The following is a 93,191-nucleotide window of genomic DNA, read 5'->3' as shown; positions in this document are numbered from 1 at the left end:
CTCCCGAACCGAAGGAAGACCCGCCCCCGTGAGCATCGAGATCAACAACGAGTCGAGCGTCCCCGTCGACGAGGCCGCCCTGCTGCGCCTCGCCGGCTACGCGCTCGACTCGCTCCACGTGCACCCCGACGCCGAGCTCGCGATCGTGCTGGTCGACGAGGGCGCGATGGAGCAGCTGCACGTGCAGTGGATGGACGAGCCGGGACCGACCGACGTGCTCAGCTTCCCGATGGACGAGCTGCGTCCCGGGACCGAGGACGAGCAGACCCCCGCGGGGCTCCTCGGTGACATCGTGCTCTGCCCGCAGGTCGCGCAGTCCCAGGCCGAGTCGGCCGGCCACTCCGTGCTCGACGAGCTGCAGCTGCTGACCGCCCACGGGCTCCTGCACCTGCTCGGCTTCGATCACGCCGAGCCGGAGGAGGAGCGCGAGATGTTCGGCATCCAGCGCGACATCCTGGTCGGCTTCCACATCAGCGAGCGACGCCGCTAGAGCGCGCAGTGCCCACTCTCCAGCTCCTCATCGCCGCCCTCGCGCTCGTCGCCGTCGGCGGCTGGTTCGCCGCGACCGACGCCGCACTCGGCGTCCTCTCGCGCAGCGACCTGCTCGACATGGCCCAGCACTCCCGCAGCGCCCGCGCTCTCCGCGCGATCGCGGGCGACATGAGCGCCCACGTCAACGTCGTCAACTTCTCGCGGATCGCGGCCGAGACGACGGCCGCGGTGTTCGTCACCACGGTGCTGGTCGTCGAGGTCCCGCAGCTCTGGCTCGCGCTCCTGCTGGCGGTCCTGATCATGGCGGCGGTCTCGTTCGTCCTGGTCGGCTCCAGCCCCCGCAGCGTCGGGCGCGCCAACGCCCGCGCGGTCCTGTCCACCAGCGCCTCGCTCGTGCACGTGCTCCGGCTCGCGCTGGGTCCGGTCGCGCACGGGCTCGTGGCACTCGGCAACCGGGTGACGCCGGGGACCGGGCGCTCGGCGGGGTTCTCCTCCGAGGAGCAGCTGCTCAGCATGGTCGACGAGGCGACCGAGCAGGACGTGCTCGAGCAGGACGACCGCGAGCTGATCCACTCGATCTTCGAGTTCAACGACACCTTCGTCCGCGAGGTGATGGTGCCCCGCACCGACATGGTGACGATCGAGGCGACCTCCTCCGTCGGCGCCGGCATGGGGCTCCTGCTGAGCCGCGGCATCTCCCGGCTCCCCGTCATCGGCGACGGCGTCGACGACGTCCTCGGCGTGCTCTACCTGCGCGACGTGGCCCGGCACACCTACGAGCGGCCGGACGACGACGACACGGTCGCCGACCTCGCGCGCCCCGCGCTGTTCGTGCCCGAGTCGAAGAAGGCCGACGAGCTGCTCCGCCAGATGCAGCTCGAGTCCAACCACCTCGCGATGGTGGTCGACGAGTACGGCGGCATCGCGGGCCTGGTGACGCTGGAGGACCTCATCGAGGAGCTCGTCGGCGACATCTCCGACGAGTACGACCGCGAGGTCGACCTCTTCGAGGAGACGGCGCCCGGGGTCTACCGCGTCTCGGCGCGCCTGCCGGTGGACGAGCTCGGCGAGCTGTTCGAGCTCGACCTCGAGGACGACGACGTCGACTCGGTCGGCGGACTGCTGACCAAGGCCTACGGGCGCCTCCCCGAGCGCGGCGCGACGGCGCGGATCGGCGGAGTGCTGCTCGAGGCCGAGCAGGCGGACCCGCGCCGTGGGACCATCTCCACGGTGATCGTCCGCCGCGATCCCGATCTGGACACCGCCGGCGAGCCCGGCACCGGCCCCGTCGCGATCATCGCGGACGGCGGCACCACCACCCCCAGCCCGAGCACGGCTCCCACCCGCGGAGCCACGGGCGATCAGCACGAGGACGCACGATGACCGACACCACTCCCGCCGCCGCACCCTACCGGGCGGGCTTCGTGTCCTTCGTCGGCCGCCCGAACGTGGGCAAGTCGACGCTCACGAACGCCCTCGTCGGCGAGAAGATCGCCATCACGAGCTCGAAGCCCCAGACCACGCGGCGCGCTATCCGCGGCGTGGTGCACCGCACCGACGGCCAGCTGATCGTCGTCGACACCCCCGGCATCCACCGGCCGCGCACGCTCCTCGGAGAGCGGCTGAACTCGCTCGTCACCTCGACCCTCGGCGACGTCGACGTCATCGGGATGCTGTTCCCCGCGGACGAGCCGATCGGCCCGGGAGACCGCTTCATCAACGAGCAGCTCGACTCCTTCCCGCGCGCTCGGAAGGTCGCGATCGTCTCGAAGGTCGACCTCTCCTCGAAGAAGTCCGTGGCGAAGCAGCTGCTCGCCGTCTCGGAGCTGCGCGAGTGGGACACGATCGTGCCGATCTCGGCCGTGACCGAGGAGCAGCTGGACGTCCTGGCCGTCGAGCTCCTGCGCCTGATGCCGGTCTCGCCCGCCCTCTACCCGGAGGAGGCGGTGACCGACGAGGACCTGTCCTCGCGGATCGCCGAGTTCATCCGCGAGGCCGCTCTCGAGGGCGTCTCGGACGAGCTGCCGCACTCCCTCGCCGTGACGCTCGACGACATGGTCGAGCGCGAGGACGGCTCGCTGATCGACATCTACGCCAACGTCTTCGTGGAGCGCGACAGCCAGAAGGGCATCATCATCGGCAAGGGCGGCCAGCGCCTGCGCGAGGTGGGAGCCGTCTCCCGCGAGCAGATCGAGCGCCTGCTGGGCCGTCGCGTGTTCCTCTCCATCCGGGTGAAGGTCGCCAAGGAGTGGCAGCGCGACCCGAAGCTGCTGGGGCGCCTGGGCTTCTGACGCCGGAGGACGACGGCGGTCACCCTCCAGGACGACGCCCCCGGGCGCGCGGACCCGTAGCGTGGTCCTCATGCGCGCCCTCCTCGACCGACCGGCGGCCCTGCCGATCGCCGGGGCGCTGCTCGCCGCCCTCCACCTGCTGCTCGGGCTCACCGGGGTCACTCCGACCGAGCGGATCGCCGGCGGCCTCGTGCTCGCGCTGGCCCTCGCCGTCGCGGGATTCCTGCCCGCGCTCGCCCCCTCGCTCGTCGCGGTCGGCGCGCTCGCCGACGGAGGCGTCCTGCTCGGCGGCGTCCCCGTCGACGGGGTGCTCGTCGGCCTGGTCGTCCTCTGGCAGACGACCCGCCGGGTGGGCCCCTGGACCCGTGCCCTGGCGCTTGCGGGCGGCCTGATCCTCGCCGGGATCGGCGGCGTCACCGTCGCGCTCGGCCTCTCCGGCCCGCTCGATCCGTCCGGGCTCCCGGCGCGCGTGGAGTTCGTGGTCCTCGCCCTGGTCGCCCTCGCGGTCGCCTCCGTGCTCGGTGCGGCGAAGGTCCTCGTGTACCTCAACGCGCTGCGGGCGCCGGTCCTCGCGGGCGATCGGATCGACGCGCTGCTGAACCGGGTCGCCGGTCCGCAGGACCCCTTCGCGGTGGGGGTCGCCGGTGGTCAGGCGCTGGTGCTCCTCCTCGTCGCCGGCCTCCCGTTCGCCGGGGTGGAGGGCGCGATGCAGCTGCTGGTCGCGGGCGTGCTCGCGGTCGCGCTGGTGCTGCACCGGCGGTCCCCGGTCCTCGCCCTCTCGATCGCCTGGGCCGGTGCCGCCCTCCAGATGAGCGCGAGCCTCGCTCCCGGACCCGCGGATCTGGCCATCCTGGCCGTCCTCTTCGGCGCCGGCGCGTCGGAGTCGCGGCGGGTGCGGATCGCGGGCGCGGTGTCGGCCGTCCTCGGCGCCGTGGTCGCCGTCGTCTACCTCGTCCTGGTCTTCGACCTCGTCGCGAGCGCCTACGACGGCCTGCTGTCGGCCGGCGCCACCTTCGGCGGGATCCTCGCGACGCTCGGCCTCTCCTGGACCATCGGACTGCTCTCCCGCTCGGTCCGCCGGGCGCGGGAGGGCCAGACCCTGCGCGCGCAGGCCGAGCAGGAGCGCGCGCGGGCGCAGCGCGAGCTCGACACCGTGGAGGAGCGCAACCGGATCGCCCGCGACATGCACGACGTCGTCGCCCACTCCCTCGCCGTCGTGATCGCGCAGGCCGACGGCGCGCGCTACCTCGGCGCCACCAGCCCCGAGCAGACCGACGCCGCGCTGCTGACCATCTCCTCCGTCGCCCGGGACGCCCTCGGCGACGTGCGCGTGCTCCTCGCCCAGCTGCGGCACTCGCAGAGCGACGGCCCGCAGCCCGGCGCCCGCGACCTGCCGGCCCTCCTCGACAGCGTGGGCGGAGCCGGAGCCCCCGTCCGCGCCGAGCTCGCCGTCGACCTGGAGGCGGTGCCGCGCGCCGTCGGTCTGGCCCTGTACCGCATCGCCCAGGAGGCGACCACGAACGCTCTCCGCCACGGCCGCCCGGGCTCGCCGCTCGACATCGCCCTGCGCCAGGACGGCGGCGAGCTCGCCCTGACCGTGCGCAACGCCCGGTGCGCCGACGTCGAGCGCGACTCCCTGCCGGGCGAGGGCCACGGCCTGGTCGGCATGCGCGAGCGCGCCGCGCTCGTCGGGGGAGTGCTCGCCGCCGGCCCGGTCGGGGACGACTTCGTCGTCGACGCGCGCCTGCCCTCCTCCCCGTCCCTCGCCCGCACCGCCCCACCCCTCGCCTCCGGAGGCAGCCCCACATGACCGACACCATCCGCCTCGTCCTCGTCGACGACCAGGCCCTCTTCCGCGCCGGCATCCGCATGCTGCTCGGCTCGCAGCCCGATCTCGAGGTGGTCGGCGAGGCCTCCGACGGAGCGGAGGGCGCGGAGCTGGTCGCGCGGCTGGCCCCCGACGTCGTGCTGATGGACATCCGGATGCCGGGCGTCGACGGGATCGAGTCGACCCGGCGGATCCTCGCGGACGCGCAGGAGCGGCGGGTCCAGCCTCCGCGCATCCTCGTGCTGACCACCTTCGACCTCGACGAGGCGGCCGCGCGCGCCATCCGGGCGGGCGCGAGCGGCTTCCTCCTGAAGGACACGGAGCCCGGCTTCCTCCTCGCCTCCGTCCGCACCGTGCACGCGGGGACCGCCGTGGTCGCCGCCTCCGCGACCCGCGAGCTCTTCGAGCACTTCGGAGCGGCGGGCAGCGGACGCGAGACCCCGCCCGCCTTCGCGACCCTCACCGACCGCGAGCGCGAGATCTTCCACCTGGCCGCGCGGGGGATGAGCAACACCGAGATCGCGCGGGCCGAGTTCCTGAGCGAGGCGACGGTGAAGACGCACATCAGCCGCACCCTCGGCAAGCTCGGCCTGCGCGACCGTGTGCAGCTGGTGGTCTACGCCTACGAGAACGGCCTGGTCTCCTAGCGCGGGACGCCGGGGTGACGCGCCGCGGGGGCGGTGCTACCCTGACCGGGTGCGCTTCGGACAGCTCCTCCTTCTCCGCCGCGACGAGATCTGATCCTCAGGCCATCCTCGTCGCGGAGTCCGTCGTCGGCTGAACCATCCCTCGCCCGCGAGGTCGATCCGCATCCGGATCCCCGCGAGACCGCCCGACCGGCACCGCCCACCAGCGGAGCCGCACGCGAGCGGGATCGGTCACGAGCGAGAACAGACACGTGCGCACCACTGCGCCGGGAGAGCACCTCATGCTGAACAACCAGAAGCCGTCGCCCATGCCGATCGGCAAGTACCGTCCCTTCCACGAGCTGATCGCCGTGGACCTGCCCGACCGCACCTGGCCGTCGAAGCGCATCACCGCCGCGCCCCGCTGGTGCGCCGTGGACCTCCGCGACGGCAACCAGGCGCTCATCGACCCGATGAGCCCCGAGCGCAAGCGCATCATGTTCGATCTGCTGGTCCGGATGGGCTACAAGGAGATCGAGGTCGGGTTCCCGAGCGCGAGCCAGACCGACTTCGACTTCGTGCGCAGCCTCATCGAGGAGGGCGCGATCCCCGAGGACGTCACCATCCAGGTGCTGACCCAGGCCCGCGACCACCTGATCGAGCGCACCTACGAGTCGATCCGCGGCGCGCGCCAGGCGATCGTGCACCTCTACAACTCCACGAGCGTGCTGCAGCGCGAGGTCGTGTTCCGCAAGGACCGTCAGGGCATCATCGACATCGCGCTGGCCGGCGCCCGCAAGTGCCGCGAGATGGAGTCGACCGTCCCCGGCACGGCCGTCTACTACGAGTACTCGCCCGAGAGCTACACCGGCACCGAGCTCGACTTCGCCCGCGAGATCTGCGACCGGGTCGTCGAGGTCTTCGAGCCGACTCCCGAGCGCAAGGTCATCCTGAACCTGCCCGCCACCGTCGAGATGGCCACCCCGAACGTCTACGCAGACTCGATCGAGTGGATGAGCCGCAACCTCGCGCAGCGCGAGAACATCGTGCTGTCGCTGCACCCCCACAACGACCGCGGCACGGCCGTGGCGGCGGCCGAGCTGGGCTACTTGGCCGGTGCCGACCGGATCGAGGGCTGCCTCTTCGGCAACGGCGAGCGCACCGGCAACGTCGATCTGGTCGCGCTGGGCGTGAACCTGTTCACCCAGGGGATCGACCCGCAGATCGACTTCAGCGACATGGACGGCATCAAGCGCACCGCCGAGTACTGCAACCAGCTGCCCGTGCCCGAGCGCAGCCCCTGGGCGGGCGACCTGGTCTTCACCGCCTTCAGCGGCTCGCACCAGGACGCCATCAAGAAGGGCTTCGAGGCGATGCAGGCCGAGGCCGAGCGGACCGGCCGCAGCGTCGACGAGCTCACCTGGGCCGTGCCCTACCTGCCGGTGGACCCGAAGGACCTGGGCCGCTCCTACGAGGCGGTCATCCGCGTCAACTCGCAGTCCGGCAAGGGCGGAGTCGCGTACCTGCTGAAGACGGACCACGCGCTCGACCTGCCGCGCCGGCTGCAGATCGAGTTCTCGGGCGTCGTGCAGGCCAAGACCGACGCCGAGGGCGGCGAGGTCACGAGCGAGCAGATCTGGACGGTGTTCCAGGACGAGTACCTGCCGGCGCCCGCCGAGCGCGCCGACGAGAAGTGGGGCCGCTTCGAGCTGCTGCGCACGAACACGTCGAGCGATCTGGGCGGCAGCATCGCGCTGGACGCGGTCCTCCGGGTGGGCGACGAGCGCGTCTCGGCCAGCTCGCGGGGCAACGGCCCGATCAACGCCTTCGAGGCCGTGCTGGAGCAGCAGGGCGTCGAGGTCCGGGTCCTCGACTACGTCGAGCACGCGCTCAGCGCCGGCGGCGACGCGCTGGCCGCCTCGTACGTCGAGTGCACGGTGAACGGCCGCACCCTGTGGGGCGTGGGCGTGGACGCCGACATCTCGACCGCCTCCCTCAAGGCCATCGTCTCGGCCGTCAACCGCGCCCTGCGCGAGGAGGTCCCGGTCCGCGAGCTGGCCGGCGCCTCCGCCTGATCGGGCCCGATCCCCGCCGGGGGAGCCGTGACGCGTCGCGCCTCCCCCGGCGTTCCCGTGCGCGGACCGCGCGGGACTCCGCTCCCTGCGTCCGGGTCGGCCGCCGCTAGGTCCGGCGGCGCCAGCGCAGGCGCGGCACCCCGCTGAGCGCGCGCTGCTCGGGCAGGCTCCAGCCGTAGCGGACCGCGAGCAGGCGGATGACCGTGGTCACGCCCACCGCGAGCGGCGCGGCGAAGTCGATCGTCACTCCGAAGCGCAGCGCGAGGACCAGGACGCCCGTGCCCACCGAGGCGGCGACCGCGTAGAGCGAGCCGACGTGCATCAGCGCGATCGGCCGGTTCAGCAGGATGTCGCGGACGACGGATCCGCCGACGGCCGAGACGGTGCCGACGAACACGGCCGGCACCTCCGGCACGCCGAGCGACAGGGCCTTCGTGGTGCCGATCGCGCCGAAGAGCCCGAGGGTCAGCGCGTCGAGGGCGGTGATCGTCCCGTCGACCCGGTTCAGCAGGTGCTGGAGCAGCATCCCGAGCAGGGAGGCGGTCACCGCGACGATCAGGTACGCGTCGGTGTGCAGGGCCACCAGGGGCGTCTGGAGCAGCAGATCGCGGAGCACGCCGCCGCCGAGGCCGGTGGCCGTGCCGATGATCGTGACGCCGAGCAGGTCGATCCGGCGGTCGCGGAACTCGCCCGCGAACATCGCGCCCTGGAGGCAGCCGATGGCGATCGCGAGCAGGTCGGCCCAGGCCGGGATCTCGAAGAGGGAGGCTGCCACCCGGACATCGTTCCACGGTGCGGGCCCTGCTCCGGCCGGGCTGCCAGCCGGGTGTCGGGGGTCGGGGGGATAATCGGTGGATGCCCACCTATCGCGACGAAGCCGTGGTGCTCCGCACGCACAAGCTGGGCGAGGCCGACCGCATCGTGACGCTGCTCTCGCGCAGCCACGGCAAGATCCGCGCGGTGGCGAAGGGCGTGCGCAAGACCGGCTCCAAGTTCGGCTCGCGGCTCGAGCCGTTCATGGTCGCCGACCTCCAGCTCTACGAGGGCCGGAGCCTCGACATCGTCACGCAGGCCGAGTCGCTCGGCGCCTACGGTGCGCTGATCGCCGCCGACTACGACAGCTACACGGCCGCGAGCGCGATGGTCGAGACGGCGGACCGCCTCACCGACGCGGACGCCTCCCTGCAGCAGTACCTGCTGCTCGTCGGGGCCCTGCGATCGCTCTCGAAGCACGAGCACGAGCCGGTGCTGACGCTCGACTCCTACCTCCTGCGGGCGCTCTCGATCGCGGGCTGGGCGCCCAGCTTCGAGGACTGCGCGCGCTGCGGCGCCCCCGGGCCCCACGGCGCGGTCGTGGTGCAGCTCGGAGGCGTCGTCTGCGCCGACTGCACGCCGCCCGGAGCACCGCGGGTCGCTCCGGAGGTCGTGGTCCTGCTGGGTGCGCTGCTCACGGGAGACTGGGCCCACGCCGAGACCACCGAGCCGACCACGCGGTCGCGGGCGAGCGGAGTGGTCGCCGCCTACACGCAGTTCCACCTCGAACGCGGTCTGAGATCCCTGGAGCACGTCACCCGATGAAGCCCTTCACCCACGAGGACGCCGAGCCGTACCGCCCCCTCGACTGGACCGGGATCCATCCGCCCGCGATCCCGCGGAAGGCCGTTCCGGGGCACGTCGCCATCGTGATGGACGGCAACGGCCGCTGGGCGAACTCCCGCGGCCTGACGCGGATCGAGGGGCACAAGCGCGGCGAGACGGCGCTGCTGGACGTCGTGGCCGGAGCGATCCAGATCGGCGTGAAGCACCTCAGCGTCTACGCGTTCTCGACCGAGAACTGGAAGCGCTCGCCCGAGGAGGTGCGCTTCCTGATGGGCTTCAACCGCGACGTGCTGCACCGCCGCCGCGATCAGCTCAACGAGTGGGGCGTGCGCATCCGCTGGGCCGGCCGGAAGCCGCGCCTGTGGGCGTCGGTGATCAACGAGCTGCAGTTCGCCGAGCGGATGACCGCGGACAACGACGTGCTCACCCTCACCATGTGCGTCAACTACGGCGGGCGCACCGAGATCGCCGACGCGGTGCAGCGGCTCGCCGCCGAGGTCCAGGCGGGGCGGCTCAAGCCCTCCGGCATCTCCGAGAAGACGATCGCCCGGGCGCTCTACGTGCCCGAGATGCCGGACGTCGACCTCTTCGTGCGCTCCTCCGGCGAGCAGCGCACCAGCAACTTCCTGCTCTGGCAGAGCGCCTACGCCGAGATGGTGTTCCTCGACCGGCTCTGGCCGGACTTCACGCGGACCGACCTCTGGGACGCGATCGAGCACTACTCCGGCCGCTCCCGCCGCTTCGGCGGCGCGGTCGACGTGCCGGGGGCCTCCTCGTGATCCGGGCCGGGATCGTCGGCTTCGGGCTCGCCGGCAGCGTCTTCCACGGTCCGTTCCTCGCGGCCGACCCGGCGTTCGAGGTCGTCGCCGTCTCCACCCGCGACGCCGGTCGGAGGGCCGCGGCCTCCGCCGCGCATCCGGAGGCCCGGATCGTGCCCGACCTCGACGCGGTGCTCGCCGAGCGGCCGGAGCTGGTCGTGCTCGCCTCGCCGCCGTCGGTGCACCGGGAGCAGGCCGTCCGGGTGCTCGAGGCCGGTGTCGCCGTCGTGATCGACAAGCCCTTCGCACCGAGCACGGCCGACGCGGACGCGATCATCGCCGCCTCCGAGCGGAGCGGTGCGCCCGTCTTCGTCTTCCAGAACCGGCGCTGGGACGCCGATCTGCTCACGCTCCGCCGCCTCCTGGTCGAAGGCGTCCTCGGCGAGGTCCTCCGCTTCGAGTCGACCTTCGAGCGCTGGAGCGCGCCGAAGACGGGCCGGTGGCAGAGCGAGACGGGCTCGGCCGCGGGCGGCGGGATCCTCTTCGATCTCGGCAGCCACCTGGTCGACCAGGCGCTGCTGCTGTTCGGCCCGGCGGTCGTCACGGCGGCCGAGACCCGGACCATCCACGAGGGCTCGGCGAGCGAGGACGATGCGTTCGTCTCGCTCCTGCATCACAGCGGCGTCCGCTCCCACCTCACCATGAGCCGCGTCGCCCGGGCGACAGGCCCCCGCTTCCGCGTGCTCGGCACCCGCGCCGCCTTCAGCGTCGACGGTCTCGATCCGCAGGAGACCGCGCTCCGCACCGGCGGCGCCCGACCGGACGACGACGGCTTCGGCGAGGTCGCGCCTGAGGGATGGGGCGTCCTCGTCGACGACTCCGGCGCGCATCCCGTGCCGAGCGAGCGGGGACGCTACGCCGCGTTCCTCGAGCAGGTCGCGCGGTCGCTCCAGGAGGGCGCTCCCTCGCCGGTCGACGTGCGCGAGGCCCGCGAGGTCGTCGCCGTGCTCGAGCAGGCGCACGCTCTCGCCGCCCGCTGACCGGGCCCGCCGCCGACGCGCCCGGTCGCTCCCCGGTCTTGGCGATCCGGCTCCCGAGCGTCATCCTCGAGAGGTGAGCACCGCACTGCCGAACTCCGCCGACCTGCGCGCGCGCTTCGCCGGTGCCCGCGGCTACCACAACGCCTGCACCCTCGGCCTGCCGCCGCGGGAGACCGTCGAGGCGCTGCGGGCGGACCTCGACGGCTGGTCGTCCGGGGAGAGCACGGCCGCCGCCTACGGCGCTGTCGCCGAGCGCGCGCGTGCCTCGTTCGCCGCGATCGCCGGCGTCCCGGTCGACCGTGTCGCGATCGGCGCGCAGACCTCCGCCATGGCTGCCGTGCTCGCCGCCTCGCTGCCCGACGGGGCCCGCGTGCTCTGCGTGGACGGCGACTTCTCCTCCATCGTGTTCCCCTTCCTCGCCCAGGCGCACCGCGGAGTGACCGTGCGCCCCGTCGCGCTCGAGGCGCTGGCCGACTCCGTCGAGGACGGGGACGACCTCGTCGTCTTCTCCGCCGTGCAGTCCAGCAGCGGAGCGCTCGCCGATCTCGACGCCGTCCTCGAGGCGGCCGCGCGCCACGGAGTGCGAACCGCGTGCGACCTCACGCAGGCGGCCGGCGTCCTGCCGGTCGACGCCTCCCGCTTCGACGCGACCCTCACCCACGCCTACAAGTGGCTGTGCTCGCCGCGCGGAGTGGCGTTCCTCACCGTCTCGCCCGCCTACGCGGCCGAGCTCGTCCCCGTGCAGGCGGGCTGGTACTCGGGGGAGGACGTGTGGTCGTCCTGCTACGGACCGGCCATGCACCTGGCCGAGAACGCCCGCCGCTTCGACGTCTCGCCGGCCTGGCAGGCGTTCGCCGGCGCCGAGGCGTCGCTCGCTCTGTTCCGCTCGCTCGACCTCGACGCGGTCTGGGCGCACGCCTCCGGCCTCGGCGACCTGCTGTGCGAGCGGCTGGACCGGGAGCCTCAGCACCGGGCGCTCGTGTCCTGGCCGGACGAGGGGGGAGCGGACCTGGAGCTGCTGCAGGCCGCGGGTCTGCGCGTCTCGGGCCGCGGCGGCCGGCTCCGCATCGCCTTCCACCTCTGGAACGACGAGTCCGACGTGGTCGAGCTCGTCCGCGTGCTGCGGGAATAGCGGGGCGCCCCCTCCGTTGTCCTGGGGGTGAGTGCTGAGCCGAGCCCCCTGTCCGTCGACGTCTGGTCCGACATCGCCTGCCCCTGGTGCTACATCGGGAAGCGCCGGTTCGAGCGCGGTCTCGAGGCCTTCCGCGCCGCGCACCCCGAGGCTCCGGAGGTCGTCGTGGAGTACCGCAGCTTCGAGCTCTCGCCGGACACGCCGGAGGACTACCGCGGGGGAGAGGCGGCGTTCCTCGCCGAGCACAAGGGGATCCCGGAGGCGCAGGCGCAGCAGATGCTCGACTCCGTCACGGCGATCGCGGCGGGCGTCGGCCTCGACTACCACTTCGAGTCGGTGCGCCACGTCAAGACGGTCACCGCCCACCAGGCGCTCCACCACGCCAAGGAGAACGGACTGCAGCTCGAGCTCGTCGAGCGTCTCCTGAGCGCGTACTTCGTCGAGGGCCGCGATCTGGCCGATCCGGAGGTGCTCGCCTCGCTCGCCGGCGAGGTCGGGCTCGACCCGGCGGAGACGCGCCGCGCTCTCGAGGACCGGCGCTACCTCGGGCGGGTGCAGTCCGACATCGCCCAGGCCCGCGAGTACGGGATCTCGGGGGTGCCGTTCTTCGTCCTCGACGGGCGCTTCGGCGTCTCCGGCGCCCAGGAGCCGGCGGCGTTCACCGAGGTCCTCGAGCACGTGCTGGAGCAGCGGGCGGCCGTCGCGTGAGCGGGCCGTTCGAGATGCTCGGCGACTCCGGCGGGCCGCTGTGCGAGGACGGCGTCTGCGCCGTGCCTCAGGCCGCGGAAGCGCAGGCCGAGGTGCCGCCGATCAGCGCGGAGGCTCCTCCACGGTGATGTCGGCCACGGTCGCGCCGTAGGCGGCCACGAGGGCGTCCGCGTCGACGAAGGCGCTGCGCCCGTCGGCGCCGGCTCCCATCGCCACGCGGCGGCCGAGGATCCGCTCGTCGGCGTAGACCGGCCAGGCCGTCGTGGAGCCGATCGGGGTGATGGTGCCGCGCCGGTAGCCGGTCGCCTCGAGGGCGGCCGTCTCGTCCGGGAGGCGGAGCTTGTTCACTCCGACCACCGCGCGCAGCTTCGGCCACGCGATCTGCCGCCCGCCGGGGACGAGGGCGAACAGGTAGCCGCCGTCGTGGCGCTTCACTACGAGCGACTTCACGATGTCGCCGGGCTCGATGCCCAGCAGCGCGGCCGCCTCGTGCAGGCTGCCGGCAGCGGGCCTCTCCACGATCTCGACCGCAAGGCCGCGGGCGGACGCGTCCGCCTCCAGCCGCTGCGAACCGTCCTCCACAGGTGTGCTCCCGTTCATCTTCTCCACCTCTCCGCTCGTCACTCCGCCTTCCCCAACACAGGATCTGGGAGAATCGATACCGATGTCCTCCACTCTCACGGCCGCCCCGCCCGCGCGCACCGCGCCGGCGCTCCGGATCGGCCCCCTCGAACTCGACGCGCCGGTGGTGCTCGCCCCCATGGCGGGCATCACCAACACGGCGTTCCGCCGCCTCTGCCGCGAGTTCGGCAACGGCCTCTACGTGAGCGAGATGATCACCTCCCGCGCGCTCGTCGAGCGCACGCCGGAGTCGATGCGCCTCATCCGCCACCACCCCAGCGAGTCGGTGCGCTCGATCCAGCTCTACGGAGTGGACCCGGTCACCGTCGCCGAGGCGGTCACCATGCTCGTCGCCGAGGACCGGGCCGACCACATCGACCTCAACTTCGGCTGCCCCGTGCCCAAGGTCACCCGGAAGGGCGGGGGAGCGGCCCTGCCGTGGAAGCTCCCGCTGTTCCGGCAGATCGTCGAGGGCGCCGTGAAGGCCGCCGGCGACGTCCCGCTCACCGTCAAGATGCGCAAGGGCATCGACCCGGACCACCTCACCTACCTCGAGGCCGCCCGTGCCGCCGAGGGCGCCGGGGTCGCGTCGATCGCGCTGCACGCGCGCACCGCCTCCGAGTTCTACAGCGGGCACGCCGACTGGTCGGCGATCGCCACGCTCAAGGCGACGGTCACGAGCGTGCCCGTGCTGGGCAACGGCGACATCTGGTCGGCCGAGGACGCGCTGCGGATGATGGCCGAGACGGGCTGCGACGGAGTCGTCGTCGGTCGCGGCTGCCTCGGGCGCCCCTGGCTCTTCGGCGACCTCGCCGCCGCGTTCGCCGGCTCCGACGAGCGGTTCCGCCCTTCGCTCGGACAGGTCGCTGAGGCGTTCCGCCGCCACGCGGAGCTGCTCGTCGACTTCTTCGAGAGCGAGGAGCGCGGCTGCCGCGACATCCGCAAGCACGTCGCCTGGTACTTCAAGGGCTACGCCGTCGGCGGCGACCTCCGCGCTCGCCTGGCCACCGTCGAGTCGCTCGCGCAGCTCGACGAGCTCCTGGCGACGCTCGACTGGACGCAGCCCTATCCGGGCGAGGCGGCCGAGGGGCAGCGGGGCCGCGCCGGCTCGCCGAAGGTCCCCTCCCTCCCGGACCGCTGGCTCGAGTCCCGCGAGCTCGACGCCGGGCAGCGCGACGCGGTCTCGGCCGCCGAGATCCACAACAGCGGTGGATGACCGCGCGCTCTGGGGGTACTCGCTCGTCGACACCGAGCGATTCCTGCCGGAGGACCACTCGACCCGCCGCTCCGACTTCGCCCGCGACCGCGCCCGGCTCTTCCACTCCAGCGCGCTCCGCCGCCTGGCCGCGAAGACCCAGGTGCTCAGCCCCACGGCGGGCGTCGACTTCGCGCGCAACCGCCTGACCCACTCGCTCGAGGTGGCGCAGATCGGCCGGGAGCTCGCCACGAGCCTCGACCTCGACCCCGACGTCGTCGACACGGCCTGCCTCGCGCACGACATCGGGCATCCGCCGTTCGGGCACAACGGCGAGCGCGCGCTCAACACCTGGGCCGAGGGGATCGGCGGCTTCGAGGGCAACGCGCAGACCTTCCGGCTGCTCACGCGGCTCGAGCCGAAGGTGTTCGGCGACGACGCCCGCCCCTACGGGCTGAACCTCACCCGCGCCAGCATCGACGCGAGCTGCAAGTACCCCTGGCCCGACACGCGCTCGGTCGCCGACCCGTCGGGGCGCGCCAAGTTCGGCTTCTACGCCGACGACGCCCCCGCGTTCGCCTGGATGCGCGAGGGCGCCCCCGAGGGGGTGCGCTGCATCGAGGCCGAGGTGATGGACCTCTCGGACGACATCGCCTACTCCGTGCACGACTTCGAGGACGCGGTGGTCTCCGGCTACATCGACGTCGAAGCACTCGGCTCCCGCGCCGACCACGAGGACCTCGTGCAGTCGATGCACTCCTGGGTCGGCGGGGAGGTCGGACACGACGAGCTCGTCGCCGCCTTCGACCGTCTCGACTCGCTCGACGTGTGGGTCTCCTCCTGGGACGGCTCCCGCCGCGACCAGGCCCGGCTCAAGAACCTCACCAGCCAGCTCATCGGCCGCTTCGCCGCCGCCGCCACCGAGGCCACCCGCGAGGCGTACCAGCACCCCGACCTCGTCCGCTTCGGCGGCCACGTCGTCGTCCCCCGCGAGCAGCAGGCCGAGATCGCCGTGCTCAAGGGGATCGTCGCGACGTTCGTGATGTCGCGGAACACCCGCCAGCCCATCTACGCCCAGCAGCGCGAAGTCCTCACCCGCCTCGCCGACACCCTCCTCGACCGCGGCCCGGGAACCCTCGAGCCCGGCTTCGCCGAGGACTGGCACGCCGCCCCCGACGACGACGCCCGCCGCCGCGTCGTCGTCGACCAGGTCGCCAACCTCACCGACCAGAGCGCCCTCGCCTGGTTCGAGAGGCTGTGCTGATGCGCTGAGCCGGGCGGCGCCCGGCTCAGCTGTGCCGCCGGTCCCTGCCCGGCGTCACCGCGGTCGGCTTCTCGGGGTGGTGCGTTCGTGGAGCGGGGTGCGTCCGCCTAGGGCGATCCGCTGGCACGCGGATCGGCCGTTCGGCGGTGCCGGTGGCACGCCGGTCTCTGCCCGGCTCGGCGCGGTCGGCGGTGCTCGATTCCACGCCGGTCCCTGCCCGGCGTGGCGCGGTCGGCTTCGCGGGGTGGTGCGTTCCAGGGAGCGGGGTGCGTCCGCCTAGGGCTATCCGCTGGCACGCGGATCGGCCGTTCGGCGGTGCCGGTGCACGCCGGTCACCGCCAGGCGTCACCGCGGTCGGCTTGTCGGGGTGGTGCGTTTCGTAATGCGGGGTGCGTCCGCCTAGGGCGATCCGCTGGCACGCGGACCGGCCGTTCGGCGGTGCCGGGGCACGCCGGTCACCGCCAGGCGTCACCGCGGTCGGCTTGTCGGGGTGGTGGGTTCCAGGGAGCCGGGTGCGTCCGTCTGAGGCGATGCGCCGGCATGCGGGTCGGCCGGTCGGCTCGGAGGGCGCGGAGGGGCGCGGGGCGGCGGGTACGGTGAGGGCGTGGGAGCGGAGCGGACACGGCAGCGGATCCTCGAGGCGGCGACGGAGGAGTTCGCGGCGCACGGGCTGGCGGGAGCGCGGGTCGACCGCATCGCGGCACGGTCGGGGATGAGCAAGCCGATGCTGTACTCGCACCGGCCGACGGCGCGCGAGGCCGTCGCCGCTGTCGTCCGCGTCAGTGCGGAGGGGTACTCCGCGCCCGGCACTCCTGCCGGCTGCTTCGTGCTGAGCGAGCCGCGGCTCGAGGCCCGTCGCCGTGAGATGGAGGCGCTCGTCGCCGCACGAGTCGAGCGCGGGATCGAGGAGGGCGACGTGCCGCCGGAGACGGACGCCGGATCCGTCGCCGCCTTCGTCGTCGCCGTGCTCAGCGGGATGTCGACGCAGGCCCGCGACGGAGCACCGGCGGACCGCATCGCGGTCATCGGCGAGCTCGCACTCGGCGCGCTGCCGGCGGCCACGGGCGTGCGAGCCGCAGGGCGCACGCCGGGAGCTCCCGGATGAGACTGCGTCGGCCGCGTCTCGGCCTCCTCGCCCTGGTCGTCGCGGGGCTGCTGCTGGTCCAGCCCGCCGCGGCCTCGGCGGCACCGCTGCTCCCTCCCGCGAACGGCGTCCTCGACTACCAGCTGGGAGGCGCCTACGCTCCGGCGTCGAGCGTCACCATCGTCGACCGCGACCGCACGGACGCGCCCGCCGCCGGCCGCTACAGCATCTGCTACGTGAACGCCTTCCAGACCCAGCCCGGCGAGAGCGCCGCCTTCGCGAAGCGGCACCCCGAGCTCCTGGTGAGGCGAGCGGACGGGAAGCCCCTCGCCGATCCGGGCTGGCCGGACGAGTACCTCTTCGACGTCTCGACCGCCGCGAAGCGGACCGCTCTGCTCGCGATCGTCGGCGCCTGGATCGACGGCTGCGCCGAGGACGGCTTCGACGCCGTCGAGGCCGATAATCTGGACAGCTACACCCGCTCGGGCGGGAGGCTGACGAAGTCGCAGGCGCTGGCGTTCGCCACCCTCCTGACGGCGCGCGCTCACCGCTCCGGCCTGGCGATCGGCCAGAAGAACGGAGCCGATCTCGCCGCTGCCGGGAAGAGGACGGTCGGCTTCGACTTCGCCGTCGTCGAGGAGTGCCAGGTCTACGACGAGTGCGCGGCGTACACGGACGTCTACGGGCGCCAGGTCTACGAGATCGAGTACACCGACAACGGCCGGTCCGCCTACTCCGAGGCCTGCGCCGCGCAGGGCCGGAGCATCTCGGTCACCCTCCGCGACCGCGACGTCGTTCCCCGTGGCGCACCGGGCTACGTGAACCGGCACTGCTGACGCCGGGCGGACGCTACCGCAGGGCTCCCAGCACGACGGCTGCGGCTCGGGCGACCAGCGCGTCGTCGTAGTCCGCCTCGGGGTCGTTGCGCGACGAGAGGATCGACAGCACGACCGCGTCCCGCCCGGGAGGCGTCACCACGGCGACGTCGTTGCGGATCCCGCCGGCGCCCCCGGACTTGTCCGCGACGCTCCAGCCGGCCGGAGCGCCCGCCCGGACGAGAGTGTCGCCGGTCGCGTTGCCGCTCATCCAGTCGAGCAGGAGCGCCCGGTCCTCCGCGGACAGCACGTCACCTATGGCGACCGCGGCGAGGTCCGCCGTGAACGCGGCCGGGGTGGTGGTGTCGTCGATGCTGCCGGGCTCGATCGTGTTCAGAGCGGGCTCCTCGTTCACCACCTCGGTGGTGGTGTCGCCGAGAGCCTCGAGTCCACGGTCGAGGGCGGAGGGTCCGCCGAGGCGCCGGAGGACGAGATTCAGCGCTGTGCTGTCGCTCCGGCGGACGGCCGCCTCGGCGAGCTGCGACAGCGGCAGGCCGGTGGCGGTGCTCTCCTCCGTGACGGGGGAGTAGCCCGCCGCCTCGACGTCGGCCACGGTCCAGGTGACCACCTCGTCCCGCTCGGCGGCGGGGACGGTGCGCAGGAACTCCGCCGCGGCGAGGGCTTTGAGGCTCGAGGCGAAGCCGAAGCGCTCGTCGGCCCGGTGATCGACCCGGCGACCCGAGCCGGTGTCGACGGCGCTGACGCCGATCCGGGCGTCGAACTCGTTCTCGAGCGCGGCCAGCTCGGCGGAGACGTCGATCGGAGGAGGGGTGGCGGAGGACGCCGACGACGGCACGGAGGCGGACGACGGCGGCGCGACCGGGGCGTCCGCGGTGGTGGTGCACCCGGCGAGGGCCAGAAGGAGGGCGGAACCCGCGAGCGCGCGGAGGGTCCGCGACGACCCTCTCGAACGCTTCACAGCGCGGAGTAGACGACGAAGAAGGCGACGGCGGCCGCCGCGGTGACGCCGAGCGCCGCGAGCGAGACGAGTGCGCGCGGCCTCCTCCGCACGACGGCCAGGACGAGGAAGCCCGCGCCCAGGACGATCTGGAGCCACCAGTACACCGGACTCGTGGTGTCGGCGACCGCGCCCAGCGCCCAGACGCCCTCGCCGATCAGCACGCCCGAGAGCGGCGCGACAGCCAGGACGCGCCACGTCCTCGAGCCGTGGAGGGTGAGTGCGGCGGCGGCGCCCAGGATCGGCCCGGCAGGGACGGCGAGCAGCCAGAAGACGTCCGTGAAGGGAGGCGAGTAGCCGAAGCCGCGCGCCGCGGTCACCAGGTCGTAGCCCTCGAGCAGCGCCCAGAAGCTCAGCAGGCCGAGCACGGCCGCCGCCGCCGGTCGGGCGCCGCCGAGGCGCACGAGCGCGAACACGAGCATGGACCAGCCCCCGGAGGAGTTGGCGAACGAGCTCACCGACGGCGGGAGGGAGCCCTGCAGCAGGCTGGTGAGCCCGCCCAGGACGAGACCGCCGAGCAGGGCGACGAGCAGAGCACGCAGGAGAGGCGGGCGGGAGGCGGCAGGGGGCATGGGTCGATTCTCGGAGACGGCGGGCGGGTGCGGATCAGGGATGACCCTGATCTCGGGGTGCGGGGCCGATCACAGGTCTCCGGGGTGATCCGCGCCGCCCTGGTGCAGTTCTCCCCACCCCGGCTCGGCGGCTCCGGCGGCCGATACGATGGACCCCATGCCTCGGATCCGACAGTCAGATGTCGAGGAGGTCAAGGCGCGGGTGAACATCGGCGACGTGATCGGCGATTACGTCACGCTGAAGTCGGCCGGCATCGGCTCGCTGAAGGGCCTCTGCCCCTTCCACGACGAGCGCAGCCCCAGCTTCCACGTCCGCCCGCAGGCCGGCTTCTACCACTGCTTCGGCTGCCAGGAGTCGGGCGACGTCTACAGCTTCATCATGAAGATGGACCACAGCTCGTTCAGCGAGACCGTCGAGCGCCTCGCCGGGCGGATCGGCTTCCCGCTGCAGTACGAGGACGGCGACGGCCGCGCGCCCGAGACCGGCGGGCGAGCGCGCCTCCTCGCCGCGAACGACGCCGCGGAGGAGTACTTCCGCGAGCAGCTCGCGACCCCGGGCGCCGACGTCGGTCGGCGCTTCCTCGGCGAGCGGGGCTTCGACCGCGCCGCCGCCGACCGCTTCGGCGTCGGCTTCGCACCCGACGGCTGGGACGGGCTCACGACCGCGCTCAAGCGCCGCGGCTTCTCGGAGGAGGAGCTGACCACGGCCGGCCTGGTCAGCAGCAACAACCGCGGCGGCGTCTACGACCGCTTCCGCGGCCGCCTCGTCTGGCCGATCCGCGACGTGACCGGCCAGACCGTCGGCTTCGGCGCCCGCCGCCTCCTCGAGGAGGACAAGGGCCCCAAGTACCTCAACACCCCCGAGACGCCCGTCTACCACAAGTCCCAGGTGCTCTACGGGCTCGACCTCGCCAAGCGGGACATCTCCCGCGGGCACCGGGTGGTCGTCGTCGAGGGCTACACGGACGTCATGGCCTGCCACCTCGCCGGCGTCACCACCGCGGTCGCCACCTGCGGCACCTCCTTCGGCGTCGACCACATCAAGGTGCTGCGCCGGGTGCTGGGCGACGACAGCGGCGTCGGCGAGGTCGTCTTCACCTTCGACCCCGACGCGGCGGGCCAGAAGGCGGCGATGCGCGCGTTCCAGGAGGAGCACCGCTTCGCCGCGCAGACCTTCGTCGCCGTCGCGCCCGAGGGCCTGGACCCCTGCGACCTCCGCCTGAACCGCGGAGACGACGCCGTCCGCCGCCTCATCGACGACAAGAAGCCGATGTTCGAGTTCGTTATCCGGCAGCTGCTGGACCGCTACGACCTCGAGACGGTCGAGGGCCGGATCGCGGCCCTGCGCGCGGCCGCCCCGGTCGTCGCCGAGATCCGCGACCCGGCGCTGCGGCCCGGCTACTCCCGCGAGCTCGCCCGGATGCTCGGCCTGGACATGGCCGAGGTCAACTCCGCCGTGCGCTCCGCCGGATCCCGGCCCCGCTCCTCCGGACCCGACGGCCGCGACCAGCAGGGCGGCCGGAGCGGCGGCGGATCACCCGCGGCCGAGGCGCCCCTCGGCGCGCGCATCGCCGACCTCCCCGTCGACGTCGTCACGCGCATCGAGCGCGAGGCGCTGATGGCGATGCTCCAGCTGCCCCAGGCGATGGGTCCGGAGCTCCTGGCCCGGGCGGCGCACGCGGCGGTCACCAACGAGACCCTCCGCGTGGTCCGCGACGCCGTGGTCGCGAACCTCGAGCGGGCGGAGGACCGCGACTGGGTCGAGCACGTCGCCGACGACGTCCCCGGTCCCTTCGCCTCGCTGGTGCGCCAGCTCGCGGTGGCGCCGATCCCGGCCGCCGATGAGGAGGGGCTCGCCCGCTACTCCCGCGACGTGGCGATCTCGCTCATCGAGCGCGACCTGCTCCGCGAGATCGCCGAGCTGCGCGGGGCGCTCCAGCGCGCGTCCGCCGATCCGGTGATGGCGCGCGCGGTGCAGGTGCGACTGGTCGAGCTCGAGCGCGAGAAGCGGGCGCTGCGCTCGGAGTGAGTGTGTTGCGGTCGTGTGAAGAAATCGGCCGCACGCCTGTGCCGGTTCGGAGAGCGCTTCCAACTGTGTTACCTATGAGGAACAGCAATGCGGGCGTCCAGTGTCGTGACGCCACAGCCCACAGGAGATCTGTGTGCCGAGAGTCCGCGCGCCCGGAGCGCGCCCGCATCCCATCCTTGACAGGAAGAGGCAGACGGAGATGAATTCCGCATCCACTCGCGGCACCCGTGCACTGGCCGCCGCCGCAGGCTTCGCCGCGGTCGCGCTCGTGCTGACGGGCTGCGCCGCCGGCGGGAACGACTCGTCCGGCGGCAGCGCCGGAGGGGCCCTGACCATCGGCACCACCGACAAGATCACGACGCTCGACCCCGCGGGCTCCTACGACAACGGCTCGTTCGCCGTGATGAACCAGGTGTTCCCGTTCCTGATGAACACCCCCTACGGCAGCCCGGACGTCGAGCCCGACATCGCCGAGTCGGCGGAGTTCACCGCTCCCACGGAGTACACCGTGAAGCTGAAGGAGGGACTGAAGTGGGCCAACGGCCACGACCTCACCTCCTCCGACGTGAAGTTCTCCTTCGACCGCCAGGTCGGCATCGCGGCCGAGAACGGCCCGTCCTCGCTCCTGGCGAACCTCGACAGCGTCGCGGCTCCGGACGACACGACCGTGGTCTTCACGCTGAAGTCCGAGAACGACCAGACCTTCCCGCAGATCCTCTCGAGCCCCGCCGGCCCGATCGTGGACGAGGAGGTCTTCTCGGCCGACGAGCTGACCGCGGACGCCGACATCGTCTCGGGCGACGCCTTCGCCGGCCAGTACACGATCGCGAACTACGACGTGAACAACCTCATCCAGTACAAGGCGTACCCGGACTACCAGGGCGTTCTCGGCGAGGCGAAGACGGACACCGTCAACGTCAAGTACTACGCGGACTCGTCCAACCTCAAGCTGGACATCCAGGAGGGGAACATCGACGTCGCGTTCCGCAGCCTCTCGGCGACGGACATCGACGACCTCCGCGGCAACGACACGGTCAAGGTCGTGGACGGCCCCGGCGGCGAGATCCGCTACATCGTCTTCAACTTCGACACCCAGCCCTTCGGCGCGACGACCGGTGAGGCCGACAGCGCCAAGGCCCTTGCCGTGCGCCAGGCCGTCGCCGACCTGATCGACCGCGACGAGATCGCCGACCAGGTCTACAAGGGCACCTACACCCCCCTCTACTCCTACGTCCCCGCCGGCCTGACCGGCGCGGTCGAGCCGCTCAAGTCGCTCTACGGCGACGGCAACGGCGCGCCCGACGCCGACAAGGCGAAGGCGACCCTCGAGGCCGCCGGCGTCACCGCTCCGGTCACCCTGAACCTGCAGTACTCGAACGACCACTACGGTCCGTCCTCGGGCGACGAGTACGCGCTGATCAAGGACCAGCTGGAGTCGACCGGCCTCTTCACCGTGAACCTGCAGACCACGGAGTGGGTGCAGTACTCGAAGGACCGCTCGAGCGACGTCTACCCGGCGTACCAGCTCGGCTGGTTCCCCGACTACTCCGACGCCGACAACTACCTCTCGCCGTTCTTCATCAAGGAGAACTTCCTCGCGAACCACTTCGACGACGCCGAGGTGCAGAGCCTGATCGCACAGCAGGTCTCGACCACCGACGCCGACGCGCGCACCGCGCTGATCGAGCAGATCCAGGAGAAGGTCGCGGCGCAGCTCTCGACCGTCCCCTACCTGCAGGGCTCGCAGGTCGCGGTCGTCGGCAGCACCGTGAGCGGAGCCGAGGACACCCTCGACGCCTCGTTCAAGTTCCGCTACGCGGCACTCAGCAAGGGCTGATCCACCCCCTCGCGGCCGGCGCCTCCCCGACAGGAGGCGCCGGCCGTTCTCCACGAAAGGCATCACGTGACGACAGCCACGACGGCTGCGGCGACGGCGCCCACCCGGCGACCGCGCGGCTCCGGGGGCGGACTCGGGCGCTACCTGCTCGTCCGCTTCCTGCTCATCATCCCCACCGTCTTCATCCTCGTGACGCTGGTGTTCCTCCTCATGCGCTCCACGGGCGACCCCATCACGGCGGCCCTCGGCGGCCGCCTGACCGCGGACCAGCTCGCCGAGCGCGTAGCCGCCGCCGGCTACGACCGGCCGCTGATCGTGCAGTACCTCGAGTACCTCGGCAAGCTGCTGACCGGCGACTTCGGCACCACCCTGAGCGACAACCGCCCCGTCACCGAGGTGCTCCTCACCTACGGCGCTGCGACGGTCGAGCTCGCCTTCTACGCCCTGATCGTGGCGTTCCTGGTCGGCATCCCGCTCGGGATGCTCGCCGCCTACCACCGCGACCGCACGCCCGACGCGGTGCTGCGCATCTTCGCGATCCTCTGCTACGCGACCCCGGTGTTCTTCGCGGGCCTGCTGCTGAAGCTGGTGTTCTCCGTCTGGCTGAAGTGGTTCCCCGTCGCCGGGCGCGCCTCGACGAGAACCGAGCTCTCGCTCCAGTTCCTCGAGAACAAGACCGGCATCTACCTGATCGACGCGATCCAGACCGGCGACCCGGCCGCGATCTCGGACGTGCTCTCTCACGCGGTGCTCCCCGCCGTCGCGCTGGGCCTGCTCACCGCGGGCATCTTCCTGCGCCTGGTGCGCACCAACGTGATCGGCACGCTCGGCACCGATTACGTGGACGCGGCGCGCTCGCGCGGCGTCAGCGAGTTCCGGCTCGTCCGCACCCACGCCTACCGGCCGGCGCTCATCCCGATCATCACCGTGATCGGCCTGCAGATCGCCCTGCTGCTCGGCGGCGCCGTCCTCACCGAGACCACCTTCGAGTGGAAGGGCCTCGGCTTCCAGCTCGCCGAGTACCTCCAGGCCCGCGACTTCGTGGCCGTGCAGGGCATCGTCGCCCTGCTCGCCGTCATCGTGGCGCTGACCAACTTCATCGTCGACGTCATCGCGGCGCTCATCGACCCGCGAGTGAGGTACTGAGCATGAGCACCACCTCCCCGGCGCGTCCGCGCCGCCGCCTCGTCGACCGCCTGCCGGTCGTCCACCAGCTCCGGCAGAGCGTCGGCCTCCAGCGGGGGATGCTCGTCACCGGCCTGATCATCACCGGCGCGTTCCTGCTGGTGGCCCTGTTCGCGCCCCTGATCGCGCCCTACGGCTACTCGCAGCTGCGCTCGGGCGGCGAGTCGTTCGGCGCGCAGGAGCCGCCGAGCGCGGAGCACCTGCTCGGCACCACCGTCGGCGGCTACGACGTCCTCTCGCGAGTGATCTGGGGAGCGCAGACCGCGTTCCTCGTGATCGTCGTCGCCGTGGTCCTGTCGATCTTCCTCGGCGTCTTCCTCGGCCTCGTCTCCGGCTACCTCGGCGGCTGGCTCGACCGCGTGCTCGTCGTGATCTGCGACGCGATCTACGCGTTCCCGACCCTGCTGCTGGCGATCGTGATGTCGATCGTCATCTCCGGCGGGCAGTCGAACCTCTGGGCCGGCATCTTCGCCGCGGCGGTCTCGATCACCGTGGTCTACATCCCGCAGTACTTCCGCGTGATCCGGGCCGAGACCGTGCGGATCAAGGGGGACGCCTTCGTCGAGTCGGCGAAGGTCATCGGAGCGTCGACGCCGCGGATCATGTTCCGCCACGTCCTGCGGAACGCGACGCGCACGCTGCCGCTGATCTTCACGCTGAACTCCTCCGAGGCGATCCTGACCCTCGCGGGCCTGGGCTTCCTCGGCTTCGGCATCGAGCCGACGTCGGCCGCGGAGTGGGGCTACGACCTCAACAAGGCGCTGTCGGACGTCACGAGCGGCATCTGGTGGACCTCGGTCTTCCCGGGCCTGGCGATCGTGCTCGTGGTGCTGGGCATCACCCTCGTGGGCGAGAGCCTGAACGACCTCGCCGACCCGCGCCTGCGCGGTCGGCGCGCGGTGGCCGCCGGTGCCGGCGACGTCGCCGCGACGTCCGTCGTGCCGGGCGGCGTCCTCGCCGCCGACGGCCTGGAGACGCCGGGGCACGACCCCGTCGCTGGAGTGGAGGAGACGCGATGAGCGACCAGCGCATCGTCCGGGACGCCTCAGCGCGTCCGATCGTGGACATCACCGACCTCGAGGTCGCCTTCGCGAGCGACCGCGGCGCCGTCCGCGCCGTCGCCGGGGTGAGCCTGCGCGTCGAGCGCGGCGAGGTCCTGGCGATCGTCGGCGAGTCCGGCAGCGGCAAGACCGTGACCGCGAAGACCATCCTCGGCCTCCTGCCCGAGACGGCCACCGCCTCCGGAGTGGTCCTGCTCTCGAAGAAGGACGGCAGCGCGGCGACCGACGTCGTCTCCGTGCCGAAGGCCCGCCTCCGGGAGCTGCGCGGCACCGACGTCGCCATGGTCTTCCAGGAGCCGGGCACCGCCCTCAACCCGGTCTTCACGGTGGGCTGGCAGATCGCGGAGGGACTTCGCGCTCACGGCTCCGTCTCGAAGAAGGAGGCGCGCAAGCGCGCGATCGACGTCCTCCGCACCGTCGGCATCCCGGAGCCGGAGAAGCGGGTCGACTACTACCCGCACCAGTTCTCGGGCGGCCAGAAGCAGCGCGTCGTCATCGCGATGGCGCTGGTCCTGGATCCCGGTCTGATCGTCGCGGACGAGCCGACCACCGCGCTCGACGTGACCGTGCAGGCCGAGATCCTCGACCTGCTCCGCCGGTGCCGCGACGAGTTCGGCACCTCGATCGTGCTGATCACCCACAACATGGGCGTCGTCGCCGATCTGGCCGACCGCGTCGCCGTGATGTACCAGGGCGAACTGGTCGAGGAGGCGACGGTCTCCGAGCTGTTCTCGGCGCCGAAGGCCGAGTACACGAGGAAGCTCCTCGCCGCCGTCCCGCACGTGGGCCAGGGCGTCGAGCGCGCCCGCGTCCGCGCCGTCGAGCGCGCCGAGGCCCCCGAGGCCGAGACGCTCGTCGCCGCCGAGGGCCTGCGGATCCAGTACCCCGGCCGGCTCGGCCGTCCCGGCTTCGTCGCGGTCGACGGCGTCTCGCTGCGCATCCGCGCGGGCGAGGTGCTCGGCCTCGTCGGCGAGAGCGGCTCGGGCAAGACCACCATCGGGCGCGCCATCGCGGGCCTGACGCCGGTGACCGGCGGGTCGCTGAAGGTCCTCGGCAAGGAGATGCGCGGCATCCGCGAGCGAGCCTTCCGGCCGGTCCGCGGCGACATCGGCTTCGTGTTCCAGGACCCGGCGTCGAGCTTCAACCCGCTGCTCACCATCGCGGAGTGCGTCGCCGAGCCGCTGATCGTGCACGGACGGGCCGGCGACGCCGCCGGGGCGCGCTCGCGCGTCGACGAGCTCCTGGAGGCGGTGCAGCTGCCCCGCTCCTACGGTGACCGCTACCCGCACGAGCTCTCCGGCGGCCAGCGCCAGCGCGCCAGCCTCGCCCGGGCCCTCGCCCTCGAGCCGAAGCTGCTGATCGCCGACGAGCCCACCTCGGCGCTCGACGTGTCGGTGCAGGCCCGCGTGCTCGAGCTGTTCGCCGAGCTGCAGCGCGAGTTCGGCTTCGCCTCCCTGTTCATCAGCCACGACCTCGCCGTGGTCGACCTGCTCGCCGACCGCATCGCGGTGCTCTACCGCGGCGAGCTGGTCGAGGAGGGGACGGGGGCCGAGGTGCTCGCTGCGCCGAAGCACCCCTACACGCAGCGCCTGCTCGCCTCCCTGCCCGTGCCCGACCCGGTCGAGCAGGCCTCGAGGCGCGAGCTCCTGCGCAGCATCGTCGAGGCGGAGCGCCGGGCGTGAGCCGGACCGCCGAGGATCAGGCCCCCATCGTCGTCGACGACCTCAGCGTCGAGTACCCGCCGCGCGGCATCAGCCGACGGTGGACGGCACTGCGGGGAGTGAGCCTCCGCGTGGAGCCGGGGGAGGTGCTCGGGATCCTCGGCGGCAGCGGCTCGGGCAAGTCCACGCTCGCGCGCGTGCTCGGCGGCGACGGCCTGGGGCACGACGGCGGCCGCACGCGTCCGGTGATCATCGGAGGGGACGCGACGGTCGCGGGGCACCGCCTCCGCTCGCTCCCCGCCCGCGAGCTCAAGCGCTTCACCGTCGACGTCGCGCATCTCGCGCAGGACGCCGGTGCGGCCCTCCGCCCCGAGCTGACCGTCTCGGAGCTGATCGCCGAGCCGATCTTCCTCCGCGACCGCCACTACGACCCGAAGGCCGCGGCGGTGCGGGTGGCGACGCTGCTCGACTCCGTGCACCTGCCGCTGTTCCTGCTCGACCGCTACCCCTACGAGCTCTCCAGCGGCCAGCGCCAGCGCGTGGCTGTGGCCCGCTCGCTCGTGCTCGGGCCGAAGGTGCTGATCGCCGACGAGCCGACCTCGGGCATCGACGCGACGGTGCGCGAGTCGATCGTGGACCTCCTCGCCGACCTGCGGCGCCGGGAGGGCTTCGCCGCCGTCGTGGTCAGCCACGACATCGACGTGCTGAGCCGGGCGACCGACCGGATCGCCGTGCTCGTCGGCGGCGAGGTCGTCGCGTACGGGCCGCTGCTGGACGTGCTGATCGAGGCGCGGCACCCCTACGTGCGCGAGCTCGGAGCGGCCTTCGCCGAGTACGAGCGCTTCGACGCCTCCCGAGCGCAGCGCGTCGAGGCGGCCGACCAGTGACCGTCCCGCGCGTCGCGGTGCTCCCGCGGCCGAAGCCGGTGTTCGCCGAGGCGGTCGAGTCGGGCGGGGGAGTGGTCGTCGGACTCGACGGGAGTCCGGACGCGCTGCTCTGGCTGTCCTACGGCCGCACGGACGAGCTGGCCGCTGTGCTGGAGAAGCACCCGTCGATCCGCTGGGTGCAGCTGCCCTGGGCCGGCGTCGACGTCTTCGCGCCGGTGCTCGCCGCGTCCCGCGCGGACGTCGTCTGGACCAGCGCCAAGGGCGCCTACGCGGAGCCGGTGGCGGAGCACGCGCTCGCGCTGGTGCTCGCCCTCCTGCGCTCGCTGCCGGAGCGGGCGCGCGCCGCGTCGTGGGGGCCGAAGAAGGCGGTCACGCTGCACCGCGCCTCCGTGGTGATCGTCGGAGCAGGAGGGATCGCTCGCGAGCTCCTGCGGCTGCTCGCCGTCTTCGACTGCCGGGTGACGATCGTCCGCCGCGGAGACGAGCCGGTGGAGGGCGCCGCCCGCACCCTGCCGGCGTCGCGGCTCGCCGAGGCCGCGGCGGACGCCGACGTGCTGGTCCTGGCCGCCGCCGCCACCGCGGGCACGGAGCGGATGGTCGACGCGGGTCTGCTCGCGCGGCTCCCCGCCCACGCCGTGCTCGTCAACGTCGCCCGGGGGAGCCTCGTGGACACGGACGCGCTCGTCGCGGCCCTCGCCCACGGCCGTCTCGCGGGCGCCGCGCTCGACGTGACGGACCCCGAGCCGCTGCCGGACGGGCATCCGCTCTGGAGCGAGCCCCGGTGCCTGATCACGCCCCACAGCGCGGACACTCCCGAGATCACCGCGCCGCTCCTGGCCGAGCGCGTGCGCGCCAACGTGGCCGCCTGTGCCGCCGGCGGGCCGTTCGTCGGCCGCGTCGACCCGGGCTCCGGCTACTGAGTGCGCGCCCGATTTTGCGTTCGCGGAGAGTTTGCTAAAGTAGTACCGCGCTGATCGCCTCCGGGTGGTCGGATGATCCTCGATAGCTCAATTGGCAGAGCAATCGGCTGTTAACCGGTAGGTTCTTGGTTCGAGTCCAAGTCGGGGAGCGAAGGGTCCGGGACTCCACTCTCGGGCCCTTTTTTCGTGCCCGCGAGCGGTCGCCCTCGAGGGCCCACCCGCTCGGACCGGCGATCGGAGGCGCGATGCGCGAGGATGTGCTCGCTCTCCTGCGCCGCCGCCCCGACGTCGAGGCGCCGGATCTCGTCGCCATCGACGCCAGTGACCGCCTGCTGCTCGACCTCGCCGCCGATCGCGGCCGCGTCGCCGTGATCGGGGACGCCTACGGGGCGCTGAGCCTCGGCCTCGCCGCCGACGGCCGTGCCGTGCGGGTCGTGCAGGACTCGATCACCGCCGAGCGCGCTCTCGCGCAGAACCTCGAGACGGTGCGCGGGTCGGGCGTCGACCTCGCGCCGATCGAGATCGTCGACTCCGTCGCGGAGGCCGTCCGCGACGCCGACGCGGTGCTCCTGCGCCTGCCGCGCTCGCTCGACGCCCTGGCCGCCGTCGCGGCCGGGACCGCACTCGCGAACCCGGCGGCGACCCTGATCGGCGCCGGCCGCATCAAGCACATGACCCGCACGATGAACGACGTGCTCGCCGTGCGCTACGAGCGGATCGACGTCTCCCTCGCCCGGCAGAAGTCGCGCGCCCTGCTCGCGAGCGGCGCGCTCCCCGACCAGCCGCCCGCGCCCGGGCCCGAGCGGCGCCGTCTGGACGAGCTCGACCTCGAGGTCGTCGCGCTGCCGGGAGCCTTCGCCGGGGCGCGACTGGACCTCGGCACCCGCGCCCTCCTCGCCGCCCTCGATGTCGACTCCCTTCCCGCGGGCACCGCACTCGACCTCGGCTGCGGAACCGGCGTCCTCGCCGCCGTGGTGGCCCGGGCCCGCCCCGACCTCGCCGTGACCGCGACGGACACCTCGCGTGCCGCGGTCGAGTCCGCCCGGGCGACCGCGGCGGCCAACGGGCTGGCCGTCACTGTCCTCCGCGACGACAACGCCTCGACGCTGGAGGCGTCCTCCGTCGACGTCGTGCTCTGCAATCCGCCGTTCCACTCCGACGGAGCCGTCACCGACCTCGTCGCCCGGCGCATGCTGCGCGCGGCCGGCCGCGTGCTGCGCCCCGGAGGCGTGCTGTGGACGGTCTTCAACTCCCACCTCGCGCATCCGGCCGAGCTGCGCCGCGCGGTCGGGCCGACCACGGTGGTGGCGCGCGACCGCCGCTTCACCGTCACCCGCTCCGTGCGCTCCGACGGCTGAGTACGGCTCCGCAACCCCCTCCGCGGCCTCAGGTCCGCTGTCCGCGGCGCGGGTACGATCTCTCTCCGGCGCTCCTGTGCCGAACCCGTCCCGTCCCCCCGGAGGCCGTCGTGCTCGAAGTCGTCCTCGTCCTCGCCCTGATCGCCCTGGTCGCGGTCGTCGTGCTGTGGCGCCGCGCCGCCGGCGCCGAGCGCCGTGCCGCCGAGAGCCGTGCGGAGGAGGCGGCGCGCGTCGTCCGCCTCGAGCTGGCGGTCGGCGAGCAGGAGGCGAGGCTCCGCATCGTCGGCGAGCTCGAGCAGCTCGCGGTCCGCAGCGCCGCGCACGTCGTCGAGGAGGCCGAGAGCGTCCGGCTCACGATCGACCGCGACCCCGCCGCAGCCGCGCGGTCGGCGCAGCGGGCCGTGCGGGCGGCCGAGGCCTCGCTGGCGCAGCTGCGCCGCATCGCGACCGTCGCCTCCGTCGATCCGGGGGAGCTGCCGCGCACCGGCGGCTCCGTCCCCCTGATCGAGGGCGCCCGCGAGCGAGGCCTGAGCGTCCGCGAGGAGTCGTTCGGCGAGCCGTTCCCGCTGCAGGACGGCGCCGAGGTGGCCGTGCTCCGGGTGCTCGAGTACGCCTTCGACTCGGCGCTGGAGACCGGCGGCGCGGGGACCGAGGTCCGCATCAGCTCCCGATGGACGACCACCGGCCTCCGGGTGGAGGTCGACGACGACCGCGAGCAGCACGGCGCGGCGGAGCAGGACGCCAGCGCTCTCGAGGCGGACCTGCGCTCGCTCACCGAGCGCATCGACAGCCCCGCGCTCGCCGAGCTGCGCGAGCGGGCCGCCCTCTTCGGCGGTGACGTGACCGAGAAGCGGACGCCCGGCGTCGGCCGGAGCGTCACCGCCTCGTTCCCCGCGATCCGCCACCACAACGGCGTGCACGGGGTCGACCTGGCCTGAGTCAGTCCTCGAGGTGCTCCACGCCGGGCAGCCACGAGACGCCGGGGCCGCCCCAGCCGCGCTTCCGGGTGATCTTCGCGACCGGCTTGTGGTAGTCGTGCTCGAGGCGGTCGATGTAGAGCACGCCGTCGAGGTGGTCGAACTCGTGCTGGAACACGCGGGCGAACCAGCCGTCCGCGACGATCTCGAACGGCTCCTGCTCGAGGTCGACCGCGCGGAGGATCGCGCGCTCGGAGCGGCGGAGCGGGAAGCGCTCGCCGGGGAAGGAGAGGCACCCCTCCGACTCCGTGTCCTCGTCCGCCTCGCCGAGCGGGGTCGGCGTGACGAACAGCTCGGGGTTGATCGCGACGCCGCGGCGGGGGGTGCCGTCGTCGTCGGCGTAGTCGTAGACGAACAGGCGCAGCGGGACGCCGACCTGCGGGCCGGCGAGGCCGACTCCGGGGGCGGTGTCCATCGTCTCGAACATGTCGGCGACGAGGGTGCGCAGCGCATCGTCGAACTCGGTGACGGGGGCGGCGGGGGAGTGCAGGACGGGGTCGCCGGCGATGCGGATGGGGAGGACGGCCATGGGGGACAGGGTACCGCGGGGCCGTCGACCGGGTCCGCGAGGATCATCCGCTGGGCTCAGCCCCTCACCCGTGCGTCGGAGGACTCCCGGAGGCGTTCTGGGTAGGGTCGACCCCATGCCCGCCGATCTCGCCGAACTCCTCAACGACCCGGCGAAGTTCATCGGCATCCCGATCGCTCTCGTGGGCGCGGTGTTCCTCTCCCTCGGCGCGCAGTTCCAGCACCGGGGAGTGGCGAAGGTGGAGCGGTTCTCGAAGCGCTCCGGCTCCTCCGGGCTCAGCGGCGGCCAGCTGGTCGCGCTGCTCTCGCGCCCCTCGTGGGTGATCGGCACCCTGCTCCTGGGTCTCGCGATCGTCTTCCAGCTGACGAGCCTCGGCTTCTCCCCGCTCATCGTGGTGCAGCCGCTCGGAGCGGTGGCGCTCGTGATCACCGCGGTCGTCAACGCGCGGGTCAGCCGGGTGCGACTGAACGCGGCGTCGATCCGGGCGATCGTGCTCTGCGTCGGAGGCGTCGGCACGTTCGTCCTCGTGGCGGCGTTCAACGCGGTCGACAAGTCCATCCAGACGCCCGAGCTCATCACGATCCTCGTGATCCTCGCCGTGGTGCTCACGGTCTTCGTCATCGCCTTCCGCGTCTTCCGCCGCGGAGCGAAGGCGATCTTCTACATCGTGGGTGCCGGAGTGGTCTACGGCTTCGTCGCGACTCTCGCGAAGGTCGTGCTCAACCGCATCAAGTACGGCGAGTTCGACCCGCTGACGGTGGTCTGCATCGTGGCGCTCCTGGCCGCGACCGCGCTCGGCGGGTACTTCGTGCAGAACGCCTACTCCTCCGGCCCGCCGGACCTCGTCGTCGCGGGCCTCACCGTCATCGACCCGCTGGTCGCCGTCGCGATCGGCATCGTCGTGCTCGGGGAGGCGCAGTACGCGGCCCCGTGGGCGATCCCGCTCTTCATCGCGGCCGGTGCCGTCGCCATCTACGGCGTCTTCCTCCTCGCCAAGCACCACCCGCAGGCGCGCTGACGGCGCGGGATCCCGAGTGGTGAGGACTCCTCTGCCTACAATGGCTCCGCGCCGAGAGCCACGAAACCGACCGACCTCCGCCGATCGCTCCCTTCTCTCCCCGAGCGGCACGACACCGATAGGACCTCCCGTGTCAGATCCCCGCGACGCGTCCCGACCGGGATCGCCCGACTCCCGACCGCTGACGGTCGTGATCGGCTGCGACACCTTCGCTCCCGACGTGAACGGAGCCGCGAAGTTCGCCGAGCGCCTCGCCGCCGGTCTCGCGCAGCGCGGCCACGAGGTCCACGTCGTCGCCCCCTCTGCCGACGGCTGGAGCGGCACCCGGGTCGAGACGCACGAGGGTCAGCGGATCATCGTGCACCGGCTCTACAGCTGGCGCTGGTACCCGCACGACTGGCTGCGCTTCGCGATGCCGTGGCGCATCCGGCAGAACAGCGCGCGCATCCTCGACGAGGTGAAGCCCGACGTCGTGCACTTCCAGTCGCACATCATCGTCGGCCGCGGCCTCGGGATCGAGGCGGCCAAGCGCGGCATCCGCATCGTCGGCACGAACCACTTCATGCCCGAGAACATGCTCGAGTTCACCCTCCTGCCGAAGGCCGTGCAGGCCAAGGCCGTGGCGATGGCGTGGCGGGCCGCGCGCCGCACCTTCGGCCGGGCGGAGGCGGTCACCACGCCGACCCGCAAGGCCGCGCAGTTCCTCGAGAAGTACACGGGCCTCCGGGGCGTCCACGCCATCTCCTGCGGCATCGACGCCGACAACTACACGCCCGACTTCACGGCGCGCGCCGGCGACTCGATCCTCTTCGTCGGCCGCGTGACCGGCGAGAAGCACATCGACGTCCTGCTCCGCGCCGTCGCCCTGCTCGATCCGGCGCTCGACGCGAAGCTCGAGATCGTCGGCGGCGGCGACCAGATGCGCAACCTCCAGCAGCTCGCCGCGACCCTCGGCATCGCCGACCGCGTGCGCTTCACCGGCTACGTCTCGGACGCCGAGCTCAAGGAGGCGTACACGCGCGCCACCGTGTTCGCCATGCCGTCCATCGCCGAGCTGCAGAGCATCGCGACGATGGAGGCGATGGCCTCGGCCCTCCCCGTCGTCGCCGCCGACGCGATGGCCCTCCCGCACCTCGTGCACGACGGCGAGAACGGCTACCTCTTCGCTCCGGGCAGCGCCGAGGCCCTCGCCGACCGCCTCACCGCCGTGCTCACGGCCGACCAGGAGGACCTCGAGGCGATGAAGCGCGCCTCCCTCCAAATCGTCGCCGCGCACGACATCAACCGCACGATCAGCACCTTCGAGAGCCTGTATCGTGGGGAGCCGGTGGCCGATCCGGCCTCCGACGCAGCGTCCGCACCCGCCGCCACCTGACGGCCGCTCGGACGGCCGCCGCGGGGCGTTAGCTCAGCCGGTCAGAGCAGCGGACTCATAATCCGTCGGTCACGGGTTCAAGTCCCGTACGCCCTACTCCGCTCCACCCGCGGTCGTTCCTCCTCTCCAGCGCCGGGTCGGGCCTCCACCTGATGTCGTTCTCGTCGGAGCGGACGGTCCGGCCCCGTCAGGCCGACGGGCCGTGCCTCAGGACGGCGCCGACGCGGTCCTCGCCGGCACGCCGACCGCGGACGAATCGGAGGCGACGTCGCGGACGACGACGGCGCCGGCTCCGACCCGCACACGGTCGCCGACGGTCACGTCCCCGACGATCGTCGCGCGGGCGCCGATGTAGACGTCGTCGCCGATGACGGGCGTCCGACCCTTCGACTCGCCGATGGTGACGCCGTGGTAGATGAACGCGTTGCTCCCGATGACCGTGCGCGGGTGCAGGATCACGCCGCGGCCCCAGTGGGGGAGCCGCAGGCCGGGCCCGACCTGAGCGGTCGGCGGCAGCTCGGCTCCGACGATCATGCGGGTCCAGACGAGATCGACGAGGCGGTAGACGAGGTGGAGGGGGAGCCGGGTACTCCGAGAGCTCGAGTACTGCCCGAGTCGGAGAACGAGGACGGTGAGCCGGTCGGAGGCGTGGCCCTTGGCGGCCAGGTCCGCGCGGACGACGGCGCGGAGGTCAGCGAGATCCATGCTCCCAGTCTGAGTGGGCGCCTCGCGGGTGGGTCCGGGCCGTCGGAGATCGTCCGGGGCGTGGCGAGCATCCGCGAGCGGACGACACGGTGGCGCGATGCGCTAGCACGTCCCGACGCGCCGCGCCCGTACTGGCCGCTCCCCGCTCGACGTGATTGCCTGATCCTGTGCCTGATCTTCCGATGTTCCCGCTCGGCTCCGTGCTCCTGCCGCACATGCCGCTCCCGCTCCGGCTGTTCGAGCCGCGGTACCTGCGGATGCTCGGCGACGTCCTCGAGGACGAGACCCTCGCGTTCGGCGTCGTGCTCATCGAGCGCGGCCAGGAGGTGGGCGGCGGCGACCAGCGGTTCGCGGTCGGCGCCCGCGCGAGCATCCTGAACATCGACGGGGCGGAGTCGTTCGTCACGCTCGACTCCGTGGGCGAGGAGCGCTTCGAGGTCGTCCGCTGGTACGAGGACGACCCGTACCCGCGCGCCGAGGTCCGCCTGCTGCCCGATCTGGAGTGGGACGAGAAGCACGCCCCCGCGCTGGCTGCGGCGGAGTCGGCGGTCCGCACGGCACTGGCGGTCGCGAGCGAGTTCGTCGAGCAGCGCTACGGCGCGGTCGTCGAGCTCGCCGAGGATCCGGCCGCGCACGCCTGGCAGCTCGCCGGCGTCGCACCGGTCACCGAGCTCGACCGCCTCGCGTTCCTCCGCAGCTCCACCATGGAGGAGCTGCTGGAGTCGGTCCGGGAGCGTTCCGCCGAGGCGACCGAGTCGTTCCGCGCCGGCTGGGCCTGAGCCCCGTCCCGGCGTCCCACGACGAGCCCGTCAGTCCTCGAGGCTGACGCCGCGCTCCTCCGCCAGCTTGACCAGGTCGTCGACGACCACGAGCGCCATCCGCACCGAGCGGTCGCGGCGGTACTCCTCGTCGTCCGGGTCGATCCGCGAGGTGCGGTCGAGGGTCTCCTCGATCGACTGCGCGAGCTCGCGCCACGCGTCCTGACGGGCGTCGTCGACGAGCGTCGCGAGGTACTCCTCGTCCTGCGCCCGCCTGTGGAGGGAGTCGGCGACCAGGAGCGAGAGCCGCTCGCGGTGGTCGAGGTTGTCGACGTCGGCCGAGCGGTAGTCGTGCACGTGGTCGGAGCGGCCGCCCACCGAGGTCACGTCGGCGGCGATGCCGCGCAGGCGCTCGGCGGCTGCCTCGGACTCGCGCGCCAGCTTCTCGAGCTCCTCCGCGGCGACGACGGAGTAGCGGCCCGAGTCGAAGGGGACGTCAGCACCGAGGCCGTCCATCAGCACACGGTTCTTCACGGCCATCCGGCTCGCGTACTGCGCGAGCATCAGGCCCTCCTCGGCGGCCTCCTCGACGGAGGCGGGCTCGCGCGACGGGTTCTCATCGGGGTCGTACGGCTCCATCTTGAACCTGCGTCGACGCCGGAACCACACGTGCGTCACCTACATCCCGGAGCAGGCGCCCCGCCCGCCGGAGCACCTCTTCGAGAGTACCCGGCGGGCGGGCGCCGTGGTCGGCGGCTCAGGCCTCGCGCCAGTCGTCCTGCCGGAGGTGGGAGCCGGCCTGCGGCCCCATCTGCAGCATCCCGCCGTCCACGACGTACGAGGATCCGGTGATGTAGGAGGCGGCGGGAGAGGCCAGGAAGGCGACCACCGCCGCGATCTCGCGGGCGTCGCCGGGGCGGCCGAGGGGGATGCCGGGGCGGTCGATCGTGACGGGGTCCACGTCCTCGGCGTCGTTCATCGGCGTGGCGATCTCTCCGGGGGCGACGGCGTTGACGGTGATGCCGAGGGAGCCGAGCTCGAGTGCGGCGACCTTCAGCAGGCCGCCCAGCCCGTGCTTGGCGGCGGTGTAGGCGACGGAGCCGACCCGCGGCTGGTGTTCGTGGACGCTGGTGACCGCGATGATCCTGCCGCCCGTGCCCTGGGCCGCCATGCGCCGCGCGGCGCGCTGGAGGCAGACGAACGCTCCGTCGAGGTTCAGGGCGACGGTCGAGCGCCAGCTGTCGAGGCTCTGCTCGAGGAAGGGCTCGCCTCCGCCTCCGCCCGCATTGCTGACGGCGACGTCGAGCCCGCCCAGTCGATCCGCGAGGTCGTCGATCACGTCGCCCGCGCCCTCCAGATCCGTCGTGTCGAGGCGCGCGATCTCGGCGCGCCGGCCGAGGGAGCGCACCTCCTCCGCCGTGCCCTGCGCGCCCTCCTCGTCGCTGTGCCAGGTGATGCCGACGTCCATACCCGCCTCGGCCAGTGCCACCGCGGTCGCCCGGCCGATGCCGGAGTCAGAAGCGGTCACCAGTGCACGGGTGGGCCGGAAGTCTCGAGGTCCCTGGGTCATGTCGTCTCCTGTCTCGATCGGGCCGCCGATCCGGCGGACACGGGTCGATCCCATCAGCGGATCCGGCGCGCTCGGGAGCCGGTTGACAGGTCCGGGCTCGCGCGAGACGCGTGGCGGTGTCCCCGCTGAGCGCCCCGATCGCGTTGACTGGGCGGATGGATCACCGGCGCATCTCGGTCGTCGTCCCCGTGAAGGACGACGCCCGCCACCTCGAGCACCTGCTCGAGCTCCTCCGCGAGCAGACGCTCGCTCCGTTCGAGATCGTCGTCGTCGACGACGGGAGCACCGACGACAGCGCCGCCGTCGCGCGAGCGGCGGGCGCGCGGGTGGTGCGGCACGACGGAGCCGGGATCCCGGCGAGCACGGCGCACGGCTTCGACGAGGCGCACGGCGACGTCCTCGCACGGCTCGACGCCGACTCCCGCCCGGGACCCGACTGGCTGGCGCGCCTGGCCGGCCACTTCGCCGATCCCGAGGTCGGAGCGGTGACCGGTCCCGGACGCTTCGACGAGCTCGGCCCGATCGCCCGGGTGATCGCGCGGGTCGCCTACATGGACGCCTACTTCGTGCTGATGGGGTCGGCGCTGGCCAACTGGCCGCTCTTCGGCTCCAACTGCGCCGTCCGCCGGTCGGCGTGGGAGGAGATCGCGGAGGAGATGCACCGGCACGACGCCTACGTGCACGACGACGTCGAGATCAGCGTGCACCTGGGACTCCGGCACCGGATCGTGCTCGACCGCCACCTCGAGGTCGGCATCTCGGCCCGCCCCTTCGGCGCCTTCGCCGACATGCTCCGCCGGTTCGACCGCGCTCTGCACACGCTGGCGCGGCACCCCGGCATGGGATCGTCCCTGCAGCGCTGGACGCACCGGGTGCGCCGCATCCACCGCGACCGCCTGCGAGCGACGGCCGCGGCGCGCCGCTCCGGCTGACGACGAGAACCGACGGCGCCGCCTGACGGCTAGGGCTGGGCCGCGTCCGGCCGGGCCGCGTCGGGCTCGGCCTCCGCCGCCCGATCCTCTCCGGGCGCGGGGCGCCCCTCCTTCGGCATCGCCCAGACCGCGGCGAGCATGCCCACGGCGAGGACCGTGAGCGCGATGCAGACGAAGCGGGTGCCCTCGGCGAGGTCCGCCGGTGCGGGGACGCCGCCGCCCGCCTTCGCGTTCACGATCGCGCCGAACACGGCCACGGCGACGGCGCTGCCGATGTTCCGGGCGAAGAAGTTGGTCGAGGAGACCACTCCGCGCTCGTTCCAGTCGACGCTCGACTGCGCCCGGATCAGCGTCGGAGTCGCCACGAGCCCCATGCCGGCGCCGATCAGCACGCAGAAGCCGGCGATCTCCCACAGCGTCGAGGAGGCGCCGAGCAGGACGGTCAGCGCCGTGCCGATCACGACGAGCCCCGCTCCGAGGAAGCCCGTGTTGCGGAAGCCGATGCGCAGGTAGAGCCGGCCCGACAGGCTCGCCGCGACCGGCCAGCCGAGCGTCATCGCCGCGACGGCGAAGCCCGCGCCGAGGGCGGAGCTGCCGAGCACGCCCTGCGCGAAGGTCGGGAAGTACGAGGTGACGCCGAGCGTGATCGCGCCGACGGTCACCGAGACCAGGCTGGTCGAGATCAGCACGCGCCGCGTGAGGACCCAGAGGGGGAGCACCGGGGCGGCAGCTCGCCGCTCGATCGCGACGAAGCCGGCGAACGCGAGGGCCGAGACGACGAACACGCCGACTCCGGCGGGGGAGAGCCACGGCCAGGCGCTGCCGCCCTCGAGCAGCCCGAGGATGAGCAGCGCGGTGCCCACGGCGAGCACGGAGGCGCCCGCCACGTCGATCCGCTGCTTCTCGCCCCGCGTGGTCTCGCGGAAGCTGCGGATCAGGAGGAACGCCGCCAGGAGGCACAGGGGGATGTTGACGAGGAAGATGCCGCGCCAGGCGCCCAGGTCCGAGAGCACGCCGCCGAGGGTCGGCCCGACGACCGAGGAGATGCCCCAGACGCTCGCGAGGTAGCCCTGGGTCTTCGCACGCTCGGCGACCGTGTAGATGTCGCCGGCGATGGTGATGCCCATCGGCTGGATCGCTCCGGCCCCCAGGCCCTGCAGGGCTCGGAACGCGATCAGCGCGGGCATGCTCCAGGCGAGGCCGCACAGGAGCGAGCCGACCAGGAACAGGGCGATGCCGATCAGCATGATGGGCTTGCGCCCGATCACGTCGGCGAGCTTGCCGTAGAGGGGGACCGAGACGGCCTGGGCCAGCAGGTAGATCGAGAACAGCCAGGGGAACTGCTCGAAGCCCCCCAGGTCGGCGACGATGGACGGCACGGCCGTCGAGAGGATCGTGGCGTCGAGGGCGACCAGAGCGGTCGAGATCATCAGGGACAGCAGGATCGGGCCGCGCTCCGAGCGCAGTCCGACACTCGCGCGGGTGGGGGCGTCGGTCACTCTGCCCAGGCTATTCCACAGCCGGGGGATGGAAGCGGGGAGGAGAGGATCCGCTCCGGGGCTCGGTAGACTGGTGGCATGGAACTCGTTCTCTGGCTCGTCGTGTCCGCCATCGCCGGTGTCGGCCTCGTCTCCGGAGTCGCGGCTCTCATCGCCATGACGCGGGCGCCCTGGTCGGCCGACAAGTAGCCGCCCGGCCGGCCTCGCGCCGGCACTACTCGTAGATCCGCACCACGCTCCACTGCGGCTCCGTCGACGCGACCACGTCGAGCACGAACGCGCCGCCGGTCGCGAGGTCCGTCGCCTGGAAGCGCCAGCCGCCGATGCTCACCGGTGTGCGCCCGAACGTCGGCGGGAACCCCTCGAGGGGCGCCCACCACTCGCTCGTGCAGGTCCACACCGTCGGCCGGTCGGTCACCCGGTAGCTCCCGCCCCGCCACTCGAGCGCGATCGGCACTCCCTCGCCGTCGGTCGAGACCAGCGCCGTCTCGTCGATCACCGCCATCGTCGTGCTCCCGTTCACTCGCCGGACCCGGTTGGCCGTTCGAACATGTGTTCGATAGTCTGCGAGTGTACGCCGCGGCGCTCGTGCTCGCCACGGCCGCGGATCGACCGGTGGGAGGCGCGATGATCGAGTGGAGTCCGCTCCAGATGCTGCGCAGCAGCGGGCAGGACGAGTGGGTGATGGTCGACGCCCTGCGCACCGGCCGGATCGGCCTGGTGCGCCGCATCGAGACCGGCCCGTACCGCGAGACCTGGTTCCGCGCGGTGACCTGGGCGGCGGAGCCGGAGAGGCGGACGCTCGTGGGCTACTCCCGCTCGATGGACACCATCGCGGCCGCCCTGTGGGCCCATCAGCCGCCGACAGCGCAGGAGAAGCCCTTCCCCGGCTACCCGCCCTCGCGGCCGTCGCCGTGACTCCTTCAGCGAGAGGGGGCCCGGCCGTCCCCGCGACGGCGGCCTCCGTGTCCGCCACGGGGGAGAATGGCCCGATGCTCCTCGCACTCGTCGGCGGCCCCACGGGGGCGTGGCGGGCGGTCGACCCCGTCGGCGTCGCCGAGGCCGGGAGCGGCCGGGGCCCGGCCGAGCTGGCGGCGTTCGTCCGGGAGCGGGAGCCGGAGCGCCCGCGCTGGGTCTGGGACGACACCGCGCGCTGGTACCCCGCACTGCTGTCGGCCGGCGTGGTCGTCGCCCGGTGCCACGACCTCCGGCTGGCCCGCGCGATCCTCCGCCGCTCGGTCTCCGCCGCCGCATCGGCTCTCGCGCGCTCGCCCCTCGACCCGTGGGACGCGGGAGCCGCGGCTCCCGCCGCGCAGGACACGCTGATCGGATTCGAGGAGGCGGCGGGCGGCTCCGACGAGCTCGACCCCGTCCTCGAGCTGGCCCGGCAGGAGGAGGCGCTCTCCGGCGCCGCCGAGGCCGGCCGGCTCCGCCTGCTGCTCGCCGCCGAGTCCGTCGGCGCCCTGATCGCTCGCGAGATCGCCCACGCGGGGCTGCCGTGGCGCGCCGATGTGCACGACCGGGTGCTCACCGGGATGCTCGGCCCCCGCCCGCTCTTCGGCGGCCGCCCGGCCCTGCTGGAGGCGCTGGCCGTCCGTCTGCGCGACGAGCTCGGCGCGCCCGAGCTCAACCCCGACTCGCCGGCCGAGCTCCTCAAGGCGCTGCGGCGCGCGGGGCTGCCGGTCGAGTCGACGCGCTCCTGGGAGCTGCAGTCCCTCGAGCATCCCGCGGTGCCGCCCCTCCTGGAGTACAAGAAGCTCTCCCGGCTGCTCACCGCCAACGGCTGGGCATGGCTCGACGCGTGGGTGCGCGACGGACGGTTCCGGCCGGAGTACGTGGTGGGCGGCGTCGTCACCGGCCGCTGGGCGACCTCGGGCGGAGGGGCGCTGCAGCTGCCGCGGCAGATCCGCGCCGCGGTCACCGCGGATCCGGGCTGGAGCCTCGTGGTCGCGGATGCCGCGCAGCTCGAGCCGCGCATCCTCGCCGCGCTCTCGGGCGACTCGGCCATGGCCGCCGCCGGGCGGGGCCGCGACCTCTACCAGGGCATCGTCGACGCCGGCGTGGTCCCCGACCGGCCGAGGGCGAAGGTCGCGATGCTGGGGGCGATGTACGGGGCGACGAGCGGGGAGGCCGGACGGCTGCTCCCGAGGCTCGCCCGTGCCTACCCGCGCTCGGTCGCGCACGTCGAGGCGGCGGCTCGGGCGGGGGAGCGCGGCGAGAGCGTCTCGACGTGGCTCGGGCGCAGCTCGCCTCCCGGCCCCGAGGGGCTCTCGGCCGATGCGGCGCGAGCGCGCGAGTGGGGACGCTTCACCCGCAACTTCGTGGTGCAGGGGACCGCGGCCGAGTGGGCGCTCTGCTGGATGGGCGAGCTGCGGGCGCGACTGCGCGCCGAGGGCGGCGCGGTCGGCCGGGCGCACCTCGTCTACTTCCTGCACGACGAGGTGATCGTGCACGCTCCCGCCGACGTCGGCGAGCGGGTCGCCGCGATCGTCCGCGAGGCGGCGGTGCGCGCCGGACGCTCGCTCTTCGGAGTGGGCGAGGTCGACTTCCCGGTCACCGTCGCCGTCGTCGACTCCTACGACCAGGCGAAGTGAGACGCGGGATCAGTACCAGTGCGGCGAGCGGTTGTTCCAGCTCGACCACGCGTTGCAGGGCGAGCCGTAGGCGCTCTTGATGTACGAGAGGCCCCAGTCGACCTGCGTCGCCGCGTTCGTCTGGTAGTCGGCTCCCGAGTTGGCCATCTTGCTCGCCGGGAGGGCCTGCGGGATGCCGTAGGCGCCGGAGGAGCGGTTCAGCGCGTTCCAGCGCCATCCCGACTCGCCGTTCCACAGCGGGATGAGGCACCGGTCGACCTGGTCGGCGCCCCAGCCGAAGCGGCCGACGGCGGTCCGGGCGTAGGCCTGGGCCTGCGCGGGGGAGAGGCCGTCCGTGCGTCCGGCGTAGGTGCCGAGGGCGGCGATGGTCTTGGCGGAGCTGTTGCGCGCGCCGGTCGGGTCGTCGTCGCCGAGCTCGACCGGGCCGCCTCCGCCGCCTCCACTGTTGGAGGGCGCTGCCGGAGCCGCGGCCGCGGCGGGAGCCGACGCGGCGCGCTGGCGGGCGGCCTCGGCCTCGGCGGCGAGGCGGGAGAGGCGCTGCTGCTCCTCGAACGCCGACTTCGCGTCCTGGCCGTCGGCGTACTCCCGCTCGATCTCGGCGGTGGTGTTCTTGAGCGAGGCGAGCTGGGTGTAGAGCTCCTGGCTGTACTTCTCCTGGTCGGCGACCTTGGCGTCGGCCTCGGCCTGAGCGGAGCGGGCGACCGAGAGCGCGTCGGCCGCGGCGGTGGCGAGGGAGACGCGCTCGCCCCGGGCCTGCTCGGCCTGAGCGGCGAGGGAGACGGCCTGGTTCTCGGTCGACTGCGCCGCGGTCTGGAGCCGGCTGGTCTGCTGGGTGAGCTGCGTCATGGTGCCGAGGCGGTAGAGCAGCTCGCTCGACTCGTCGCCGCCGATGAGGAGGTTGAGCGTCGCATCGGTCCCGCCGTTGCGGTAGAGCTGCGCGGCGAGACGGCCGGCCTGCTCCTTCGCTGCGTCGGCGTCCGAGCGGGCGGCGGAGGCGCGCTCCTCCAGGGCGCTCACGCGCTGGGTCGCCTCGTCGAGAGCGCTCTGCGCGGCGTCCGCCTCGGCGGCCCGGCTGATGGCGGCGTCGGTGAGGGCGGCGGCCTGGTCGCGCAGGTCGGCGAGGAAGGCGGTGATGCGGTCGACCTCGGCGGCGGTGGCGCTCTCGCTCGACTTCGCGGCCTCGACATCGGACCACGAGGGATAGTCGGACGGGTCGTAGGCGGCGGACGCGGAGAGCGGGGCGGCGAGGGCGGCGCACAGGACGAGGACCGTGCCCGCTCCGGCGGCGACGAGGCGCCGGCGCGCCCGGGAGGGGACGCGGAGACCGAGGGGGGTGCGGGACATGCGAACCACCCTAGGCGACGGCACCCGCGCCTGTCTCGTCCTAGCTCGAGGCTCGACGGCCCCGGCGGGGACGCTCGAGAGCGTATCCGCGGACGCCCCGTCCCGGCCCGTCGCCCGTGAGCTCGTCGCGGGCCGCCTCGAGGAGGCGCCGCAGGGCCTCCTCCCGCACGCGGGCGGCGATCGCGGCGAGGCGGCGCTGCGGGTGCGCGTCCTCCTCCTCCGCCTGCTCGTCGGCGGTGGCGGGCAGCGAGCTCTCGTACGCGTCGAGGACGGCGGCGAGGTCGGCGCCGGACAGGCTCGAGGCCAGCAGCACCCGGTCGAGGACGTCGTCCCAGTCCTCCTCCGGGGACGCTCCGCCACCCGTCAGCCAGGCGGCCGCCTCCGCGCGGCCCTCGCCGGTGAGCGCGTGCAGGGGGAGGCCGTCGTCGGTGGACCCGGCCGAGACGACGAGGCCCCGCTCGCGCAGGCGCTCGAGCGTCGAGTAGATCTGGCCGACGTTGACCCGGGGCCGGTGCGCGGCACGGTCGAGGAGCTCGGCGTGCAGCTGGAGGCCGTAGGCGGGGCCGAGCGTGAGCAGGGCGAGCAGGCCGTCGCGGACGGACACGGTGCTCCTCCCGGCGGGCGTCTGGCGGTGTGCGGCGTCCGGCGGCGCGGACGACCTGAGTATAGGCAGGAGCCGCCCACGGCCGGTCGAGCAGGCGCGGCGAGCCGCCTTGACGGAGGTCCGCCGCTCCTGCATGATCGGGCGTGGTGGCACGTCCACCGTCATAATCGAAGAAGGCGCACCGCAGAGTGTTCCGTGGTCCGGGTCGTTGGGGAAGACGCACCGGGACGAACGGAGGACACCATGGTGGCGCAGCAGACTCGGGGTGTGCTCTTCGTGCACTCCGCCCCCCGCGCGCTCTGCCCCCACCTCGAGTGGGGGACAGGTCGCGCCCTTGGTCGTGCCGTGAACTTCGCCTGGATCGAGCAGCCCGTGCTCCGCAGCACACTGCGCGCCGAATTCGCCTGGGAGGGCCCGGTCGGAACCGGTGCCGTCATCGCCTCCGCTCTCCGCGGCTGGGCCGACGTCCGCTACGAGGTCACCGAGGAGCCCTCGCCCGGCGTCGACGGAGGCCGCTGGATGCACACGCCCGAGCTCGGCATCTTCTACGCCCAGACCGACAGCGCGGGCAACACCGTCGTGCCCGAGGACCGCATCCGCTCCGCCATGGAGCTCGCCGGCGCCGACCCCATCGAGCTGCACCGCGAGCTGCGCCTCGCCCTCGGCCAGGCCTGGGAGGACGAGCTCGAGCCCTTCCGCTACGGCGGCGACTTCGCCCCCGTCGTCTGGATGCACGGGGTCGGCTGAGTTCATTCGACGCCGCTCCTCGCGCGGCGTCGCGCAGTCGGCTCGGTCGGGTGGTCGGGTTCCGTGGAGCGGCTTGCGTCCGGCGACGCCGATCCGCTGGCACGCGGATCGGCGGATACGCCTCGCGGGGGCCGCTCGCTCCCGCCTCCCTGAACCAGGCGGCCAGCGGACCCCCGTTCCGGCAGAGGCCCGCCTCGAAGTCGCGCCGTCGCCTCGCGGTTGCCGCTCGCTGCGCACGTCGACCAGACGGTCGGCGGAGCACCGCGTTCCGGCGGAGGGCGTCGGAAGACTCGTGGAGCCGCCCGCACCTCTGTTGCGCACGACACCGACGGCCCGAGTAATGGCGAGTCGCACGCTCCCCACGAGCGCAGCCGCCCTGATCCGAGCATCCGACCCGGGTCGCGGCGAAGCCCGCGCTCCCCTCGAGCACAGCTGCTTGAACCGAAGCTTTCTACCCGAGCCGCGGCGAAGCCCGCGCTCCCACCCGGACAGCTTCCGCGATCGGAGTATCCGACGCGAGTCGCGGCGAAGCCCGCGCTCCCCACCAGCACGGCGTGCTCACCAGCCCGCACCAGACGGCGGCGCAGATCCCTCGCGGCACGAGGCGTATCCGGGGATCCGCGTTCCAGCGGATCACCGTCGCCGCACCGCACCGGCCCTCGGAAACCCCGCCCCCCTCCCCAGCGGACGCGCCTGCGCCGCGCAAGGAGCGGCGCAGCCCGCTTTCCGCACGGTGGAGCGGGGCTACGCCCCGCTACACCGTCCGGAAAGCGGCAACAGCATTGTGCCCCCCGAACCCGAACGAGTTCGAGATGGCGACCAGCGGTCCGTCGCCGAGGGCGCGGGGGCTGGTGACGACGTCGAGGGGGATCTGGGGGTCCTGCTCGAAGAGGTTGATGGTGGGGGGTGCGGTGCGCTCGTGGAGGGCGAGCACGGTGAAGATGGCCTCGAGCGCGCCGGTGCCGCCGAGGAGGTGGCCGGTGGACGCCTTGGTCGCGGAGACGGCGATGTTCGGGAGGTGGTCGCCGAAGACGCGCAGCAGGGCGCGGTACTCGGCGATGTCGCCGACCGGGGTGCTCGTCGCGTGGGCGTTGACGTGGGTGACGTCGGTGAGCGCGGCTCCGGCCTGCTCGAGGGCGCCGATCATGGCGCGGGCGGCGGCGGAGCCCTCGGGGTCCGGCGCCGTGATGTGGTACGAGTCGCTGGTGACGGCGCCGCCGGCGAGCTCCGCGTAGATGCGGGCTCCGCGGGCGAGGGCGTGCTCCTCGGTCTCGAGGATGAGCGTCGCGGCGCCTTCTCCGAGGACGAAGCCGTCGCGGGAGACGTCGTAGGGGCGCGAGGCGGTCGCCGGGTCGTCGTTGCGGCGCGAGAGGGCCTGCATCGACGCGAAGGCGGCGATCGGGAGCGGGTGGACGACCGACTCCGTGCCGCCGGCGACGACCACGTCGGCGAGGCCGAGCTGCATGTGCTCGTAGGCGTTCGCGAGGGCCTCGGTGCTGGAGGCGCAGGCCGACACGTCGGTGCGGGCGTAGGCGCGGGAGGGGATGGCCATGCTGATGGCGGCGGCGGCCGCGTTGGGCATGAGCATCGGGATGGTCATCGGGAGGACCCGGCGGGGTCCGCGCTCGCGGAGGGTGTCCCACGCGTCGACGAGGGTCCAGAGGCCGCCGATGCCGGTCGAGTAGTCGACGCCCACCCGGAGCGGGTCGACGTCGGTGATGCCGGAGTCGGCCCAGGCCTCGCGGGCCGAGATGAGCGCGAACTGGCTGGAGGGGTCGAGGCGCTTCGCCTCGGGGCGGGAGAGCACCTCCTCCGGGCGGACCTTGGCCTGGGCGGCGAAGGTGACCGGGATGTCGTACTGGGCGACCCAGTCCTGCTCGAGGGAGCGGACGCCTGATTCGCCGGCGAGGAGTGCGTTCCAGGACTCCCGGGCGGTCCCGCCGAGGGGAGTGCTGGCACCGATTCCGGTGACGACGATCTTCTTGGTCATGACGAGCTTCTCTGTTCCGTGTGGGTGGGTGCCGGGCTCACCCCGGCCGACGATCGCCGGCCGGGGTGTCCGCCACGAGGACGGGGTGCGCGGGCGACGACTACTCGGACGCCTTGACGATGAAGCGGACCGCGTCGCCGACCGTCTTGAGGTTCTTGACCTCGTCGTCGGGGATCTTCACGTCGAACTTCTCCTCGGCGTTGACGACGATGGTCATCATCGAGATGGAGTCGATGTCGAGGTCGTCGGTGAACGACTTGTCCATCTCGACGGAGTCGGTGGCGATGCCCGTCTCGTCGTTGACAAGCTCGGCCAGGCCGGCGAGGACTTCTTCGTTGGACAGTGCCATGGTTCTCTCCTTGGGGGTTCTTCGGGTGTTCGTCAGTGACCGTAGGTCAGTTTAGGGGTGGGGTCGCGCCGGTCACGGGAGCACCACGACCTGCGCGCCGAACACCAGTCCGGCGCCGAAGCCGATCTGCAGCGCGAGTCCGCCGTGCAGCTCCGGGTGCTCCTCGAGCAGGCGGTGGGTGGCGAGCGGGATCGACGCGGCGGAGGTGTTGCCGGTGGTCTCGATGTCGCGGCCGATAGCGACGGTCTCGGGGAGCTTCAGCTGCTTCGCGAGCTCGTCGATGATGCGCATGTTCGCCTGGTGGGGGATGAACGCGGCGAGGTCCTCGGGCTGGACGCCCGCCTCCGCGAGCGCCTGCTTGGCGACCTTGGCCATCTCCCAGACCGCCCAGCGGAAGACCGACGGGCCGTCCTGGCGGAGGGTGGGCCATTCGGCGGTGCCGTCGCGGTAGGCCGCGAGCGGGTTGTCCATGCCGACGGTGTCCCACTTGGAGCCGTCGGATCCCCACACGGTCTTCGAGATGCCGGCGGTGTCGCTGGGGCCGACGACCGCGGCGCCCGCGCCGTCGCCCAGGAGGAAGGAGATGCTGCGGTCGGTCGACTTGACCAGCTCGGACAGCTTCTCGGCTCCGACGACGAGCACGTACTCGGCCAGGCCGGAGCGGATGAAGGAGTCGGCCTGGGCGATGCCGTAGGTGTAGCCGGCGCAGGCGGCCGAGATGTCGTACGCCGGGGCGGGGTTCGCGCCGATGCGGTCCGCGAGGAGCGCGGCCAGCGACGGGGTCTGCACGGTGTTGCTGATCGTGGAGACGAGCACGACGCCGATCTGGTCCGGGCGGATGCCCGCCTTCTCGATCGCCTCGAGGGAGGCGGTGGTCGCGAGGTCGACCGCGTGGATGTCGGCGGAGGCGCGGCGGCGCTCGATGATGCCGGTGCGCTGGCGGATCCACTCGTCGGAGGAGTTGATCGGCTCGATCAGGTCGTCGTTCGGGACGACGAGGTCGCCGCGTGCCGCGCCGATGCCGAGGATTCGGGTGTACGCGCTGCCGCTGGACTGGGTGAGGGAAGGGGTCGTCATGGGGTCTCTCCTGCTAGGCGGCGTGCTCGTCGAGGAAGGCGCGGGCGGCGTCCACGTCGTCGGGGGTCGTGATGGCGATGCTCGGCACGCCCTTGAGGCCGCGCTTGGCGAGGCCGACCAGCGCGCCGGCGGGTGCCAGCTCGATGATCCCGGTGACGCCCGCGTCGGCGAAGGCCGCCATGCAGAGGTCCCAGCGGACGGGGGAGGCGACCTGGCCGACGAGCAGCTCGAGGAACGCGGCACCGGAGTCGACGACCGACCCGTCGCGGTTCGTCCAGAGCCGGAGCGTCGGGTCGGAGGGGGTCAGCCCGGCGGCGACGCCGGCGAGGGAGTCGCGGGCGGGCGCCATGTAGCGGGTGTGGAAGGCGCCGGCCACCTGCAGGGGGATCACGCGGGTCCCGCGGAGCGGCTCCGCCTTGAGTGCCTCGAGCGCGTCGACCGCGCCGGCGACGACGATCTGCCCGCCGCCGTTGTAGTTGGCCGGCTCGAGGCCGAGCTCGTCGAGACGGGCGATCAGGGCCTGCTCGTCGCCGCCGAGGACCGCGCTCATCGCGGTCGGCTCGGCGGCGGCCGCAGCGGCCATGGCACGGGCGCGCTCGCGGACGAACACCAGCGCGTCGGCCTCGGTGAGGACCCCGGCTCCGGCGGCCGCGGTGATCTCGCCGACGGAGTGGCCGGCGATGCCCGCGATGCGCTCGCGCCGTCCGCCCTCGAGGAGGGCGGCGAGGCTCACGAGTCCCGCGGAGACGATCAGGGGCTGGGCGACCGCGGTGTCGCGGATGGTGTCCGCGTCCGAGACGGTGCCGTGCGCGGCGAGGTCGATGCCGACCGCCTCCGAGTGCGCGGCGACCTGCTCGGCCACGGAGGGGATCTCGAGCCAGGGGGCGAGGAATCCGGGGGTCTGGGAGCCCTGACCCGGGGCGACGACGACGATCACGGTATCCAGTCTTCCGATCTGCGCTCGCACGTGCGGCGCGTGGAGCCACTGACAAAGCACAAAGAGCTTGTCGCGGGTCTACAAGTGTTCAGGGGCGGGAGGGGTTCGGCGAGCGGAGGGCCTCAGCGTCGGGACGGCTTCCGGCGGACGGCGCCGTCCGGGTCGCTCATGGAGCCGAGGATGAGGGCGGACTGGAGGATGAGCGCCTCGCGGGCGCCCGTCGCGTCCCAGCCGATCACCTCGGCGACCCGCTTGAGGCGGTAGCGCACCGTGTTCGGGTGCACGAACAGCTCGCGGGCGGTCGCCTCGAGCGAGCGGCCGTTGTCGAGGTAGGCCCACAGCGTGGTCAGCAGCTCGGTCGAGTGCTTCTGCAGGGGCCGGTAGATCTGCGTGATGAGGCTCTGGCGGGCGAGCGGGTCGCCGGCGAGGGCGCGCTCGGGAAGGAGGTCGTCGGCGTTGACCGGTCGCGGCGCGTTCCGCCAGGAGCGGGCGACCGCGAACCCGGCGAGGGCCGCGCGGGCGCTGCGGGACGCCTCGACCAGGGTCGGCACCTCGTGGCCGAGGACGAGGTGGCCCGTCCCGAAGCCGGGCTCGAGCGCCTCCGCGATCTCGAGGAACGCGACCGGCGGACCGGTCTCCTCCGTGGCGTTCTCGCTCGGCTCGGCGCGGCCGATGACCAGGACGAGCCGGCTGCCCTGCACGCCGATCAGCACGTCGGCGTCCATGTGCCGGGCCGTGCGGCGCAGCTGGTCGACGTCGAGCATCTTGGGGGCGGTGCCCACCAGGACGGCGACCTCGCCGTGGCCGTGCCAGCCGAGGGCGGCGATCCGGCTGGGCAGCTCGTCGTCGGCCTCGCCCGTGAGGATCGAGTCGACGACCAGCGCCTCCAGGCGCGCGTCCCAGAGTCCTCGGGCCTCGGCGGCGCGCGCGTAGACGTCGGCCGCGGCGAAGGCGATCTCGCGCGAGTAGAGGAGGATCGCCTCGCGGAGGTCCTCCCCGCCGTTCTTGATCCGGTCCTCGACGACCTCGACCGTCACCTTGATCAGCTGCAGCGTCTGCGTCAGCGAGACGGAGCGCAGCAGCTCGCGGGGAGCGGCTCCGAACACGTCCGCCGCGATCCACGGCGTGGCCGACGGGTCGTCGAACCACGAGATGAACGAGGTGATGCCGGCCTGGGCGACGAGGCCGACCGCCGAGCGCCGACCGGGGGGCATGCTGCCGTACCAGGGCAGCGTGTCCTCGAGTCGCTTGATCGTCTGCGTCGAGAGCTCACCGGCGAGGGTGCGCAGCCAGGCGAGGGTCTGCTCCTTCGTGCGGGGAGCGCCCGGCCGGGTGGCCGGACGCTCCGCCGCAGGAGCAGGACCCCGCGCACTCGACGGTGCGGGTTCCTGCGAGAGCACGGACTCGTCCGTCAGCTCTCGCCGCCCGCGTTGCCGGTGGTGCCGGCGTTGACGTCGAGGAGGCGATACTTCTCGATCGCCTGGACGGCGAGCGAGGGGTCGACCTCGCCGCGCTTGGCGAGCAGCTGCAGCGTCCGCACGACGACCGAGGGGCCGTCGATCTGGAAGTAGCGCCGCGCCGCCGCACGGGTGTCCGAGAAGCCGAAGTCGTCCGCGCCGAGCGTCGCGAAGTCGCCCGGGATGAACTGGCGCAGCTGGTCGGGGACCTGGTGCGAGAAGTCCGAGACGGCGACGAAGGGGCCCTTCGCGTCGGCCAGCTTCTGCGTCACGTACGGCACCTGCTCGGCGTCCTCGGGGTGGAGGAAGTTGTGCTGCTCGGCCTTGATGCCGTCGCGGCGCAGCTCGTTCCACGAGGTGACCGACCAGACGTCCGCCGAGACGCCCCAGTCCTCGGCGAGGAGCTTCTGCGCCTCGATCGCCCACGGCACCGCGACGCCCGAGGCGAGGAGCTGGGCCTTCGGCCCGTCCCACTGGCCCCAGGAGATGCGGTGGATGCCGCGGACGATGCCCTCGACGTCGACGTCCTCCGGCTCCTTCGGCTGCACGATCGGCTCGTTGTAGACCGTGATGTAGTACATGACGTTCGGGTCGGTGTGCTTCCCGCCGTACATGCGCTCGAGTCCGGACTGCACGATGTGCGCGATCTCGTACCCGTAGGCCGGGTCGTAGCTCACGACGGCGGGGTTGGTCGCCGCGAGGATCGGGGAGTGCCCGTCCGCGTGCTGGAGGCCCTCGCCGGTCAGCGTGGTGCGTCCCGCGGTGGCGCCGATCATGAAGCCGCGCGACATCATGTCGCCGGCCGCCCAGATCGCGTCGCCCGTGCGCTGGAACCCGAACATCGAGTAGAAGACGTAGACCGGGATGAGCGGCTCGCCCTGCGTCGAGTACGAGGTGCCGATCGCGGTGAACGCCGCGAGGGCGCCCGCCTCGTTGATGCCGACGTGGAGGATCTGGCCCTGCGGGCTCTCCTTGTAGGCCAGGAGGAGCTCGCGGTCGACCGACGTGTAGTGCTGGCCGCGCGGGTTGTAGATCTTCGCGTTCGGGAAGAACGCGTCCATGCCGAAGGTGCGCGCCTCGTCCGGGATGATCGGGACGACGCGGTTGCCGAAGTCCTTCGAGCGGAGGATGTCCTTCAGGATGCGGACGAACGCCATGGTGGTGGCGATCTCCTGCGTCCCGGAGCCCTTCTTGCCGACCGCGTAGGCCGAGTCCTCGGGAAGGTTCAGCTGCGTGTACTTCGAGCGGCGCTCGGGGAGGTAGCCGCCGAGCGCGCGGCGGCGCTCCTGCAGGTACTCGATCGCCTCGTCGTTCTGACCGGGGTGGTAGTACGGCGGCAGGTAGGGGTTCTCCTCGAGCTGCGCGTCCGTGATCGGGATGCGCATGGTGTCGCGGAACGACTTGAGGTTGTCCAGCGTCATCTTCTTCATCTGGTGGGTCGCGTTGCGGCCCTCGAAGCTGCGGCCGAGACCGTAGCCCTTGATGGTGTGGGCGAGGATGACGGTGGGCTGGCCCTTGTGCTCCGTCGCGGCCTTCATGGCCGCGTAGATCTTGCGGTAGTCGTGGCCGCCGCGGCGCAGGCCCCAGATCTGCTCGTCGGAGTAGCCCTCGACGAGCTTCTTGGCGCGCGGGTCGCGGCCGAAGAAGTTCTCGCGGACGTAGGCGCCGTCCTCCGTCTTGTAGGTCTGGAAGTCGCCGTCGGGCGTCTTGTTCATCAGGTCGAGCAGCGCGCCCTCGGTGTCGCGGGCGAGCAGGTCGTCCCACTCGCGGCCCCAGATGAGCTTGATGACGTTCCAGCCCGCGCCGCGGAAGTACGACTCGAGCTCCTGCACGATCTTGCCGTTGCCGCGGACGGGTCCGTCGAGGCGCTGGAGGTTGCAGTTGACGATGAAGTTCAGGTTGTCGAGGCCGTCGTTCGCGGCGACCTGGAGCTGACCGCGCGACTCGACCTCGTCCATCTCGCCGTCGCCGAGGAACGCCCAGACCTGCTGGTCGGAGGCGTCCTTGATGCCGCGGTTGGTGAGGTACTTGTTCGCCTGCGCCTGGTAGATCGCGTTGATCGGGCCGAGGCCCATCGACACGGTCGGGAACTGCCAGAACTCCGGCATGAGCCGCGGGTGCGGGTAGCTGGAGAGCCCGCCGCCCCGGTGCGACTTCTCCTGGCGGAATCCGTCGAGCTGGTGCTCGCTCAGGCGTCCCTCGAGGAAGGCGCGCGCGTACGGGCCGGGCGAGGCGTGGCCCTGGATGAAGATCTGGTCGCCGCCGCCCGGGTGGTCCTGGCCGCGGAAGAAGTGGTTGAAGCCGACCTCGTACAGCGAGGCGCTCGACGCGTACGTCGAGATGTGGCCGCCGACCCCGATGCCGGGACGCTGCGCGCGGTGCACGAGGATGGCCGCGTTCCAGCGGATCCACGCGCGGTAGCGGCGCTCGACGTCCTCGTCGCCCGGGAAGTCGGGCTCGTTCTCGGGCGCGATGGTGTTGATGTAGTCCGTGGTGGGCACCATCGGCACGCCGAGGTGGAGCTCCTTGGAGCGCTTGAGGAGGCTGAGCATGACGTCGCGCCCGCGACCCCGGCCCCGCTCCTCGACGAGCGCATCGAGCGACTCGTTCCACTCCGACGTTTCCTCGGGGTCCGAGTCCACGTGACCGACGGAATACGGGTCCTGATCGTTAACAGTCACCCTCGACCTCTCTCTGGGGGCAGATCGTGCCCGAGACATCACTCTCATGAAGCGGTGCGGATCCGCGGATCCGGGGCTCGGATGACGAGCCGCGCGCGGGCACCTCCGTCAGCCTAGCGATTCCCGTGCCCCGAACCTGGAATCGCACTGTGGTGATCCACGAGGGATGTGCGCCGACGACTGTAGGAGAGCGCCAGACGGGACGCGTCGACCGGCCCGTGATCGGGGGAGACGGGCCGTTCCTTGGAGTCTGCGCGGAGCGGGTCTAGCATTGCCCCTCGTGCTCGCGCGACTCTCGTGCGCACGGAAGGACATCGGACCGATGGCTCTCGAGAAGCTGACCCTGGCTCCCGACTTCGAACTCGCGAACCAGTACGGCGAGCGCATCCAGCTGGGCGACTTCCACGGGCGGCGCAACGTCGCCCTGGTGTTCTTCCCCCTCGCCTTCTCCGGCACCTGCACGGGCGAGTTCTGCGCGCTGCGCGAGAACCTCTCCCTCTTCGAGCACGCCGACGTGGAGCTGATCGGCATCTCGGTCGACTCCAAGCACACGCTGCGCGCCTGGGGCGAGAAGCAGGGCTACGACTTCACGCTCCTCTCCGACTTCTGGCCGCACGGCGACGTCGCCAAGCAGTACGGCGTGTTCACCGAGGCGAAGGGCTACGCGACCCGCGCGACCTTCCTGATCGACAAGGCCGGCGTCATCCGGGACACGTTCATGACCGCCCCGGGCGAGCCTCGCTCGATCGACGCCTACCGCGCCGCGATCGACGCGCTCGCCCCCGCGCACGGCTGACCCTCCGGAGGCGGACCGCCCCGGTCGTCAGCTGAGGATGTTGACGGCCCGCGAGATCACGAGGGCCAGCAGGACGAATCCGGTGAACGCCTCGGCGATCATCAGGAGCTTCATCCGGCTCGACAGCGGCATCGTGTCGGTCGGGCTGAACGCCATGGTGTTCGTCGTCGACACCGAGAGGTAGTCCACGAAGCCGGGCCGCCAGTCGGCGCGCTCGGAGGAGGTCGCGGCGACCTCGGGCGCTGTGTCGCGGTAGGTGTCCTGCGGGAAGGCGAAGTCGGCCGCCGGCAGCTCGGTGCGGGGAAGCGTTCCGCGGGCGACCGGACCGCCGCGGTCGAGCTCCCAGAACAGCAGCGCGTACGCGACGACGTTGGTGACCCAGACCTGGAGCGCGGTGAGCAGCAGCGGCGGGCCGTCGGCCGTCCCGTCGACGAGGTCGATCACCACGGCGACCACGTTCACCTGGTTCGCCACGGCGAGCACGACCGCCAGGGCGATGGAGACCCCGCGCGACCAGCGCGTCTCGCTGTCGAGCCGGTGCGGGTTCACGACGAACAGCGGCACGAGCAGCGCGAGCGTGATGCCGGCGGCGACGAGGCGGACCACCGAGGTGTCGGCGCTGTGGCCGGCCACGTTCAGTGCGACGGCCACCAGGATCGCGGCGGAGGCGGGCCAGCGGCTCTCGGCGCGCCGCCTCGCGCGGGAGTCGCTGTCGGCGGTCATGTGCCGAGGCTAGTGCCCGCAGGGGGCCGCTCCGCCTGCCGTAGGATCGAGTCGATCGTCCGCGGGTGCTCCCGCGACGGGGGCCTTTAGCTCAGTTGGTAGAGCGCCACGTTTACACCGTGGATGTCATCGGTTCGAGCCCGGTAGGGCCCACCACCTCCGTCGATCGGACGCTGCGCGTCAGCGGGACTGGCGGCGCTTGTAGGGCTTCGGCTGGCCCTTGACGATCGGGGCGCGCCCGGTCCCCTTGGAGGCCTTGGCCTTGCCTCCCGACTTCGGGGCCGCCTCCGGCTCGTCGCCGAGCGCGGCGAGCTCCTCGCGGGCCGAGGCGAGGCGCTGCCGCCCGGCCGCGGTGAGGGTCGTGGCGGCGGCACCGGGCTCGAAGAGCGGCTTGCCGAGGTCGAGCTCGACGGCGGCGACGGAGGAGTCGAGCTTCTGCCGCGAGATGCCGAGGCGCTCGGCGGCGCGCACGAAGTGCAGCTCCTCGGCGACCGCCACGAAGTGGCGCAGCTGGCTGATCTTCATCCCGAACCCTTCACGGCCGCTCCCTGCGGCACGACCACGGTACGCGGTCCGGGAGGGGGCGCCGACCGCCGGGAGCGCCACCAGGAGCAGCGGCGACCCGTCGATCCGCGCCAGAGGCCCCGGCGGACATTGCCGGACGGAGGCGGGAGGCCTACGGTCGCGCCCGTGGGCGGTCCCGAAGCCGGCCACGGAGAGAGGCCGACGTGGGCGCGCTCATCTACAGCTCGATCGCGTCGCTCGACGGCTACGTGAACGACGCGGACGGCGGATTCGCCTGGGCGGAGCCGCGACCCGCCGTGCACCGCTTCATCACGGAGCGCGAGGGGCGGGTGCGCACGTACCTGTACGGGCGGCGCATGTACGAGGTCATGCGCGCGTGGGAGCAGACCTGGGCACTGGCGGAGGAGTTCGCGTTCATCCGCGACTTCCAGGAGATGTGGCGGGCGGCCGACAAGGTCGTGTACTCGACGACGCTGGAGTCGGCCGAGACCCGCCGCACCCGCGTCGAGGGCGGGTTCGACCCGGTCGTCGTCGCCGCGCAGGTCAGCGCCGCCGACCACGACGTCTCGATCGGCGGGCCGACCCTCGCCCGGCACGCGCTGCTCGCCGGGATCGTCGACGAGGTGCAGGTCTACACGGTGCCGGTGGCGGTGGGCGGCGGGACCCACTTCCTCCCGTGCGGGTTCCATGCGCGCCTCGACCTGCGCGAGGAGCACCGCTTCGCCGACGGCACGGTCTTCACGCGCTACAGCGTGCGGCGCTGAGACCGGCTACTCGGCGCCGACCAGCGCGGCGATCCGCGAGGCGAGCCGGGCGCCCTGAGCACGTCCGGCGCGGGCGGAGGCGGCGCGGACGGCCGGGTCGAGCGAGTTCGGGCCGAAGGCGCGCACCGACTCCTCGTCGGCGTAGACCACCTCGACCCGCGAGTCCGCGAGGGCGTCGAGCTCGCCGGTCGGGATCAGGCCCGCGCCGGGCGTGCCGACTCCGGGCAGCGGAGTGACGATCAGGACCCAGTCGGCTCCCGCGGCGAGGTCGGCGTTGCTGCCGGAGCGGACGCCGCCGTCCATGTAGCGGACGCCGTCGATGCTGACGGGAGGCCAGACCCCGGGGACGGCGCAGCTGGCGGAGATCGCGTCGACGAGGCCGACACCGCTCTCGCGGTCGAACACGCGCAGCTCACCGGTGGCCGTGTCGACCGCGGTGATGAGCAGACGCTGCTCGGGCCAGTCGGCGTCGCCCACGCGGGCCGAGATGACGGCCCGGCGGGTGTCCTCGGGGAGCGTCTCGGCCTCGAGCGCGAGGGTGCCGATGCGGCGCCGCGCGTCCTGGGGCGAGGTCGCGCCCTCGACGGCCGCGGCGAAGAGGGCCTGGAGGCGCTCACCGTCGACGTCCGCTCCGATCTCGGCGGACTCCTCCTGGAGCTGGGCCTCGTACGACTCGTCGAGGCCGGTGCCGGTGCTCAGCTGCGCGGCGACCGCGGAGCCCGCGGAGGTGCCGATGAAGGTCGTCGACGGATCGAGCAGGAGGCGGGCCCCCTCGGGGGAGGCGTCGGCGAGGCCGCGGAGGACGCCGAGCTCCCAGGCGATTCCGGCGAGGCCGCCGCCGGCGAGGACGAGTGCACCAGGCATGGGGAGGTCCTTTCGATCAGGATCAGGAGGGGGCGGGCGCTGCGGAGCGCCGCAGCACCAACGCTGTCACATCGTCGTGCGCGTCGTCTGCGAGAGCATGCAGACGCTCGAAGAGAGCGGGGTCGTCGTTGCTCCGCACCAGCTCGGCGAGACGGTCGAGCGCGTCGAGGCGCCCGCCGAAGACGTCGAGCAGGCCGTCGCTGCAGGAGAAGAGCGCGTCGCCGGGGGCGAGCACGCGCTGCTCCTCCTCCCAGGAGACGTCGGCGGCGATGCCGAGCGGGACGCCCGTGGAGGCGAGCCGCTCCGTGGTGCCGTCGGCGCGCAGCAGGAGGGTGAGGCCGTGGCCGCTGTCCACGAACGAGACGGCGCCGCTCGCGAGGTCGACCCGGGCGATCAGCGCGGTCGCGAACATGCCGGTCGCGGTCAGGTCGGGCAGGAGCTGGCGGTTGACGGCCTCGACGGCTGCCGCGGGAGGGAGCTCCGGCCGCGCCTGGAACGCGGAGCGGATCGCGGAGGCGACGATCGCCGCCGAGACCCCCTTGCCCATCACGTCGACCAGCTCGAGGGAGAGATCGTCCCCGCTGCGACGCCACGCCGTGTAGTCGCCGGCGACGTCGTGCAGCGGCGTGGTCAGCGAGTCGAGGCTCCACTCGCCGAGGTCGAGGCGCGGGGGCCAGAGCCGCTCCTGCGTCTCGCTCGCGCGTCCGGAGAAGGCGATCTCGCGCAGCTCCCGCTCCGCCCACCGGCCGAGGTCCTCGAGGATCTCGCGCTCCTCCTCCGAGAAGCCGCGCACCTCGCTGTCGATGATGCAGATCGTGCCGACGCGGAGGCCGTCCCCCACGACGAGCGGGCGGCCCGCGTAGAAGCGCACGTGAGGGGATCCGGTGACGACTCCGCGGTCGGCGAACCGCGGATCGGCGGTGGCGTCCTCGACGACGAGGATGTCGCCCTGCTGGACCGTGACGTCGCACATCGAGTCGGCGCGCAGCATCCTGCTCGCCCGCGCCGAGCGCTGGGGCGACTTCGTGAACTGCGTCGACTCCTCGAGGATGTTGATCTCGGCGAGGGGGACGCGCAGGAGCCGGCGGGCGATGCGGGTGATCCTGTCGAAGCGCTCCTGGGGGGTGCTCAGGCCGATCCCGAGCTCGGCGATCGCGGCGAGGCGGGCGCGCTCGGTCGGCTCGCTCACGTGCGGGTCCGGGCGAGTGCCCAGAGGTTCTGCCCGTCGACACGGCGGTAGGAGAACTCGGTGACGAGGGCGTGGATGAACGGGATCCCGCGGCCTGCCTCGTCCCACTCGTCCGGCATGTCGCGGGGATCGGCGACCTCGGCGGGCGCCTCCTCGGCGGAGTCGTTGAGCGAGGCGCGCAGCTCGGTCGCGTCGACGCGGATCTCGACCAGGCAGATGATGTGCCGGTACGACCGGGCGTGCTGGACGATGTTCGAGGTCAGCTCGACCAGCGCGGTCTCGAACGACATCCGGTCGACCGGCGCGACGCCCGGCTCCTCGAGCCACAGCTCCTCGAGCGCCTCGTGGACGGCGGTGACGCCGTCCTCGGGCGGCGTGCGCACGACGAAGGAGCGCTCAGGCACGGTAGGCCTCCTCGACGGTCTCGGCGCTCCCGAGCAGGCGGTCGAGGTTGGACAGGCCGAGCACCATGGCGGGCTGCTCGCCGGCGGCGGCCACGCGCAGCTCGCCGCCCGCCTTCCGCGCCTCCTTGAGTCCGGCGACGAGGACGCCGAGCCCGGACGAGTCGAGGAACTCGACGGCCGCCAGGTCGACGACCACGCGGACCTCTCCCGCCTCGAGCGCGCGCTGGAGGACCGCTTCGAGCTCCCACGCCGTGGACAGGTCGAGCCGGCCGACGGGGCGGATCACCACGATGTCGGGCTCGATCCGCTCGGTGCTGATCCTCGAGCTGGGCTCCATGGTGTCCTCCTGACGGGACGGCACGCGGTTCCGCAGGGCTCGGAGACGTGGTGAGGACGCGGTCGGGCGCGCGACCGAGGGGCTCCGGATCCGATGCGGGGGTGAATCGGGGAGTTCGTCCGCCTCCGACCGTACAAGGGAACGGGGCGCCCCGTGGGAGGCGTGACCGCATCCGCGCTGCGACACGCGGTGCGCGGCCCCGGGAGGAGGCTCCGCTCAGCCCCTCGCGGCGGCGAGAGCGTCGGCGGCGAGCCGCACGGAGGTGTCCCGGCCGGTCAGCCAGAGCGGCACGGAGCGGGCGCGGAGCCCCGCCGACTCGAGCGCCGGGACCGCGTCCGCGTCCTCCTCGCCGACGAGCCAGGCGTCGAGGAGGCCGCCCCCGCTCCGGGCTCCGTAGTGCCGGCCGACGGCCTCGGCGGAGGTCTCGACGCCGATCGCGGCGAGGCAGGCGTCGGCCATGCCGCGCACCACCGCGCCTCCGATGACGGGGGAGACGCCCACGACGGGTGCGGAGGTCCGGCGGAGGGCGTCCGCGATCCCGGGGACGCCGAGGATCGTGCCGATCGAGACGACGGGATTGGAGGGGGCGACGAGCACCGCGTCGGTGTCGGCGATCGCCTCCAGCACGCCCGGGGCGGGGCGGGCGCTCTCCACCCCCTGCTGGACGAACCGGCGGGCCGGCGCGGACGCGCGCAGCCGCACCCACCACTCCTCGAAGTGGAGGAGCCGCACGCCCTCGCCGGGGAGCTCGACCTCGACGTGGGTCTCGACGTCCTGGTCCGACATCGGCAGCAGGCGGACCCCCAGCGGCCAGCGGGCGGTGATCCGGGCGGTCGCCTCCGAGAGGGTGAGGCCGTCGCGCAGCATCGAGCTGCGGGCGATGTGGGTGCCGAGGTCGAGGTCGCCCAGGGTGAACCACGGCCAGCCGACGCCGAAGGCAGTGAGCTCGGCCGAGACCCGCTCGCTCTCGCCGGCCCGCCCCCAGCCGCGCTCCGTGTCGTTCACTCCGCCGAGCGCGTAGGTGATCGAGTCGAGGTCGGGGCAGACCTTGAGGCCGGTGAGCCACATGTCGTCGCCGGTGTTGACGACGACGATGATCTCGCTCGCCTCGCCGCCGGCGGCCTCGAGATCGCGGAGGTGCTCGCGGACCGCCGAGGTGAAGCGGGCGCCGCCGACGCCTCCGGCCAGGATCGTGATGCGCATCCGCCCACGCTAGCGGCACGGACGGATTCCTCCCCCGGCGAGCCTTAATGCTGCGGATCCGCGCCGGAAACACCGGGGAAACGTCGAACCCCGACGATGAAGCCCTGTCCCCGGAGCCGGACGGTCCGTCATTGCCTTCGGGCCCGGCGGGGACCACAGTGGGTCCACGTCCCCGGCTCCGCACCGCCCGGCGGAGCACACCGGAGCCGGACAGGGACGCCCGAGCATGGAGGTACCGATGACCATCGTCCGCGCAGCGATCACCCAGACGACCTGGACCGGCGACAAGGAGTCGATGCTCGACAAGCACGAGCGGATGGCCCGGGACGCCGCAGCCGACGGCGCGCAGATCGTCTGCTTCCAGGAGCTGTTCTACGGCCCGTACTTCGGCATCACCCAGGACAAGAAGTACTACCGCTACGCCGAGCCCGCCGACGGGCCGATCGTGCAGCGCTTCGCGGCCCTCGCGAAGGAGCTGGGCGTGGTGATGATCCTCCCGATCTACGAGGAGGAGCAGACCGGCGTCTACTACAACACCGCGGTCGTGGTCGACGCCGACGGGACGATCCTCGGCAAGTACCGCAAGCACCACATCCCGCACCTGGACCGCTTCTGGGAGAAGTTCTACTTCCGGCCCGGGAACCTCGGCTTCCCGGTCTTCGACACCGCGGTCGGCAAGGTCGGCGTCCACATCTGCTACGACCGCCACTTCCCGGAGGGCTGGCGGGAGCTGGGCCTGAACGGCGCCCACCTCGTCTTCAACCCCAACGCCACCAAGCCCGGCCTGTCGAACCGCCTCTGGGAGGTCGAGGGCCCGGCGGCCGCGGTGGCGAACGGCTACTTCGTGCTGCAGCCCAACCGCGTCGGCCGGGAGGACAACGAGTACGGCGACCTCGCGGTCGACTTCTACGGCACCAGCCAGATCATCGATCCGCGCGGGGAGTTCGTCGGCGAGCGGGGCTCGGGCGAGGCCGAGGAGATCCTGATCCGCGATCTCGAGATGGACATGGTGCAGGAGATGCGCGACGACTGGCAGTTCTACCGGGACCGCCGGCCGGAGTCGTACACCAGCATCCCGAAGCCGTGACCGCAGACCGAGACGGGGAAGACCGATGAAGACCCTCATCACCGGCGGGACGGTCGTCAACGCGACCGGCACCGGAGCCGCTGACGTCCTGATCGACGGCGAGACCATCGCCGCCGTCCTCGCCCCCGGCTCCACGCTGCTGGGCTTCGATCTGGCGGCCCACGTCGACCGGGTGATCGACGCGAGCGGCAAGTACGTGATCCCGGGCGGGATCGACGCGCACACGCACATGGAGATGCCGTTCGGCGGCACCTCCGCCTCGGACACCTTCGAGACCGGCACGCGCGCCGCGGCCTGGGGCGGCACGACGTCGATCGTCGACTTCGTGGTGCAGTACCCGGGCGAGAGCGTCGTCGACCGGTTCCAGGCGTGGCAGGAGAAGGCGGCCGGCAACTGCGCGATCGACTACGGCTTCCACCAGATCCTCTCGGACGTGCAGGACTCCTCGCTCGTCGCGATGGACGAGTTGATGCGCGAGGGGGTGACCAGCTTCAAGCTGTTCATGGCCTACAAGGGCGTGTTCCTCTCGGACGACGGGCAGATCCTCCGGGCGTTCCAGAAGGGCGCGGAGAACGGCGCGATGATGATGATGCACGCCGAGAACGGCGCCCTCATCGACGAGCTGGTGAAGCAGACCCTCGCCGCCGGGAACACCGCGCCGTACTTCCACGGCACCTCTCGACCCTGGCAGGCGGAGGAGGAGGCGACGCACCGCGCGATCATGATCGCCGACCTCACCGGCGCGCCGCTGTACGTGGTGCACGTCTCCGCGAAGCAGGCGGTGGAGCAGATCGCGCAGGCCCGCGACCGTGGCATGAACGTCTTCGGGGAGACCTGCCCGCAGTACCTCTACCTCTCGCTCGAGGAGCAGCTCGGCGCGCCGGGCTTCGAGGGCGCGAAGTGGGTGTGCTCCACGCCGCTGCGCTCGAAGGCGGAGGGGCATCAGCACCACATGTGGCAGTCGCTGCGCACCAACGACATCCAGATGGTCTCGACCGACCACTGCCCCTTCTGCATGAAGGGCCAGAAGGACATGGGGATCGGCGACTTCTCGAAGATCCCCAACGGCATCGGCTCGGTGGAGCACCGGATCGACCTGATGTACCAGGGCGTGGTGTCGGGGCAGATCTCCCTGCCGCGCTGGGTCGAGCTCACCTCGACCACCCCGGCGCGGATGTTCGGGATGTACGGGAGGAAGGGCGTCATCCAGCCCGGGGCCGACGGCGACGTCGTCGTCTACGACCCGAGCGGGCACACCTCGATCGGGATCGGCGAGGGCCGCAGCCACCACATGAACATGGACTACTCGGCCTGGGAGGGCTTCGAGATCGACGGCCACGTCGACACGGTGATCTCCCGCGGCAGGGTCGTCGTCGACGACGGCTCCTACGTCGGCACGAAGGGCGACGGGGCGTACATCCCGCGCGGTCTGAGCCAGTACCTGATCTGAGCCGGCACCCGATCCGAGCCAGCACCTGATCGAGCAGAAGGAACCCCATGGACTTCGGAGTCGTCCTCCAGACCAACCCGCCCGCCTCGCGCACCGTCGCGCTCGCCGTCCTCGCGGAGACGCACGGCTTCGACTACGCGTGGACCTTCGACTCGCACCTGCTCTGGCAGGAGCCCTACGTGATCTACTCGCAGATCCTCGAGAGGACGCACCGGATCACGGTCGGCCCGATGGTCACCAACCCCGCCACGCGCGACTGGACGGTCATCGCCTCGCTGCACGCGACGCTCAACGAGATGTACGGGAACCGCACGGTGTGCGGGATCGGACGCGGCGACTCGGCGGTGAGGGTGACCGGAGGAGCTCCGACGACGCTCAAGACGCTGCGGGAGTCGATCCACGTCATCCGCGAGCTCGCCAACAGCCGTCCGGTCGAGTACAACGGCCAGACGCTGCAGTTCCCGTGGAGCCGGGGCTCGTCCCTGGAGATGTGGGTGGCCGCCTACGGCCCGCTCGCCCTGAAGCTCGCGGGCGAGGTCGGCGACGGCTTCATCCTGCAGCTGGCCGACGTGGACATCGCGCGCTGGATGATCGGCGCCGTCAAGGAGGCGGCGGCGAACGCCGGCCGGGATCCCGAGTCGCTGCAGTTCTGCGTCGCGGCGCCGATGTACATCGGCACCGACCGGGAGCACATGCGCGACCAGTGCCGCTGGTTCGGCGGGATGGTCGGCAACCACGTGGCCGACATCGTGGGCCGCTACGGCGCCTCCGGAGCGGTGCCGCAGGCGCTGACGGACTACATCGCCGGGCGCGAGGGCTACGACTACAACGAGCACGGCCGCGCGGGCAACAGCCACACCGCCTTCGTGCCGGACGAGATCGTGGAGCGCTTCTGCGTGCTGGGCACGGCGGACGAGCACGTCGAGAAGCTCCGGGCGCTCGCCGACATCGGCGTGACGCAGTTCGCGGGCTACCTCCAGCACGACAACAAGGAGGAGACGCTGCGCGTGTACGGCGAGCGGATCATCCCGGAGCTGCGCGAGCACATCGTGGCCCGCGCATGAGACCGGCCCTCGCGCGCGGGCTCGTGCTCGGCGCCGCCGGGCTGCTCCTACTCGCGCTGGTGTGGGAGGGCTGGAAGGCGCTCGGGCCCGAGGCCGGGGTGGTCGTCGGAGGAGTCACGGTGCTCCCGCGCACGAGCGCCATCGCGATGCCCCACCTCTGGGAGATCGCGGCCCGGCTCGGCGAGCCGGTCACCGGAGCGCGGAACGCCCCGGCGCTCTGGTCGGCCGTCGTGGGGGCGAGCGCCTTCTCGCTCGGGATCGCCGCGGTCGGCTGGGTCGTCGGCACGGTCGTGGGGCTGCTCCTGGCTCTCCTGATGCAGCGGTTCCGCACGGCGGAGTCGGCGGTGCTGCCCTGGATCGTGCTGAGCCAGACGGTGCCCCTGATCGCGATCGCCCCACTGGTGCGGCGCTGGGGGTCGCAGCTCGAGCTCGGACCGGTGACTTGGGAGAACTGGATGTCGGTGGCCCTGATCGCCTCCTACCTCGCGTTCTTCCCCGTCTCGATCGGGGCGCTCCGCGGGCTCGGCTCGCCGACGGCCCACCAGGTCGAGCTGATGCACGTCTACGGCGTCGGCTGGTGGAAGACGCTGGTGCGCCTGAGGCTGCCGGCGAGCGTGCCCTACCTGCTGCCGGCCCTCCGGCTCGGAGCGGTCAGCGCCGTCGTCGGCACGATCGTCGCCGAGGTCTCGATCGGCCTGCGCGGCGGGATCGGCCGCATGATCATCGAGTTCGCCTCCGCTGCCGGAGGCGACCCCGCCAAGCCCTGGGCGCCGATCCTCGGGGCGGTGCTGGTGGGCCTCGCGGCCGCCGGCTCCGTCGCTCTGCTCGGCACCCTCCTCCGTCCGTACCGCCGAGGGGAGCAGCCCGCATGAGCCCTGCAGGATCCGCGGTCGTCGTCGACTCCGTCACGAGGACCTTCACCACCGCCCGCGCCGCGAGCGTCACGGCGCTCCAGGACGTCTCGCTCGAGGTGGCCGCGGGGGAGTTCGTCTCGCTGATCGGCCCGTCCGGCTGCGGCAAGTCGACGCTGCTGCGGCTGATCGCCGACCTCGACGAGCCGGACTCCGGCTCGATCGCCGTGTTCGGCAAGACGGCCCGGCAGGCGAGGCTCGACCAGGACTACGGGATCGCGTTCCAGCAGGCGGGCCTCCTGCCGTGGCGCACGATCCGGGCGAACATCGCCCTGCCGCTGGAGCTGCACGGCGTCGCCGCGACCGCCCGGCGCTCGCGCGTCGACGAGCTGCTGGCACTGGTCGGGCTCGGCGACTTCGCCGACTCCTACCCGGACCAGCTCTCCGGCGGGATGCAGCAGCGCGTCGCCATCGCGCGGGCGCTCGCCGAGAGCCCGCGCCTGCTCCTCATGGACGAGCCGTTCGGGGCGCTCGACGAGATGACCCGCGAACGGATGCAGACGGAGCTGCTGCGGATCCGGCGCGAGACCGGCGCCGCCGTCGTCTTCGTCACCCACTCGATCCCGGAGGCGGTGTTCCTCTCGGACCGCGTCGTGGTGATGTCGCCGCGGCCGGGCAGGATCCGCGACGTCCTCCCGGTCGGACTCCCCGGAGCATCCGAGCGCGACGCGGCGGTCAGGGAGGACACGGCGTTCTTCCGCGACGTGAGCGCCGTGCGCGAGCTGCTGCACGGCGATCCCGCCGCCGTGCCGCGCGGAGTGGAGAACCGGTGAGCACGACCGCGCTGGCGCGCAGCGTGCTCGCGCCGCTCGTGCTCGGGATCGCCGCGGTCCTGCTCTGGCAGGCCGGGGTCACCGCTCTGGCGATCCAGCCGTTCGTGCTCCCGTCGCCGCTGGCGATCGGACAGGAGTTCGCCGCGAACCTCGGCTCCGTCGCCGAGGGCAGCGCGGTGACCGGCCGCAACGCGCTGGTCGGCCTGCTGGTCGGCGCAGTGCTGGCGGTCGTGGTCGCCGGACTCTCGGCGCTCGCGCGGGTGTTCGACGGACTGGTCGCGCCGATCGTGGCCGCGGCCGCTGTCGTGCCGATCGTCGCCCTCGCTCCGGTGCTCTACACGATGTTCGGAGCGAACGCCGAGACCGCGAGGCAGCTCGTCGCGGCGCTCGCCGTGTTCGTGCCGGTGTATGTGACGACGCTGCGCGGGCTGCGGCAGGCCGCTCCGGTGCACCGCGACCTGCTGAAGGCCTACGCGGCGACCCCCTGGCAGACGGCCCGCACGATCACGCTGCCGGGAGCGGTGCCCTACGTCTTCACGGGGCTCCGCATCGCCTCCTCGCTCGCGGTGATCTCGGCGCTGGTCGCCGAGTACTTCGGCGGACCCGTGGGCGGGCTCGGCAAGTCGATCACGACGGCGGCCTCGGGCAGCGACTACGCGCTCGCCTACGCCTACGTCCTGGGCGCCGTGCTCGTCGGCCTCGCGTTCTACTGCGTGACGGCCGCGCTCGAGGCGTTCGCGCTGCGCCGCAGCCGGCTGCGCTGAGCGCGGCGCCGCGCGTCCCCGCACCCTCCTCGATCCTCCCGATTCCCGACTCCCGATTCCCGACTCCACCCGACGCACCATCCGCACCGCCCGCATCATCAGCGCCACCTGCACCACAGCACCACCTGCACCGCCGCACCACGGGGCGCGCCGCACCGGCGACCCCGCAGACCGCACCAGGAGGACCCGTGACCAGACGCACCCGCATCACCCTGACGACGACCGCCGCCTTCGCGGCCGTGGGCCTCGCGCTCACCGGCTGCAGCGCCTCCGGCGGCTCCGACCCGGGGTCGGCTTCCAGCTCCGGCGGCCTCGCGCCGGTCACCCTGCAGCTGCAGTGGGTGGCCCAGGCGCAGTTCGCCGGGTACTACGCCGCGCTCGACCAGGGCTACTACGAGGACGAGGGCCTCGACGTGACGATCGCCGAGGGAGGCGGCGACATCGTCCCCCAGGACGTGCTCGCCTCGGGCGACGCGGACTACGCGATCTCCTGGGTGCCCAAGGTCCTCGGCTCGATCGAGCAGGGGGCCGGGATCACCGACGTCGCGCAGATCTTCGAGCGCAGCGCCACCACGCAGATCTCCTTCAAGGACAAGGGGATCACCTCGCCCGCCGACCTCGCCGGGAAGAGCGTGGGCAGCTGGGGCTACGGCAACGAGTGGGAGCTGTTCGCCGGCATGCAGAAGGACGGCGTCTCCCTCGACGACATCTCGCTGGTGCAGCAGCAGTTCGACATGAACGGCTTCCTCGCGGGCGACATCGACGCGGCCCAGGCGATGACCTACAACGAGTACGCCCAGGTCCTCGAGACCGTGAACCCCGCCACAGGCGAGCTGTACCAGCCGGACGACCTGAACGTCATCAGCTGGAACGACATCGGGACCGCGATGCTCCAGGACGCGATCTGGGCGGACGCGGGCAGGCTCGCCGACGACGACGCGTACGCCGAGCAGACGGTCGCCTTCATCAAGGCCTCGATCAAGGGCTGGATCTTCGCGAAGGACGACCCGCAGGCGGCGGCCGACATCGTCACCGCGGCCGGATCCACGCTCGGCACCAGCCACCAGCTCTGGATGACCAACGAGGTCAACAAGCTGATCTGGCCCTCGACGAGCGGCGTCGGGATGATCGACGAGGCCGCGTGGCAGCAGACGGTCGACATCGCGAAGGAGACGGAGAACGAGACGGGGGCGACGATCATCAGCGCGGACCCGCCCGCCACCGCCTACTCGAACGAGTACGTCGAGAAGGCGCTCGCGGAGCTCGCCGACGAGGGAGTGGACACGAGCGGTGCCGACTACGCGCCGATCGACGTGACGCTGGAGGCCGGCGGCGCCTGAGCCCGGACTCCGCCCCTCCCGGCTCCTCCCTACCCCTCCCGCCCCGGAGGGGCCCGGGAGGGGTAGGCTGGACCCTCGTGACTACTTTCAAGAAGACGCCGTTCACCGTGAACGTGCGCGACCTCGTGAGGCGACCGGGAGAGATGCGCGAGCACCGCCTCGAGCTCGAGGCGCCGGAGCAGTTCGGCGAGGGGATCGTCGCGGTCCGCAAGGGATCGGCCGTCGATCTCGACGTCCGGCTCGAGTCCGTGCACGAGGGGATCCTGGCCAGTGTCGAGGTGTCGGCGAGGGCCGACGGCGAGTGCAGCCGGTGCCTGACCGACATCTCCCTGCCTGTCGATGTCGAGTTCCAGGAACTTTTCGCGTACTCTTCTGACGAAGCTTTCGACTATGAGGTTCACGACGACCACGTGGATCTTGAACCTCTGGTCAGGGATGCGGTGGTTCTGTCGCTGCCGTTCCAGCCGGTCTGCCGGCCGGACTGTCCGGGCCTCGACCCCGTCACGGGGGAGCGGCTGGCCGATTCCTCCACGCCCGAACCCGAGGCGCCGCGCGACTCCCGGTGGGCCGCGCTCGCAGGGTTGAGCGAGGGGGACGGCGGGGCCGCAGCGCCCGGAGCTTCCACCGACAGAGCTTCCGCAGACAGCGGTGAGGGCGCGACCGCCCGCACCGAATCCGACTAGAGGTAGAGAAGAGAGAATCATGGCTGTTCCCAAGAGGAAGAAGTCCCGCGCGAACACCCACGCCCGTCGTTCGCAGTGGAAGGCCGAGGTCCCCACCCTCGTCAAGACCATCGAGAACGGCAAGGTCGTCTACAGCCTTCCCCACCGCGCCAAGGTCGTCGAGGACTCCGCGGGCACCGCGCTGTTCCTCGAGTACAAGGGCCGCAAGGTCGCCGACGTCTGATCCCGCTCCTGGTCCGCACGGCGCGGGGCGCACCGCCTCTCGACGAACGGACCGCGGTCCATGGTGAACCAGACCTCCGCACGACCCTCCAGCGACGACCGGTCGCGTCTGGAGGCCACGCTCGGCGTGAGCCTCGACGGTGAGCTCTTCGAGCTCGCCCTGACGCACCGGTCGTTCGCTTTCGAGCACGGCGGCATCCCGCACAACGAGCGCCTCGAGTTCCTCGGCGACTCGATCCTCGGGCAGGCCGTGACCGTCATGCTCTACACCGAGTACCCCGCCCTTAGCGAGGGCGACCTGGCCAAACGCCGGGCGAGCCTCGTCTCGACCGTCGCGCTCGCCGAGATCGCCCGCGGCATCGGCCTGGGCGAGTTCCTCCGCCTCGGACGCGGCGAGGAGCTGACCGGCGGCCGCGACAAGGCGTCGATCCTCGCCGACACCGTCGAGGCCATCATCGGCGCCGTCTACCTGGGCACCGGTCCCGACGCGGCCCGCGACCTGGTGCTGCGCCTGATCGCCCCTCTGCGGGCCGATCCGCTCCGCTTCGGCGTCTCGATGGACCCGAAGACGAGCCTGCAGGAGGCGGCCGCCGAGCGCGGTGCGCCGGCCCCGCGCTACGAGATCGCCGCCACCGGCCCCGACCACAACAAGGTGTTCGTCGCCACCGTGATCGTCGGCGGACTCGTCACCGCCCGCGGCGAGGGGACGAGCAAGAAGGCGGCCGAGATGGCCGCCGCGCTCGACGCGTGGACGCGTCTGGCGGCCCCCGGCGCACCCGTCGCTCCAACGGTCTCGGACTGACCGTGCCCGAGCTGCCCGAGGTCGAGGTGGTGCGGGCGGGTCTCGCTCCCGCGGTCACCGGCTCCCTGGTGACCGGCGTCGAGATCGTCGACGAGCGCTCGCTGAAGCGGCACGTGCATCCGCACGGGACCTTCGAGCGCCTGCTCGTCGGGCGCCGGCTCGAAGCGGCGGTGCGGCGCGGGAAGTTCCTCTGGCTGCCCGCGGGCTGCGACGAGGCGCTGCTTGTGCACCTCGGTATGAGCGGCCAGGTGCTGCTGCGCACGGCGGATGCGGCGCTGCCGCGGCTGGCGCGCATCCGGATCGGGATCGAGCACCCCGAGCACGGCGAGCTCGCCCTGCACTTCGTCGACCAGCGGATCTTCGGCTCGATGGCGGTCGACGCTCTGGTGCCGACCCCGGACGGAGCGCCGGGCGGCTACGCGGGCGAGGAGGTCCGCGGAGGCGGCTGGCTGCGCGCCGTGCCCTCGCAGGTCGCGCACATCGCCCGCGATCCGCTCGACCCCTCCTTCGACCTGGGCTCGGTCGTCGCGTCGCTGGCGAGGAGGAGCAGCGGGATCAAGCGGGCGCTGCTCGACCAGACGCTCGTGAGCGGCATCGGGAACATCTACGCGGACGAGTCGCTGTGGGCGGCGGAGCTGCACCCGGAGCGGCCGAGCTCGTCGCTCGGCGAGGCGCGCATCCGCCGCCTCTTCGCCGAGGTGCGCTCGGTGCTCGAACGGGCGCTGGCCGAGGGCGGCACCAGCTTCGATGCGCAGTACGTGAACGTGAACGGTGCCTCTGGCTACTTCTCGCACAGCCTGCACGCCTACGGGCAGACGGGGAAGCCCTGCGCCCGGTGCGGCGCGGCGATCGTGCGGGTGCCGTTCATGAACCGCTCCTCGCACCTCTGCCCGCACTGCCAGCAACTGCCGCGCTGACGCGCCGGGAGGCGCCGCCTCAGGCGGCGGCGTCGGCGGGCGCCGGAGCGTACCGGGAGTGGACGACGAGCTCGCCCAGCAGCGTCGCGACGAGCGTGATGACCGCGGCGATCGCCAGGCCGAGCCAGAGTCCGACCAGCAGGGCGAGCGCGCCGACTCCGGCACCCGCGGCGATCAGGACGATCGCCGCCGCGCGGCGGAACCACGGCTGACCGGAACCACCCGCCAGGCGGGAGTCCGCAGCGAGGCCGGTGATCGTCGAGGTGACGACGACCGTCGTGACGTCCTTGACGGCGAGGTGGCGGGCGGTCGCGGCCTGGAGGCCCATCGCCCCGCCCAGTACGCCGGTGACGGTGAAGGCGAGCGGCTCGGGGTGCTCAGGCACGACCGCGAGCACGATCGCCAGGACGCCGAGCAGGATGCCGACCACCGCGAAGAGCCAGGTCGAGCGCGAGGTCCAGCCCTTCTTCACCGGGCGGAGCACCCGGCCGCCGATCACGGCGCCGATCATGAAGGCGCCCAGCGCGATCAGGGGCCCGACCACGGGCAGGTCGGCCGCGCCGGAGAGGGCCATGCCGAGGATGACGACGTTGCCGGTCATGTTGCCGGCGAAGACGCGGTCGAGCCCGAGGTACCCGACGGCGTCGATGATGCCGGTCGAGAAGGTGAGGGCGAGCATCAGGCCGAGGGTCGCGCCCTCGGAGCGGGTGCGCAGGCGTCGGAACACGGGAGTCCTGTCGTCGGGGGCGGGTCTGGAGAATCGTGGCACACGCGTGCACATGCTCGAAACACGGCGCGGTTAGGGTCGGACGGCGCGGACGGGCCGCGCGGGAGGCGGACGCGCATGCGGTGGACGGAGTGGGCGGTGCAGCCCGGTGAGGGAGTGCCGCCGGGGGTGGACTACCTGCCGGCCGAGCCGGGTTCGGTGCTGTGGGGGCGCCTGCCGTGCGCGGCGGACGCGCCCGTGCTCACCGTCGACTCGGGGGCCGAGGTCGTCATCGACACGCTCAGCCACGAGGGCGTGCTGGAGGATCAGGGCCGCGATCCGGTCGCCTTCTTCGGCCGCCACGGAGTCGCTCCGGAGGGGGTGCTGCGCGACGCGGTCGCGCTCGCCGCGGACGGGCCGTTCCGCGACGGCGAGACGGACGGGCCGCACGTGGTCACGGGGCCGATCGCGGTCCGGGGAGCGCTGCCGGGGGACCTGCTCCGGATGACCCTCCTCGAGGCCGAGCCGCGCGTGCCGTACGGAGTCGTCTCGAACCGGCACGGCCGCGGGGCGCTGCCGGGCGAGTACCCGCTGCAGGAGGGGCCGTTCAGCGTCTTCGCGCGCGTCGATGAGGACGCGCAGGGCGGTCTCCGCGGCGTGATCCCGCTGGTGCCGGGAGGGGAGCGGGCCGCCCGGTTCCCGCTCCGGCCGTTCCTCGGGATCATGGGCGTCGCCGTCGCAGGGGAGGAGCGCCCGCACTCCGTGCCGCCCGGTGCGCACGGGGGCAACATCGACATCGCGCTGCTGACCGCCGGAACCAGCCTCTACCTTCCCGTGCAGGTCCCGGGCGCGCTCGCGTACGTCGGCGATCCCCACTTCGCGCAGGGCGACGGCGAGGTGGCGCTGACGGCGATGGAGGCGAGCCTGCGCGTCCGGGTGCGACTGGAGGTCGTCCCGCGCGCCGAGGCGCTCGCGGCGTTCGGGGAGCTGCTCGGGCCGATGGGGGAGACCGGCGAGTTCCTCGTGCCCACCGGGATGGACGAGGACCTGGACGTCGCCGTGCAGAAGTGCGTCCGCGCGGCCATCGCGCTGCTGGCGGCCCGCTACGGGATGGACCCGGCTCACGCCTACGCCTACCTCAGCGCGGCGACCGACTTCGACATCTCGCAGGTGGTCGACCTGGTGAAGGGCGTGCACGCACGCGTCCGGACGGCCGACTTCGATGACTGACCCGCGGGTGACGACGCTCGAGGGCGACCTGCCGGACGGGCTGGTGGACGCGGTCCTGGCGTACGAGGCGGCGCTCGGGGCGGACGACGTCGCGGCGCTCGCCGACGCGTTTGTAGAAGCGCCGACGACGCTCCGGGGCGACGCCTCCGGGCTGCTCGTCGGCCACGCGGTGATCACCGGCTTCCGGGGTCGTCGCGGCGGGGCGCCGGTGCGGGAGCTGATGGAGCTGCACGTCAGGGCGGTCGATGCGGGCACGGCGCTCGTGGTGAGCGTGAACGCTCCGGCCCGTGGCGGGCGCGGGCTCGTCACGCAGCTGTGGTCGCGCGAGGGCGGGACCTGGAGGGTGCGCGCCGCGCAGGTGCAGGCGCCCTCGCCCGCGCTGGACCCCCGTGTCTGGCGGGCCGTCGGCGCGCCGCTCGTGCCGGCCGCCGGCTCCGGGACCCTCGACGGACTGGACGTCGCGGTCAAGGACCTCTTCGCGATCGAGGGCCAGCGGATCGGCGCGGGAGTGCCGGCCCGCCTCGCTTCCGCGCCGATCGAGGCGGCGACCGCTCCGGCCGTCGCGCAGCTGCTCGCAGCGGGAGCGTCGGTGCGCGGGATCGCTCAGACCGATGAGTTCGCCTACAGCATCGCCGGCCGGAACTCCGGCTACGGGACGCCGCCCAATCCGGCCGTGCCCGGAGCGATCCCGGGCGGATCGTCGAGCGGACCGGCGACCGCCGTGTCGCTCGGGCAGGCAGCCGTCGGGCTGGCGACCGACACCGCGGGATCGATCCGGGTACCCGCCTCCTACCAGGGCCTGTGGGGGCTGAGGACGACCCACGGTGCAGTGCCCGTCGAGGGGCTGCTGCCGCTGGCGCCGAGCTTCGACACCGTCGGGTGGCTGACGCGGGACCTCGGCACGCTGAGGCGGGTGGCCGAGGTCTGCCTGCCGTCCGGCCCGCCGGTGCGGAGTCTCGCGGTGGCGCCGGCACTGCTGGGCGGAGTGGACGCGGCCGTCCGGGCGGCGTTCGGATCGGCCGTCGGGAGGATGAGCACCGAGGAGGTCGAGCTGCCCCCCGTGGCGGAGATGCTCGAGGCGTTCCGGCTCGTGCAGGCGGCGGAGGCGTGGCGGTCGAGCGGCTCGTGGGTCGCGGCGCATCCGGGAGTGCTGGCGGCGGACGTGCAGGCGCGCTTCGACGCGGCCTCGCTCGTCGACGAGCAGACGGAGGCGGCCGCACGGGCGCGGGTCGCGGGGTTCCGGGAGGCGCTCGACCGTGCGCTCGAGGGGCGGGTGCTCCTCCTGCCGTCGACGTCGTCGGTGGCGCCGGCCCTCGATGCGTCGGCCGAGGCGATCGACGCGGCGCGGACGGCGACGCTCGGCCTGACCTGTGTCGCCGGGATCGGCGGGTATCCGGCGCTGTCGGTGCCGCGGTCGAGTGTCGGCGGCGCTCCGGTGGGGCTCTGCCTGGTGGGACCGCGGGGGTCGGATCTCGCACTGCTGGAGCTGGCCGGCATGCTCTGAGAGGGGCCACGCCCGGAGCTCGTTCTCTCCCTCGTCGCGAATCGGGGCGGACGCCGTGACCCGTTCTCCCGCTCGCCGCCTCTCCCTCTCCCTCTCCCTCTCCCTTTCTCTTTCTCTTTCTCTCTCGCTCCGTCGCTCCGTCCCTCCGTCGCTCCGTCCCTCCGTCGCTCCGTCCCTCCGTCCCTCCGTCCCTCCGTCGCTCCGTCCCTCGTCGTGGATCCGAAGCGGAAGCTGCGCCGTCGCGCCCGAGTCGCTGCGGTGATCGCTGTCCTCGGGTGCGATCTCAGCGGTGAGCACGGGCGCCGAGCCCGGAGGGTGGAACGGGCCCGGGTGCAGCGAGTGCGGGCTCGGTGGACCGGTTCGTCGGCGGGCGCGTCGGACGACCGTCTTCCACGGCTCGGCCCTCGGCTGAGACAGGCCGGTGGATCGGACCCGCGCGGCGCGAGCGGGCGTGCACGAGCACGCCCGCTGGAGCACGCGCTGGAGCATGCCCGCAGGAGCGCGGCTCCTTCCGCCGTCAGAACGGGGGCGGCGCATCGCTGAAGCTCGGCCTGCGCTGCGGCGGGGCTGGCGGCGCGGGCGGATCGGGTGGACGGGTGACCACGCGGCGGCCTGTGGGGGTGGTCCAGTCGGCCGATCCGTCGGGGTGGAGCGTGTAGGTCCAGCGGTCGCCGTGGCGGACGTGGTGGTGGGCGACGCAGAGCGACGCCAGGTTGTCGAGGGCGGTGGCACCTCCGTGACGCCATTCGAGCGTGTGGTCGGCCTCGGCGGTCGCCGCGGGCCGGGTGCAGCCGGGGAAGCGGCATGTCCGGTCGCGCAGCTGGAGGGCGAGGCGCATCCGCGGGGGAGGGAGGCGGTGCGTGCGTCCGACGGAGACCACGGCGCCCGTGCTCGGATGGGTGAGCACCGGGGTGACGGCCGAGTCGGCTCCGAGGAGCTCGCGCGCGACGCCGGCCGGGATGAGGCCGTAGCCGTCCAGTTCCGCGGGGGTCTCGTCCTGCCCGGCCGCGGTGCTCGCGGCGAGGGTCAGACGCACCTCGGCCCGGATGCCGCGAGCGGACGTGCGCGGACGCTCGTCGCCCGGCGCCGTGCCGGACACGTCGCCGTCGCAGAGCAGGTCGACCAGGGCGTCGGCCCGCAGCTGCGCGAGCGTGCGCTTCTCCGCTGCACCGCTCCCGTCGCGGAGGGTGCGGGCGATCCGGTCGAGCCGCGCGAGCGCACCGAAAGCGGCCGGAGCGGGGAGGGTCGCGCAGAGCGTGGCCATGCCGTCCTGCTCGGGCGAGACCCGGACCGACCGGTCCTCCCGAGCGCGGGCGTGTCGGTCGGCCAGAGGACTCTCGTGGAGCTCGTCCCGCAGCCGGGTCAGGCATCGCCGCAGCTGGGTCGGCGTCATCGAGGCGGCCAGTCCCGCGGCGCGCTCGTCGAACTCCGGGAGGGTGGCCGGCGGCAGGGTGGCCGCGACTCCGCAGATGATCTGCCCCGCCTCCCAGCGCAACCGCGCCTCGGCCAGCGCGGCGCGCGTGCAGGGCAGGTGGTCGACCAGCAGGCGGGCGTGCTCGAGCTCGCGCGCGGCCACACGCTCGGACACGGCGAGTGCGACGGCGAGCTCGGCCCGGACGGAGCGCTCCACGAGGTCGCGCGACTCGGCGGGAGACCCGCCGCGCGCGAACGCCTCCGGGCGACGCAGAGCAGCCGTGTACGCCTCGTGCAGCGCCTCGGCGGAGGCGAGGTGGAGCGGAGCCGCCGAGCGGGCGAGCAGCGCCGCGCGGTCGCCGAGGGCGCGGACCTCCTCGAGTCCCTGCCGCATCCCATCCGCCATACCCGTATTGAACCAGTGACCACCGACACGCGGGCCGCAGGTGCGTCCGATCGGGAGAACCCGCTCGCCGGACGGCCCTGTGGAGGAGGCTCGCCGCACCAGCGGACGTCGAGCCGGCTCCGATCAACCGGATCAGGACGATCCGCACAGGACCGACGTCGCCGTCAGCAGGACCACGAGGACGCCGATGACGACGAGGAGAGCTCCGCCCGCGGCCGTCAGGAACGGCGACTGCCCCGAAGGCCGGGCCCGTTGCCCGTGCTTCCGCAGCTGATCTCGGGCCCGCGCAGAGATCCGCTCGCTCTGAGTGATGAACACCACACCGAAGATGATCGCGATCGACGCCTAGGTGAGGGCGACGATCCGGTCCTCGATCACCGTCCGGAGGCCCTTCCCTCCATCACGGCCCTCCTGCCGACCAGCGTCTCGCGACCCTCCCCGACGACCCCCGCCACACCGCGAAACACCGGCGAAACGTCCGTCGCATAGGCTCTCCGGGTGAAACGACTGTTTCTCTCCCGCTCGTGAAGAGGTGGCCCATGACCGCGCCCGCACCGTTCCTCCCCGTCGATCCGCCGCCGCGCCTGCTGATGGGGCCGGGCCCGATCAACGCGGATCCGCGCGTCCTGCGTGCGATGTCGGCGCAGCTGGTCGGGCAGTACGACCCGTTCATGACGGCGACGATGACGGAGACGCAGGAGCTGTACCGGCAGGTGTTCCGCACCCGCAACGAGAAGACGATGCTCGTCGACGGCACGAGCCGTGCGGGCATCGAGGCGGCGCTGGTCTCGATGCTGGAGCCGGGCGACCGCGTGCTCGTGCCGGTCTTCGGGCGGTTCGGGCACCTCCTCCGGGAGATCGCAGAGCGCTGCGGCGCGGAGGTGCACGTGATCGAGGCCGAGTGGGGGCAGGTCTTCCCCGTCTCGGCGATCGCCGAGGCCCTGGCCCGGGTGAAGCCGAAGATGCTGGCCGTGGTCCACGGCGACACGTCGACCACCATGGCGCAGCCGCTGGAGGAGCTCGGCGCCCTCTGCGAGAAGCACGGCGCCCTCTTCTACACCGACGTCACCGCCTCCCTCGCGGGCAACGCCTTCGCGACCGACGAGCTCGGGCTCGACGCGGTCACCGCGGGGCTCCAGAAGTGCCTGGGCGGCCCGTCCGGATCGGCTCCCGTCACCTTCTCGGAGAAGGCCGTCGCGGTGATCGAGTCGCGCAGGAGCATCGAGGCGGGGATCCGCGACGAGGGCGACACTGTCAGCGCCCGCCGCGTCCGCTCCAACTACTTCGACCTCGGGATGATCTTCGACTACTGGGGGCCGCGCCGCCTCAACCACCACACCGAGGCGACCACGATGCTCTACGGCGCGCGCGAGTGCGCCCGCATCGTCGTCGAGGAGGGCCTGGACGAGACGGTCGCCCGCCACGCGCTGCACGGGTCGGCGATGCTCGCCGGAGTCCGCGGCCTCGATCTCGAGGTGTTCGGCGACGTCGGGCACAAGATGACGAACGTCGTCGCGGTGCGCATCCCGCAGGGCGTGAACGGTGCTGCGGTGCGCGGGGAGATGCTCGCCGACTTCGGCATCGAGATCGGCACGTCCTTCGGGCCGCTGCACGGGAAGGTCTGGCGCATCGGCACGATGGGCTACAACGCCCGGACGGACGCGGTGCTGACCACTTTGGCGGCGCTGGAGGCGGTGCTGCGCCGCGCGGGCGCCTCCGTGCCGGTGGGCGGCGGAGTCGCGGGGGCCTACGAGGTCTACGGGGCGGCACGCGCATGACCGGCACCACCACGGACCCCGCCACCACGACCGCGCCCCCCGCCGCCACCGCCGCCCCCGCCCTCGACGCCGCCGCGATCATGTCCCGCTGCGACGAGCTCGCCGCGGTCTCCTCCAGCCGCGACGGCATCGAGCGGGTCTACCTCTCGCCCGAGCACGCCCGGGTGAACGCGATGGCCGCGCGTTGGATGACCGAGGCGGGCATGCGCACCTGGCAGGACGCGGCCGGCAACCAGTGCGGCCGCTACGAGGGCGCAACTCCGGGACTCCCGGCGCTCCTGCTCGGCTCGCACCTCGACACGGTGCCCGACGCGGGCCGCTACGACGGGATCCTCGGCGTGATGCTCGCGATCGCCGTGGTGTCGCGCCTGCACGGGGCGGGCCGGCGCCTGCCGTTCGCCGTCGAGGTCGTCGCGTTCGGCGACGAGGAGGGCACCCGCTTCGGCACAGCGCTCCTCGGCTCCCGCGCCCTCGCCGGCACCTGGGACGAGCACTGGTGGGAGCTCGAGGACGCCGACGGGACGACGCTCGTCGAGGCGTTCCACGAGTTCGGGCTGGACCCCTCGCGCATCCGCACCGCCGCGCGCGACGCGCAGGACGTTCTCGCCTACCTCGAGGCGCACATCGAGCAGGGCCCCTACCTGGAGGAGGCGGACCGCGCCCTCGCCGTGGTCTCCTCGATAGCGGGCGCCCGCCGCTTCGCACTCACCCTCACCGGCAAGGCCGGGCACGCGGGCGGAGTTCCGCTCGACCGCCGCCGCGACGCGCTCACCGGGGCGGCCGAGGCCGTGCTCGCGGTGGAGCGCATCGCGCGGGAGCAGGGCGTGATCGCCACGGTCGGCCGGCTCGAGACCTTCCCGGGCGCGGTCAACGTCATCCCCGGCCGGGTCGAGTTCAGCCTCGACCTCCGCGCCGAGACCGACGCCCAGCGCGACACGGCGTGGGACGCCATCGAGCACGCGATGTCGGAGTCGGCGTCGCGCCGCCGTCTCGCGCTGACGGTGGAGGAGACCCACTCGGCCCCCGCGGTCGTCGCCTCCTCTCGGCTGCAGGACGTCGTGCGCGCGGGCATCCGCGCGACCGGGGACGCGGAGCCGATGGTGCTGTTCTCCAAGGCCGGCCACGACGCGATGGCGGTCGCCGACCTCGCCGAGTACGCGATGCTCTTCCTCCGCTGCGAGGGCGGCGTCAGCCACCACCCGGACGAGAACGTGACCGAGGCCGACGTCGCGACCGCGCTCGACGCGTTCGAGGCGGCCGTGCTGGCGCTCGCCGACGGGACGCAGACCGCGTGACCCCCGCCCCGGCCCCCTCGACGAGCATCGGTCACCGCATCGATGCCGGCTACGCCGCGCTGTCGCGGCAGGAGCAGCGGGCGGCCGACTTCATCCTCGACCACCTCGGCGACCTGGCCGTCTACACGGCGACCGAGCTCGCCCAGCACAGCGGAGTGTCCAAGGCCACGGTCTCGCGGCTGTTCCGCCGCCTGGGGTTCTCGAACTCGCAGGAGGTGCGCGAGCACGCCCGGGCGCTGCGGTCTTCCGGTGTGCCGGTCGGTCCCGCGCAGGGACAGGGGGATCCGCTCGCCGCGCACCTCGAGAGCGAGCGGGCGAACCTGGCCCGGCTGGCCGCCGCGTTCGGCGACGGGCGGCTGGAGGAGGCGGTGCGGCTGATCGCGGGAGCGCGCGAGGTCGTCGTGATCGGACTGCGCAACAGCTACCCGGTGGCGCTGCACCTGCGCCAGCAGCTCGCGCAGGCGCGCGGACGCGTCCGGATCGCCCCGCAGCCCGGCCAGTCGCTCGGTGAGGAGCTCGAGGGGCTCGGAGCCGAGGACGTCGTGGTGCTGGTCGGCTTCCGCCGCCGCCCCGCCTCCTTCGCCGCCCTGATCGGGACGCTCGCCGCGCGCGAGGTGCCCGTGGTGCTCCTCGCGGATCCGCCCGCCCGGCGCTACGCGGAGCACGCGGCGGTCTGGCTGGAGTGCCCGGTCGACAGCGGCACGGCGCTGGACAGCTACGCGGCGGCGATGAGCGCGGTCGCGCTCGTGGCCTCCGGAGTGCTCGGGGCGTCGCCGAGGGAGTCGCGCGAGCGGATCGCCGGGATCAGCACGGCCTACGCGGAGCTCGCCGAGCTGGAGGACCGGCCGTGAGCGAGGCGGCGGAGCTGATCCGTGCGCACGCCAAGGACCCCGTCGGGCAGGCCGACCCGACTCCGTCCCTCGGCCGTGCCGAGCTGATCACCCCCACCTGCGGCGACCGGATCGAGCTGCGCGTCGACGGCGGCGTCGAGCAGGTGCGCCTCGCCTGGAGCGGGCGGGGGTGCGAGGTCTCACGGGGATCCGCGTCGCTGCTCGTGGACGGTCTCGACGGGCTGCCGGCGCCGGCGGTACGGGAGCGGATCGACGCGTTCCTCGCGGCGATGGCGCACCGGGAGGGTGCTCTCGCCGGCGAGGAGCAGGCGCTGCTCGCGGTGGCGGGCAATCCCGTCCGCTCCGTCTGCGCGACCCTGGCCTGGCGGGCGCTGGCCGCCGCCCTCGACGACGCGGGCCTGGCGTGAACCGCTCAGTCCGGCCCGTCGCGGTCGGCTCCCGACCACAGATCGCCGCACTCCACCCCCCGCGCGCCCCTCGCGCGGAGCAGGTCGCGCGCGCCGGAGTCGCCGTGCACGCCCTCGAGGAGCTCCGGCCAGTGGTCCCGTCCCAGCAGCACCGGATGACCGGGCCGACCGCGGAAGACCGCGCGGGCGAGCACGTCCGGCGCGACCGGCGCCTCCGCGAGCAGCCGGGCCCCCACGCTCGGCGGCTCCTCGGGCAGGTCGACCAGGGCGACCAGCGCGGCGACGCCCTCGGCCGCGGCGAGACCCGCGCGGAGCGACGCCGAGAGGCCGCTCTCCCACTCCGCCGCGACGACCACGTCCGCGGACGGCGGCACCAGGAGGCGCGCCCGTCCGCCCTCCGCGCCCAGGACCACGAGCACCCGCCCGCAGCCCACCGCGCGGAGCCTCTCGGCGGCCCGCTCCACCCAGGGAACTCCCGCCGCGTCGCGCCGCAGCGCCTTCGGGCCGCCCGCCCGGCGCCCCGCACCCGCCGCGAGCACCAGCCCGACGAGGTCCCGACTCCCGACCAGATCCATCCGACCATCGTGCCGCAGGCCGAGCCCCTGCTCCGCCGGACGAAGGAGACCGCATGACCGACACCCGATCCGAGACCGCCCGCGACGTGCTGCTCGCGTGCCTCGCCGTCCCCCGCTGGGCCGACGAGGTCGCCTCCGGCGCGCCCTACCCGTCGGCCGACGCGCTCGCCGACGCGGCCGAGCGGGCCGCGCGCACGCTCACCGAGGAGGAGGTGGAGGCGGCGCTGGCCGACCACCCCCGGATCGGCGAGCGGCACGCGGGCGCGGGGCGCTCCTCCGCGTTCTCGGCCGCGGAGCAGGCGGCGAGCCGCACGGGCGACGAGGAGCTGACCCGGCGGCTGCTGGCCGGCAACCGCGCCTACGAGGAGCGGTTCGGGCGCGTGTTCCTCCTCCGCGCGGCCGGCCGAGACCGGGCCGAGGTCGTCGCGGAGCTGGAGCGGAGACTCGGGCTCGACGACGAGACGGAGGCCCGCATCGTCGCGGAGCAGCTGCGGGAGATCACGGTGCTGCGGGTCCGCGGCCTCGACGACGAGCGCCTCGTCCGGGCGGAGGCCGCACGATGAGCGGGCACGCCAGCCGCGTCACCACCCACGTGCTCGACGCCGTCCGCGGCCGCCCCGCGCGCGGGGTCCCGGTGGCTCTCGACGCCCGTGTCGGCTCCGGCTGGGAGCGCCTCGCCGAGGCCCGCACCGACGACGACGGCCGCGTGGCGGCCTTCGGGCCGGAGCGCCTGGCCGCCGGGGTGCACCGGGTCGTCTTCGACACCGGCGCCTGGTTCGCCGCCTCGGGCACCGAGTCGTTCTACCCCGAGGTCGTCGTCGCCTTCCGCCTCGACGACGAGGAGGCGCACTTCCACATCCCGCTCCTGCTCAGCCCCTTCGCCTACTCGACCTACCGGGGCAGCTGATGCAGCTGCAGGACGTCCTCGACGCGCCGCAGCTGCGGCTGCGCGTGCTGGTCGCCGGCGACGGAGCGCTCGCCCGGCCGGTCGACGGCATCTTCACGACCGATCTCCTCGACCCGCGCCGCTACATCTCGCGCGACCAGCTGGTGCTGACCGGTCTGGTCTGGCGTCGGGACGCCCAGGACAGCGCGGCCTTCGTCGCCGCGGTCGCGGACTCGGGTGCCAGCGCTCTGCTCGCCGGCGAGGGGCTGCTGGGCTTCGTGCCGGACGACCTCGTCGTCGCCTGCCGCGAGCACGACGTCCCGCTGATCGCCGTGCCGGCCGATGTGTCGTTCGGCGCGATCACGGCGCACCTGTCGAACGCCCTCGCCGGCGACCGCGTGGCCCGGCTGACGGCCGCCCTCGCCCGCCAGCGGGAGCTGCTGACCGAGGTCTACCGGGGGCAGCAGCTCGACGAGCTCGTCACGCGCACCTCGCGCGAGCTCGGACTCCCCGTGTCGGTGCTGACCGCCACCGGCCGGACCGCGGCCTCCGCCTCGCCCCTGGGGCTGGGGGAGATCGAGCGGGTCGTGCACGCGGCGCTCACTGCCCGGCGCAGCCCGGTCGTGGTCGCGGACGCCCGCGGCGGCGCCCTGTCGGTCCTCACCGTCGCAGGCGCGGGCGAGCACCGCGCCACCTCCTGGCTGGTCGTCGTCGGGGGCGACTGGAACGACTGGCCCGCCGCAGTACTCGACGCCGTGACGGAGCTCGCCGGAGTCGTGGGGGTCTACCGGCTGCAGCGGGAGGCGGCGCTCTCGGCCGACTCCGCTCTCGCCGACCGCCTGCTCGAGCTCGTGGAGGAGGACAGCGAGCAGCCCGAGGCCGCGGTGTACCTGCGGCAGCTCGGACTCGGCGGCGCCGGGCGGTGCGCCGTGGTCGCCGCCGAGTTCGAGGGCGACGCGCCCCCGGACCTGGCGCGCCGTGTCCTGGTCGACGCCGCCGCGCACCTGGGCCGCGCCGTGGTCGGACGCGACGCCCAGGGCTGCGCGGTGGCGGTGCTGCCCACCGAGGCGACCGATGCGATCCCCACCGGCGCGGATCCGCTCGCCGTCGTCACCTCGGCGCTGCGACGAGCGGGAGCCGCGTGGCCGGGCGCCGTGCTGCGCGTCGGGACGAGCGCCGCGACTCCGCTGCCCGCGCTCGGCGGCGCCCTCCGCTCGGCACGCTACGGGATGCTGCTGCCGGGCTCTCCTGGCGACGACGCTCCGGTGCGGGTCAGCGACTCCGGGGAGGTCACCTCCGCCGTGCAGCTGCTGAGCGCGGTCCCCGACCACCTGCGCTCGGTGTTCGTCGAGCTGGTGCTCGGGCGGCTCGTCGAGCACGACGCGCGCTACGGCTCGCAGCTGGTCGCCACGCTCGCGGCGTTCCTCGACTGCGGCGGCTCGTGGGTGCGCACGGCGGAGCAGACGCACCTGCACCTGAACACGGTGCGGTACCGCATCGCGAGGGTGGAGGAGCTGACGCAGCGCGACCTGTCGGACACCGCGGACCGCGCCGACCTGTTCCTGGCGCTGCGCCTGCGCTGACGGCCGGGTGCGCGCGGTCCGCACCGCGCTTCCCGGGCCGGCCCCGTCACTCCGGAGCCACGATCCGCCTGCCCCGGACGTGCACCGCGGCGATCGCCGGCTCGCGCAGGGTCATCAGCAGGGCGAAGAGCAGCTGGGCCGTCGCCTCCTCCTCGTCGTCCGCGCGGATCCCGTGGGCGAGGACGTCGGCGAGCGGCTCCCACCGGTCGGGCTCGATGCGGAGGAAGTCCGCGTCCTTCCCGGGGTCGAGGCTGCCGAACCGCTCCTCCTGGTCGAGCGCCCGCGCGCCGGCGAGCGTCGCCGTGAACAGGAGCTCGGCCGGATGCAGGGCGACGGCCGCGTCGCCGGGCTCCGAGAGGTGCACCTTGAAGGCGTCGTTCGCCACTCGCGCCAGCAGCCACTCGTCGCCCGCGCCCACGTCCGAACCGAGGGCGACGGTGACCCCCGAGGCGACGGTCCGGCGCCAGGGCATGGTGCCGGAGCCGAGGAACTGCTGCGAGGTCGGGCAGTGGGCGATCGAGGTGCCGGTCTCCTCCATCCGGTGCAGCTCCGCATCCTGGCAGTGCACGGCGTGAGCGAGGATCGTGCGCGGCCCGAGGAGGGAGGAGCCGCCGCTCGCGGAGCCGGGCAGGAAGAGCCCGTCGTAGGTGTCGAGGTAGCTGCGGGTGCCGTACGAGCCGAGCACGGCGGCGATCTCGCCGTCGCCGGGCCGGTCGTTCTCGTTGAGGTGGCTGTGCACGTAGACGCCGCGTCCGCGGACGTCGTCGTAGAGGTCGCCGAGCGCTCCGAGGGTCCGGGGAGTGACGGACAGCGAGAACCGCGGGACGAGCGCGACCTGCAGGAGCGGGTTCCTCCCGTGCCAGCGGTCGATCTCCTCCGACGCGAGCGTCAGCGCCTCCGCCTCCGAGGTGATCAGGGGCGCCGCCGAGGCCGGGCCCGTGGTCTGGATCCCGCGCCCCGACACGATACGCAGCCCCGCCTCGCGGGTGCGCTCGAAGAGGGCGTCCTGCGCGGCCGGGAACGCGGAGCCGAAGACCATCGCGGCGGTCGTGCCCGCGGCCACCCGCCGCCGGGTGAAGGCTCGCGCGACGACGTCGGCGAACTCCGGGTCGGCGAGCCGCGCCTCCGAGGGGAACACCGTCCGGTCGAGCCACTCGAGCAGCTGGCCGCCGCCGAAGCCGTCGGTCGAGAACGTCTGGGGGAAGTGCACGTGCGCGTCGACGAAGCCGGGCAGCAGGACCGACGCGGCGTCGCCGGAGACCGGCAGGAGCGCGAAGCGGTCCGGCAGCTCGCGGTACGGACCGACCCAGGCGATCGTGCCGTCCTCGTCCACGGCGAGAGCGCCGTCCGGGATCGACACCAGCGACTCCCGCGCGGTCGCGAGCGTCGCACCCCCGGCGACGTGCAGCACGTGCCCCCGGTGGACGCCCCCGGCGCCGGTCACACCAGGCCCGTGTAGGCGGTCCAGGCGGATCCCGCGGGCGGCGCGTCGTCGCGGGTGACGCTCGCCTGGATCAGCCCGTAGGGGCGGTCGGCGGCGTGGAAGACCTCGTTGTCGTTCTCGACGCCGAAGGGCGAGAGGTCGTAGACGAAGTGGTGCTTGTTCGGCGCGGAGAGACGGATCTCGACGATCTGCGGGTACTCCTCCAGGACCGCCTTCCCCATCTCGAAGAGCGTCTGCTGGAGGGCGAGGGAGTGCACGGTCGCGAAGCGGCTCGTCATGAGCGCCTTGACGCCCGCGTAGACCGCCTCCCAGTCCATCGCCGCGATCTCGTCCTCGCTCAGGGCGAAGCGCCACTTCGCGACCAGCGAGGTCGCCATCACCCGGTCGTTCGTCGGCTGGAGGACCGTGTACGGGTCGGTGAGGAAGCCGTGGAACTCGCTCCCCGTGGACTTCAGGATCGTGAGGTCCTTGAAGCCGCCGGTGATCCAGATCCGCCGCTCCTCGCCCGAGCCCTCGACCGTGACCGACGCGATCCGCGTCTCCTGGCCCTTCCGGACCCAGGTGTGGTCGTGCTCGCGCCCGTCCACCAGCACGCGCTCCCAGGCGAACTCCTCGATCTCGATGCGGGCGCCGTGGACGGGCTCGTAGCCGTCGACGAAGTGGCGGGCCAGCTCGAGGCCGTAGGGCTCGATCGAGCGCAGGCCCTTCTCCTTGGCGAAGGCGTACGCCGTCTGCTTCTGCGTGTCCGTGGGCAAAACGGCCGACTGGTCGCCCTCTCGGTGCGCGGCCTCGAAGTCGCCGCGGAGGGCCGTGGAGACGTTGACGTCGTGGATCTCGTGCCGCGGGGTCTCGCGGTAGATCCGCACGACGCGGTTCTCGGCCTTCCCGTACTGGTGGTCCCCGAGGATGATCGACATGTCCGCTCCTGTCCGTTCCGTGCGGCCGGGCCTGGTCACGCGGTGGTGCCCGTCCTGCTCGCGGCTCCTGCGAGCCCGTCTGCCAGCCTCGCGCCTGCCGGGGGCTCCGCGCACCGGCGGAGCATCCCGAGGAGCCGCCGCCGGGACTCCGAGTCTTGTGCGATCCGCCCGCTCCGCGGCTCCGACCCGCCTCCGTTCACACACTCGAAACCTGCCGATGACACGGCGGCGCTCGGCGTGAGCGGGGGAGCTCCCCGAGGTGTCGTCAGGGAGGCGGGGCATCGGCGGGTCGAGGTCAGGGGCGGCTGAGGAGGCGCCCGGCGGGCGGGACCGTCGCGGCGGTGACGCGTCGGCCGCCGACCCAGGTGGCGGCGACGGCGCCGCGGAGGACGCGGCCCTCGTAGGCCGAGACGGGGTTCCGGTGCGAGAGGGCGTCGACGTCCACGCGCCACTGCGCCTCCGGGTCGAACGCGACCAGGTCGGCGTCGGATCCCGCGTGCAGCAGGCCCTTCTGGCCGAGCCCGGCGAACGCGGCGGTCGCCGTGGACATCCAGGCGACGACCTGCTCGAGCGGGATGCCCCGCTCGCGGGCCCCGGTCCAGACCGCGCGGAAGCTCAGCTCGAGTCCCGAGATCCCGCCCCAGGCGACGCCGAAGTCGCCGCCCGCGGGGAGCTTCAGCTCGGCGGTGGCGGGGGAGTGGTCCGAGGCGATGATGTCGATCGTCCCGTCGAGCAGCCCCTTCCAGAGCAGCTCGCGGTTGCGCTCGTCGCGGATCGGCGGGCAGCACTTGAACTGCGTGCCGCCGTCGGGGATCGAGCCGGCGTCGAAGGTGAGGTAGTGCGGGCAGGTCTCGGCGGAGATCGGCAGCCCCTCGGCCTTGGCCTCGCGCAGGAGCGGCAGCGCGTCGGCGGAGGAGAGGTGCAGGATGTGCGCGCGGCAGCCGGTCTCGCGGACGGCCTCGATCACGTGCAGGATCGCGCTGCGCTCGGAGGCGGGCGGGCGGGAGTCGACGAACGCGCCGTAGGAGGCGCCGGGCTCCAGCGCGCTCGCCTCCAGCTCGGCCGGGTCCTCGGCGTGCACGATCAGCAGTCCGTCGAAGGCGGCGATCTCGCGCATCGCCTCGACGAGCTGCTCCCGGCTCAGGTGCGGGAACTCGTTTACTCCGCTCGGCGAGAGGAAGCACTTGAAGCCGAAGACGCCCGCGTCGTGGAGCTCGCGCAGCGTGCCGAGGTTCGAGGGGATCGCCCCGCCCCAGAAGCCGACGTCCACCTGCGCCTGCGGCCCGGCGGCCGCGCGCTTGGCCTCGAGCCCCGCCACCGTGGTGGTCGGCGGGATCGAGTTCAGCGGCATGTCGATGATCGTGGTGACGCCCCCGGCGGCGGCCGCGCGGGTGGCGGAGGCGAAGCCCTCCCACTCCGTGCGGCCCGGCTCGTTGACGTGCACGTGGGTGTCGACGATCCCCGGGATCAGGACCTGGCCCTCGGGGAGGACGATCTCCTCCGTGGTCCGCCAGGGGGCGTCCCGCTCGCCGACCGCGACGATCAGGCCCTCGGCGATCGCGATGCTGGCCGGACGCCGGCCGTTCTCGGTCAGCACGTCGGAGGCGCGGATCACGAGGTCGAGGAAGGGAGCGTCGTCAGGCATGGATCGACCCTATACTCGGCATGTTTCCTGCGTGTGAGCGCCCGTCGGCGGCTCCGCCCGGCCTCCCCGCAGCCCCGGCGCCGTCGCCTCCCGTCCGAGAAGAGGAGGCCGTCGTGCTCGACATCGCCGACCCCCTGCTCGAGCGCGTCGAGGCGGGCGGGAGCTTCGCGGTCGTCACGGTCACCCACGTCTTCGGTTCGGCTCCCCGCGCTCTCGGCTCCTCGATGGCGGTGGACGCGGAGGGGCGCGCGATCGGCTCGATCTCCGGCGGCTGCGTCGAGGCGCAGGCGTACGCGCTGGCCCAGGAGGTGCTCGGCACCTCGGGCAGCGCGTCCGAGCATTTCGGCTTCGACGACGAGGCGGCCTTCGCCGCGGGCCTGTCCTGCGGGGGGCAGCTGCGCGTGTTCGGCCAGGTCGTCGACTCCGGCTCCACCGCGGTCCTCGCCGAGCTGCGCGCCGCCCGCGCCGGCCGCTCGGCCGCGCTGGCGATCGTCGTCGGTGGCCCGGAGGAGCTGATCGGCCTCGTCCTCACCGGAGCGACGCGCCTCCAGGACGTCGTCGGCCCGCACCTGGACGAGGACACCGCCCGCCGCATCCTCGCCGAGCGCGAGGCGCGCCTGGCCTCCGGCCGCTCGGCCACGGTCGAGACCGCCTGCCGGAGCGCCGAGCTCGAGATCGCCTACATCGTGCACGCCGAGCGGCCGCGCCTGCTGATCTACGGCGCCGTCGACTTCTCCGCCGCGCTCTGCTCCGCCGGATCCCTGCTCGGCTACCGCGTGACCGTCTGCGACGCGCGTCCGGTGTTCGCGACCGCCGAGCGCTTCCCCGGCGCCGACGAGGTCGTGGTCGAGTGGCCGTCCGACCACCTCGCCCGCGCCGAGGTCGACTCGCGCACCGTGATCGCGGTGCTCACGCACGACGAGAAGTTCGACATCCCGCTGCTCGAGACCGCGCTCGCGCTCCCGGTCGCCTACGTCGGCGCGATGGGATCGCGGCGCACCCACGAGCGGCGGCTGCGGCTGCTGCGCGAGGCGGGAGTGACGGAGGAGGCGCTCGCCCGCCTGCACTCGCCGATCGGCCTGGACATCGGCGCGTCGACGCCGGAGGAGACGGCCGTGTCGATCCTCGCGGAGGTCCTCGCCGCGCGCACGGGGACGTCCGGGGAGCCGCTCGCGGGGCGCTCGGGCCCGATCCACGCGGCGCGCTGAGCCGCACGTCCTCCCCTGACGGCGCGCCGTCGTGATCGCGCCGGCCTGCTCGCACTCCGGCGGGAAACGGCCGCGAAACACCGCGCTGCCATGCTCGGGGCATGCAGCGCCACGTCCTCACCGGAGCCCACGTCGCCACCGTCGACGCGCACGGGACCGAGCACCCCGTCGGCCACGTCGTCGTCGACGACTCCCGCATCGTCGCCGTCGGAGCCGGCGACCCTCCGGCGTGGGCCCTCGACGGACGGTCCCCGACGGGCCTGCCGGCGCAGGAGGCGATCGCGCTCACGCGGGTCGATGGCCGAGGCCACCTGCTCACACCCGGGCTCGTCAACACGCACCACCACCTCTACCAGTGGCTCACCCGCGGCTGGGCGCAGGACTCGATCCTCTTCGACTGGCTGGTCGCGCTCTACCCCGCCTGGTCCCGCATCGACGCCGACCTGACCCGCTCCGCCGCCCTCGGCGCGATGGGCGTCCTCGCCCGGTCCGGCTGCAGCACCGTCGCCGACCACCACTACGTCTTCCCGCGGGGCTCCGGCGACATCGTCGGCGGTATCGTCGACGCGGCCGGCACCCTCGGCCTCCGGCTGCACGCGACCCGCGGGTCGATGGACCTCGGCGAGTCCCGGGGCGGCCTCCCGCCGGACTTCGCCGTCGAGACCACGGCGGCCGCGCTCCGGGCCAGTGGAGAGGCGGTCCAGCGGTACCACGACGCCTCCGCCGACGCGATGGTGCGGGTCGCGATCGCCCCGTGCTCGCCCTTCTCGGTGACCACCGACCTGCTGCGCGAGTCGGCCGTCCTCGCCCGTCAGCTCGGGGTCCGGCTGCACACCCACGGCTCCGAGACCGTGGAGGAGGACGCCTACACGCGGGAGGCGTTCGGCCTCTCGCCCACCGACCACCTGGAGTCGCTCGGCTGGCTCGGCGACGACGTCTGGATGGCGCACTGCGTCCACCTCGACGCCGACGCGATCGCGAAGTTCGCGGCCACGGGCACCGGAGTCGCGCACTGCCCGTCCTCGAACGGCCGGCTCGCGGCGGGCATCGCGCCGATCCCGCAGCTGCTGGCTGCGGGAGCCCCGGTCGGCCTCGGCGTGGACGGCGCGGCGTCGAACGAGTCCGGTCAGCTCGGCTCCGAGATCCGCGCCGCGGTGCTGATGAACCGCCTGCGCGCCGGCGCCCACCGGATGAGCGCCCGGCAGGCGCTCTCGGTCGCCACCATCGGCGGGGCCCGGGTGCTCGGCCGGCAGGACGAGATCGGCTCGATCGAGGTCGGCAAGCTCGCCGACCTCGCGCTCTGGCGGATCGACGGGATCGAGCACGCGGGCATCGCGGACCCGGTCGCGGCCCTCGCGCTCGGAGCGCAGCCCCCGCTGAGCCTGCTCCTGGTGCAGGGTCGCCCGACGGTGCGGGAGGGACGGCTGGTGAACGCGGACGAGGACGCGATCGCCCGCGAGGTCGCCCGGGCGAGCACGGAGCTGGCGTCGCGCGTCTGAGCTGCGGCAGCCGATCGGCGCTCAGCCCGTCGTCGTTCAACCGGGCGGCGCCTCCGCCTCGACGGACGCGACCGGGGCGGCGTCCGGGTGCAGGAGCCGCCAGATCCGGTCGCGGGAGAGCGGCAGCTCGGTCGGCCGCACGCCGATCGCGTCGCGGACGGCGTTGGCGAGTGCGGGGGCGACCGGGTTGTAGGGCGCCTCGCTCATCGACTTCGCGCCGAACGGCCCGAGCTCGTCGGCGGTGTCCGCGAAGAGCACCTCGGTCTCGGGCACGTCCGCCATCTGCGGGATGTGGTAGTTCCGGAGGATCGCCGTGGTCACGGTGCCCTCGCCGTCGAGGATCACCTCCTCGTACAGCGCCGAGCCGATCGCCTGCGCCACTCCGCCCTCGACCTGCCCGCGGCACTGCGCCGGGTTGATCACGAAGCCGGCGTCGGCCGCCTGGACCGACTGCAGGATCCGCACCTCGCCCGTCGGCTCGTGCACCGCGACGCGGAAGCCCTGGACGTTGAACGCGAGCGAGCGCTGAGCGCCGTCCTCGCTCCCGGTCGCGGTGACCGGTCCGCCGGCCGCACGGACCAGATCGGCGAACGCGACCCGGGTGCCGTCCGGAGCGAGCAGGCCCTCGTCGTCGGGCTCGAAGGTCTCGTCGTGCCCGGTCAGCCGCTTGGCGAGCGCCTGCAGCTCGGCGAGGAGGCGCGTCGCGGCCGAGTGGACGGCCTTGCCCGCGACGACCGTGCCGGCGCTGCCGAACGCTCCGGTGTCGTAGCGGGCCGCGTCCGTGTCGGACTGGCGGATCCGCACCCGGTCGGCCGAGGCACGGAAGGCGCTCGCGACCAGCTGCGTGTGCACGGTGGTCGTCCCGTTGCCGAACTCGGCCGTGCCGACGCCGATGGTCAGCACGCCCTCGGCGTCGACGGTGACGGTCGCCTCCGAGAAGTGGCCCCGCGGTGGGATGGTGGCGATCATCGCCAGTGCCGTGCCCTGCCCTGTCCGCCACCCCGGTCCGTCGGGGGCGGGGGAGCCGCCGCCGCCGGCCAGTGCCGCCTCGGTGAGGTCGAGGCACTGGTCGAGCCCGTAGGAGGCGAAGCCGATGTCGTCGCCCTCGACGTGCGTGACCACCAGCGGCTCGCCCGGGCGCACCGCGTTGATCCGCCGCAGCTCGAACGGGTCGATCCCGAGCTCGCGGGCGAGATCGTCCATCGCCGACTCGATGCCGAAGATCACCTGCCCGAGGCCGTAGCCGCGGAACGCCCCCGAGGGGAGGTTGTTCGTGTAGACGGCCTGCGCGTCGACGCGCTTGCTGGGCGCGCTGTAGACGGCGACCGACTCCGAGGTGCCGTGGAACATCACGCCGGGTCCGTGGTTGCCGTAGGCGCCGGTGTCCGAGAGCACGTCCACGGCGAGGGCGGTCAGCCGTCCGTCGCGCCGGGCGCCGAGCGTGACGCCGACCCGCATCGGGTGTCGGCAGGGGGCCATCGTGAACTCGTCGCTCCGGGTGAACTCGAACTGCACGGGCCGGCCGGTGGCGAGCACGGCGAGGGCGACGACGTCCTCCGTCAGGATCTCCTGCTTGCCGCCGAAGCCGCCGCCCACCCGTGCCGTGAAGATGCGGACGGTCGACGGATCGCGGTCGAACAGGCGCGCGATCTCGTCGCGCACGAGGAAGGGCACCTGCGTCGAGGTCCGCAGCACCAGCTCTCCGCCCTCGAGCCAGCCGATGGTGCCGTGGGTCTCGAGCGCCGTGTGCGCGACCCGGGAGGTCGAGTACCGGCCCTCGACGACCACGTCGGCCTCCGCGAGTCCGGCGGCCACGTCCCCGTACTCTCCGTGGAGCTCCGCGACGACGTTCGCCTCCGGCCGGGCGATGCGCGAGGCGATCGGATCCTTGTCGGCGTGCAGGAGCGGCGCGCCGGCCGAGCGCGCCTCCTCCGGGTCGAAGACGGCGGGCAGCACCTCGTAGTCGACCTCGACGGCGCGGCAGGCCGCCTCCGCCTCGGCCACCGACTCCGCGACCACCACGGCCACGCGCTGCCCGCGGAACCGGACGACCGTGTCGAGCATGCGGGTGTCGTCCGGGTCGTCGAGCCGGGACTCGTGGCGGGCGGTGGAGTAGAGGACGTCCGGGACGTCCTCGGCGGTGAGGACCGCGACGACGCCCCGCATCGCGCGGGCGGCGGTCGTGTCGATCGAGCGGATGCGCGCGTGGGCGTGCGGGCTCTGGACGACCTTCAGGTGCAGCAGGCCGGGGACGGCGACGTCGAGGGTGAACGGCTCGCGGCCCTGGACGATCCGCCGGCCGGCGGGCGCGCCGAGCGAGCGGCCGACCCGGGACTCCTCGGCCGACGGGCGACCGGTGCGGCGGACGGGGGTGAGACCCGACGGCGGGGCCGCGTGCCGTCCGCGGACCAGGGCCTCCGTGCGATCCGCTCCGGACGGCTCGGCCGCGTGCGCGCCGTGCCCGGACGCGCAGGCGCCCGTCACGGCCTCGCGGATGGGACGGTAGCCCGTGCACCGGCAGAGGTTGCCCTTCATCAGCCGCGGCACGTCCTCGGCGCGGACTCCGTCGAGCGCCGTGGCCGTGACCACCATGCCGGCCGTGCAGAAGCCGCACTGGAACGCGCCGGCCTCGACGAACGCCTCCTGCACCGCGCTCGGCTCCTCGGGCGTGCCGAGGCCGGCCGCGGTCGTCACCTCGCGCCCCTCGACGCGGTGGGCGGGGTAGAGGCAGGAGTGGAACGGCGTCCCGTCGACGAGGACGGAGCAGGCGCCGCAGTCACCGGCGTCGCACCCCTTCTTCACCTCGAAGTGCTCGTGGTCGCGGAGGAGGGTGCGCAGCACCTGGCCGGGGCGGGGGGAGGCGTCGACCGGCTCCCCGTTGACGGTGAACCTCATCGGGCGCCTCCGGTCAGCTCGGTGCGGATCTCCTCGGCGAGCACGCGGACGACGGCGTGGCGCCAGTCGGCGGCTCCGTGCGGGTCGGTGAACCAGGTCGCGACGCCGTCGACGGCCGCGGCGAGCTCGGCCGAGGAGGGAACGGCGGCGAAGCGGAGCCGCTCCGGCCGGACGGTCGCCGCGGTGATCGTGAGCACGAGCGCGCCGTCGGTGTCGAGGCGGCCGATGACGACGGCGCCGGAGCGTCCGAGAGGGGAGAGCGCCGTCTTGCGGAACGCGGTGCGCGCCCGGAGGGAGGAGAGCGGGATCTCGATCGAGCGGATGACGTCGTCCTGGGCCAGGGAAGTGGTCATGTTGCCGGTCACGAGCTCGGCGACCGGCACGGCGACGTCCGAGCCGTCGGCCCGCCAGACGAGGGCGGTGGCGTCGAGCGCGGCGGCGAGGCTGATCATCGGTCCTGCGGGCAGGGCGTTGGCGATGTTGCCGCCGACAGTGGCGACGTTCCAGATCTTGAAGGAGCCGAGCAGTGCCGTGCAGCACTGGAAGAAGAGCGGATGGGCGGTGTCGCCCGCGTCGGGCATCGCGGCGAGCTCGCTGAGCGTGCAGGTCGCCGCGATCGAGAGCCCGGCGTCCGTGCGCACGATCGGCTCCCACGCGAATCCCTGCAGGTCGAGGAGCTCGTCGAGGTGGTCGTGGGGGAGGGAGAACACCCAGGAGCCGCCTCCGATGACCGCTGAGCGCGGCCCGCGGCCCGCCAGCTCGGAGCGCTCGCGCACCACCCGGACGCGCTGGATCGTGTTCAGGTCCATGCAGCGCCTCCGTCCCGCGCCCGTCGGGCGTCTCCCCCCAGTGAACCCCACCCGTGTGACGCCCGACGGGCGCGGGACGGAGGCGCTGCATGGACCTGAACACGATCCAGCGCGTCCGGGTGG

General features: G+C 73.1%; 88 protein-coding genes and 3 tRNA genes. 58 read left to right on the top strand and 33 right to left on the bottom strand.

The window, feature by feature from the left end:
- The first annotated feature begins 28 nt into the window (after positions 1-28).
- The 6 genes from ybeY (at position 29) to leuA (ending at position 7,312) form a co-directional block, all read left to right on the top strand.
- Positions 29-490, top strand: a complete 462-nt coding sequence (gene ybeY / locus C5C46_RS10800) for an rRNA maturation RNase YbeY (RefSeq protein WP_104223424.1) — start codon at positions 29-31, stop codon at positions 488-490.
- Between the two features lie 8 nt (positions 491-498).
- A complete protein-coding gene (locus tag C5C46_RS10795) occupies positions 499-1,875 on the top strand; it encodes a hemolysin family protein (RefSeq protein WP_104223425.1) in 1,377 nt (458 codons plus the stop codon).
- Positions 1,872-2,783, top strand: coding sequence for a GTPase Era (gene era, locus C5C46_RS10790; RefSeq protein ID WP_104223426.1), 912 nt, complete (start codon positions 1,872-1,874; stop codon positions 2,781-2,783). The genes C5C46_RS10795 and era overlap by 4 nt, the downstream gene beginning before the upstream one ends.
- 70 nt (positions 2,784-2,853) lie before the next feature.
- Positions 2,854-4,593, top strand: coding sequence for a sensor histidine kinase (locus tag C5C46_RS10785; protein WP_146078980.1), 1,740 nt, complete (start codon positions 2,854-2,856; stop codon positions 4,591-4,593).
- Positions 4,590-5,258 (top strand): response regulator transcription factor, encoded by a 669-nt coding sequence (locus C5C46_RS10780; protein WP_104226697.1) that lies wholly within the window; start codon positions 4,590-4,592, stop codon positions 5,256-5,258. The genes C5C46_RS10785 and C5C46_RS10780 overlap by 4 nt, the downstream gene beginning before the upstream one ends.
- Positions 5,259-5,539: 281 nt before the next feature.
- On the top strand, positions 5,540-7,312 hold the full coding sequence (gene leuA, locus C5C46_RS10775) for a 2-isopropylmalate synthase (RefSeq protein WP_104226696.1): 1,773 nt from the start codon (positions 5,540-5,542) through the stop codon (positions 7,310-7,312).
- Between the two features lie 106 nt (positions 7,313-7,418).
- Here leuA and C5C46_RS10770 read toward each other — a convergent pair whose 3' ends face one another.
- Positions 7,419-8,087 carry a trimeric intracellular cation channel family protein gene (locus tag C5C46_RS10770; protein WP_104223430.1) on the bottom strand — a complete coding sequence of 223 codons (669 nt, stop codon included), beginning with the start codon at positions 8,085-8,087 and terminating at the stop codon, positions 7,419-7,421.
- 80 nt (positions 8,088-8,167) lie between these two features.
- Between C5C46_RS10770 and recO the strand changes: the two genes are divergently transcribed.
- The 5 genes from recO to C5C46_RS10745 all read left to right on the top strand — a co-directional run bounded on the left by recO (position 8,168) and on the right by C5C46_RS10745 (position 12,549).
- The gene (recO, locus tag C5C46_RS10765; RefSeq protein ID WP_104223431.1) at positions 8,168-8,890 is read left to right on the top strand and encodes a DNA repair protein RecO; all 723 of its coding nucleotides are present in this window, start codon (positions 8,168-8,170) and stop codon (positions 8,888-8,890) included.
- On the top strand, positions 8,887-9,690 hold the full coding sequence (locus tag C5C46_RS10760; RefSeq protein ID WP_104226695.1) for an isoprenyl transferase: 804 nt from the start codon (positions 8,887-8,889) through the stop codon (positions 9,688-9,690). The genes recO and C5C46_RS10760 overlap by 4 nt, the downstream gene beginning before the upstream one ends.
- A complete protein-coding gene (locus tag C5C46_RS10755; RefSeq protein ID WP_104226694.1) occupies positions 9,687-10,709 on the top strand; it encodes a Gfo/Idh/MocA family oxidoreductase in 1,023 nt (340 codons plus the stop codon). Before C5C46_RS10760 ends, C5C46_RS10755 begins: the two co-directional genes overlap by 4 nt.
- A gap of 73 nt (positions 10,710-10,782) precedes the next feature.
- Positions 10,783-11,841, top strand: coding sequence for an aminotransferase class V-fold PLP-dependent enzyme (locus tag C5C46_RS10750; protein WP_104226693.1), 1,059 nt, complete (start codon positions 10,783-10,785; stop codon positions 11,839-11,841).
- 27 nt (positions 11,842-11,868) lie between these two features.
- Positions 11,869-12,549 (top strand): DsbA family protein, encoded by a 681-nt coding sequence (locus C5C46_RS10745; RefSeq protein WP_104226692.1) that lies wholly within the window; start codon positions 11,869-11,871, stop codon positions 12,547-12,549.
- A 102-nt stretch (positions 12,550-12,651) separates the two neighbouring features.
- Here the strand turns inward: C5C46_RS10745 and C5C46_RS10740 are convergent, their stop codons facing one another.
- Positions 12,652-13,149 (bottom strand): aminoacyl-tRNA deacylase, encoded by a 498-nt coding sequence (locus C5C46_RS10740; RefSeq protein ID WP_104223436.1) that lies wholly within the window; start codon positions 13,147-13,149, stop codon positions 12,652-12,654.
- A gap of 64 nt (positions 13,150-13,213) precedes the next feature.
- Here C5C46_RS10740 and dusB point away from each other — a divergent pair, with 64 nt between their 5' ends.
- The 4 genes from dusB (at position 13,214) to C5C46_RS10720 (ending at position 17,549) form a co-directional block, all read left to right on the top strand.
- Entirely contained in the window at positions 13,214-14,386 is a 1,173-nt protein-coding gene (gene dusB / locus C5C46_RS10735; protein ID WP_104226691.1) for a tRNA dihydrouridine synthase DusB, read from the top strand.
- Complete coding sequence (locus C5C46_RS10730) at positions 14,379-15,629, top strand: deoxyguanosinetriphosphate triphosphohydrolase (RefSeq protein WP_104223438.1); 1,251 nt, start codon at positions 14,379-14,381, stop codon at positions 15,627-15,629. Before dusB ends, C5C46_RS10730 begins: the two co-directional genes overlap by 8 nt.
- A gap of 604 nt (positions 15,630-16,233) precedes the next feature.
- On the top strand, positions 16,234-16,734 hold the full coding sequence (locus tag C5C46_RS17265) for a TetR family transcriptional regulator (protein WP_104226690.1): 501 nt from the start codon (positions 16,234-16,236) through the stop codon (positions 16,732-16,734).
- Complete coding sequence (locus tag C5C46_RS10720) at positions 16,731-17,549, top strand: endo alpha-1,4 polygalactosaminidase (RefSeq protein WP_104226689.1); 819 nt, start codon at positions 16,731-16,733, stop codon at positions 17,547-17,549. The genes C5C46_RS17265 and C5C46_RS10720 overlap by 4 nt, the downstream gene beginning before the upstream one ends.
- 13 nt (positions 17,550-17,562) lie before the next feature.
- Here the strand turns inward: C5C46_RS10720 and bla are convergent, their stop codons facing one another.
- Both bla and C5C46_RS10710 read right to left on the bottom strand, forming a co-directional pair.
- Positions 17,563-18,507: a class A beta-lactamase gene (gene bla, locus C5C46_RS10715; RefSeq protein WP_104226688.1), complete on the bottom strand. Its 945-nt coding sequence runs from the start codon at positions 18,505-18,507 to the stop codon at positions 17,563-17,565.
- Positions 18,504-19,118, bottom strand: coding sequence for a DUF6518 family protein (locus C5C46_RS10710; protein ID WP_181065679.1), 615 nt, complete (start codon positions 19,116-19,118; stop codon positions 18,504-18,506). The genes bla and C5C46_RS10710 overlap by 4 nt, the downstream gene beginning before the upstream one ends.
- A 157-nt stretch (positions 19,119-19,275) precedes the next feature.
- Between C5C46_RS10710 and dnaG the strand changes: the two genes are divergently transcribed.
- The 10 genes from dnaG (at position 19,276) to C5C46_RS10660 (ending at position 30,994) form a co-directional block, all read left to right on the top strand.
- Positions 19,276-21,147, top strand: coding sequence for a DNA primase (gene dnaG / locus C5C46_RS10705; protein ID WP_104226687.1), 1,872 nt, complete (start codon positions 19,276-19,278; stop codon positions 21,145-21,147).
- 199 nt (positions 21,148-21,346) lie between these two features.
- On the top strand, positions 21,347-22,984 hold the full coding sequence (locus tag C5C46_RS10700; RefSeq protein WP_104223443.1) for an ABC transporter substrate-binding protein: 1,638 nt from the start codon (positions 21,347-21,349) through the stop codon (positions 22,982-22,984).
- Positions 22,985-23,050: 66 nt separating this feature from the next.
- Positions 23,051-24,130, top strand: a complete 1,080-nt coding sequence (locus tag C5C46_RS10695) for an ABC transporter permease (RefSeq protein WP_104226686.1) — start codon at positions 23,051-23,053, stop codon at positions 24,128-24,130.
- Positions 24,131-24,132: 2 nt separating this feature from the next.
- Entirely contained in the window at positions 24,133-25,188 is a 1,056-nt protein-coding gene (locus C5C46_RS10690; RefSeq protein ID WP_104226685.1) for an ABC transporter permease, read from the top strand.
- Positions 25,185-26,912 carry an ABC transporter ATP-binding protein gene (locus C5C46_RS10685; protein WP_104226684.1) on the top strand — a complete coding sequence of 576 codons (1,728 nt, stop codon included), beginning with the start codon at positions 25,185-25,187 and terminating at the stop codon, positions 26,910-26,912. The genes C5C46_RS10690 and C5C46_RS10685 overlap by 4 nt, the downstream gene beginning before the upstream one ends.
- Positions 26,909-27,778 (top strand): ATP-binding cassette domain-containing protein, encoded by an 870-nt coding sequence (locus C5C46_RS10680; protein WP_167305248.1) that lies wholly within the window; start codon positions 26,909-26,911, stop codon positions 27,776-27,778. Before C5C46_RS10685 ends, C5C46_RS10680 begins: the two co-directional genes overlap by 4 nt.
- On the top strand, positions 27,775-28,698 hold the full coding sequence (locus C5C46_RS10675; protein ID WP_258059441.1) for an NAD(P)-dependent oxidoreductase: 924 nt from the start codon (positions 27,775-27,777) through the stop codon (positions 28,696-28,698). The genes C5C46_RS10680 and C5C46_RS10675 overlap by 4 nt, the downstream gene beginning before the upstream one ends.
- 76 nt (positions 28,699-28,774) lie before the next feature.
- A tRNA-Asn gene (locus C5C46_RS10670) sits at positions 28,775-28,847 on the top strand.
- Positions 28,848-28,943: 96 nt separating this feature from the next.
- Positions 28,944-30,056 (top strand): class I SAM-dependent methyltransferase, encoded by a 1,113-nt coding sequence (locus C5C46_RS10665; RefSeq protein WP_104226683.1) that lies wholly within the window; start codon positions 28,944-28,946, stop codon positions 30,054-30,056.
- A gap of 110 nt (positions 30,057-30,166) precedes the next feature.
- Positions 30,167-30,994 carry a hypothetical protein gene (locus tag C5C46_RS10660; RefSeq protein WP_104226682.1) on the top strand — a complete coding sequence of 276 codons (828 nt, stop codon included), beginning with the start codon at positions 30,167-30,169 and terminating at the stop codon, positions 30,992-30,994.
- A gap of 1 nt (position 30,995) precedes the next feature.
- Here C5C46_RS10660 and def read toward each other — a convergent pair whose 3' ends face one another.
- The gene (gene def / locus C5C46_RS10655) at positions 30,996-31,562 is read right to left on the bottom strand and encodes a peptide deformylase (protein ID WP_104223450.1); all 567 of its coding nucleotides are present in this window, start codon (positions 31,560-31,562) and stop codon (positions 30,996-30,998) included.
- A gap of 115 nt (positions 31,563-31,677) precedes the next feature.
- Between def and C5C46_RS10650 the strand changes: the two genes are divergently transcribed.
- From C5C46_RS10650 to C5C46_RS10640, 3 genes are all read left to right on the top strand, one after another.
- Positions 31,678-32,580, top strand: coding sequence for a DMT family transporter (locus C5C46_RS10650; RefSeq protein ID WP_104223451.1), 903 nt, complete (start codon positions 31,678-31,680; stop codon positions 32,578-32,580).
- Between the two features lie 130 nt (positions 32,581-32,710).
- Positions 32,711-33,955: a glycosyltransferase gene (locus tag C5C46_RS10645; protein ID WP_258059440.1), complete on the top strand. Its 1,245-nt coding sequence runs from the start codon at positions 32,711-32,713 to the stop codon at positions 33,953-33,955.
- Between the two features lie 22 nt (positions 33,956-33,977).
- Positions 33,978-34,051 (top strand) — tRNA-Ile (locus C5C46_RS10640).
- 111 nt (positions 34,052-34,162) lie between these two features.
- Here C5C46_RS10640 and C5C46_RS10635 read toward each other — a convergent pair.
- The gene (locus C5C46_RS10635) at positions 34,163-34,660 is read right to left on the bottom strand and encodes a DapH/DapD/GlmU-related protein (RefSeq protein WP_104226680.1); all 498 of its coding nucleotides are present in this window, start codon (positions 34,658-34,660) and stop codon (positions 34,163-34,165) included.
- 167 nt (positions 34,661-34,827) lie between these two features.
- Here C5C46_RS10635 and C5C46_RS10630 point away from each other — a divergent pair, with 167 nt between their 5' ends.
- On the top strand, positions 34,828-35,439 hold the full coding sequence (locus tag C5C46_RS10630) for an LON peptidase substrate-binding domain-containing protein (protein ID WP_258059439.1): 612 nt from the start codon (positions 34,828-34,830) through the stop codon (positions 35,437-35,439).
- Between the two features lie 30 nt (positions 35,440-35,469).
- Here C5C46_RS10630 and C5C46_RS10625 read toward each other — a convergent pair whose 3' ends face one another.
- A complete protein-coding gene (locus C5C46_RS10625; protein WP_104223455.1) occupies positions 35,470-36,057 on the bottom strand; it encodes a hypothetical protein in 588 nt (195 codons plus the stop codon).
- 118 nt (positions 36,058-36,175) lie between these two features.
- Positions 36,176-36,988 (bottom strand): SDR family oxidoreductase, encoded by an 813-nt coding sequence (locus C5C46_RS10620; RefSeq protein WP_104226704.1) that lies wholly within the window; start codon positions 36,986-36,988, stop codon positions 36,176-36,178.
- 155 nt (positions 36,989-37,143) lie between these two features.
- On the opposite strand from C5C46_RS10620, the gene C5C46_RS10615 reads away from it, so the two are divergent.
- On the top strand, positions 37,144-37,920 hold the full coding sequence (locus C5C46_RS10615) for a glycosyltransferase family 2 protein (RefSeq protein WP_104226678.1): 777 nt from the start codon (positions 37,144-37,146) through the stop codon (positions 37,918-37,920).
- Between the two features lie 29 nt (positions 37,921-37,949).
- On the opposite strand, the gene C5C46_RS10610 is transcribed toward C5C46_RS10615, so the two are convergent.
- Both C5C46_RS10610 and C5C46_RS10605 read right to left on the bottom strand, forming a co-directional pair.
- Positions 37,950-39,350: an MDR family MFS transporter gene (locus C5C46_RS10610; RefSeq protein ID WP_104226703.1), complete on the bottom strand. Its 1,401-nt coding sequence runs from the start codon at positions 39,348-39,350 to the stop codon at positions 37,950-37,952.
- A 283-nt stretch (positions 39,351-39,633) separates the two neighbouring features.
- Positions 39,634-39,942 (bottom strand): hypothetical protein, encoded by a 309-nt coding sequence (locus C5C46_RS10605; RefSeq protein ID WP_104226677.1) that lies wholly within the window; start codon positions 39,940-39,942, stop codon positions 39,634-39,636.
- 104 nt (positions 39,943-40,046) lie between these two features.
- Between C5C46_RS10605 and C5C46_RS10600 the strand changes: the two genes are divergently transcribed.
- Complete coding sequence (locus tag C5C46_RS10600) at positions 40,047-40,337, top strand: hypothetical protein (RefSeq protein WP_146076962.1); 291 nt, start codon at positions 40,047-40,049, stop codon at positions 40,335-40,337.
- 74 nt (positions 40,338-40,411) lie between these two features.
- Positions 40,412-42,013, top strand: a complete 1,602-nt coding sequence (locus tag C5C46_RS10595; RefSeq protein WP_104226676.1) for a bifunctional 3'-5' exonuclease/DNA polymerase — start codon at positions 40,412-40,414, stop codon at positions 42,011-42,013.
- Between the two features lie 9 nt (positions 42,014-42,022).
- Here C5C46_RS10595 and C5C46_RS16945 read toward each other — a convergent pair whose 3' ends face one another.
- The gene (locus C5C46_RS16945; RefSeq protein ID WP_104269256.1) at positions 42,023-43,357 is read right to left on the bottom strand and encodes a hypothetical protein; all 1,335 of its coding nucleotides are present in this window, start codon (positions 43,355-43,357) and stop codon (positions 42,023-42,025) included.
- A gap of 40 nt (positions 43,358-43,397) precedes the next feature.
- A complete protein-coding gene (locus C5C46_RS10585) occupies positions 43,398-43,961 on the bottom strand; it encodes a PadR family transcriptional regulator (RefSeq protein ID WP_181129978.1) in 564 nt (187 codons plus the stop codon).
- A gap of 243 nt (positions 43,962-44,204) precedes the next feature.
- On the opposite strand from C5C46_RS10585, the gene C5C46_RS10580 reads away from it, so the two are divergent.
- Positions 44,205-44,708, top strand: coding sequence for a DUF3145 domain-containing protein (locus tag C5C46_RS10580; protein ID WP_104226674.1), 504 nt, complete (start codon positions 44,205-44,207; stop codon positions 44,706-44,708).
- Between the two features lie 754 nt (positions 44,709-45,462).
- Here the strand turns inward: C5C46_RS10580 and C5C46_RS10575 are convergent.
- The 6 genes from C5C46_RS10575 to aceE form a co-directional block, all read right to left on the bottom strand.
- Entirely contained in the window at positions 45,463-46,698 is a 1,236-nt protein-coding gene (locus C5C46_RS10575) for a beta-ketoacyl synthase (RefSeq protein WP_104226673.1), read from the bottom strand.
- 100 nt (positions 46,699-46,798) lie between these two features.
- Positions 46,799-47,047: an acyl carrier protein gene (locus C5C46_RS10570; protein ID WP_104223463.1), complete on the bottom strand. Its 249-nt coding sequence runs from the start codon at positions 47,045-47,047 to the stop codon at positions 46,799-46,801.
- A gap of 72 nt (positions 47,048-47,119) precedes the next feature.
- Complete coding sequence (locus tag C5C46_RS10565) at positions 47,120-48,124, bottom strand: beta-ketoacyl-ACP synthase III (protein WP_104223464.1); 1,005 nt, start codon at positions 48,122-48,124, stop codon at positions 47,120-47,122.
- Between the two features lie 13 nt (positions 48,125-48,137).
- A complete protein-coding gene (locus C5C46_RS10560; protein ID WP_104226672.1) occupies positions 48,138-49,061 on the bottom strand; it encodes an ACP S-malonyltransferase in 924 nt (307 codons plus the stop codon).
- Between the two features lie 122 nt (positions 49,062-49,183).
- Positions 49,184-50,350, bottom strand: a complete 1,167-nt coding sequence (locus C5C46_RS10555) for a CdaR family transcriptional regulator (protein ID WP_181027189.1) — start codon at positions 50,348-50,350, stop codon at positions 49,184-49,186.
- 122 nt (positions 50,351-50,472) lie between these two features.
- Positions 50,473-53,199, bottom strand: a complete 2,727-nt coding sequence (gene aceE, locus C5C46_RS10550) for a pyruvate dehydrogenase (acetyl-transferring), homodimeric type (RefSeq protein WP_104223467.1) — start codon at positions 53,197-53,199, stop codon at positions 50,473-50,475.
- Between the two features lie 322 nt (positions 53,200-53,521).
- Here aceE and C5C46_RS10545 point away from each other — a divergent pair, with 322 nt between their 5' ends.
- Positions 53,522-53,995 carry a peroxiredoxin gene (locus C5C46_RS10545; protein WP_104226670.1) on the top strand — a complete coding sequence of 158 codons (474 nt, stop codon included), beginning with the start codon at positions 53,522-53,524 and terminating at the stop codon, positions 53,993-53,995.
- Between the two features lie 27 nt (positions 53,996-54,022).
- On the opposite strand, the gene C5C46_RS10540 is transcribed toward C5C46_RS10545, so the two are convergent.
- The gene (locus C5C46_RS10540) at positions 54,023-54,718 is read right to left on the bottom strand and encodes a hypothetical protein (RefSeq protein ID WP_104226669.1); all 696 of its coding nucleotides are present in this window, start codon (positions 54,716-54,718) and stop codon (positions 54,023-54,025) included.
- 80 nt (positions 54,719-54,798) lie between these two features.
- On the opposite strand from C5C46_RS10540, the gene C5C46_RS10535 reads away from it, so the two are divergent.
- Positions 54,799-54,874: transfer RNA gene (locus C5C46_RS10535), tRNA-Val, on the top strand.
- A gap of 24 nt (positions 54,875-54,898) precedes the next feature.
- Here the strand turns inward: C5C46_RS10535 and C5C46_RS10530 are convergent.
- Positions 54,899-55,243, bottom strand: a complete 345-nt coding sequence (locus tag C5C46_RS10530; RefSeq protein ID WP_104223469.1) for a LysR family transcriptional regulator — start codon at positions 55,241-55,243, stop codon at positions 54,899-54,901.
- A 203-nt stretch (positions 55,244-55,446) separates the two neighbouring features.
- Between C5C46_RS10530 and C5C46_RS10525 the strand changes: the two genes are divergently transcribed.
- A complete protein-coding gene (locus C5C46_RS10525; RefSeq protein ID WP_104226668.1) occupies positions 55,447-56,007 on the top strand; it encodes a dihydrofolate reductase family protein in 561 nt (186 codons plus the stop codon).
- Positions 56,008-56,013: 6 nt separating this feature from the next.
- Here C5C46_RS10525 and C5C46_RS10520 read toward each other — a convergent pair whose 3' ends face one another.
- The 5 genes from C5C46_RS10520 to cofD all read right to left on the bottom strand — a co-directional run bounded on the left by C5C46_RS10520 (position 56,014) and on the right by cofD (position 60,004).
- Entirely contained in the window at positions 56,014-56,871 is an 858-nt protein-coding gene (locus C5C46_RS10520) for a patatin-like phospholipase family protein (RefSeq protein ID WP_104226667.1), read from the bottom strand.
- A 22-nt stretch (positions 56,872-56,893) separates the two neighbouring features.
- A complete protein-coding gene (locus tag C5C46_RS10515) occupies positions 56,894-58,060 on the bottom strand; it encodes a PP2C family protein-serine/threonine phosphatase (protein WP_181129940.1) in 1,167 nt (388 codons plus the stop codon).
- Complete coding sequence (locus tag C5C46_RS10510; RefSeq protein ID WP_104223473.1) at positions 58,057-58,464, bottom strand: ATP-binding protein; 408 nt, start codon at positions 58,462-58,464, stop codon at positions 58,057-58,059. The genes C5C46_RS10515 and C5C46_RS10510 overlap by 4 nt, the downstream gene beginning before the upstream one ends.
- On the bottom strand, positions 58,457-58,801 hold the full coding sequence (locus C5C46_RS10505; protein WP_104223474.1) for an STAS domain-containing protein: 345 nt from the start codon (positions 58,799-58,801) through the stop codon (positions 58,457-58,459). The genes C5C46_RS10510 and C5C46_RS10505 overlap by 8 nt, the downstream gene beginning before the upstream one ends.
- Positions 58,802-59,017: 216 nt before the next feature.
- The gene (gene cofD, locus C5C46_RS10500) at positions 59,018-60,004 is read right to left on the bottom strand and encodes a 2-phospho-L-lactate transferase (RefSeq protein ID WP_104226665.1); all 987 of its coding nucleotides are present in this window, start codon (positions 60,002-60,004) and stop codon (positions 59,018-59,020) included.
- A gap of 238 nt (positions 60,005-60,242) precedes the next feature.
- On the opposite strand from cofD, the gene C5C46_RS10495 reads away from it, so the two are divergent.
- From C5C46_RS10495 to mutM, 11 genes are all read left to right on the top strand, one after another.
- Entirely contained in the window at positions 60,243-61,091 is an 849-nt protein-coding gene (locus C5C46_RS10495; protein WP_104223476.1) for a nitrilase-related carbon-nitrogen hydrolase, read from the top strand.
- Between the two features lie 25 nt (positions 61,092-61,116).
- The gene (hydA, locus tag C5C46_RS10490) at positions 61,117-62,541 is read left to right on the top strand and encodes a dihydropyrimidinase (protein WP_104226664.1); all 1,425 of its coding nucleotides are present in this window, start codon (positions 61,117-61,119) and stop codon (positions 62,539-62,541) included.
- A gap of 47 nt (positions 62,542-62,588) precedes the next feature.
- Entirely contained in the window at positions 62,589-63,605 is a 1,017-nt protein-coding gene (locus tag C5C46_RS10485) for a TIGR03842 family LLM class F420-dependent oxidoreductase (RefSeq protein ID WP_104226663.1), read from the top strand.
- The gene (locus tag C5C46_RS10480) at positions 63,602-64,477 is read left to right on the top strand and encodes an ABC transporter permease (RefSeq protein ID WP_104226662.1); all 876 of its coding nucleotides are present in this window, start codon (positions 63,602-63,604) and stop codon (positions 64,475-64,477) included. The genes C5C46_RS10485 and C5C46_RS10480 overlap by 4 nt, the downstream gene beginning before the upstream one ends.
- On the top strand, positions 64,474-65,289 hold the full coding sequence (locus C5C46_RS10475) for an ABC transporter ATP-binding protein (RefSeq protein WP_104226661.1): 816 nt from the start codon (positions 64,474-64,476) through the stop codon (positions 65,287-65,289). The genes C5C46_RS10480 and C5C46_RS10475 overlap by 4 nt, the downstream gene beginning before the upstream one ends.
- Entirely contained in the window at positions 65,286-66,053 is a 768-nt protein-coding gene (locus tag C5C46_RS10470; RefSeq protein ID WP_104226660.1) for an ABC transporter permease, read from the top strand. The genes C5C46_RS10475 and C5C46_RS10470 overlap by 4 nt, the downstream gene beginning before the upstream one ends.
- Positions 66,054-66,241: 188 nt before the next feature.
- Positions 66,242-67,393, top strand: a complete 1,152-nt coding sequence (locus C5C46_RS10465; RefSeq protein WP_258059438.1) for an ABC transporter substrate-binding protein — start codon at positions 66,242-66,244, stop codon at positions 67,391-67,393.
- Positions 67,394-67,536: 143 nt separating this feature from the next.
- On the top strand, positions 67,537-68,076 hold the full coding sequence (locus C5C46_RS10460) for a DUF177 domain-containing protein (RefSeq protein WP_104226701.1): 540 nt from the start codon (positions 67,537-67,539) through the stop codon (positions 68,074-68,076).
- 19 nt (positions 68,077-68,095) lie between these two features.
- A complete protein-coding gene (gene rpmF / locus C5C46_RS10455) occupies positions 68,096-68,299 on the top strand; it encodes a 50S ribosomal protein L32 (RefSeq protein ID WP_104223482.1) in 204 nt (67 codons plus the stop codon).
- 60 nt (positions 68,300-68,359) lie between these two features.
- Entirely contained in the window at positions 68,360-69,100 is a 741-nt protein-coding gene (rnc, locus tag C5C46_RS10450; protein WP_104226659.1) for a ribonuclease III, read from the top strand.
- A gap of 2 nt (positions 69,101-69,102) precedes the next feature.
- Positions 69,103-70,017 (top strand): bifunctional DNA-formamidopyrimidine glycosylase/DNA-(apurinic or apyrimidinic site) lyase, encoded by a 915-nt coding sequence (mutM, locus tag C5C46_RS10445; RefSeq protein WP_104226658.1) that lies wholly within the window; start codon positions 69,103-69,105, stop codon positions 70,015-70,017.
- A gap of 19 nt (positions 70,018-70,036) precedes the next feature.
- Here the strand turns inward: mutM and C5C46_RS10440 are convergent, their stop codons facing one another.
- Positions 70,037-70,744, bottom strand: coding sequence for a YoaK family protein (locus C5C46_RS10440; protein ID WP_308470741.1), 708 nt, complete (start codon positions 70,742-70,744; stop codon positions 70,037-70,039).
- A gap of 117 nt (positions 70,745-70,861) precedes the next feature.
- On the opposite strand from C5C46_RS10440, the gene C5C46_RS10435 reads away from it, so the two are divergent.
- Both C5C46_RS10435 and C5C46_RS10430 read left to right on the top strand, forming a co-directional pair.
- Positions 70,862-71,953, top strand: a complete 1,092-nt coding sequence (locus C5C46_RS10435; protein WP_104226656.1) for an acetamidase/formamidase family protein — start codon at positions 70,862-70,864, stop codon at positions 71,951-71,953.
- On the top strand, positions 71,946-73,457 hold the full coding sequence (locus tag C5C46_RS10430; RefSeq protein WP_104226655.1) for an AtzH-like domain-containing protein: 1,512 nt from the start codon (positions 71,946-71,948) through the stop codon (positions 73,455-73,457). The genes C5C46_RS10435 and C5C46_RS10430 overlap by 8 nt, the downstream gene beginning before the upstream one ends.
- 517 nt (positions 73,458-73,974) lie before the next feature.
- Here the strand turns inward: C5C46_RS10430 and C5C46_RS10420 are convergent.
- Positions 73,975-75,264: an HNH endonuclease signature motif containing protein gene (locus tag C5C46_RS10420; protein WP_181136516.1), complete on the bottom strand. Its 1,290-nt coding sequence runs from the start codon at positions 75,262-75,264 to the stop codon at positions 73,975-73,977.
- Between the two features lie 551 nt (positions 75,265-75,815).
- Here C5C46_RS10420 and C5C46_RS10410 point away from each other — a divergent pair.
- The 4 genes from C5C46_RS10410 to C5C46_RS10395 are packed head-to-tail and all read left to right on the top strand — an operon-like array spanning position 75,816 to position 79,607.
- A complete protein-coding gene (locus tag C5C46_RS10410; RefSeq protein ID WP_258059437.1) occupies positions 75,816-77,054 on the top strand; it encodes an alanine--glyoxylate aminotransferase family protein in 1,239 nt (412 codons plus the stop codon).
- Positions 77,051-78,349 (top strand): allantoate amidohydrolase, encoded by a 1,299-nt coding sequence (locus C5C46_RS10405; protein ID WP_104226651.1) that lies wholly within the window; start codon positions 77,051-77,053, stop codon positions 78,347-78,349. The genes C5C46_RS10410 and C5C46_RS10405 overlap by 4 nt, the downstream gene beginning before the upstream one ends.
- The gene (locus C5C46_RS10400; RefSeq protein ID WP_219812189.1) at positions 78,346-79,200 is read left to right on the top strand and encodes a MurR/RpiR family transcriptional regulator; all 855 of its coding nucleotides are present in this window, start codon (positions 78,346-78,348) and stop codon (positions 79,198-79,200) included. The genes C5C46_RS10405 and C5C46_RS10400 overlap by 4 nt, the downstream gene beginning before the upstream one ends.
- Positions 79,197-79,607 (top strand): iron-sulfur cluster assembly scaffold protein, encoded by a 411-nt coding sequence (locus C5C46_RS10395; RefSeq protein WP_104226650.1) that lies wholly within the window; start codon positions 79,197-79,199, stop codon positions 79,605-79,607. Before C5C46_RS10400 ends, C5C46_RS10395 begins: the two co-directional genes overlap by 4 nt.
- 5 nt (positions 79,608-79,612) lie before the next feature.
- Here the strand turns inward: C5C46_RS10395 and C5C46_RS10390 are convergent, their stop codons facing one another.
- Positions 79,613-80,182 (bottom strand): NTP transferase domain-containing protein, encoded by a 570-nt coding sequence (locus C5C46_RS10390; RefSeq protein ID WP_104226649.1) that lies wholly within the window; start codon positions 80,180-80,182, stop codon positions 79,613-79,615.
- Positions 80,183-80,235: 53 nt separating this feature from the next.
- Here C5C46_RS10390 and uraD point away from each other — a divergent pair, with 53 nt between their 5' ends.
- The 3 genes from uraD to C5C46_RS10375 are packed head-to-tail and all read left to right on the top strand — an operon-like array spanning position 80,236 to position 82,651.
- The gene (uraD, locus tag C5C46_RS10385) at positions 80,236-80,745 is read left to right on the top strand and encodes a 2-oxo-4-hydroxy-4-carboxy-5-ureidoimidazoline decarboxylase (protein WP_104226648.1); all 510 of its coding nucleotides are present in this window, start codon (positions 80,236-80,238) and stop codon (positions 80,743-80,745) included.
- Entirely contained in the window at positions 80,742-81,089 is a 348-nt protein-coding gene (gene uraH, locus C5C46_RS10380) for a hydroxyisourate hydrolase (protein WP_104223494.1), read from the top strand. The genes uraD and uraH overlap by 4 nt, the downstream gene beginning before the upstream one ends.
- Positions 81,089-82,651 carry a PucR family transcriptional regulator gene (locus C5C46_RS10375; protein WP_104226647.1) on the top strand — a complete coding sequence of 521 codons (1,563 nt, stop codon included), beginning with the start codon at positions 81,089-81,091 and terminating at the stop codon, positions 82,649-82,651. The genes uraH and C5C46_RS10375 overlap by 1 nt, the downstream gene beginning before the upstream one ends.
- 46 nt (positions 82,652-82,697) lie before the next feature.
- Here the strand turns inward: C5C46_RS10375 and C5C46_RS10370 are convergent, their stop codons facing one another.
- From C5C46_RS10370 to allB, 3 genes are all read right to left on the bottom strand, one after another.
- Complete coding sequence (locus tag C5C46_RS10370; RefSeq protein WP_104226646.1) at positions 82,698-84,095, bottom strand: amidohydrolase family protein; 1,398 nt, start codon at positions 84,093-84,095, stop codon at positions 82,698-82,700.
- Complete coding sequence (gene pucL / locus C5C46_RS10365; RefSeq protein ID WP_104226645.1) at positions 84,092-85,012, bottom strand: factor-independent urate hydroxylase; 921 nt, start codon at positions 85,010-85,012, stop codon at positions 84,092-84,094. The genes C5C46_RS10370 and pucL overlap by 4 nt, the downstream gene beginning before the upstream one ends.
- Positions 85,013-85,307: 295 nt before the next feature.
- On the bottom strand, positions 85,308-86,657 hold the full coding sequence (gene allB / locus C5C46_RS10360) for an allantoinase AllB (RefSeq protein ID WP_104226644.1): 1,350 nt from the start codon (positions 86,655-86,657) through the stop codon (positions 85,308-85,310).
- A 113-nt stretch (positions 86,658-86,770) separates the two neighbouring features.
- On the opposite strand from allB, the gene C5C46_RS10355 reads away from it, so the two are divergent.
- Positions 86,771-87,865 carry an XdhC family protein gene (locus C5C46_RS10355; protein WP_219812293.1) on the top strand — a complete coding sequence of 365 codons (1,095 nt, stop codon included), beginning with the start codon at positions 86,771-86,773 and terminating at the stop codon, positions 87,863-87,865.
- A 101-nt stretch (positions 87,866-87,966) separates the two neighbouring features.
- On the top strand, positions 87,967-89,364 hold the full coding sequence (locus C5C46_RS10350; protein ID WP_104226642.1) for an 8-oxoguanine deaminase: 1,398 nt from the start codon (positions 87,967-87,969) through the stop codon (positions 89,362-89,364).
- 36 nt (positions 89,365-89,400) lie between these two features.
- Here the strand turns inward: C5C46_RS10350 and C5C46_RS10345 are convergent, their stop codons facing one another.
- Positions 89,401-92,259, bottom strand: coding sequence for a molybdopterin cofactor-binding domain-containing protein (locus C5C46_RS10345; protein ID WP_104226641.1), 2,859 nt, complete (start codon positions 92,257-92,259; stop codon positions 89,401-89,403).
- Complete coding sequence (locus C5C46_RS10340) at positions 92,256-93,068, bottom strand: FAD binding domain-containing protein (protein ID WP_104226640.1); 813 nt, start codon at positions 93,066-93,068, stop codon at positions 92,256-92,258. Before C5C46_RS10340 ends, C5C46_RS10345 begins: the two co-directional genes overlap by 4 nt.
- Positions 93,069-93,191 lie beyond the last annotated feature (123 nt).

It is taken from the genome of Rathayibacter sp. AY1E6, from assembly GCF_002931115.1.
Lineage (GTDB): Bacteria > Actinomycetota > Actinomycetes > Actinomycetales > Microbacteriaceae > Rathayibacter.
Note: the sequence above shows the minus strand (reverse complement) of the source record. Positions and strands in the feature narration are given on the sequence as shown.

Bases quoted from the DNA above. Each gene is read 5' to 3' on its own strand.
- C5C46_RS10690 (WP_104226685.1), top strand. From the start codon at position 24,133: ATGAGCACCACCTCCCCGGCGCGTCCGCGCCGCCGCCTCGTCGACCGC.
- C5C46_RS10545 (WP_104226670.1), top strand. From the start codon at position 53,522: ATGGCTCTCGAGAAGCTGACCCTGGCTCCCGACTTCGAACTCGCGAAC.
- def (WP_104223450.1), bottom strand. From the start codon at position 31,562: ATGGCCGTCCTCCCCATCCGCATCGCCGGCGACCCCGTCCTGCACTCC.
- rnc (WP_104226659.1), top strand. From the start codon at position 68,360: ATGGTGAACCAGACCTCCGCACGACCCTCCAGCGACGACCGGTCGCGT.
- C5C46_RS10665 (WP_104226683.1), top strand. From the start codon at position 28,944: ATGCGCGAGGATGTGCTCGCTCTCCTGCGCCGCCGCCCCGACGTCGAG.
- C5C46_RS10475 (WP_104226661.1), top strand. From the start codon at position 64,474: ATGAGCCCTGCAGGATCCGCGGTCGTCGTCGACTCCGTCACGAGGACC.
- C5C46_RS10685 (WP_104226684.1), top strand. From the start codon at position 25,185: ATGAGCGACCAGCGCATCGTCCGGGACGCCTCAGCGCGTCCGATCGTG.
- C5C46_RS10620 (WP_104226704.1), bottom strand. From the start codon at position 36,988: ATGACCCAGGGACCTCGAGACTTCCGGCCCACCCGTGCACTGGTGACC.
- C5C46_RS10580 (WP_104226674.1), top strand. From the start codon at position 44,205: ATGGTGGCGCAGCAGACTCGGGGTGTGCTCTTCGTGCACTCCGCCCCC.
- C5C46_RS10600 (WP_146076962.1), top strand. From the start codon at position 40,047: ATGATCGAGTGGAGTCCGCTCCAGATGCTGCGCAGCAGCGGGCAGGAC.
- C5C46_RS10760 (WP_104226695.1), top strand. From the start codon at position 8,887: ATGAAGCCCTTCACCCACGAGGACGCCGAGCCGTACCGCCCCCTCGAC.
- C5C46_RS10565 (WP_104223464.1), bottom strand. From the start codon at position 48,124: ATGACGACCCCTTCCCTCACCCAGTCCAGCGGCAGCGCGTACACCCGA.
- cofD (WP_104226665.1), bottom strand. From the start codon at position 60,004: ATGCGCATCACGATCCTGGCCGGAGGCGTCGGCGGCGCCCGCTTCACC.
- C5C46_RS10740 (WP_104223436.1), bottom strand. From the start codon at position 13,149: ATGAACGGGAGCACACCTGTGGAGGACGGTTCGCAGCGGCTGGAGGCG.
- C5C46_RS10405 (WP_104226651.1), top strand. From the start codon at position 77,051: ATGACCGGCACCACCACGGACCCCGCCACCACGACCGCGCCCCCCGCC.
- C5C46_RS10520 (WP_104226667.1), bottom strand. From the start codon at position 56,871: ATGCCTGGTGCACTCGTCCTCGCCGGCGGCGGCCTCGCCGGAATCGCC.
- dusB (WP_104226691.1), top strand. From the start codon at position 13,214: ATGTCCTCCACTCTCACGGCCGCCCCGCCCGCGCGCACCGCGCCGGCG.
- C5C46_RS10595 (WP_104226676.1), top strand. From the start codon at position 40,412: ATGCTCCTCGCACTCGTCGGCGGCCCCACGGGGGCGTGGCGGGCGGTC.
- dnaG (WP_104226687.1), top strand. From the start codon at position 19,276: ATGCCTCGGATCCGACAGTCAGATGTCGAGGAGGTCAAGGCGCGGGTG.
- C5C46_RS10650 (WP_104223451.1), top strand. From the start codon at position 31,678: ATGCCCGCCGATCTCGCCGAACTCCTCAACGACCCGGCGAAGTTCATC.
- recO (WP_104223431.1), top strand. From the start codon at position 8,168: ATGCCCACCTATCGCGACGAAGCCGTGGTGCTCCGCACGCACAAGCTG.
- uraD (WP_104226648.1), top strand. From the start codon at position 80,236: ATGACCGACACCCGATCCGAGACCGCCCGCGACGTGCTGCTCGCGTGC.
- era (WP_104223426.1), top strand. From the start codon at position 1,872: ATGACCGACACCACTCCCGCCGCCGCACCCTACCGGGCGGGCTTCGTG.
- C5C46_RS10505 (WP_104223474.1), bottom strand. From the start codon at position 58,801: ATGGAGCCCAGCTCGAGGATCAGCACCGAGCGGATCGAGCCCGACATC.
- C5C46_RS10390 (WP_104226649.1), bottom strand. From the start codon at position 80,182: ATGGATCTGGTCGGGAGTCGGGACCTCGTCGGGCTGGTGCTCGCGGCG.
- C5C46_RS10570 (WP_104223463.1), bottom strand. From the start codon at position 47,047: ATGGCACTGTCCAACGAAGAAGTCCTCGCCGGCCTGGCCGAGCTTGTC.
- C5C46_RS10420 (WP_181136516.1), bottom strand. From the start codon at position 75,264: ATGCGGCAGGGACTCGAGGAGGTCCGCGCCCTCGGCGACCGCGCGGCG.
- C5C46_RS10610 (WP_104226703.1), bottom strand. From the start codon at position 39,350: ATGATCTCGACCGCTCTGGTCGCCCTCGACGCCACGATCCTCTCGACG.
- pucL (WP_104226645.1), bottom strand. From the start codon at position 85,012: ATGTCGATCATCCTCGGGGACCACCAGTACGGGAAGGCCGAGAACCGC.
- C5C46_RS10435 (WP_104226656.1), top strand. From the start codon at position 70,862: ATGCGGTGGACGGAGTGGGCGGTGCAGCCCGGTGAGGGAGTGCCGCCG.
- C5C46_RS10700 (WP_104223443.1), top strand. From the start codon at position 21,347: ATGAATTCCGCATCCACTCGCGGCACCCGTGCACTGGCCGCCGCCGCA.
- C5C46_RS10460 (WP_104226701.1), top strand. From the start codon at position 67,537: ATGCGCGAGCACCGCCTCGAGCTCGAGGCGCCGGAGCAGTTCGGCGAG.
- C5C46_RS10720 (WP_104226689.1), top strand. From the start codon at position 16,731: ATGAGACTGCGTCGGCCGCGTCTCGGCCTCCTCGCCCTGGTCGTCGCG.
- C5C46_RS10575 (WP_104226673.1), bottom strand. From the start codon at position 46,698: ATGACCAAGAAGATCGTCGTCACCGGAATCGGTGCCAGCACTCCCCTC.
- leuA (WP_104226696.1), top strand. From the start codon at position 5,540: ATGCTGAACAACCAGAAGCCGTCGCCCATGCCGATCGGCAAGTACCGT.
- C5C46_RS10635 (WP_104226680.1), bottom strand. From the start codon at position 34,660: ATGGATCTCGCTGACCTCCGCGCCGTCGTCCGCGCGGACCTGGCCGCC.
- C5C46_RS16945 (WP_104269256.1), bottom strand. From the start codon at position 43,357: ATGTCCCGCACCCCCCTCGGTCTCCGCGTCCCCTCCCGGGCGCGCCGG.
- C5C46_RS10340 (WP_104226640.1), bottom strand. From the start codon at position 93,068: ATGGACCTGAACACGATCCAGCGCGTCCGGGTGGTGCGCGAGCGCTCC.
- C5C46_RS10530 (WP_104223469.1), bottom strand. From the start codon at position 55,243: ATGAAGATCAGCCAGCTGCGCCACTTCGTGGCGGTCGCCGAGGAGCTG.
- rpmF (WP_104223482.1), top strand. From the start codon at position 68,096: ATGGCTGTTCCCAAGAGGAAGAAGTCCCGCGCGAACACCCACGCCCGT.
- C5C46_RS10710 (WP_181065679.1), bottom strand. From the start codon at position 19,118: ATGCCCCCTGCCGCCTCCCGCCCGCCTCTCCTGCGTGCTCTGCTCGTC.
- C5C46_RS10345 (WP_104226641.1), bottom strand. From the start codon at position 92,259: ATGAGGTTCACCGTCAACGGGGAGCCGGTCGACGCCTCCCCCCGCCCC.
- C5C46_RS10785 (WP_146078980.1), top strand. From the start codon at position 2,854: ATGCGCGCCCTCCTCGACCGACCGGCGGCCCTGCCGATCGCCGGGGCG.
- C5C46_RS10540 (WP_104226669.1), bottom strand. From the start codon at position 54,718: ATGACCGCCGACAGCGACTCCCGCGCGAGGCGGCGCGCCGAGAGCCGC.
- C5C46_RS10485 (WP_104226663.1), top strand. From the start codon at position 62,589: ATGGACTTCGGAGTCGTCCTCCAGACCAACCCGCCCGCCTCGCGCACC.
- hydA (WP_104226664.1), top strand. From the start codon at position 61,117: ATGAAGACCCTCATCACCGGCGGGACGGTCGTCAACGCGACCGGCACC.
- C5C46_RS10430 (WP_104226655.1), top strand. From the start codon at position 71,946: ATGACTGACCCGCGGGTGACGACGCTCGAGGGCGACCTGCCGGACGGG.
- C5C46_RS10375 (WP_104226647.1), top strand. From the start codon at position 81,089: ATGCAGCTGCAGGACGTCCTCGACGCGCCGCAGCTGCGGCTGCGCGTG.
- C5C46_RS10480 (WP_104226662.1), top strand. From the start codon at position 63,602: ATGAGACCGGCCCTCGCGCGCGGGCTCGTGCTCGGCGCCGCCGGGCTG.
- uraH (WP_104223494.1), top strand. From the start codon at position 80,742: ATGAGCGGGCACGCCAGCCGCGTCACCACCCACGTGCTCGACGCCGTC.
- C5C46_RS10625 (WP_104223455.1), bottom strand. From the start codon at position 36,057: ATGGAGCCGTACGACCCCGATGAGAACCCGTCGCGCGAGCCCGCCTCC.
- C5C46_RS10410 (WP_258059437.1), top strand. From the start codon at position 75,816: ATGACCGCGCCCGCACCGTTCCTCCCCGTCGATCCGCCGCCGCGCCTG.
- C5C46_RS10350 (WP_104226642.1), top strand. From the start codon at position 87,967: ATGCAGCGCCACGTCCTCACCGGAGCCCACGTCGCCACCGTCGACGCG.
- C5C46_RS10495 (WP_104223476.1), top strand. From the start codon at position 60,243: ATGACCATCGTCCGCGCAGCGATCACCCAGACGACCTGGACCGGCGAC.
- C5C46_RS10615 (WP_104226678.1), top strand. From the start codon at position 37,144: ATGGATCACCGGCGCATCTCGGTCGTCGTCCCCGTGAAGGACGACGCC.
- C5C46_RS10780 (WP_104226697.1), top strand. From the start codon at position 4,590: ATGACCGACACCATCCGCCTCGTCCTCGTCGACGACCAGGCCCTCTTC.
- allB (WP_104226644.1), bottom strand. From the start codon at position 86,657: ATGCCTGACGACGCTCCCTTCCTCGACCTCGTGATCCGCGCCTCCGAC.